This window comes from Gordonia sp. ALPHA1B1 (genome assembly GCF_005502615.1).
Classification (GTDB): Bacteria; Actinomycetota; Actinomycetes; order Mycobacteriales; family Mycobacteriaceae; genus Gordonia; species Gordonia hongkongensis.
This window is the reverse complement of sequence record NZ_SCOC01000022.1, coordinates 1-84,769: the sequence shown is the minus strand read 5'-3', so window position 1 is coordinate 84,769 and position 84,769 is coordinate 1. Positions and strand designations below refer to the sequence as shown.

78 protein-coding genes and 2 pseudogenes are annotated in these 84,769 nt (G+C 68.1%); 36 read left to right on the top strand and 44 right to left on the bottom strand.

The annotated features are described in order from the left end of the window. Positions 1–171: 171 nt before the first annotated feature. Complete coding sequence (locus tag FFS52_RS15635) at positions 172–459, bottom strand: SelT/SelW/SelH family protein (RefSeq protein WP_137810235.1); 288 nt, start codon at positions 457–459, stop codon at positions 172–174. Between the two features lie 89 nt (positions 460–548). Between FFS52_RS15635 and FFS52_RS15630 the strand changes: the two genes are divergently transcribed. Beyond that, positions 549–1,445, top strand: a complete 897-nt coding sequence (locus FFS52_RS15630) for a phosphoribosylaminoimidazolesuccinocarboxamide synthase (RefSeq protein WP_137810234.1) — start codon at positions 549–551, stop codon at positions 1,443–1,445. Beyond that, positions 1,445–3,613 carry a S9 family peptidase gene (locus tag FFS52_RS15625; RefSeq protein WP_137810233.1) on the top strand — a complete coding sequence of 723 codons (2,169 nt, stop codon included), beginning with the start codon at positions 1,445–1,447 and terminating at the stop codon, positions 3,611–3,613. Before FFS52_RS15630 ends, FFS52_RS15625 begins: the two co-directional genes overlap by 1 nt. A 174-nt stretch (positions 3,614–3,787) precedes the next feature. Here the strand turns inward: FFS52_RS15625 and FFS52_RS15620 are convergent. Both FFS52_RS15620 and FFS52_RS15615 read right to left on the bottom strand, forming a co-directional pair. Next, a pseudogene (locus FFS52_RS15620) lies at positions 3,788–5,336 on the bottom strand (DHA2 family efflux MFS transporter permease subunit). A 131-nt stretch (positions 5,337–5,467) separates the two neighbouring features. Then, positions 5,468–5,974, bottom strand: coding sequence for a MarR family transcriptional regulator (locus tag FFS52_RS15615; protein ID WP_137810231.1), 507 nt, complete (start codon positions 5,972–5,974; stop codon positions 5,468–5,470). Positions 5,975–6,100: 126 nt separating this feature from the next. Between FFS52_RS15615 and FFS52_RS15610 the strand changes: the two genes are divergently transcribed. The 4 genes from FFS52_RS15610 (at position 6,101) to FFS52_RS15595 (ending at position 8,916) form a co-directional block, all read left to right on the top strand. Then, on the top strand, positions 6,101–6,583 hold the full coding sequence (locus FFS52_RS15610; protein ID WP_137810230.1) for a glutathione peroxidase: 483 nt from the start codon (positions 6,101–6,103) through the stop codon (positions 6,581–6,583). A gap of 95 nt (positions 6,584–6,678) precedes the next feature. Further along, positions 6,679–6,918, top strand: a complete 240-nt coding sequence (purS, locus tag FFS52_RS15605) for a phosphoribosylformylglycinamidine synthase subunit PurS (protein ID WP_010844201.1) — start codon at positions 6,679–6,681, stop codon at positions 6,916–6,918. A 10-nt stretch (positions 6,919–6,928) separates the two neighbouring features. Further along, positions 6,929–7,609: a phosphoribosylformylglycinamidine synthase subunit PurQ gene (purQ, locus tag FFS52_RS15600; RefSeq protein ID WP_058251220.1), complete on the top strand. Its 681-nt coding sequence runs from the start codon at positions 6,929–6,931 to the stop codon at positions 7,607–7,609. Between the two features lie 14 nt (positions 7,610–7,623). Next, positions 7,624–8,916, top strand: a complete 1,293-nt coding sequence (locus FFS52_RS15595; protein WP_137810229.1) for a M18 family aminopeptidase — start codon at positions 7,624–7,626, stop codon at positions 8,914–8,916. Between the two features lie 491 nt (positions 8,917–9,407). On the opposite strand, the gene FFS52_RS15590 is transcribed toward FFS52_RS15595, so the two are convergent. Together FFS52_RS15590 and FFS52_RS15585 are read right to left on the bottom strand one after the other, a co-directional pair. Further along, positions 9,408–10,172 carry a lytic murein transglycosylase gene (locus tag FFS52_RS15590; protein WP_065629105.1) on the bottom strand — a complete coding sequence of 255 codons (765 nt, stop codon included), beginning with the start codon at positions 10,170–10,172 and terminating at the stop codon, positions 9,408–9,410. Positions 10,173–10,390: 218 nt separating this feature from the next. Next, positions 10,391–11,701, bottom strand: a complete 1,311-nt coding sequence (locus FFS52_RS15585) for a PQQ-binding-like beta-propeller repeat protein (protein WP_137810228.1) — start codon at positions 11,699–11,701, stop codon at positions 10,391–10,393. 117 nt (positions 11,702–11,818) lie between these two features. On the opposite strand from FFS52_RS15585, the gene FFS52_RS15580 reads away from it, so the two are divergent. Then, positions 11,819–12,292, top strand: a complete 474-nt coding sequence (locus FFS52_RS15580; protein WP_137810227.1) for an anthrone oxygenase family protein — start codon at positions 11,819–11,821, stop codon at positions 12,290–12,292. A 1-nt stretch (position 12,293) separates the two neighbouring features. Here FFS52_RS15580 and FFS52_RS15575 read toward each other — a convergent pair whose 3' ends face one another. The 3 genes from FFS52_RS15575 to FFS52_RS15565 form a co-directional block, all read right to left on the bottom strand. Beyond that, positions 12,294–13,625, bottom strand: coding sequence for a VOC family protein (locus FFS52_RS15575; protein WP_137810226.1), 1,332 nt, complete (start codon positions 13,623–13,625; stop codon positions 12,294–12,296). Beyond that, on the bottom strand, positions 13,622–14,161 hold the full coding sequence (locus FFS52_RS15570; RefSeq protein ID WP_175404299.1) for an RNA polymerase sigma factor: 540 nt from the start codon (positions 14,159–14,161) through the stop codon (positions 13,622–13,624). Before FFS52_RS15570 ends, FFS52_RS15575 begins: the two co-directional genes overlap by 4 nt. Before the next feature lie 73 nt (positions 14,162–14,234). Next, positions 14,235–15,104 carry an alpha/beta hydrolase gene (locus tag FFS52_RS15565; protein ID WP_068970469.1) on the bottom strand — a complete coding sequence of 290 codons (870 nt, stop codon included), beginning with the start codon at positions 15,102–15,104 and terminating at the stop codon, positions 14,235–14,237. A gap of 68 nt (positions 15,105–15,172) precedes the next feature. Here FFS52_RS15565 and FFS52_RS15560 point away from each other — a divergent pair, with 68 nt between their 5' ends. Next, entirely contained in the window at positions 15,173–15,775 is a 603-nt protein-coding gene (locus FFS52_RS15560) for a TetR/AcrR family transcriptional regulator (RefSeq protein WP_137810225.1), read from the top strand. A 13-nt stretch (positions 15,776–15,788) separates the two neighbouring features. On the opposite strand, the gene FFS52_RS15555 is transcribed toward FFS52_RS15560, so the two are convergent. From FFS52_RS15555 to FFS52_RS15535, 5 genes are all read right to left on the bottom strand, one after another. Further along, entirely contained in the window at positions 15,789–17,357 is a 1,569-nt protein-coding gene (locus tag FFS52_RS15555) for a GMC family oxidoreductase N-terminal domain-containing protein (protein ID WP_137810224.1), read from the bottom strand. After that, on the bottom strand, positions 17,354–18,880 hold the full coding sequence (locus FFS52_RS15550) for an aldehyde dehydrogenase family protein (RefSeq protein ID WP_137810223.1): 1,527 nt from the start codon (positions 18,878–18,880) through the stop codon (positions 17,354–17,356). Before FFS52_RS15550 ends, FFS52_RS15555 begins: the two co-directional genes overlap by 4 nt. Next, the gene (betT, locus tag FFS52_RS15545) at positions 18,877–21,018 is read right to left on the bottom strand and encodes a choline BCCT transporter BetT (protein WP_137810222.1); all 2,142 of its coding nucleotides are present in this window, start codon (positions 21,016–21,018) and stop codon (positions 18,877–18,879) included. The genes FFS52_RS15550 and betT overlap by 4 nt, the downstream gene beginning before the upstream one ends. 72 nt (positions 21,019–21,090) lie before the next feature. Next, positions 21,091–21,849, bottom strand: coding sequence for an enoyl-CoA hydratase/isomerase family protein (locus tag FFS52_RS15540; RefSeq protein WP_137810221.1), 759 nt, complete (start codon positions 21,847–21,849; stop codon positions 21,091–21,093). After that, on the bottom strand, positions 21,846–23,300 hold the full coding sequence (locus FFS52_RS15535; RefSeq protein ID WP_137810220.1) for a 4-hydroxyphenylacetate 3-hydroxylase N-terminal domain-containing protein: 1,455 nt from the start codon (positions 23,298–23,300) through the stop codon (positions 21,846–21,848). The genes FFS52_RS15540 and FFS52_RS15535 overlap by 4 nt, the downstream gene beginning before the upstream one ends. Positions 23,301–23,709: 409 nt before the next feature. On the opposite strand from FFS52_RS15535, the gene FFS52_RS15530 reads away from it, so the two are divergent. Further along, positions 23,710–24,564, top strand: coding sequence for an NAD(P)-dependent oxidoreductase (locus tag FFS52_RS15530; RefSeq protein WP_137810219.1), 855 nt, complete (start codon positions 23,710–23,712; stop codon positions 24,562–24,564). 80 nt (positions 24,565–24,644) lie between these two features. Here FFS52_RS15530 and FFS52_RS15525 read toward each other — a convergent pair whose 3' ends face one another. The 3 genes from FFS52_RS15525 to FFS52_RS15515 form a co-directional block, all read right to left on the bottom strand. After that, a complete protein-coding gene (locus FFS52_RS15525; protein ID WP_137810240.1) occupies positions 24,645–26,015 on the bottom strand; it encodes an MFS transporter in 1,371 nt (456 codons plus the stop codon). Positions 26,016–26,253: 238 nt separating this feature from the next. Then, positions 26,254–26,907 carry a TetR/AcrR family transcriptional regulator gene (locus FFS52_RS15520; protein WP_137810218.1) on the bottom strand — a complete coding sequence of 218 codons (654 nt, stop codon included), beginning with the start codon at positions 26,905–26,907 and terminating at the stop codon, positions 26,254–26,256. A gap of 16 nt (positions 26,908–26,923) precedes the next feature. Further along, positions 26,924–27,829, bottom strand: a complete 906-nt coding sequence (locus tag FFS52_RS15515) for a TetR family transcriptional regulator (protein ID WP_249356268.1) — start codon at positions 27,827–27,829, stop codon at positions 26,924–26,926. A gap of 278 nt (positions 27,830–28,107) precedes the next feature. Between FFS52_RS15515 and FFS52_RS15510 the strand changes: the two genes are divergently transcribed. Together FFS52_RS15510 and FFS52_RS15505 are read left to right on the top strand one after the other, a co-directional pair. Beyond that, positions 28,108–30,648, top strand: a complete 2,541-nt coding sequence (locus tag FFS52_RS15510) for an ATP-dependent Clp protease ATP-binding subunit (RefSeq protein WP_058251205.1) — start codon at positions 28,108–28,110, stop codon at positions 30,646–30,648. A 149-nt stretch (positions 30,649–30,797) separates the two neighbouring features. After that, the gene (locus FFS52_RS15505) at positions 30,798–31,664 is read left to right on the top strand and encodes an enoyl-CoA hydratase-related protein (protein ID WP_065629114.1); all 867 of its coding nucleotides are present in this window, start codon (positions 30,798–30,800) and stop codon (positions 31,662–31,664) included. A gap of 4 nt (positions 31,665–31,668) precedes the next feature. Here FFS52_RS15505 and FFS52_RS15500 read toward each other — a convergent pair whose 3' ends face one another. Then, positions 31,669–32,043, bottom strand: coding sequence for a hypothetical protein (locus FFS52_RS15500; protein WP_137810216.1), 375 nt, complete (start codon positions 32,041–32,043; stop codon positions 31,669–31,671). 356 nt (positions 32,044–32,399) lie between these two features. Between FFS52_RS15500 and FFS52_RS15495 the strand changes: the two genes are divergently transcribed. After that, positions 32,400–32,897: an HNH endonuclease gene (locus FFS52_RS15495; protein WP_058251202.1), complete on the top strand. Its 498-nt coding sequence runs from the start codon at positions 32,400–32,402 to the stop codon at positions 32,895–32,897. A gap of 27 nt (positions 32,898–32,924) precedes the next feature. On the opposite strand, the gene FFS52_RS15490 is transcribed toward FFS52_RS15495, so the two are convergent. The 3 genes from FFS52_RS15490 to FFS52_RS15480 all read right to left on the bottom strand — a co-directional run bounded on the left by FFS52_RS15490 (position 32,925) and on the right by FFS52_RS15480 (position 35,636). Next, positions 32,925–33,587, bottom strand: coding sequence for a DUF305 domain-containing protein (locus tag FFS52_RS15490; RefSeq protein WP_068970475.1), 663 nt, complete (start codon positions 33,585–33,587; stop codon positions 32,925–32,927). After that, on the bottom strand, positions 33,584–35,059 hold the full coding sequence (locus FFS52_RS15485; protein ID WP_171011652.1) for a hypothetical protein: 1,476 nt from the start codon (positions 35,057–35,059) through the stop codon (positions 33,584–33,586). Before FFS52_RS15485 ends, FFS52_RS15490 begins: the two co-directional genes overlap by 4 nt. Before the next feature lie 250 nt (positions 35,060–35,309). Next, positions 35,310–35,636: a hypothetical protein gene (locus FFS52_RS15480; RefSeq protein WP_137810214.1), complete on the bottom strand. Its 327-nt coding sequence runs from the start codon at positions 35,634–35,636 to the stop codon at positions 35,310–35,312. Positions 35,637–35,796: 160 nt separating this feature from the next. Between FFS52_RS15480 and FFS52_RS15475 the strand changes: the two genes are divergently transcribed. After that, on the top strand, positions 35,797–36,642 hold the full coding sequence (locus FFS52_RS15475; RefSeq protein ID WP_137810213.1) for a 3-hydroxybutyryl-CoA dehydrogenase: 846 nt from the start codon (positions 35,797–35,799) through the stop codon (positions 36,640–36,642). Between the two features lie 142 nt (positions 36,643–36,784). Then, the gene (locus FFS52_RS15470; RefSeq protein ID WP_137810212.1) at positions 36,785–37,651 is read left to right on the top strand and encodes an oxygenase MpaB family protein; all 867 of its coding nucleotides are present in this window, start codon (positions 36,785–36,787) and stop codon (positions 37,649–37,651) included. On the opposite strand, the gene FFS52_RS15465 is transcribed toward FFS52_RS15470, so the two are convergent. Then, entirely contained in the window at positions 37,648–38,934 is a 1,287-nt protein-coding gene (locus tag FFS52_RS15465) for an MFS transporter (protein WP_137810211.1), read from the bottom strand. The genes FFS52_RS15470 and FFS52_RS15465 overlap by 4 nt on opposite strands. A gap of 62 nt (positions 38,935–38,996) precedes the next feature. Between FFS52_RS15465 and FFS52_RS15460 the strand changes: the two genes are divergently transcribed. Next, positions 38,997–39,689, top strand: coding sequence for an SDR family NAD(P)-dependent oxidoreductase (locus tag FFS52_RS15460; RefSeq protein ID WP_065629122.1), 693 nt, complete (start codon positions 38,997–38,999; stop codon positions 39,687–39,689). 66 nt (positions 39,690–39,755) lie between these two features. Here FFS52_RS15460 and FFS52_RS15455 read toward each other — a convergent pair whose 3' ends face one another. From FFS52_RS15455 to kstR, 3 genes are all read right to left on the bottom strand, one after another. Next, positions 39,756–40,229 carry a MaoC/PaaZ C-terminal domain-containing protein gene (locus FFS52_RS15455; protein ID WP_137810210.1) on the bottom strand — a complete coding sequence of 158 codons (474 nt, stop codon included), beginning with the start codon at positions 40,227–40,229 and terminating at the stop codon, positions 39,756–39,758. Further along, positions 40,226–41,236: an alpha/beta hydrolase family protein gene (locus FFS52_RS15450; RefSeq protein ID WP_137810209.1), complete on the bottom strand. Its 1,011-nt coding sequence runs from the start codon at positions 41,234–41,236 to the stop codon at positions 40,226–40,228. Before FFS52_RS15450 ends, FFS52_RS15455 begins: the two co-directional genes overlap by 4 nt. Positions 41,237–41,359: 123 nt before the next feature. Continuing rightward, positions 41,360–42,010: a cholesterol catabolism transcriptional regulator KstR gene (gene kstR / locus FFS52_RS15445; RefSeq protein ID WP_137810208.1), complete on the bottom strand. Its 651-nt coding sequence runs from the start codon at positions 42,008–42,010 to the stop codon at positions 41,360–41,362. Positions 42,011–42,144: 134 nt separating this feature from the next. Between kstR and FFS52_RS15440 the strand changes: the two genes are divergently transcribed. From FFS52_RS15440 to FFS52_RS15410, 7 genes are all read left to right on the top strand, one after another. Continuing rightward, a complete protein-coding gene (locus tag FFS52_RS15440; RefSeq protein ID WP_137810207.1) occupies positions 42,145–44,352 on the top strand; it encodes an acyl-CoA dehydrogenase in 2,208 nt (735 codons plus the stop codon). 123 nt (positions 44,353–44,475) lie between these two features. Beyond that, complete coding sequence (locus FFS52_RS15435) at positions 44,476–45,630, top strand: acyl-CoA dehydrogenase family protein (RefSeq protein ID WP_137810206.1); 1,155 nt, start codon at positions 44,476–44,478, stop codon at positions 45,628–45,630. Beyond that, on the top strand, positions 45,620–46,783 hold the full coding sequence (locus FFS52_RS15430) for an acyl-CoA dehydrogenase family protein (RefSeq protein ID WP_058251187.1): 1,164 nt from the start codon (positions 45,620–45,622) through the stop codon (positions 46,781–46,783). Before FFS52_RS15435 ends, FFS52_RS15430 begins: the two co-directional genes overlap by 11 nt. Beyond that, the gene (locus FFS52_RS15425) at positions 46,780–47,841 is read left to right on the top strand and encodes an OB-fold domain-containing protein (protein ID WP_137810205.1); all 1,062 of its coding nucleotides are present in this window, start codon (positions 46,780–46,782) and stop codon (positions 47,839–47,841) included. Before FFS52_RS15430 ends, FFS52_RS15425 begins: the two co-directional genes overlap by 4 nt. Then, a complete protein-coding gene (locus FFS52_RS15420; protein ID WP_137810204.1) occupies positions 47,838–48,293 on the top strand; it encodes a MaoC family dehydratase in 456 nt (151 codons plus the stop codon). The genes FFS52_RS15425 and FFS52_RS15420 overlap by 4 nt, the downstream gene beginning before the upstream one ends. Beyond that, positions 48,293–49,465 (top strand): lipid-transfer protein, encoded by a 1,173-nt coding sequence (locus FFS52_RS15415; protein WP_137810203.1) that lies wholly within the window; start codon positions 48,293–48,295, stop codon positions 49,463–49,465. The genes FFS52_RS15420 and FFS52_RS15415 overlap by 1 nt, the downstream gene beginning before the upstream one ends. A gap of 64 nt (positions 49,466–49,529) precedes the next feature. Continuing rightward, complete coding sequence (locus FFS52_RS15410; RefSeq protein WP_137810202.1) at positions 49,530–51,164, top strand: acyl-CoA synthetase; 1,635 nt, start codon at positions 49,530–49,532, stop codon at positions 51,162–51,164. Here the strand turns inward: FFS52_RS15410 and FFS52_RS15405 are convergent, their stop codons facing one another. Both FFS52_RS15405 and FFS52_RS15400 read right to left on the bottom strand, forming a co-directional pair. Beyond that, on the bottom strand, positions 51,165–51,995 hold the full coding sequence (locus tag FFS52_RS15405; RefSeq protein ID WP_349291566.1) for a LysE family translocator: 831 nt from the start codon (positions 51,993–51,995) through the stop codon (positions 51,165–51,167). Next, a complete protein-coding gene (locus FFS52_RS15400; protein WP_065629130.1) occupies positions 51,992–52,336 on the bottom strand; it encodes a nuclear transport factor 2 family protein in 345 nt (114 codons plus the stop codon). The genes FFS52_RS15405 and FFS52_RS15400 overlap by 4 nt, the downstream gene beginning before the upstream one ends. Positions 52,337–52,460: 124 nt before the next feature. Here FFS52_RS15400 and FFS52_RS15395 point away from each other — a divergent pair. Further along, a pseudogene (locus tag FFS52_RS15395) lies at positions 52,461–53,289 on the top strand (MerR family transcriptional regulator). A 33-nt stretch (positions 53,290–53,322) separates the two neighbouring features. On the opposite strand, the gene FFS52_RS15390 reads toward FFS52_RS15395, so the two are convergent. Then, positions 53,323–54,618 (bottom strand): SLC13 family permease, encoded by a 1,296-nt coding sequence (locus FFS52_RS15390; protein WP_137810201.1) that lies wholly within the window; start codon positions 54,616–54,618, stop codon positions 53,323–53,325. 13 nt (positions 54,619–54,631) lie between these two features. Beyond that, positions 54,632–56,290 (bottom strand): MFS transporter, encoded by a 1,659-nt coding sequence (locus tag FFS52_RS15385; protein ID WP_137810200.1) that lies wholly within the window; start codon positions 56,288–56,290, stop codon positions 54,632–54,634. Positions 56,291–56,509: 219 nt separating this feature from the next. Between FFS52_RS15385 and FFS52_RS15380 the strand changes: the two genes are divergently transcribed. Next, positions 56,510–56,695: a hypothetical protein gene (locus tag FFS52_RS15380; RefSeq protein WP_058251181.1), complete on the top strand. Its 186-nt coding sequence runs from the start codon at positions 56,510–56,512 to the stop codon at positions 56,693–56,695. Positions 56,696–56,747: 52 nt separating this feature from the next. Here FFS52_RS15380 and FFS52_RS15375 read toward each other — a convergent pair whose 3' ends face one another. The 6 genes from FFS52_RS15375 to FFS52_RS15350 all read right to left on the bottom strand — a co-directional run bounded on the left by FFS52_RS15375 (position 56,748) and on the right by FFS52_RS15350 (position 63,070). Continuing rightward, complete coding sequence (locus tag FFS52_RS15375) at positions 56,748–57,179, bottom strand: hypothetical protein (RefSeq protein WP_058251180.1); 432 nt, start codon at positions 57,177–57,179, stop codon at positions 56,748–56,750. A gap of 125 nt (positions 57,180–57,304) precedes the next feature. Continuing rightward, positions 57,305–58,168 carry a MaoC/PaaZ C-terminal domain-containing protein gene (locus FFS52_RS15370; RefSeq protein WP_137810199.1) on the bottom strand — a complete coding sequence of 288 codons (864 nt, stop codon included), beginning with the start codon at positions 58,166–58,168 and terminating at the stop codon, positions 57,305–57,307. A 4-nt stretch (positions 58,169–58,172) separates the two neighbouring features. After that, entirely contained in the window at positions 58,173–59,912 is a 1,740-nt protein-coding gene (gene kstD, locus FFS52_RS15365) for a 3-oxosteroid 1-dehydrogenase (protein WP_137810198.1), read from the bottom strand. 133 nt (positions 59,913–60,045) lie between these two features. Further along, a complete protein-coding gene (locus FFS52_RS15360; RefSeq protein ID WP_137810197.1) occupies positions 60,046–61,131 on the bottom strand; it encodes an acyl-CoA dehydrogenase family protein in 1,086 nt (361 codons plus the stop codon). After that, positions 61,128–62,258 carry an acyl-CoA dehydrogenase family protein gene (locus FFS52_RS15355; RefSeq protein ID WP_137810196.1) on the bottom strand — a complete coding sequence of 377 codons (1,131 nt, stop codon included), beginning with the start codon at positions 62,256–62,258 and terminating at the stop codon, positions 61,128–61,130. The genes FFS52_RS15360 and FFS52_RS15355 overlap by 4 nt, the downstream gene beginning before the upstream one ends. Further along, positions 62,258–63,070 carry an enoyl-CoA hydratase/isomerase family protein gene (locus tag FFS52_RS15350; protein ID WP_058251176.1) on the bottom strand — a complete coding sequence of 271 codons (813 nt, stop codon included), beginning with the start codon at positions 63,068–63,070 and terminating at the stop codon, positions 62,258–62,260. Before FFS52_RS15350 ends, FFS52_RS15355 begins: the two co-directional genes overlap by 1 nt. A 144-nt stretch (positions 63,071–63,214) precedes the next feature. Here FFS52_RS15350 and FFS52_RS15345 point away from each other — a divergent pair, with 144 nt between their 5' ends. From FFS52_RS15345 to dmpG, 3 genes are all read left to right on the top strand, one after another. Next, complete coding sequence (locus FFS52_RS15345) at positions 63,215–64,003, top strand: 2-keto-4-pentenoate hydratase (RefSeq protein WP_137810195.1); 789 nt, start codon at positions 63,215–63,217, stop codon at positions 64,001–64,003. Positions 64,004–64,065: 62 nt separating this feature from the next. Continuing rightward, positions 64,066–64,971: an acetaldehyde dehydrogenase (acetylating) gene (locus tag FFS52_RS15340; protein ID WP_058251175.1), complete on the top strand. Its 906-nt coding sequence runs from the start codon at positions 64,066–64,068 to the stop codon at positions 64,969–64,971. Further along, complete coding sequence (gene dmpG, locus FFS52_RS15335; protein WP_058251174.1) at positions 64,968–66,062, top strand: 4-hydroxy-2-oxovalerate aldolase; 1,095 nt, start codon at positions 64,968–64,970, stop codon at positions 66,060–66,062. The genes FFS52_RS15340 and dmpG overlap by 4 nt, the downstream gene beginning before the upstream one ends. Before the next feature lie 35 nt (positions 66,063–66,097). On the opposite strand, the gene FFS52_RS15330 is transcribed toward dmpG, so the two are convergent. Then, the gene (locus tag FFS52_RS15330) at positions 66,098–67,015 is read right to left on the bottom strand and encodes a LysR family transcriptional regulator (RefSeq protein ID WP_137810194.1); all 918 of its coding nucleotides are present in this window, start codon (positions 67,013–67,015) and stop codon (positions 66,098–66,100) included. 102 nt (positions 67,016–67,117) lie between these two features. Here FFS52_RS15330 and FFS52_RS15325 point away from each other — a divergent pair, with 102 nt between their 5' ends. Further along, positions 67,118–68,266 carry a TDT family transporter gene (locus tag FFS52_RS15325; RefSeq protein ID WP_137810193.1) on the top strand — a complete coding sequence of 383 codons (1,149 nt, stop codon included), beginning with the start codon at positions 67,118–67,120 and terminating at the stop codon, positions 68,264–68,266. A gap of 400 nt (positions 68,267–68,666) precedes the next feature. Here FFS52_RS15325 and FFS52_RS15320 read toward each other — a convergent pair whose 3' ends face one another. Further along, the gene (locus tag FFS52_RS15320) at positions 68,667–69,461 is read right to left on the bottom strand and encodes a VOC family protein (RefSeq protein ID WP_137810192.1); all 795 of its coding nucleotides are present in this window, start codon (positions 69,459–69,461) and stop codon (positions 68,667–68,669) included. Between the two features lie 153 nt (positions 69,462–69,614). On the opposite strand from FFS52_RS15320, the gene FFS52_RS15315 reads away from it, so the two are divergent. Then, entirely contained in the window at positions 69,615–70,184 is a 570-nt protein-coding gene (locus tag FFS52_RS15315) for a hypothetical protein (RefSeq protein ID WP_137810191.1), read from the top strand. On the opposite strand, the gene FFS52_RS15310 is transcribed toward FFS52_RS15315, so the two are convergent. The 3 genes from FFS52_RS15310 to FFS52_RS15300 form a co-directional block, all read right to left on the bottom strand. After that, positions 70,159–70,686: an NlpC/P60 family protein gene (locus tag FFS52_RS15310; RefSeq protein ID WP_171011650.1), complete on the bottom strand. Its 528-nt coding sequence runs from the start codon at positions 70,684–70,686 to the stop codon at positions 70,159–70,161. The two genes, FFS52_RS15315 and FFS52_RS15310, sit on opposite strands and share 26 nt — an antisense overlap. A 123-nt stretch (positions 70,687–70,809) precedes the next feature. Beyond that, on the bottom strand, positions 70,810–71,208 hold the full coding sequence (locus tag FFS52_RS15305; protein WP_065629138.1) for a hypothetical protein: 399 nt from the start codon (positions 71,206–71,208) through the stop codon (positions 70,810–70,812). 25 nt (positions 71,209–71,233) lie between these two features. Continuing rightward, positions 71,234–72,472 (bottom strand): Rieske 2Fe-2S domain-containing protein, encoded by a 1,239-nt coding sequence (locus FFS52_RS15300; RefSeq protein ID WP_137810190.1) that lies wholly within the window; start codon positions 72,470–72,472, stop codon positions 71,234–71,236. 225 nt (positions 72,473–72,697) lie between these two features. Between FFS52_RS15300 and hsaA the strand changes: the two genes are divergently transcribed. From hsaA to FFS52_RS15265, 7 genes are all read left to right on the top strand, one after another. Beyond that, entirely contained in the window at positions 72,698–73,882 is a 1,185-nt protein-coding gene (gene hsaA, locus FFS52_RS15295) for a 3-hydroxy-9,10-secoandrosta-1,3,5(10)-triene-9,17-dione monooxygenase oxygenase subunit (protein ID WP_065629140.1), read from the top strand. Between the two features lie 96 nt (positions 73,883–73,978). Then, a complete protein-coding gene (hsaC, locus tag FFS52_RS15290; RefSeq protein WP_137810189.1) occupies positions 73,979–74,890 on the top strand; it encodes an iron-dependent extradiol dioxygenase HsaC in 912 nt (303 codons plus the stop codon). A gap of 16 nt (positions 74,891–74,906) precedes the next feature. Beyond that, positions 74,907–75,506 carry a 3-hydroxy-9,10-secoandrosta-1,3,5(10)-triene-9,17-dione monooxygenase reductase subunit gene (gene hsaB, locus FFS52_RS15285; RefSeq protein WP_137810238.1) on the top strand — a complete coding sequence of 200 codons (600 nt, stop codon included), beginning with the start codon at positions 74,907–74,909 and terminating at the stop codon, positions 75,504–75,506. After that, positions 75,503–76,750: a hypothetical protein gene (locus tag FFS52_RS15280; RefSeq protein ID WP_137810188.1), complete on the top strand. Its 1,248-nt coding sequence runs from the start codon at positions 75,503–75,505 to the stop codon at positions 76,748–76,750. The genes hsaB and FFS52_RS15280 overlap by 4 nt, the downstream gene beginning before the upstream one ends. Further along, positions 76,747–77,538 (top strand): SDR family oxidoreductase, encoded by a 792-nt coding sequence (locus tag FFS52_RS15275; protein ID WP_137810187.1) that lies wholly within the window; start codon positions 76,747–76,749, stop codon positions 77,536–77,538. Before FFS52_RS15280 ends, FFS52_RS15275 begins: the two co-directional genes overlap by 4 nt. Further along, positions 77,531–78,673 carry a sulfotransferase gene (locus tag FFS52_RS15270; protein WP_137810186.1) on the top strand — a complete coding sequence of 381 codons (1,143 nt, stop codon included), beginning with the start codon at positions 77,531–77,533 and terminating at the stop codon, positions 78,671–78,673. Before FFS52_RS15275 ends, FFS52_RS15270 begins: the two co-directional genes overlap by 8 nt. A gap of 38 nt (positions 78,674–78,711) precedes the next feature. Further along, entirely contained in the window at positions 78,712–79,341 is a 630-nt protein-coding gene (locus FFS52_RS15265; protein WP_137810185.1) for a TMEM175 family protein, read from the top strand. A gap of 6 nt (positions 79,342–79,347) precedes the next feature. On the opposite strand, the gene FFS52_RS15260 is transcribed toward FFS52_RS15265, so the two are convergent. From FFS52_RS15260 to FFS52_RS15240, 5 genes are all read right to left on the bottom strand, one after another. Continuing rightward, positions 79,348–80,454 (bottom strand): acyl-CoA dehydrogenase family protein, encoded by a 1,107-nt coding sequence (locus FFS52_RS15260; RefSeq protein WP_171011649.1) that lies wholly within the window; start codon positions 80,452–80,454, stop codon positions 79,348–79,350. Further along, positions 80,451–81,419 (bottom strand): acyl-CoA dehydrogenase family protein, encoded by a 969-nt coding sequence (locus FFS52_RS15255; RefSeq protein WP_137810236.1) that lies wholly within the window; start codon positions 81,417–81,419, stop codon positions 80,451–80,453. The genes FFS52_RS15260 and FFS52_RS15255 overlap by 4 nt, the downstream gene beginning before the upstream one ends. A 5-nt stretch (positions 81,420–81,424) precedes the next feature. Continuing rightward, a complete protein-coding gene (locus FFS52_RS15250) occupies positions 81,425–82,591 on the bottom strand; it encodes an acyl-CoA dehydrogenase family protein (RefSeq protein WP_058251161.1) in 1,167 nt (388 codons plus the stop codon). Position 82,592: 1 nt separating this feature from the next. Continuing rightward, complete coding sequence (locus FFS52_RS15245) at positions 82,593–83,513, bottom strand: enoyl-CoA hydratase (RefSeq protein ID WP_058251160.1); 921 nt, start codon at positions 83,511–83,513, stop codon at positions 82,593–82,595. A gap of 373 nt (positions 83,514–83,886) precedes the next feature. After that, a partial coding sequence (locus FFS52_RS15240; RefSeq protein WP_137810184.1) for an IS1380 family transposase occupies positions 83,887–84,769 on the bottom strand: 883 nt, incomplete at its 5' end.

Here is an 84,769-nt window from a genome sequence, read left to right as displayed (position 1 = left end):
ACCGTCAGCCACGAAGTAAGTCAGACCCAAACCCGGTCAACCACCCACACCCATTCTCACTGCCACGAAGGGCTCCGCAACGTGTCTCACCAGGCCCTTCGTGGCTCGTCGCTTTCGCTCCTCACACCTCAGGGAGCAGTGATGTGCGGCTCCTCGGATTAGGGAACGGGGTCACTCCGGCGCGCTGACGTCGGAGTGCCCGAGGTTCCAGTCCGGGAGCGCGGTGTCGCGCACGCGACGCTTGAGTTCGGGAGCACCGGGGAAGCCGCCGTCGCGCTTGCGTTCCCAGATCTGGGTGCCGTCGACGTCGATGACGAACACCCCGCCCGTGCCGGGGACGAGGGTCACCGAGCCGATCTCGGTGCCGAAGGTGTTCAGCAGTTCCGAGGCCATCCACGACGCCCGCAGCAGCCAGTTGCACTGCGTGCAGTAGGTGATGGTGATGTGCGGCTCGCTCATCGATCCAGGATCGCAGACCCCGGGGCCCACGGCTGGACGGGTGGTCCCTGCCGCCCCGCGGGGTCACCTCACCCTCTAGGGTCGAGTCCATGCGTCCTGAACTGCAGTCCTACCGTCATCTGGCGTCGGGGAAGGTCCGCGAGATCTACGAGATCGACGCCGACACCCTGCTGCTGGTGGCGTCCGACCGGATCTCGGCCTACGACCACATCCTCAGTCCCGCGATCCCCGACAAGGGGCGCATCCTCACCGCGATGAGCTTCTACTGGTTCGACGAGCTCGGCGTGCCCAACCACCTGGCCGGCGGCCCCACCGACGAACGGATCCCGGCGTCGGTCGTAGGCCGGTCGATGGTGGTCCGTCGACTGCCGATGGTGCAGGTCGAATGCGTTGCCCGCGGCTACCTGACCGGCTCGGGCCTGCTCGACTACCAGGCGACCGGGTCGGTGTGCGGCGTCGAACTGCCGGCGGGACTGGCGGAGGCGAGCAAGCTCCCCGAACCGATCTTCACGCCGGCCACCAAGGCCGAGCAGGGTGAGCACGACGAGAACATCAGTTTCGAGCGGGTCGTCGAGCAGGAGGGGGAGGAGTTGGCGCAGGCGCTACGATCGGCCACCCTCGACATCTACGCCCGCGGCGCCGCCGTCGCCGCCGAGCGCGGAATTATCTTGGCCGACACCAAATTCGAGTTCGGCCGCGGGGCCGACGGTGAACTCGTCCTGGCCGATGAGGTGCTCACCCCCGACTCGTCGCGGTACTGGGAGGCCGCCACCTACGAGGCCGGCAAGGTGCAGCCCAGCTTCGACAAGCAGATCGTGCGAAACTGGCTCACCGGTGCCGAATCCGGGTGGGACCGGGCCTCCGATGAAGCGCCGCCGCCGTTGCCCGACGACGTCGTCGACCGCACGAGGCAGCGCTATATCGATGCCTACGAATGGATCTCGCGAAAGTCCTTCGCGGACTGGCCCGACGCAGAGGTGATCTGATGACCGACGAGAAGACCATCATGAACGCAGCGCCGGTCACCGCGCCGGTGGCCAAGAAGGTGCCCACCGAACGCACCCACCACGGCGACACCTTCGTCGACGACTACGAATGGTTGCGCGACAAGGACGATCCGGAGGTCATCGCCTACCTGGAGGCGCAGAACGCCTTCACCGAATCGCACACCGCGCAGCTGGCGGACCTGCGCACGCAGATCTTCGGCGAGATCAAGAGCCGCACCAAGGAAACCGACATGTCGGTGCCCAACCGGCGCGGGCGGCACTGGTATTACGGGCGAACCCATGAGGGCAAGCAGTACTCGACATCGTGCCGCTGCCCGATCCGGTCCGAGGACGACTGGACCCCGCCAGAGGTGGGCGACGACCCGCTGCCCGGCGAGGAGATCCTGCTCGACGCCAACGTCGAGGCGGAGGGTCACGATTTCTTCAGCCTCGGGGCGCTGACCGTCAGCGACGACGGCAACTGGCTCGCCTACAGCATCGACATCGTCGGGGACGAGCGATACACCCTGCGCGTCAAGGACCTTCGCACCGGGGAACTCCTCCCCGACGAGGTCCGCGACACGTCGGGGGGTGCGGTGTGGTCGGCGGACGCCCGGCACGTCTTCTACTCGACGGTCGACGCCGCCTGGCGCCCGGACACGGTGTGGCGCCACGACATCGGTGCCGGGACGGCCGACGTCAAGGTCTTCCACGAGCCCGACGAGCGGTTCTGGGTCGGGATGGGCACCACCCGGAGCGACAAGTACCTCGTCATCGGCGTCGGGTCCAAGATCACCTCGGAGAGCTACCTGCTCGCCGCCGACGACCCGACGGGTGAATTCCGCAGCGTCGCACCGCGGGTCGACGGGGTCGAGTACAGCGTCGAGCACGCCGTCATCGGCGGCGAGGACTATCTGGTCATCGTGCACAACGAAGTCCGCGACGGGCAGAAGGCGGACAACTTCGCGATCGATCTCGCGCCGGTCGCCGACCCGTCGGACCGTCGTCCGCTGATCGCGCACGACCCGCAACGCCGGATCGAGGACCTCGACGCCTTCGCCGACTACCTGGTCCTGTCCTACCGCCGAGATGCGTTGCCGCGTCTCGCGATCGTCGATCTGCGGCAGATCGACGGCATACCGGTCGAATCGGATTTCCGCGAGGTGACGTTCGACCAGGAACTCGGCTCCGCGGGCCTCGGCGCCAACCCGGAATGGAGTGCCCCGAGGCTCCGCATCGGATACGGCAGTTTCATCGAACCGGCGGAACTGTTCGAGCTCGACGTCGCCTCCGGCGAGCGGACCCTGCTCAAGCGGCAGCCGGTGCTCGGCGGTTACGACCCGGCCGACTACGTGCAGTCGCGGGAGTGGGCCGTTGCCGAGGACGGCACCCGGATCCCGCTGTCGGTGGTGCGGCGCAAGGAAACCGACGCCGCCAAGCCGGCGCCCCTGCTCCTCTACGGCTACGGCTCCTACGAGGCGAGTATCGACCCGTACTTCTCGGTGGCACGACTGTCGATGCTCGATCGCGGCATGGTCTTCGTCCTCGCCCACATCCGCGGTGGCGGGGAGATGGGGCGCTACTGGTACGAGAACGGCAAGGAACTCAGCAAGCGGAACACCTTCACCGACTTCGTGGCCGCGGCACGGCATCTCGTCGACACCGGGTGGACGACACCCCAGCAGATGGTCGCCGAGGGCGGGTCCGCCGGCGGATTGCTGATGGGTGCGGTCGCGAACCTCGCGCCCGAGTTGTTCAACGGGATCCTGGCGTCGGTGCCGTTCGTCGACGCGCTGAACTCGATCCTCGATCCGTCGTTGCCCCTCACGGTGATCGAGTGGGACGAGTGGGGTGACCCGCTGCACGACCCGAAGGTCTACGAGTACATGAAGACCTACACGCCGTACGAGAACGTCGACGCGAAGCCGTATCCGCCGATCCTCGCCTTGACCTCGCTCAACGACACCCGGGTGCTGTTCACCGAGGCGGCGAAATGGGTTGCGCGACTGCAGGAGAAGACCACCTCGGACAACCCGGTACTGCTCAAGACCGAGATGTCCGCCGGCCACGGCGGCGTCAGCGGACGCTACAAGCAGTGGGAAGAGGTCGCGTTCGAGATCGCGTGGATCCTGCAGCAGTCGGGCGCGCTCGATACTCCCGCCGGTTGAGCTCACCTTCCGCTGGTTGAGCTCACCTTCCGCTGGTTGAGCTCACCCTTCCGCTGGTTGAGCTCACCTTCCGCTGGTTGAGCTCACCCTTCCGCTGGTTGAGCTTGTCGAAACCACAAAGCCCCACCGACCCGGAAGTCGGTGGGGCTTTGGTTTGCGATCAGCAGGAGATGATCAGTGCATCATGATCGGACCCGCGGTCCATGTCCTCTTCGGTGAGGGGCGACGCGATCTTCTTGCGGGGCAGGAAGAACGCGGGGATCAGGGTGAGGACGATCAGGACCACCGAGATGGTGAACGTGCTCGAGAACACGTCCGCCGCGGTCTCGAAGAACGACTCCGGCAACGGGTTCGGCACGCCCGGCGGCAGCGGATCGTCGGAGGTGTTCGCCATGATCGCCAGTCCCGCCTCGGGTCGGCTAGCCAGGCTGCTGGCCAGGATCACCGAGATGACGGCCGTACCGATCGACGTGGCCGACTGCTGGATGACGTTCAGCAGCGTCGAACCGTCCGGGACCTGCGGGTTGCTGAGGGTCGCGAGGGCCGCGGACATGATCGGCATCATCGTCATGCCCATGCCGAGACCCTGCACGAACAGCGAACCGCAGATCAGCCAGTACGAGGTCTCGGCGCCGAGGAACATGAACGTACTCAGACCCAGCACGATCAGGACGATGCCGGCGAGCACGAACTTGCCCGGACCCATCTTGTCGGTGAGACGGCCGGCGATCGGCATGGTGAGCATGGCGCCGATGCCCTGCGGGGCCAGCAGCAGACCGGCGGTCAACGTGGACTCGCCGCGCACGCCGATGAAGTACTGCGGGAACAGCAGCGCCGCACCGAAGAACGCGACCATGAACAGCACCATCGTGATGACGGAGATGCTCAGTGTGCGGTTCGCGAAGAGCCGCAGGTCGAGCAGCGGGTTCTTCTTGCGCAGGGCGTGCACGATGAAGGCCACGATCAGCAGTGCACCGATGATGGTCGGCACCAGAACCGATGCCGTGACGAACGTGCGGTGCTCGGCGCTCGAGGAGATACCGAACAGGAACAACGCGAGCCCCGGCGACAGGAGCAACAGACCGACGACGTCGATCGAGGGGCGACTGGTCTCCGCGTCGTCGCGCAGGACGATCCACGAGTAGACCAGCGCGATGATGCCGATCGGGACGTTGATCAGGAAGATCCAGTGCCAGCTCAGCTGCTCGATTAGGACGCCGCCGAGGATCGGGCCCGAGATCGGACCCAGGAGCATCGGGATACCGAGCACGGCCATGACCGAACCGACCCGCTCGGGACCGGCCGCCTTGGTCAGCATCATCATGCCGATCGGCATCAGCATGCCGCCGCCGAGTCCCTGGATCACGCGGAAGGCCACGAGCATGCCGATGTTCGGCGCCAGCGCGCACAACACCGAACCCACCGTGAACAGGACCAGCGAGACGAGGTAGACGCGCTTGGTGCCGAAACGCGATGCCGCCCAACTCGACAACGGGATCACCGCCGCCAGTGCCAGGGTGTAACCGGTCGCGGTCCAGGCGGCGCCCGCGGCGTCGGTGCCGAACTCCTGCTGGAAGGTGTTCTGGGCGACCGCCACCACGGTGACGTCGAGGATCGACATGATCGCGCCGAGCACGACCACGCCCGCGACCAGCAGGACGTGACGGTCCAACTTGGTGTCGGGTGGGCCGTCGTGCAGGTGGCCACCTGTGGATGAGGTCATTCGCGTGTTCCTATCGGTCGGGCGAGAAATGGGCGTGCCGCGGCCATCCGCGGCAGAGAAGTCTGTGGGCTCGTTCGACCCCGTGAGGGTCGGTGGTCAGAGATCAGGGAGCGACGAGCTAGGAGAGGGAGTCACGAGGCCTGCCGTCCGTCGGTGGGCAGACAGAAATGGTCGACGCCGTCGTCGACGATGGGACGCAGTGCCGCGCAGAGGTTGTCGCGCATGTCTGCGGGCAGGTTGGCGACGAAGTGTCGGATGGTCCCGCGCTTCACGGCCAGATGGGTCTCGAGGTAGCGCCGGCCCGCGTCGGTGAGGGAGATGCGCTTGACCCGACGGTCGGACGGGTCCTCTCGACGGTCGACGAGACCTCCGGTCGCCAGCTTGTCCACCGTCCGGCCGGCGGCCGCGAGGGACAGGTGAACGTGATCGGCGATCGCGTTGACCGGCATCGGCCCGGGTTGACATGCAAGCGTGGAGAGGATTCGGAGCTGCGAGAACGTGACCTCGCTTGCCGCCAGACTCTCCAGTGCCTCGGGCCGGCTCAGATCGATGAGCCGCTCGAGGAAGGCGTTGAGCGCCGACGACGCAGCGTTCACCGACTCGTCGGCGCCGCTGTTCGACCTGCATTCTCCGGACACCGAAAGATGCTAACCCGAATGCAACTATTGCCGAAACGCACTTAACGGTGACCTTGCGCATACCGTGGCGGCACCTGTGACCCGGGTCTCCCGAAGGCGGCGCGGGCGCCGTCTAATCTGGCAGCCATGGCCAACATCAAGGACATCCCCGTTACCGCTTTGGACGGCTCCGACGTCTCGCTGAAGGACTTCGGCGGACCGCTGCTCGTGGTGAACGTCGCCAGCAAGTGCGGCCTCACGCCGCAGTACGCCGGGCTGGAGGAACTCGCCAAGACGTATGGAGACAAGGGACTCACCGTCGTCGGAGTGCCCTGCAACCAGTTCATGGGGCAGGAGCCGGGTACCGCCGAGGAGATCGCGACCTTCTGCTCGGCGACCTACGGGGTGACCTTCCCGCTGCTGGAGAAGACCGACGTCAACGGCGAGGCGCGTCACCCGCTCTACGCCGAACTCACCCAGCACGCCGACGCCGACGGGGAGGCCGGCGACATCCAGTGGAACTTCGAGAAGTTCCTCGTCAACGCCGACGGTGAGGTGGTCAACCGCTTCCGTCCGCGCACCGAGCCGACCGATCCGACGGTCGTCGCCGCCATCGAATCCGTGCTCTGAGCCGATTTGGTGCACCCGGTAAGCTGACCGGCGTGAACTGATCGGGAGAACACCGGTCAGGCGACAACCGACCAGCAGACATTGAGGAGCGGTCCATGGCGCGAGTGGTGGTCGACGTGATGCCCAAAGCCGAGATTCTCGACCCGCAGGGGCAGGCCATCGTCGGCGCCCTGGGCCGGCTCGGGTTCAGTGGGATCGGCGACGTCCGTCAGGGCAAGCGCTTCGAGCTCGAGGTCGACGACACGGTCGACGACACGACGCTGGAGCGCATCGCCGAGGAATTGCTGACCAACACCGTCATCGAGAACTTCAACGTCTCGCGCGTCGCGGAGTAGAGAGCAGCACATGACAGCACGCATCGGGGTCATCACCTTCCCCGGCACCCTCGACGACGTCGACGCCGCCCGCGCGGTCCGGCTGGCCGGCGCCGAGCCGGTCGCGCTGTGGCACGGCGACGCCGACCTGAAGGGCGTCGACGCGATCATCGTCCCCGGCGGATTCTCCTACGGCGATTATCTGCGCGCGGGGGCCATCGCCCGCTTCGCTCCGGTGATGGGGTCCGTCGTCGAGGCAGCCGGCAAGGGGATGCCGATCCTGGGTATCTGCAACGGTTTCCAGGTGCTCTGTGAGGCCGGGCTGCTGCCGGGCGCGCTGACCCGCAACGAGGGCCTGCACTTCATCTGCCGCGACGAGTGGCTGCGCGTCGAGTCGAACACCACGGCCTGGACGACCCGCTTCGAGCAGGGTGCGGAGATCCTCATCCCGCTCAAGTCCGGCGAAGGACGTTACGTGGCCTCGCAGCGCAAGCTCGAGGAGCTGGAGGGTGAGGGGCTCGTCGTGTTCCGGTTCCCCGAGCGGAACCCGAACGGTTCGTCCCTCGACATCGCCGGTATCTCGAGTCCGAACGGGCGGATCGTCGGCCTGATGCCGCATCCCGAGCACGCCACGGAGCCGCTCACCGGTCCCAGCGACGACGGCCTCGGACTGTTCTACTCGGCGATCGACTCGGTCCTCGCCTCGGCGTGAATGCGCGTTCGTCGATGAGTGCGTCCGCCAGGATTCCGACCAGCGCGACCGCACGCGGCCTCGGCGAGTTCGTCGACGCCTCGCCGTCGCCGTTCCACGTCTGCGCGACGGTGGCCCGCGAACTCGAAAGTGCCGGGTACACAAGGCTGTTCGAGGATCAGCCGTGGGCGGACGCCGGCCTCGACGCCCCGTCGGCGCGGCACTACGTCATCCGTGGCGGCTCGATCATCGCCTGGGAGACCGGGCAGACCGGCGCCTTCCGCATCGTCGGCGGACACACCGACAGCCCGAACCTGCGGCTCAAGCAGCATCCCGACCGCTCGTCGGCCGGGGTCGCGATGGTCGCGCTCGAACCCTACGGCGGCGCCTGGCTCAATTCCTGGCTCGACCGCGATCTCGGCCTCTCCGGCCGCCTCGCGTACCGATCGGGGAACTCGGTGGCGCACACGCTGGTTCATGTGACCGAACCGGTGGTGCGGGTACCCCAACTCGCCATCCACCTGTCCGAGGACCGGAAGGGCGTGACGCTCGATCCGCAGCGGCATGTCAACGCGGTGTGGGGGATCGGCGACGACGTCCCCGACGTCCTCGGCTGGGTGTCGGAGTACGCGGGCATCGACCCGGACGCGCTCCTCGGCTGGGAACTCATGACCCACGACGTCGCGCCGTCGGCGATCATCGGAGCCGACGGAAACCTGCTCAGCGCACCGCGATTGGACAACCAGGGCACCTGCTACACGGGTCTGCGCGCGCTGCTCGACGCCGGCTCGTCGGCGCACACGAAGATGCTGGTGCTGTTCGATCACGAGGAGGTCGGCAGCGGTTCCGAGCGTGGTGCCGCCTCGGACTTCCTGGGGTCGATCTGCGAACGAATCGTGCTCGCGCGCGGCGGATCACGCGCGGACTTCCTCCAGACGATGGCCGCGAGCGTCTGCCTGTCCGGCGACATGGCCCACGCGACCCACCCGAACTATCCCGAGCGCCACGAACCCGGGCACCGCATCTCGATCGGCGGCGGACCGGTGCTGAAGGTGAACCAGAACCTGCGCTATGCGTCGGATGCGGTGGGAGAGGCCGTCTTCGCGCTCGCGTGCGACGCCGCGGGCGTCCCCATGCAGCGATATGTCCATCGCGCGGATCTACCGTGCGGGTCGACGATCGGGCCCATCACGGCATCACGCACCGGGCTCACGACGATCGACGTCGGTGCGCCGCAGCTCGCGATGCACTCCGCGCGTGAGCTCATGGGCGCCGACGACGTGCCGATGTATTCAGCTGCGCTGCAAGCGTTTCTGACGCAGGACTAGGAACGACGCGCGAGTCGACGAGCGCCCCTGAGGAGCGAGCTTGCGAGCGCCTCACCTCGCTCCCTGAGGAGCGAGCTTGCGAGGAGCGTCTCACCTCGCTCCCTGAGGAGCGAGCTTGCGAGTGCCTCACCTCGCTCCCTGAGGAGCGAGCTTGCGAGCGTCACGAAGGGTCTCGCAAGCCCAGTCGCCGGACCCTTCGTGGCTCGTCGCTTGCGCTCCTCGCACCTCAGGGAGCGGTGGTGGGCGCTCCTCGCACCTCAGGGAGCAGTGGTGGGCGTTCCTCGACTTCAGGGAGCGGTGGTGGGCGTTCCTCGATTTCAGGGAGCGGTGGTAGGTGCTCCCCGACTTCAAACCGGTGGTGGGCGCCGACTTCAAACCGGTGGTGGGCGCTCCCTGCATTTGTAAGTGGCGCGAGGTCGCCCACTGCTCCCTGAGGAGCGCCCGGAGCTTGCGGAGGGCGCGTCACGAAGGGTCCTGGTGAGGCAGCGGGATCAGTATTCGCGGGCGAAACCGAGGACCTTGTTCACGTACTCCATCGAGTTGTTGTACCGCAGGACGGCGGTCACCAACGAAGACGAGTCGCGCAGGTCGAGGTTGTCGTCGCACAGGTAGTTCGCGGTGGTCAGCGCGGCGTCGAAGATGTTCTGCGGGTCGGACTTGCCGTCACCGTTGCCGTCGGCGGCGTACATCTTCCACGTCGACGGCAGGAATTGCATCGGGCCGACCGCGCGGTCGTAGACCGGGTCGCCGTCGAGTTCGCCGCCGTCGGTGTCACCGATGACCTGGTTGCCGGCGAGGGAGCCGTCGAGGCGCGGACCGAAGATCGCGCTGCGCAGGACGCCGTCGGGGTTCACGTTGCCCTGATCGGCGTGGTGGGACTCGACCCGGCCGATCCCGGCGATGACCTTCCAGTCGATGCCGCAGCGCGGGTGGGTGCTCGTGACGGACTTCGCGGCCGCCTCATACGCGTCGTAGTTGGTCACCGGGACCGCACCGGTGGTGACGCTGGCCGGCCGAACCGGCGGCGGCGGGGGAGTGGGTGCCAGCGGGTGGGCCTTCACAGCCGGCGTCACGGACGGTGGCGTGGTCGGGGCCTCGGACGTCACCTGCGGCGCGGACACCGGCGTGGGGGCCAGCGTATTGCCGGAGAGTTCGGCCCCGGCGGTCGCCGCGCCGGCCAGAACGCCCACCGGCAGCAGGGCGGTGGCCCACAACGGTGTGCGTGACTTCTTCCGTGGCTTGGAGTGCTTACCCAAAACTGATCGACCTCGCGTGTACATCTCGTGGTTCGTGCTTGCGGAACCGAGCCGACCGTACACGCGGCCGTGAGCAAAGCGTTACCTTGTCGTGATCAATTCAGGTCTGGACACCGCCACCGATTCGTGTCTCTGCAGGTGAGGCCGGAAGCTCGGCCCGGCATGTGAAACGGCCCACAAGGGGGATTGAGGCCCTCGGGTTCAGGGGAACGGAGGGGTCAGTTCGGACGGAGCATCGACAGGGTGCTGCCCTCGCTGACGACGATGTATCCGTCGACGACCCGCACGAGTCCGGGGGAGGACAGGCCGCGCTCCCAGGCCGCGGTGTTCGCCGGGGTGAGCCCGGTCAGCAGGCCCTGGTTGACGACGACCATGGTGGTGCCGCTGGACCCGACGCACCGCGGGTTGGCGAGGATCGGCTGCTGCGGTCCCGGCGGCGGTCCGCTGCCGATGTGCGTGCCGTCGGCGAGCGCGTAGGTCGTCCGCGAACCGTCCAGGCGGCCGAAGTTCACGAGGGACCCGCACGCGATGGCATTGGCCTTGGACAGTTCGCCGTCGCGGATCTGCCACAGCGCCCCGGGACGTGCCGGGTCGCGGACCTCGTACTGTCCCTCGGCGGCGAAGACCAGGTTCGCCGCGTTCAGGACCGGGAGGGTCGACGGCCCGGGCAGCACGCTCAGACCGTCGGCCTCGGCGACCGGATCGGCGTCCACCCGGCCGTTGACGGTGGCGTAGGTGACCACCTTCTCCTCGCCGTGCGTCTGGTGGTCGACGGTCACCCCGGTCGGGTAGAGCTTGATGCTGCACTGATCGCAACCGATGCGGTCCTCACCGGTGGCGGGGTTGACCAGGTGCTCGCTGGCGTCGGCGGTCCTGATGACCACGGTGTCGCCGGTGACCTCGATACCGACGACCGGCGCCGCGAAGGTCCGAGCCCAGATGCCGTTGCCGGCCGGCGTGTTCAGGGTGACCTGGTGCCCGACCCGGTTGACGCGCAGGAAGTTGTTGCCGAGGCCCTCCACCGATTTGGTGTCCAGGTATTCGGCGGTGCGGGTAGGGATGCCGGCGTCGTCGACGAGGTAGAAGCCGTCCTCGAGTGGGGTGCCGAGCTGTACCGCGCAACCGACCTGGCCGGCTTCGTTGACCGCGCAGTCGCCCTGCCCCGCGTTGATGGGGCTGTCCCACAGCAGGTTTCCCGATCGCCGGTCCACCATCACGAACGAGCGCCCCAGCCCGGAGGGGTAGGTGATGAGCCATCCCTCGTCGGAGGTGTCGGCGATCTCGATGGTGACCTCGCCGGAGTAGTCCGGTAGATCCTCCTGCCCGACGATCGTCCAGGCGGTCCCCGGTTCGCGTTCGTAGCCGCGCAGCTCGCCGTAGGCGTAGTCGCCGTCGTCGGTCTGGGCGGTGCCGCTCGCCAGCACCACGCCGCCGGTCACGACCAGCGCGGCGCACAGGGCGAAGACGACGGTCCCGATGCCGAAGGGCAGACGCGCGGACAGGGCCCGGACGCGGGAGCGAGAGGACATGGGTAAGAGTCAACCATGACGGTGGTGGCCGCTCCGGAGCCGGGAGCCGGACGGTGGAGCAGGAATTTCGCCGGTCCGATCATGGTTTTCGCGCCCGCAGGGCACTGGACTGTTCCCATGGACCTGTTGCGTGATGTGTTGGTGACCCTGACGGTCGTGACCACCGGCCTCAGCGCCGGCGTACTGGCGGGGTTCGGCTATGCCGTGATCCCCGGCCTGACCCGGGCCGGCGCCGACGTCGCGGTCGCGGCGATGCAGCGGATGAACAGCGCGATCCTCAACCCGCTGTTCGCGGTGATCTTCGGCGGCGGCGTGGTGTTCGGCGCGCTGACCGTCTGGGTCTCGTGGGGTTCTGGGCTCCGATGGTGGGTCCTGACCGCGACGGTCCTGACCGCGCTCGGTGTCGTCATCACGATGGTCGTCAACGTCCCGGCCAATGACCGCCTCGACGCCGCGGGTGTTGTCCGCGGCGACGAGGCGGTGCCGGTCTGGACGCGGTTCACCGCCGTCTGGGTGCCGTGGAACATCGCGCGGTCCGTGCTGACCACCGCCGCGGTGGCAGTGCTCGTCGTCGGGTTGGCCGTGGGGTGACTCAGAACAACTGACCGAGGTAGAACTGAGCGCCCTGGTCGTCGGTGCACCGCGCCGAGATGCCGTAAGGGGCCGCGTTCGGTTCCTCGAGCACCGCGCCGCCCGCGGCCCGGACACGTTCGACCGTGGCCACGACGTCGTCGGTCGTCCACATCGGCACCGCCACCGAGCTCTCGGCGCCGCCCGCGAGCCCGACCTGCGGTCGCGAGTCGTCGACCTCCCAGCCGTCGTCGATGCGTCCGCCGTGGAACGTCCAGCCGAGGACCGATCCGTAGAACGCGCGGAAGCGTCCGCTGTCGGGCGTCAACACCGTCAGGTAGGTCATGGCCCCGGGGGCGCGCGGGTGTGCCTGCGGCCGTTCGTCGTCGGGGTTCGCGGCGTAGACCGCGAACCGGACGCCCTGATCGTCGACGGCGTCGACCAGGCGATGACCGTCGGGGCTCGAACCGAACTCGCCTCGCCCGCCCGCTGCGACGATGCGCTCGTGCGCGGCCTCGAGGTCGTCGACGGCGTACGCGCAGAACATCGTCGGTGCGCCGTCGGTCTCGAAGATGCCGAGGCGATGGCCGACGTTGGTGACGCGTCGGCCCTCGGCGTCGAATTCCCAGCCCAGGACATCGCCGTAGAAGCGCCGGGCACGGGCGCCGTCGGGGGTGTTCAGCGACATGTAGCCGATGTCGCCCTGATGGACCATCTCGGTACCCACGGTCTTCGACGGCCCGCTCAGCATCCACCGATGCCCGAACGGGTCGATGATGACCGCGGTGCGGGTGCCGTGGGCTTCGTACGGCTCTCGGGTCACCGCGGCTCCCGCGCGGGCGGCCGACGCGACCGCGTCGTCGGTGTCGTCGACGGCGACCATCAGGCTGACCGAGACCTGTCCGGGTGCGGGCGCCCGGAGCCCGAGGTCCGGGAACTCGGCGGCGAGATAGACCGCGCCGCCGCCCAGTTCGAGTTCGGCGTGACCGATCACGCCGTCGGACATCACGATCGGCTCGCCGCGCAGCCGGGCGCCGAGCGTGTCGACGTACCAGTCGATCGCCGCCTGCGGTTCGGCGACGACGAGATACGGGAGGGCGCCGGGGCGTTCGACCGTCGGTTCCGGTCGGGCGGGCGCCTCGGTCCGGACGGTCTCGGTTGCGTCGAGTTGTGTTGCGGTGGCCATGACGACTCCTTCGGGTAGGGTCGCCCCGCGCTCGAGGCGGTCCCGCAGCGCGGCGGCGAAATCCAGGTCGGGACGGACCGGATCGTCGAAGCCCGGCGTGCGCGCTGCGTTCAGGACGTGCAGCGGATCTCGTGCTGCGTCGAAGCGCGAGCTGTTCCGGGTGCTCATGCGTGACCTCCTCTCCCGCTGGGCTGGGGTTGTGTTTCGGGGTAGGCGGCGCGGAACGCCCGCTTGGCCCTGGTGAGAAGCGCCTCGGTGGCGCCGACCGTGCGGCCCAGGATCTCCGCGCACTCGCCGACGGGGAGATCGTCGACATAGCGCAGCGTCAGCACCGAACGGTGGATCGGCGACAACTGGCCGAGGGTGTGATGGGCGACCATCCGGTCGAGTTCGGTGTCCCACGGGTCGTCCCCGTGGTCGGGCAGGTCGTCGACCGGTTCCGGCGTGCGCTGTGCACGTCGCCAGTGGTCGGCGAGTTTGTGCCGCGCGATCCCGATGAGCCACGGAGTGGTCGGTTCGGTGTCGCGGCGTCGTCGGACGGAGTCCATGGCGGCCAGGAAGGTCTCCGAGGTGACGTCCTCGGCGGTACGACGATCCGTGCAGCGCCGCACGACGAAGCCGTACACCTCCGGCAGTGCCTGGTCGTAGACCGCCAGCAATCCCTCTGGTCCCCGGGCCGAAGAAACCGGTTGGTCGCTGCTCACATCTCTATCGTCGCGGCCGGACCCGATGATCCGACGCCCGTGGCGGAAAAAACTTGCGCCGTTCTCCGGGCGGTCACGGAGCGGTGCGTTCTCCGACGGTGAGCTCGATGATCTCGTCGGCCAGAATCTGTGGCTGGTCGAGTGAGACGAAGGTCCGGGCGTCGGGAACCTCGACGAACGGCGCCCCGCCCGGGAAGACGGCGGCCAGGCGGCGTCCGTGGGCCGGGGTGAAACACCGGTCGTCGCGACCCCACACCATTCGGACCGGGAGGTCGACGCGCGACATCCGCGGGGTGATCTGCGCCAGTTCGGCGGGGCGGATGCCGCGGAGGAACGCGATGAAGTCGTTGCGGATGCGTACGTCGCGCTGCAGCGGTTCGAAGACCGAGCCGGTGAGGTCGGGATCGGGATCGTTCAACAGCAGACCGACGCCCAGCGCGGAATGGCGTAGTGCACGCAGGCGCATCGCCTCGGCCAGCGGTTTCAGCAGAAGTCGGTGCTTCATCAGCGCGAAGTACAACCGGAACGGCTGCGGCGGAAAGAGATCGAAGGCATCGCAGTTGGTGAACACCAGCCGGCTGACGAACGCGGGATCGTCGTCGAGGGCGAATTGGGTGATGGCGCCACCGGAGTCGTTGGCCACGAGGGTCGCGTCCGACAGGTCGAACCGGTCGACGAACTCACGTAGGAGCTTGCTCATCCCGCGCGGCGAGCGGTCGGCTCCGGGGCCGAGCGGGATGCGGTGCGAGCCCAGCGGCATGAGGGGCACATGGCACCGGAATCCGCGCTCGGCGAGCAACCGTGCCGTCGGTTCCCACAGCCGGTGGTCGACGACGGCGCCGTGGACGAAGACGACCGGCGGATGCGCCGAGTCGTCCGGACCGTAGGTCGCGTACTCGATGACGCCGGACGGAAGTTCGACGGTCGGCAGTGCAGTCGTCATGGCGAGACCCGCTTCTCGTAGACTCGGTAACTTACGAACACTCAGTACGAAAGTTACGTGCAACCTGTATGAAAGTCAACCGTCGTACCCAGGCCGAGCGGACCGCGGCGACCCGCGCGTCGTTGATCGACGCCGGCCGGAAGCTGTTCGGTGAACGCGGCTTCGCCGACGTCGGCACCCAGGAGATCGTCGCCGAGGCCGGCGTGACGCGCGGTGCGCTCTACCACCAGTTCGACGACAAGAAGGGGCTGTTCGTCGCCGTCTACGACGACGTGGAACAGTCGATCGTCGCCCAGATCGCGGCGGCCGTGGGGGAGCGCGCCGGCGAGGACCCGCTCGCCGCGCTGAAGGCGGGTATGCGTCTGTTCCTGCGGTTGTGCACCGAACCGGAGGTGCATCGGATCACGCTCGTCGAGGCGCCGTCGGTGCTCGGATGGAGTGAATGGCGTGCTCGCGGAGAAGAATTCGGATTCGCACTCGTCGAAGGCCTGATCGCGGCCGCGATCGCCACGGGCCAGGCGGTCGAGCAGCCCACGCGCCCGCTGGCCCACGTCGCGATCGGCGCGCTCGACGAGGCGGCGCTCTTCGTCGCCGCCGCCGACGATCGCGAGGCCGCCACCGAACAGGTCGCCGCCGTCCTGGAACGGATCGTCGACTCCTTCGCGACCTAGTCGCTCCTGGCGGTCAGTTGCCGCCGGCGCGCACCAGCTCGGCGCAGCGTTCGCCGACGAGCATCACGGTGAGGTTGGGGTTCACCGTCGTGTGTTCCGGGAACACCGACGCGTCGGCCACCCGAAGTCCTGCAACACCTTTCACGCGGAGTTCGGGATCGAGCGGCGACAGCTCGTCGTCGGGCGCACCCATCCGCACGGTGCCGACCGGGTGGTAGACGGTGTTGTGGGTGCGGGTGATGTAGTCGGCCAGTTCGGCATCGCTCGTGGCGGCGGGGCCCGGATAGAGTTCGCGCGCAACCCACGTCGCCAGCGGCTCCGCGGCGGCGATCTCCCGCGCCTTGCGCAGGCCCGCGATCATGATCCGCATGTCGTAGCCCTCGAGATCGGAGAAGTACCGCGGGTCCACGCGGGGCTTGTCGCGGAAGTCACGGGAGCGCAACCGCACCGTGCCCCGTGACCGCGCGTGCGTCACGTTCGGTGTCAGGCAGAAGGTGTTGTCACTGGTCGGATAACCCTGGCGAAGGGTGTGCATGTCGAACGGCACGCTGCCGTAGTGCATCATCAGGTCCGGCCGGGTCAGACCCGCATCGACGGTGGTGAAGATGCCCGCCTCCCACCACTGGGTCGACTCGCGGACCATCGGCTTCGCGGTCTCGAACCCGATCACCCCTTCGGGGTGGTCCTGCAGGTGTTCACCGACCCCCGGCGCGTCGACGAGGGCCTCGATCTCGTGCTCGCGCAGGTCGTCGGCCGGCCCGATTCCCGAGAGCATCAGCAACTTCGGGGAGTCGATCGCCCCCGCCGACACGATCACCTCGCCCCGGGCCTCGATCCGTGTCGTGCGACCGAACGCGTTGTCGGTGATGTCGACGCCCACGGCACGCAACTCGCCGTCGACCCGCTCGATGACCACCCGTTTTGCCCACGATCCGGTGCGGATGGTGAGGTTCGGCCGGTCGAGGTGCGGGTGCAGATAACTGACCGACGACGAGGCGCGCACACCGTCGGGTCGTCGGTTGATCTGGAAGAAGTTGGCGCCGTTGACAACCGTGCTGCCGCTGTTGAACTCGACGCGGGGGATGCCGACCGACTCGCAGGCCTCGAGCAGGGCGACCCCGCACGGGTCGTTCGGCGGCACCGTCATGAGGTGGACCGGACCGCTGCGACCGTGGTGCGCGCCCGGCGCGTCGTTGGTCTCGATCTGCGGGTAGAGGCGGTATAACTCCGCCGAACCCCATCCGGCGCACCCGAAGTCACGCTCCCACGAGTCGAGGTCCTCGCGCGGCGCCCAGAAGGCGATGCAGCTGTTGTGCGAACTGCACCCGCCGATGACCTTCGCCCGGGCGTGGCGCATGAAGTCGTTGCCGTTCTCCTGCGGTTCGATGGGATAGTCCCAGTCGTAACCGGATTCGAGGAGTTGCATCCACCGGTCGAGCCGCAGGATCGCGTCGTCGCCGACATCGGACGGACCCGCCTCCAGCAGGCACACCGAGACCGAGGGGTCCTCGGACAGCCGCGACGCCACCACGGCACCCCCGGAGCCGCCGCCGACGACCACGTAGTCGTAGGTCTCGCTCATCGTCGCTCCTCGCCGTCTCCGGACCGGTCCGCGAACCAGCCGGTCACGCCCGGTCGGAGATTCTCGTAGACATGTTTGGCCTCGCGGTACTCCGCCAGACCGGACGGTCCGAGCTCCCGCCCGAAGCCCGACTGGCCGTAACCGCCCCACTCGGCTTCCGGCAGGTACGGCCCGAAGTCGTTGACCCACACCGTTCCGGCCCGGATTCGTCCGGCGATGCGGCGGGCGCGTGCCGCGTCGGCCGACCAGACGGCCCCCGCGAGACCGTAGACGGTGTCGTTGGCCAGGGTCACGGCCTCGTCCTCGGTGGCAAAGGTCTCCACGGTGACGGTCGGTCCGAACGCCTCGTCGTGCACGCAGGCCATCGAACGGTCGGCGCGATCGATCACGGTGGGCAGATAGAACCATCCGTCGTCCAGGCGCCCCGAACCCGCATCGCCCGTGGCGAACGCGCCACCGGTGCGGATGATCGCGCCATCCGCACGAGCCTGTTCGACGTAGGCGTGCACCTTGTCTCGGTGTGCCGCCGAGATGAGCGGTCCGGTCTCGGTGCCCTCGGAGTAGGGCAGGCCCAGCCGGATCTGCTCCGCGCGGCGGACCAGCTCATCGACGAAGCGATCGTGTGCGGACTCCTCGATGATGAGCCGGGCTCCGGCCGAACAGACCTGCCCCGAATGCAGGAACGCCGCGTTGAGTGCGTTGTCGACCGCTGCCGCGAGGAGTTCGTCGGTGGCGCAGGCGTCGGCGAAGACCACGTTCGGGTTCTTGCCCCCGAGTTCGAGCGCGACCTTCTTCACCGTCGCCGCCGCCTCGCGGGCGATGACCCGGCCGGTCACGAGCCCACCGGTGAACGAGACCAGGTCGACGTCAGGATGAGATGACAGCGGAGCGCCGGCCTCGGCGCCCGCGCCCAGGACGAGGTTGCCCACGCCCGCCGGGAGACCGACCTGCTCCAGGACCTGCATGAGCAGGATCGACGTGTGCGGGGTGAGTTCGGCGGGCTTGAGCACGAAGGTGTTGCCCGCGGCCAGTGCTGGCGCGACCTTCCACGCCGCCTGCAGCAGCGGGTAGTTCCACGGTGTGATCAATCCGCAGACGCCGACCGGTTCGTACACGATGCGCGAATCGGCGTCGGGGGACCCGGTGTCGACCACGCGCCCGGCGTCGGCCGCCGCGAGCTTGCCGAAGTACCGGAAGCAGTTCGCGATGTCGGTCATGTCGATGTTCGACTCGTAGGGCCGCTTGCCGGTGTCGAGGGTCTCGGCGCGGACGAATTCGTCTCGGCGCTCGTCGATCTGGGCGGCGACGCGGAGAAGGAGGTCCCCGCGGGCGGCGGCGGGTGTGGCGCTCCACTCGCCCGCGTCGAACGCGCGGCGGGCCGCCGCGATGGCCTGCTCGGTGTCGGCCACCCCGCCCTCGGCCACCACACCGACGAGCGAGTTGTCTGCGGGACAACGGATCTCACGGGTCTCGCCGGAGGCGGCGGGCCGCCAGCGGCCGTCGATGTAGAGGGTCTCGCTCATCGAGCCGGTGCTCCTTCGGAACTGCTGTCGGGGATGTCCGTGTCGCTGTCGGGCACGGTACCGTCGCCGGCGGCCGCATCGGGTTCGGGGTCGTGGTGATCACCGGCCGCATCCCGCAGATGCAGGTAGCCGAGATGGCGTTCGTACTGGTCGAGGATGTCACCGATGATCTGGTCGCGGGTGTATCCGGTGAGCGAGTAGCCCTGCGATCCCTCGGTGAGATACACCTCGCACCGGAAGTAGCGATCGTCGGATCGCTGGGTCCGGACCGCGTACGTCGGGGTCGGCGCCGAGACCGGCCACACGCAGTACTCGAACCGGGGGACCTCGGCGAGTTCGACGACCAGGCGCGGCGACGGCAGCCCTTCGTTCTCGGCCGACTCGTCGACCGTCGCGGTGATCCCCTCGCGACCGAACTGTTCGGCGACCTCGGTCATCGCCGGAACGACGCTGGCCCCGATGAATTTTCGGGTGGCGACCGGGCCGGGGAAGCGGAGGGTCCCGATGAGTCGTTGCCGCCAGCTGCCGTGTTCGGTGGGACCGCGACCGACGGCGATCACCTTCGGCAGGGTCGTCCGGAAACTGTCGAGTTTGACCGACTCGTTGCGGACGGCGCGCAGCAGGGAGATACCGATCAGCCCGAGGACGAAGGAGAACGGCAGTCCCATGATCACCGTGGCGGCCTGCAGGGTCAGGATCGAGCCGTCGCCGCCGCCGGCGAACAGCATGGAGAGCGTCAGCAGCCCGATGGCCACCGACCAGAAGACGCGCAGCGAACGGGCGCAGTCGGCCATCGGGTCGCCGAGCCGACTGGTGAAGTTGCCCATCACGAGCGACCCGGAGTCGGCGCTGGTCACGTAGAAGAGCAGGCCGGTGATCGTGGCGATCCCGATGAGCAGCGTCGAGCCGGGGTATTGCTCGAGCAGCGAGTAGAACCCGGCCTCGGGTGTGGACGCGGTCGTCTCGGCGAAGTCCGCATCGCCGCGGGCGACCTGCAGGGCGCTGTTCCCGAAGATCGAGATCCACACCAGGATGAAGCTGAACGGGACCACCAGGACACCGAAGATGAACTGTCGCAACGTGCGTCCCCGCGAGATGCGGGCGAGGAACAATCCCACGAACGGCGCCCAGGCCACCCACCAGGCCCAGAAGAACAGGGTCCAGCCGTCGACGAAGGCGCGGGCGTCGTTGCCGGGCGGCGGGTTCACCTGGTCCCACGCGAAGGTGTCGAGCGTGCGGTCGGTGAAGGTGGACACGTAGTCGCCCGCGTTCTGGACGAGACCGTTGAGCAAGAAGTCGGCGTCCTTGGCGACCGTGATGTAGACCAGCATGCAGATCGCCAGGATCACGTTGATCTCGGAGAGGCGTCGGATGCCCTTGTCCACCCCCGACGTCGCGGACGCGGTCGCGATCACCACCGCCAGGACGATCAGACCGATCTGGGCCGCCTTGCCCTGCTCGATCCCGAAGATCTCGTTCAGCCCGAAGTTGAGCTGCACGACGCCGATGCCCAGCGAGGTGGCGATGCCGAAGATGGTGCCGAGGACGGCCGCGACGTCGATCGCGTCGCCCCACCGACCCTCGACACGCTTGCCGAAGATCGGGTACAGCGCCGCCCGGATCGTCAGCGGAAGATTGTGCCGGAAGGCGAAATACGCGAGTGCGCCACCCATGAGCGCGTACATCGCCCAGCCGGTCACGCCGTAGTGGAAGACCGTCCAGGTGACCGCCTCACGTGCCGCTTCGTTGGTCTCCCCGGCCCCGGTCGGCGGATTGAGGAAGTGGGTAACGGGTTCGGCGACCGAGAAGAACATCAGATCGATGCCGATGCCCGCGGCGAACAGCATCGACGTCCAGGTGAAGAGGCTGTACTCCGGACGCGACTCCTCCGGCCCGAGCCGGTAACGCCCGTACTTGCTGAGGCCCAGGAACACCACGAGGCCGACGATGGCGGTCGCGAGGATGAAGTACCACCAGCCGAACCATCGGGTGATGAAGTCGCGTACGTCGTTGATCGTCGACTCGGCCGCCGCCGGGGCCGCCAGCGCCCAGGCGGCGAAGGCGACCACGATGACGGCCGAGGCGAGGAAGACCGTCAGGTTGACCCGGTGCGACCGGGGCCGGGCGTCGCTGCTCATGGGCTACGACGCTAGTCCGATCACGGGTGGAACGGGCGGTTTGGCGAATCATCGGATGCGGAACGGGGTGGGTCACCTCGTGAACCGGGCCAGGAGTTCGGCGGCCTCCTCGCCGGCACCGAGCTGCGCGATGGTCGCCGCCTCGTCGTCGAGATGATCGGTGAACGCACGGCCGAAGGACGCCCGTGCGAGACGTCGTGCGTGCCCGATCGCGGCCGCGGGCCGTTCGAGCAGATGCGCGACGACGGCGTCGGTGGCATCGTCGAGTTCTCCCGCCTCGACGATCTCGTGGAGGAGTCCCCACTCCAACGCGGTTGCGGCATCGATCTTCTCGTTGCGCACCAGCATGCGGAGTGCGCGCCCCAATCCGATGGTCCGGGGCAGGTTGACCGACACGCCGCAGTCGGGGGAAAGGCCGATCGTGGAATAGGCGGCCACGAAGGCGGTCTTCGGCGTCGCGATCACGACGTCGGCGGCGAGGACGAGACCCAGACCGCCGCCCGCTGCGGTGCCCTGGACCGCGGCCACGACGGGAACCGGCAGGCGGTCGAGCGCGATGAGCGACCGGTGGACCGAGCCGGCGAGTTCGGCGAGGAACTGTCCCCGGTGGGTCGCGGTGGCCATGCCGTGGACATCGCCGCCACCGGAGAAGAGCCGCCCTGCCGCGGACAGTCGGATGACCCGGACGCCGCCGTCGCTTTCGATGGTCTGCACCGCCGCTGCCAATCCGTCGGCGAGATCCATGTCAAGGGCGTTCGCGGCCTCCGGCCGGTTCAGCCGGATGGTGGCCACCCCGCGGTCGTCGATGGCGAAGTCGAGGCCCGCGGTCATCGAGCTGCTCCCGCGGTGGTCGCGAGTTCGGCTCCGGCACCGGGTGTCTCGGCAGCTGCTCGCAGCACCTCGTCGACGGCGGCCCGCGCCCTGGTGCTGTCGTAGGCCCGTGCGATCTGCATCTTCTCCGCCTCCAACGAACCCTCGGCATGGGTGGCCAGGACCGACTGGTAGCCGCCCCACTGACCCGTGGTCAGGTCGCCGATCAGATGGATGAGTCGCAGGCGCTCCTGAGCCGGACGCGCCGCGGCAAAGTACTTCTCGAGCACCGTGCGAACTTCAGGGTCATCCCAGTCGTGTCCGCCGGGTCCGGTGGCCACGAGGCCGCCGGCGAGGTCGAGCAGCGTCGCCGCGGCCTGGTGGAAACCGTGTGCGAAGTGGTACTTCGCCATGTTGACCGCCAGTGGATCCGGTAAGTGGATCCCGTTGCTGCCGTTGCGCGCTCGAACGGCGGCCAGCTCGGCGAAGCCGCGTACCGTCTCGGCGTAGGTGATCAGTTCGGTCAGTTTGGTCTTCACATGGCCGGCGCCGGCGATGCCGTTGGCCTCCGCGATGCCGATGGCGGCACCGACCAGCAGGTCGAGAATGGGGAGTTTGTAGTTCACCGCCGTGAAACGGTGGTAGTCGACGAACGCGAGTGCCAGCGGGCCCGCGAGTTCGGGCTCTCGGTTGAGGAACACGCGCTCCTTCGGGACACGGACCCGGTCGAACACCGTCAGGCTCTCGAGCAGCTTGTGCCGGGACGAGATCGGGTGTTCGAAGGGGTGCTGGTCGCCGTGCAGGTACGGGGACACATAGAGGGTCAGGCCCTCGGTGTCGACCGGGATCGCGAAGCTCACCGCCCAGTCGCGGTCGGCCTCCGACATCGCGCGGGTGGGCAACACGATGATCTCATCGGCGTTGGCGCTGAACGAGGTGTGGACCTTTGCGCCGGACACGGTGATCGAATCGGCGTCCTCGTCGACGATCCGCAGATAGTGGTCGGGATCGGGCTGCCGGTGCGGCGGGAGTGACCGGTCGCCCTTCACGTCGGTCTGGGCCACCGCCAGGGCGACGTCGTTCTCGCAGCAATACCGGTAGTACGCCTCGGCTTTCGCCAGACTGTCGCCCGACAGCGCGCGCAGCAGGGCGAACAGCGCGTCGCTGCCGACCTCTTTGAGCACGATCGTCCCCGCACCCATCCGGGACAGGGTCTCGATCAGACGGCCACGGTCGGCGATGTCCGCCGCGGTGCGCGGCACCCGGTAGAACGCGGTGTAGGGCCCGTCGCCGTCGTCGGCGACCGCGAGATCCGGCTCGGTGCGCGAGATCTCGTAGGCGAGCGACGAATGGGCGATGGCATCGGTGAACTCGTCGAACGCGGTGACGTCGTCGATCTTCTCGCCGCGGTAGACGACGCGCCGGTTGTCGCGCAGGCCTTCTCGATAGGCCTGCGGGTCGCGGATGGCCACAACTGTCCCCTCTCGATTGATCACTGCCGTGAGCGAGCGATCGCTCGGACAGCATGCCTGCCCGGTTGCGCCGGGGTCAAGTTCCATCCGGTGGACACTTCGGCGTGACGGAGGCGCACGGCATCGGATGTGCGCGTGCCCGGCTCGACGATGTGAGCGTGACATGGGTATTGATTGCCTAGGAGTGCATTCGAAAGCTACGCTCGGCGGAGCCGAACGGGTGTGCCCGGGGCCGGGAACGGTCGTGCCGCCCGGGCTCCGGGGCAATGCGGGACGTCATCCGCCCGTCTTCGGAATGTTTAGATAAACCAAACAGGCAGCGCGTGGTGGTGGTCGCGTGAATCGGCCCTCGCGGCGCTGTCCCGACCGCTCACACTCTCCACGGGTGTGCGCACCGAGAGGACTCACCGTGACACCGACCCACACCCCCGACGATTCGCTGCGGGGACGGACCCTGTTGATCTCCGGCGGCAGCCGAGGCATCGGCGAGGCCATCGCGGTGGCCGCCGCCGCGCGGGGCGCGAACATCGCGCTTCTGGCGAAAACCGCGGAGCCGCACCCGAAACTGCCCGGGACCATTCACACGGCGGCGGCCGCGATCACCGAGGCCGGTGGTCGGGCACTGCCGATCGTGGGCGACGTCCGCGACGACGCCTCGGTGGCCGACGCCGTGGCTCGTACCGTCGAGCACTTCGGCGGCATCGACATCGTGGTCAACAACGCCAGCGCGCTCGATCTGACGCCCGCCGAGAAGATCGACATGAAGAAGTACGACCTCATGCAGGACATCAACGCGCGCGGCGCCTTCACGCTGACGAAGGCGGCGATCCCGCATCTGCGTGCGTCGGAGAACGCGCACGTGCTGACGCTCTCGCCGCCGATCGATCTCGATCCCAAGTGGTTCGCCCAGATCGGCACCGCGTACACCATCTCGAAGTTCTCGATGTCCATGGTCACCATCGGCCTGGCTGCTGAGCTGAAAGTCGATGACATCGCGGTCAATTCGCTCTGGCCGCGGACCACGATCAACACGGCGGCGGTGCGCAACATCCTCAGCGAGGAGCTCGTCGCGCGGAGTCGCAAGCCGAGCATCATGGCCGACGCCGCGATGAGCATCATCACCAAGCCGGCCTGGCTGGCGACCGGGCAGTGCTTCATCGACGACGACGTCCTCGCGCGCGACGGTGTCCGCGACTTCGAGCAGTACCGCGTCGTGCCCGGGGATCAGGAACTCGAGCTCGACTTCTGGATGAACTGGAACTGAGTCACCACGACGGCGCCGGGTCATCGACAACGATGACCCGGCGCCGCCGTGTTGTCCCGGGTTTCCGGGGAAGTCCCGGATTACCGAACAGGTGCGACCTGGGGAGCCGCGTCGTCGACGCCGGCCGAGACCGATGCGTCGAAGTCGCCGTGATAGCGCTTCTTGACGATCACGTACAGGCAGAGCAGCGATGCGGCGGCCAGGAGGGCGAGGAAAAGCCCGACGCGCCAGGCGTTGTCCGGGTTGCCGTTGATGATCGCGACCATCACGAAGGGTGCGAACCCGCCGACGATCGCCGAGATCTGATAACCCAGGGACGCGCCCGAGAATCGGATCTCCGGCGGGAACAGCTCGGCGAAAAGCGTTCCCTGCGTACCGGTCTGGAGTGCCATCGCCACGACCCCGACGAGAACGGCGACTGCGAACGGCCAGATGGACGTCGGTGACGACGATCCGATCAGCAGCCACATCGGGATCGCCCAGATCATCATGGCCGCCGAACCGATGGCGAAGACCAGCTTGCGTCCGATGCGGTCCGACAGCCAACCGAAGGCCGGGACGAGCGGGACCATCACGATGCAGGAGATCAGAATCCAGGTGAGCACGGTGGACCGGGCGACGTCGAGGTAAGTCGTCACGAACTGCACCGAACCGGTGATCATGATGTAGAAGAAGACGATTCCGATCGTGTTGGCTCCGGCGGCCATCAGGATGGTCCCCGGGTTGCGTCGGATGACGTCGAGCATCGGTGAGCGCTGCACCTCCGGTGTCTGCGCGATCTTGGCCGCCACGACCTTGAATTCCGGTGTCTCCTCGAGGAATCGGTGGATCGCGAAGGCCACCGGGAGCATGACCAGGCTGATCCAGAACGGGATCCGCCAGACCCAGGACAGGAAGGCGTCCGAACTCGACAGGCCGGTGGCGAGCAGGAACGCGACGTTGCCCAGGACGAGACCGATCGGCACGCCGAGCTGCGCGAAGCTGCCGTAGAAGCCGCGCAGGTGCGCCGGTGCGTTCTCGGTGGCGATCAGGACGGCGCCGCCCCACTGTCCGCCCACGGCCAGGCCTTGGCAGATGCGCAGGATCACGAGGAGGGTCGGTGCGAGCCACACCGTCTGGGTGTTGGGGACACAGCCGATCAGGAAGGTGGCGACGGCCATCAGGCAGACGGCGCCGACCAGGACGGGCTTGCGGCCGTAGCGATCACCCAACTGACCGGCGAGGATGCCGCCGATCGGACGGGCGATGAAGCCCACGGCCACGGTGGCGAACGAGTTGAGCGCGGACACGACGGTGCTGTCGGTGGCGAAGAACGTCACGTTGAACACCAGCGCGGCGGCGGTGGAGTAGATGAAGAAGTCGTACCACTCGAGTGACGTCGAGATCGCGGCGGCGATCGACGCTCGAGCCGAACGGGGCGCCGGCCGTACGCCGGCAGGATCAGTGGGCACGGGATCAGTGGGCACGGGGATGCTCCTGGCTCAAGGGGGTGCCGGGCCGACGAGATGCGAGCCACGGCCGTCTGGCGGAGGTTGCCGTGGGGTCGTCGAATGGATGGCCGTCGGGCCGGATGGGGGTGTCCCCGGACATAGTCGGTGCCGAGTGTCGGTCACGTCGCAGCTCCGGGTAGCAGGAGACTAACCAACCCGGAACGAAACAGTCAAGACGTACTCTTACATAGGGTGGGCGTCAGGCCTCGAGCAGGATGAGGGCGGTGTCGGTCCACTGGGGCAGGTGGGGGTCGCGTCGTGGATCGCGACGGTCGAAGGTGTAGGCCAGTGCGACGCCGCGCATGCTGGTGAAGAGGATCTCGCGCAACTGTGCGTACCGGGGATGGCCGACGAGCTCCGGACCCCACATGCGGTCGATGCTCGTACGGATCACGCCCCCGAGGTGGCGCTCCACCGGAAGCAGTGCCCCAGCGATCCAGTCGTTCGTGCGCGACGCGGTCCAGAGTTCGACGGCGGCCCAGAAGTGCGGCTCGTGGAACGACATCCACATCATGTCGACAATGGCCGTGACCCGCGCAGACCCGGTCGCCTCGTCGTCGATCGCGGCCACGACGCGGGCGGTCGTCGCCGCCACCCGCTCGGCGGCCAAGTGCTCGGCCGCCGCGACGAGCAGGTCCTCCCGCGACGGGAAGTGGTGGAGCAGACGGCCGCGGGAGACCCCGGCGCGCGCCTGGATCGCCGAGGTGGTCGCACCGGCGAAGCCGTGCTCGATCAGGCAGTCGACCGCCGCCTCCAGGATGCGTCGTCGGCTGGTGATGGTGCGCTGTTCGCGACGTGTCGGCGCCGGCCCGGCGGGAGCTGCCGTATCGGAGGGCGCCTCGGGTGAACTCACAATGCCACTTTACAAGTCAGGTTTGACTTGTTCGCGCATTCGGCAGCGGGTACCGCATGATGCCCAGCGCGTAGTCGACATATTCGGTCGCCAGCTGCTCGGGAGTCAACCGGCCATCTGGCTGCCACCAGGTCGGCAGGGCGGTGCACATGGTGACGACCGCACGAGCGGCGTCGGCCGGATGTGCGGGGCCGAAGAGGCCCAGCGCAGTGGCGGAGTGGACCTGCTCGTCGACCAGCGCCTGCTGACGGTTTCGTCGTCGACTGACATTCCGGTGATTCGGCGGCTCGAGCGCCCGGACCTCGCTGGAGCCCAGGAAGCCGAGCTGACGGCGGTGGGTGTGGTAGAGCGCCAGATTCTCGACGAGTGCGCAGAACCGGCCGACGGCGTCGGGCTCGCTCGTCCGCGCGGCTTCCGCTCGCCACTCGAGATCGTTCATCGTGCGGTCCAGGATGTCCATCAGGATGTGCTGCTTGCTCGGGTAGTGGTTGTAGATCCCGGGCACCGACATCCCGCATCGCGTGGAGATCCGTCGCATGGTCGTCCCGTGGTATCCGACAGCGAGGAACTCCTCGACCGCTGCCTGGAGGATCGGGGAGAAGTCGAGCGGGTCGTAGCGCCGCCAGTCTCGGTGCGCGACCGGAGCGGCCGGTGCGTCGCCCGGTTCGCGGAGCGGCACGGTTCCCGAGATGATCTGGGGGACGCCGATCCCGAGGGCGGACGCGATCGCCTCGAGCCGATCGACGCGCAGACCCGTCTTGCCGTTCTCGATCTGACTCAGGGTCGCGGGACTCACGCCGATCGAGGCCGACAACGACCGCAGACTCACCCCCGCGGCCTGCCTGGCCTGGCGAACCCGCATCCCGGCGGACCGGGCCGGGCTGTCGTCTGCGTGGACGTCGGTCGACTCTCCCGGGGGCACGCACCGCAGTGTAGGGACGCACATCGGGGGCGTCGACGCCGCGTTCGCTCTCGGCGTAGCGACCCGGGAACACAGCCCCGGCCAGCGCAGTTGTACTGGGCACATCCCCGCCGCAACGGGGGATCCATGCACTCTGCGCAGGCGTTAACTGCAGGTGCACCCCAGACGACCTCTAGAGTGGAAGCAGGCTGGTCGTCGTCTATCCGCACCGGTTGTCCTCCGGGACCTCCGAGGTGGTCTCCGCGGCGGCCGGGGCGCTAGCAATGTGAGGGAGAACAATGTTCGAACGGTTCACCGACCGCGCGCGTCGGGTTGTGGTTCTGGCCCAAGAAGAAGCGCGCATGCTCAACCACAACTACATCGGTACCGAGCACATCCTCCTCGGCCTCATCCACGAGGGCGAGGGCGTGGCGGCCAAGGCGCTCGAGTCGCTCGGGATCTCGCTCGAAGGGGTTCGCAGCCAGGTCGAGGAGATCATCGGCCAGGGCCAGCAGGCGCCGTCGGGACACATCCCGTTCACCCCGCGTGCCAAGAAGGTGCTGGAGCTCTCGCTGCGCGAGGCGCTGCAGCTCGGCCACAACTACATCGGTACCGAGCACATCCTGCTCGGCCTGATCCGCGAGGGCGAGGGCGTCGCCGCCCAGGTGCTGGTGAAGCTCGGCGCCGACCTCAACCGGGTCCGCCAGCAGGTCATCCAACTCCTCAGCGGATACCAGGGCAAGGAGCCGCAGGAGGCGGGCACCGGCGGTCGCAGCAGCGAGTCCGGCACCCCGTCGACCTCGCTGGTCCTCGACCAGTTCGGTCGTAACCTGACCGCCGCGGCCTCCGAGGGCAAGCTCGACCCGGTCATCGGCCGGGAGAAGGAAATCGAGCGCGTCATGCAGGTGCTCAGCCGCCGCACCAAGAACAACCCGGTGCTGATCGGTGAGCCCGGCGTCGGCAAGACCGCCGTCGTCGAGGGCCTGGCGCAGGCCATCGTGAACGGCAAGGTCCCCGAGACCCTCAAGGACAAGCAGCTCTACACCCTCGACCTCGGTTCGCTGGTCGCGGGCAGCCGCTACCGCGGTGACTTCGAGGAACGCCTCAAGAAGGTGCTCAAGGAGATCAACACCCGCGGCGACATCATCCTGTTCATCGACGAGCTGCACACGCTCGTCGGCGCAGGTGCCGCCGAGGGTGCCATCGACGCCGCCAGCATCCTCAAGCCGAAGCTGGCCCGCGGCGAGCTGCAGACCATCGGCGCGACGACCCTCGACGAGTACCGCAAGTACATCGAGAAGGACGCCGCACTCGAGCGCCGCTTCCAGCCCGTGCAGGTGGGCGAGCCGTCTGTCGAGCACACCATCGAGATCCTCAAGGGCCTGCGCGACCGGTACGAGTCGCACCACCGCGTCTCGATCACCGACGGTGCGCTGGTCGCCGCCGCCACGCTGGCCGACCGCTACATCAACGACCGGTTCCTGCCGGACAAGGCGATCGACCTCATCGACGAGGCCGGCGCGCGCATGCGCATCCGCCGGATGACCGCGCCGCCAGACCTGCGTGAGTTCGACGACCGCATCGCCGATGCGCGCAAGGAGAAGGAAAGCGCGATCGACGCGCAGGACTTCGAGAAGGCCGCCAGCCTCCGCGACAAGGAGAAGCAGCTGGTCGCCGAGCGCGCCGAGCGCGAGAAGCAGTGGCGCAGCGGTGACATGGACGTCGTGGCCGAGGTCGACGACGAGCAGATCGCCGAGGTCCTCGGCAACTGGACCGGCATCCCGGTGTTCAAGCTCACCGAGGAGGAGACCACGCGTCTGCTCCGTATGGAGGAGGAGCTGCACAAGCGGATCATCGGGCAGGAGGACGCCGTCAAGGCGGTCTCGAAGGCGATCCGTCGTACCCGTGCCGGCCTGAAGGATCCGAAGCGGCCGTCGGGCTCGTTCATCTTCGCCGGTCCGTCCGGTGTCGGTAAGACCGAGCTCTCGAAGGCGCTGGCGAACTTCCTGTTCGGCGAGGACGACGCCCTCATCCAGATCGACATGGGCGAGTTCCACGACCGCTTCACCGCGTCGCGTCTGTTCGGTGCCCCTCCCGGGTACGTCGGCTACGAAGAGGGCGGGCAGCTCACCGAGAAGGTGCGCCGCAAGCCGTTCTCGGTGGTGCTGTTCGACGAGATCGAGAAGGCCCACTCGGAGATCTACAACACCCTGTTGCAGGTCCTCGAAGACGGTCGCCTGACCGACGGTCAGGGTCGCACGGTCGACTTCAAGAACACCGTGCTGATCTTCACCTCGAACCTCGGTACCTCGGACATCTCCAAGGCCGTGGGCATGGGCTTCTCGTCGAGCGACGGGACCCAGTCGAACTACGAACGGATGAAGCAGAAGGTCAACGACGAGCTCAAGAAGCACTTCCGCCCCGAGTTCCTCAACCGCATCGACGACATCGTCGTGTTCCACCAGCTCACGCGTGAAGAGATCATCCAGATGGTCGATCTCATGCTGACCCGCGTGGAGGGTGCGCTGAAGAACAAGGACATGGCTCTCGAGGTCACCGACCGCGCGAAGGCCCTGCTGGCCAAGCGCGGCTTCGATCCGGTGCTGGGTGCGCGTCCGCTGCGTCGCACCATCCAGCGCGAGATCGAGGACCAGCTCTCGGAGAAGATCCTGTTCGGCGACATCGCTCCCGGACAGATCGTCCTGGTCGACGTCGAGAACTGGGACGGCGAAGGCGACGGCGACGACGCCCGGTTCGTCTTCACCGGTTCGGAGAAGCCGCGCATGGTTCCCGACGCACCGGTCGAGCTCACCAAGGCCGGCGAGGCCGACGCGAGCTGATACCAGGCCCGTCGGACCTGATCTGACACAATCGACGGCGGCGTCACCCGACAGGGTGGCGCCGCCGTTGTGTTGTGCCCGGCTGGTGCGCGGTTCCGCGGATTGACACAGCCGACGCGGAGTGTCCCAGCGCCCGATAGCATCGATCTGTGACGAGCGATACATCAGAGGTCGGGCGCAAGTCCCGACAGGACCAGCCCACCATCACCGTCGAGCGAGACGGGGAGATCGCGATCTTCCGGCTGAATCGACCCGACCGGCTCAACGCCTTCACCATGCAGATGGGCGAGGAGTTGCGGGCCGCGTTCGACGAGACCGACGCCGACGACTCCGTTCGCGCCGTCGTGCTGACCGGCAACGGCCGCGCATTCTGCGCCGGCGCCGATCTCGAGGCGGGCGGATCGACGTTCGACGCCTCGTCTGCTGTCGAGTCGAACGAGGTTCCAGCCGACGAGGGCGGCAAGCTCACGCTGCGGATGTTCGCCTCGCTGAAGCCGATCGTGGTGGCGGTGAACGGTCCGTCGGCCGGCGTCGGGGTCACGATGACACTGCCCGCCGACGTCCGGATCGCCTCGGAGGACGCGAAATTCGGCTTCGTCTTCGCCGCCCGCGGCCTGGTGCCCGAAGCCGCGTCGAGCTGGTTCCTGCCGCGGCTCGTCGGGTTGCCGACCGCTTTGCAGTGGACGATCGGCGCGAAGATGGTGCCCGTCGCCGAAGCCCATGAACGCGGGCTGATCCAGCAGGTGGTCCCGAAAGACCAGGTGCTCGAGACCGCGATCGCCGTCGCCCGCGAGATGACCGCGAACAGCGCCCCCGTCTCGGCGGCGCTGACCCGACAGCTGTTGTGGCGGATGGCCGGTGCGCCCAGCCCGCTCGATGCCCACCACGCCGACTCGAAGGCGATCTTCTACCGCGGGCAGTCCGGTGACGTGTACGAAGGCGTCATGTCGTTCCTGGAGAAGCGTCCGGCGACCTACCCCAACACCGTGTCGGAAGATCTACCCGAGATCTTCTGATCACTCAGTCGAGGGTCCCGGCCTGGATGCCGATCTCGAGTACCACGAAGATCATCGCCAGCTGGATGGCGCAGCACCACGCAGCGGCCGGCCAGGCCGGGAGTCCTCGGCGCACGCGGCGGACGACGAGGGTCACCGACACCGCCACCAGCACCACGGCCGACCCGATGCCCACCCCGATGGCGACCTCGGTCCAGACCGGACTCCCGCACTCCTCGTAGGCGCACGCGTCGGTGACGAAGACCGTCAGACCTGCAGCGGCGATCGTGATCAGCGCCAAGACGGCGTGCACCAGTCCCAGCATCACCGACGCGAAGGCGTCGAGAGTCGACACGGGTGGCTGCGGAGGGGGATTCTCGCCGGTCTCCTCGGTGGGCATCCGCCGACGATAGCGCCGGACATTCTCCCGCGGGACCGGCACGCGGTGAAAAACTCCTGCAAACAGCCCGTGTGAACTGGGTGAACATCCGAACACGCCGGACATAAACGGTGGCAGCGTCCATCGACCGCGGTTATCGTGGCGACAGAGCAGGCCAGACCAACGAGAGGAGGTGACGCAGATGTCGATGGGTGACAAGGCTTTCGCCGGCGAGTGGCGGACGGCCCCCTCCGACCGTCCGTGCGGACTGAAGTCCGACGGAAGGCCGGGACCGATCACATCACGCGTCACCAGTTCCTGAGGTCATGAACCTCGGTGGTCGGCGCACTCACTCGCCCACGCATCGAGGAGCTGTCATGACCATCTTCGTCACCAACGCCGGACTGCAGATCCTGGCGCGCGTCACCTGGCGTCGCGCCGCGGTTCTGTTGACCACCGAGGTCGCGCGGAACGTCGAGGGCACGCCGCTGGTCCGCGTCGTGCATTCGCCGACGCTGTCCCTGCCGATTCACAAGGTGGTGGCGATCAAGCGAGATGCCTACCGCCCGTTCGCCGGTAAGACGATGGACTCCTACGCGTCGAACGCGACCATCCTGCGACGCGATCAATGGATCTGCGCCTACTGCGACGGTCCGGCCGACACCGTCGACCACATCGTCCCGGTCTCGCAGGGTGGGCCGAGCACATTCGGAAACCAGGTCGCGGCGTGCAAGTCCTGCAACGGTTTCAAGGCCAACCGGACGCCGCGCAAGGCGGGGATGGCCCTACGGCACGCCCCGTTCGTCTACGACCCCTGGGCCGCGGACCAGAAAGAGGTGTGGGAGATGTTCATCCTGCATCCGAAGACGGACTAGACGTTCGATCCGTTGCCGCCCCTGCCATCAGGTCGGCAACGGGTCGGCGCCACGTTCCGCGAGCAGCATCGTCATCAGACCGATCTCGTCGCCCTGGTCGCCGATCATCATGAGCGCGAGGTCCTTCGTCGCGGAACCGGTCCGCTCGTCGTTGTATGCCGCCTGGGCCATCGACATCCCGCCACGGTGGTGCCGAATCATCAACTGCAGGAACAAGATCTCCGCCTCGCCGGGTGGCAGGGTGGAGAGACTGCCGATCTCGTCGATACTCGCCATGCCGGGCATCGGCCGAGGGGATTCGTCGTGATGGGTGCCCTCGTGGTGAGGGTCTCCGCCGGACATCCAGGACATCGGCTCCGGCGCGGTCACCGGTTCGTCGAACCACAGCAACCAGCCACGCATCGTGGCGGTTTCGGCGGTCTGCGTGTGGACGATCCGGTCGGCGACGCCGCGGATCTGCGGCGCGACTCCGGGCACCGCACCGATCGTCCGCGACATGAGGATCGCCTGGTCGTGGTGCGCCGACATGTCCTGCGCGAAGCCGATGTCGGACACGCTCATCGCGGATGAGTCGTGATCGCGTCCCTGCCACACCGCCCCGACGACGACACCCATGGTGACGAGCAGGGCCGCGGTCACGCCGAGGACCATCGCGCGCACCAGCGGGACGCCGAGGCGAGAAGCGCTCATCCGATCGAGGAGTTCTGGTCCGGCGGTGGCGTGTACACCGCGGGACTCAACCGCAACACCTGGAAGCCGCCGTCGGAACAGGTGACCCGCAGCTCGTTTCCGCGGAACTCGGGTGGGGACATGCACCAGTCCGTCGACATGTCACCGCCGACGATCATCCCGCTACGTGGACCGACCATCTCGTTCAACCGGACCTTGCCGTTCGCGATCGACATACCGAGGCTGAGGAATTCGACGGCGGGCAAGCCCATCAGCGAGCCGACGACGTGCGGCGAGTTGGGCGACTCCGCGATCGTGGTGCCCTTGCGGGCCGGCGGGTTGTAGTAGGCGATCTCGCGAATCCGGTCGAAGTCGCGGATGTCGAAGACCCGGATACCCGACGATTCCCAGCCGCACGCGAGCGCGGTGGGATCGGTCGCTCGGTCCACCGTGCAGTAGTGCGGATTGCTGCTGAACAGCGACCCGCCGGTCGACGACCGCAGATTGGTGTCGAGGTGCTCGGGGAGATTGATCTCGAGTTTGATCTGCGCGGTGTACCGGGGCTTGTTCACCCGCGTCACGTCGAAGATCTTGACGCCGCCCGAACCTGCTTCGTCGGCGGTGACGATGTGGGGCCGGCCCCGGTAGGTGATCGGGATCGAGTGCTGGTTCAGCTGGCCGTCGGGCCAGAGATAGGCCGCGGTGTGCGGGACCTGCGGGTGCGGCCGGCGCTCCTGGACGTCGCTGACGTCGAGCACCGTCACACCCGCCATGTTGGACAGGTACATCCGGTTGCCATCTGGCGACATGCCGAAGCCGTGACCGAGGAACGAGTGGAGCCCCTGCCAGATCACGCGGGGCGACCGGGGATCGGCGATGTCGATGGCGCTGAGGTGCCCGGGGAACACCCCGGACGCCCAATAGGTGCGGCCGTCGGGGGAGAAGCCGCCCTCGTGCGAGGTGAACGGCAGGGGCGTCGACGTGCCCGGACCGGTGTTCAGGAGCTTGGGTCGGGTGCAGTCGGAGATGTCGTACACGGCGAAGAAGCCGCCGCCCCAGAGCAACGGCACCGACGTAGCGGCCAGGAGCTTGCGCGCCTTGTTGACCTTCAACGTCTCCCACGTGCCGCCGCGCATCGCCGGATCCGTCAGGGACCCGACGACTCGCGGCGCGCTCGGGTCGGATGCGTCGATGACCTGTACGCCCGGCGGGTTCACCCAGTTGTTTCCGGGGAACAGGCTGCCGGTGTAGCTGCAGTGCTCGAAGTTCGCCGACACGATCCCGCCGCCGGCGCCGCGGACACCGCCGATCCGCGTGATGTTGCAGCGGTAGCCGCGCATGCTCCGCCCGGACAGACGATCTTCGGCGCTGACATCACCCTGCAGGCCGGGTTCGGGGAGTGAGCCCGGCCCGCAGTCCGCTTGGGGAACCGCGACCTCGGAGATGTCGGGGAAGTAGTGGTTGGCCGCGCCGGCGGGGGCCGCGACCAGCATCGTGGAGAGAAGCGTCGCACCGGCCAGGAGGCAGGTGGCGGCATGGCGACGACGGCGCCGGCGGACCCCCGAACGGACCCTGTGTCGCGCGTCGAAACGAGTAGGCATCATCGCATCCCCCGATCGTGATCTGAGACACGCTAGTGGGCGAGCCGAGACGACATCGGCGAATCGTCGAATTCGAACGGACGAACAGAGCCGGCCCGGGGTCTCCGGGCCGGCTCGTGTCGGGTGCAGGGTGCGTCAGACGTCAGACGGCGTCGCCGCCGTCGATGCTGCCGAAGTCACCGACCTCGACATTGCCCTCGCCGTCGACCGCGGTGTCGAAGGTGCCGTCACCGTCGGTGTCGGCGACGGCGATGTCGGTGAGGCCGTCGGCGTCGGTGTCGGCCTCGATCACGTCGATCTCGCCGTCGGCATCGGTGTCGTAGGCGATCGAGTCGGCCTGGCCGTCGCCGTCGGTGTCGAGGATGGCGTCGGTGGTGCCGTCACCGTCGACGTCGGTGAGTGCGGCGTCGACGGCTCCGTCGCCATCGGTGTCGACGAGAACGGCGTCGGCAGGGATCTCGGTGCGCATTGGTATGTCCTTCCAAGTGGGGTGAGTGCTTCTGGGCGGTTCATGTACTTGGAGGCGACGTCGGGGACGAATGTTCCCGGGGTGCCGGGAGTCGTTCGGATGACCGATCCGGCGACCGACTACCGTTTGGTCTCGTATCACTCGACTTCGGAGGTTCACTGTGCAACAGATCGGCGTCATCGGCGGAGGCACCATGGGAGCGGGCATCGCGGAGGTGTGTGCGAAGGCCGGCAGCGATGTCGTGATCGTGGAGGTCAAGCAGGAGTTCGCCGACGCCGCGCGGGCGCGGGTGGAGAAGTCGCTGGCCAAGGCGGTCAGCAAGAACAAGCTGGCGCAGGACGACGCCGACGCCGCCCTCGGACGTCTGCGGGTGACGACCGACTACGCCGACCTCGCCGATCGCGAGCTGGTGATCGAGGCGGCCCCGGAGATCGAGGAGCTCAAGCGGCAGATCTTCGCGAACCTCGACGAGGCGACCGGCGCGAACACCATCCTCGCGACCAACACGTCGTCGATCCCGATCATCAAGGTCGCGACCGCGACCAAGACCCCCGAACGCGTTGTCGGCGTGCACTTCTTCAACCCGGTACCGGTGATGCCGCTGGTCGAGATCATCTCCACGCTGACCACCGCGCCGGAGACGGCCGACGCCGTGAGCGCATACGTCACCGACACCCTCGGCAAGACCGCGGTCCGCGCGGGTGACCGCTCCGGCTTCATCGTCAACGCGCTGCTCATCCCGTACCTGTGCCAGGCCATCCGGATGTTCGACTCGGGCTACGCCTCGGCCGAGGACATCGACCTCGCGATGAAGGGTGGCTGCGGCTACCCGATGGGGCCGCTCACCCTGCTCGACACCATCGGTCTCGACGTCACGCTCTCCGCCGCGGAGTCGCTGTACGCGGAATTCGCCGAACCCCACTACGCGCCGCCGGCGCTGCTGCGTCGCATGGTCGACGCGGGACGCCTCGGACGAAAGACCGGTCGAGGTTTCTACACCTACTGACAGCTGGATCACCGACGCCGAACCCCGGCTCACCTTCGGGTGAGCCGGGGCTCGTCGTATGAGGGGGTCCTCCGGGTGCGGGATTGTCCGCCCGAGCGCCCCCCGCTAAGCTGACAGCAATCAGACAACAAGCGTTATCAGAATGGGTGGGGTCATGACGCAATCCGATGAGCGGATGTCGCGGGTGGAGATGGACAACATCGACAGCAGCTTCTTCGCGCGCTCGCTGCTCTCGATGGGACAGACGATGAGCACGACGAACGTCATCATGCAGCTCGCCAATCCGGCGGTCGGCTACGGTGTCGCACACAGCAAGGTCGAGAACGGGCGGCTCGACAAACATCCGGTCAAACGCGCACGGACCACCGCGTCGTATCTGGCGGTCGCGATCATCGGCAACGCCGACGACCGGCGCCGGTACCGGCATGCCGTCAACCGCCAGCACGCGCAGGTGCGCTCGGACGAGAACAGTCCCGTGGAGTACAACGCGATGAACATCGACCTGCAGCTCTGGGTCGCGGCGTGCCTCTACTTCGGGTGGGAGGACATCTACGAGCGTGTCCACGGACCGCTGCAGGGTGCGGATCGCGAGAAGTTCTACCAGCAGGGCAAGGTCTGCGGGACGACGCTGCAGATGCCGGCCGAGGCGTGGCCCGCCACGCGCGACGAGTTCACCACCTACTGGGACGACCAGGTCTCGCGCATCGAGATCAGCGACGAGATCCGGGACTTCCTGCTCGACATCGCCAATTTCGGTTACGCGCCGGAACGCATCCAGGAGAAGTACGGTCCGGTCAAACTGCGCCGGACCATCGGCTATCTGCCGCAGCCGTTCCGCGACGCACTCCGGGTCGAGTGGACCGACGAAGATCAGAAATGGTTCGACGGCTACGTCGGCCGGCTGGTGGAGAAGGAGCGTCGCACTCCGCTGTGGGTGTCGCAGTTGGGTTTCCGGCTCCTGCTGGCTGATGTCCGGCTCCGGGTGAAGATGGGGCGGCCGCTCGTCTAGGACGCGGTACCGCTCCGGCGTGCGGCCAGGAAGGCGAGCGACCCGGCGGCCAGGCACGCGACGGCTCCGACCGCGAGACCGACACGCGCACCGAATGTCTCGATGATCGCGCCGACGATCGGGCCGCCGATGGGCGTCGAGCCCATGAACGCCACCGACCACAACGCCATCACCCGGCCCCGCATCCGCGGTTCGGAATTGAGCTGCAGGGTCGCGTTTCCCGTCGACATGAAGGTGACACTCAACCAGCCGACCCCGAAGAGCGCGCAGATCGCCGTCGGGAGGTTCGGGGCGAGTGCGGTCGCAGCGACGGCGACCCCGAAGCCGAAGGCCGCCAGCGTGAGTGGCCGCAATCCGGTGTTCCCGCGGGCCGCGACCACGAGTCCGCCGACGACCGCACCGACTCCCATCGCCGACGTCATGAAACCGAGGGCTTGCGGCCCGCCGTCGAAGACGAAGTCCGCGGCGGCGGGCAGCGTGACCGGGAAGTTGTACGTCAGGGTCCCGACGAGCGCCATGGTCGCCAGTGGAATCCACAGCGCGGGGCGACTCCGGACATATCGAAGACCCTCGCGCAGCTGACCTTTCGCGCGCGGAACCGGTGATTCCGCGGTGATCTTCGACGAGTCGAGCGCGAGCAGCGACGCGACTACGGCGATGAAGCTGACCGCGTTGATGGCGAAGCACAGACCGGAACCGACGAGGGCCAGGATCACCCCGGCCACCGCCGGGCCCACGGCGCGAGCGGCGTTCACCATGACCGAGTTGAGGGTGACCGCGTTGCGGATGAGGTCCTTGCCGACGATCTGATGGATGAACGCCTGTCGCGCCGGCTGTTCGAAGGCGTGGCCGAGCCCGAGCATCACCGCCAGCACGCCGACGTGCCAGACCTGCACCACCCCCGTGAGGGTGACGGCGGCGAGCGCCGCGGCCAGCAGCCCCATCATCGACTGCAGGACGATGAGCAGGCGTCGACGATCGACGCGGTCGGCGATCACGCCCGCGTACGGCCCGATGAGCAGGACCGGTAGCGCCTGCAGGGCGACGATGAGTCCCAGGACGGACGCCGACCCGCTCAGCGTCAGCACGAGCCACGCCTGCGCCGTCGCCTGCATCCACGAACCCGTCATCGAGACGGCCATGCCGGCGTAGAACAGGCGGTAGTTGGGGATGCGCAACGACGCGAACATGCTCGTCCGGTCGGCGTCGTCGGGGCGGCGACGACCGCCCGGTTCGCGCTCCCGGGGTTCGTCTCCGATCTCGGGAACACGGTCGTCGGTCATCGCCGACCATCGTAGGCGCGTGCGCCTCCACCCACGGGCCCGCCTCCAGTAGGGTCGGCGGGATGACGCAGACGGTGATCGTGTCGGGCGGGACGGGCGGCCTGGGGTCGGCGGTCACCCGCACGTTGCTCGACGACGGATGGCGCGTGGTGGTGCCCGGGCGCACCGAAGCCGGGTTGTCACGCCTCCCGGAATCGGACCGGTTGGTCGGTGTGCACGCCGACCTCTTCGACGAGGCGTCGGTCGCCGAGGTCGTGGCGATCGCCTCGAGCGACGCGTCGGCGCCGGTGACCGCGGTGGTGAACCTGGTGGGCGGGTTCGCGATGGGGGAGCGGGTCGACGCGACACCGGTCGACGAGTTCGAGCGACTGCTCCGGCTCAACCTGCGGCCGCTGTATCTGCTGTCCGCGGCGGCCATTCCGAAGATGATCGAGGCCGGCGGCGGGTCGATCGTCGGGGTGTCGGCGAAGGCGGCGTTCGCACCCTTCTCCGGTGCCGCGGGGTACGTCACGTCGAAGGCGGCGGTGTGGGCGTTCATCAGTGCGCTCGCCGCCGAGTACAAGTCCGACGGCATCCGGGCCAACGCGATCCTGCCGTCGGTGATCGACACCCCGGGCAACCGCGCCAGTCAACCGGATTCGTCGCGGGCGGGCTGGGTGTCGCCCGAGTCGATCGCTCAGACGATCTCGTTCCTGGTCTCCGATGCCTCGAGTGCGATCACCGGTGCGCAGGTCCCCGTGCCGGGCGTCGGCTGAGCTCCGCGCGATCAGCGGATCGGACGCACAGTCGACGGGTTGTGAAAGCTGTTGGGGTGCTGACGGTCAGGCTTCAGTGGTCGCGCGACTTGGCCGGGCGTGCACATACGCTTCGACGACGGTGCGCATCACCGGTTTTCCGTCACCGTTGCGCAGCTCCGCCGACGAGGTGACCAGAGCGCGGGCACGGTCATCGAACTCGATCGCGTCGATGACGGTCGATCCGGTGAGGGTGTCGCCGGGGCGGACGGGACGCAGGAACTCCACGTCGCCCAGTCGCTTGCCCGCGATCACCCGCCAATTGTTCAGCACGCCGGTGACATTGAGCCTCTGGTAGACCGACATCGTGTGCAACCCACTGGCGATCAGCCCGCGGTAGGGGCCGCGTTCGGCAACGGCCTTGTCCACGTGGAAGTCCTGCGGATCCCATGCGCGGGCGAAGTCGAGCAGTTCGTCTTCGCTGACGTGATGCGTGCCGAACTCGAAGATCTGGCCCACGGACAGGTCATCGGCCCACAAGCGGTCCGATGCGTCGCTCACCTCAGGTCTGCCGCGATCTTCGGCCAGGTGGTCTCGAGGTCGCGTTCCCAGTAACCCCAGGAGTGGGTGCCGCTCGGCCGGAAGGTGACCTCGTGCGGCACCTTGAGCGCCCGCATGCGCGACACCATCTGCTTGGTGCACTCGTTGACCGCGGCCTCGATGATGCCGCCAATGACCATCTGATTGGCCAATGTCAGCGGATCGCCGGCGACCAGCGGTGCCTCGAGCCGGTCGAACTGTCCGGGCATGCCGGTGCCGCTGGTCATGTAGACCTTGGTGCCGCGCAGCTTGTCCGCCTGGATGTACGGGTCGTTGTCCCGCCAGCCGGCCGAATTGACCGGTCCCCACATGTTGTTCAGATTGCCCTGCCCGCGGTCGGCGACGACCATCCGGATGTAGGCCTGTCCCACCGGGTCGCTGGTACGCGCGCATCCGCTGTAGGCGGCGGCCGACCGGTAGAGCTTCGGTGCGGCGATCGCGAGGTTGAGCACCGATGTCCCGGCCATCGAGATCCCGGCGATGGCGTTGACCTTGGTGGTGTCGAATTCCTTGTCCACCAGCGGCGGGAGCTCCTTGGTGAGGAACGTCGTCCACTTGTTGCGGCCGAGTACCGGATCGTCGTGCTGCCAGTCGGTGTAATAGGAGAACGCGCCGCCGATCGGCGTGACGACGTTGACCTCTTTGTCGGAGAAAAACTTCGCGTACTGGGTCTTGGCCGCCCAGGTCGCGGAGTCCTCGCCGCCGCCGGCGCCGTTGAGCAGGTAGAGCGTGGGGCGCGACTTGGTGGTGTCCTTGGGGCGCAACACGTTGACGGGGATGAGTTTGCGCATCGCCGCCGAGTACACGATGAGGGTCGACTGCTGGGCGGAGTCGTGGACCACGGTGTCGATACGAGCGCGATCGGGATCGGGGGTGGGTTCGGCCAGTGCGGCCGGAGCCCATCCGGCGGTCGCGACCGCAACGGCACATCCGACGACGCACAGTCGTCGCAACCAGGAGGATCGCACCACTAGCCCCTTCTGTTAACAGAATTCTCAGACGTAACAAAGGTAGCCGAGTTCGACTGGCGCTCCCAAGTCGAGAAGGTGCTCGTCACCCAGTTGTGACGTCACGTTCGAGGGAGGGCCCGGTTACTTGACGCGATCCCTGAGCAGAAGCCGGACGGTGAGTTCGAGCCGGTTCGTGACGTCGGTCGCCGACGCGCGACGGGTCAGCCACTGCACCAGGTTCGACATCCACACATCGGAGAGGACGCGCGCGATCGCGAGATCTTCCTCGGTGGGTTCGCCGTCATCGACGATCGCACCGGCGAGGAGCCGGTCGATGATCCCGGCGACCTGGTCGACCTCGGCGGTCGCCGACGCATCGGCGAACATGAACGCGCGCGTCATCGCCTCGGTGAGAAGCGGATCGCGCTGCATCGCGAAAGTGATCATGTCCAGGACATGACGGAGGCGGTCGATCGCGGTGTCGCCGCGCAACTGGGAACGATCGACCTTCGACTCGACTCGCTCGAACTCGCGGGCGAGCGCGGTGACGAGAAGGTGGACCTTCGACGGGAAGTAGCGGTACAGCGTCCCGACGGCGACGTCGGCCTTGTCGGCGACGGTGCGCATCTGCACGGCGTCGTATCCGCCCTTGGACGCCAGCGCGAGGGTGGCGTCGAGGATGCGGCGGCGGCGTTCGCGCTGCGCGGTGGAGCCGGCTTCGGGCGAGGCGGCCGGCGCCGCAGCCCCGTTGGGGGCGTCGACCGCGGCGTTGCCGGGTGCAGAACGGGCCATGTGCTCTCGAACATCCTCACGTGATCAAACGTCTCAATGGGTGGATCGTGGGTGGCTACCCGATCCGAGTACACCCATGGCATATTAGAACAGGTTCTAATTATTCGTCACAACTCGACATACAGGGATTGCCAGTGACAATCGCCACGTCTTCCGAGCAGATCGCGGTCCGTGACAGCATCGCGTCCTGGGCGCGCTCCACCAGTGTGACCGACATCGTGCGGTCCGACCTCGACAAGCCGAGCGACCAGTGGACCGGTCTATTTTCGCAGATCGCCGATCTGGGCGTGTTCGCCGCAGCGGTCCCCGAGGCGTCCGACGGTCTCGGTGCGAGTTTCCTCGACGTGGCCGCCATGCTCGAGCAGTGCGGGGCCGATCTCGTCCCCGGCCCGCTCGGTCCGACGGTGACCGCGGCGATCGCGCTGGCGGTTCGCCGTGCGGATTCGGCGCAGGGTGACGACGACCGGGGTGCCGCGCTGTTGGCGGAGGTGCTGGCCGGATCGGTGCCGGTGGTTACGCCGGCGACGAGCTACGCCGGGGCGGGTCTCACCCTGGCCGACGGCGCACTCGACCTCGGGCTCGTCACCGGCTACGTCGAGGGTTGCGCCGTGATGGTCGAATTCGGGACCGACGATCGGGAACGGTCGTGGTGGATCGTGCCGCCGGGCGTCGGAGTCGCCGACGTCACGCCACAGACCCCGCTCGACGGCACGGCCTCGGTCAGCCACGTGACACTGTCCGAGATCGCGGCCGAGGACCTCATCGAACTGGGCGAGGGGACGTTCGTCGCGGGCCTGCTGTCGGCGACGCTCGCCGCTTATCAGAGCGGCGTCACCCGGTGGGCTCTCGACACCGCCGTCGAGTACGCGAAGGTCCGCACCCAGTTCGGCGTGCCGATCGGGTCGTTCCAGGCGATCAAGCACATCTGCGCCGAGATGCTGTGCCGCAGCGAACGCGTCACCGCGGTCGCGTGGGATGTCGCCGGCGCGGTCGACGACGTGCTCGCGGCCGGGACGGGGGACGGGCTCGCTCCGGCGCTCGAGCAACTCGAGATCAGCAGGCTGGCAGCCGACGTCGTGGTCGGTCGCGACCCGGTCGCCAACACCAAGGACTGCGTCCAGGTCCTCGGCGGCATCGGGTTCACCTTCGAGCACGACGCCCACCTCTATCTGCGCGCCGCACTCGCCGCGCAGGCGTCGCTCGCGAACGCATCGTCGCACGCCGCCACCCTCGCCCGGCTCGGGCTCGAGGGGGCGCGACGGCGCTTCCGTCTGGACCTCTCGCAGGTCGAGGACCGGCGCGACGAGGTCCGCACCACCGTCGCGAGGATCGCCGACGCCGCACCCGACGATCGTCGCCGGCTCCTCGCCGAGACCGGCTACCTGACCCCGCACTGGCCGGCACCGCACGGTCTGGGGGCGGATGCCGCGATGCAGCTGCTGATCGACACCGAGCTCGAGGCGGCCGGGATCGAGCGGCCCGACCTGGTGATCGGCGCATGGGCGATCCCGACGATCCTGGAACACGGCACCGACGCGCAGCGCGAGCGGTTCGTCGCTCCGACGCTGGCCGGTGAAATCGTGTGGTGCCAGCTGTTCTCCGAACCCGAGGCCGGCTCGGACCTGGCCGCGTTGCGCACACGGGCGGAGCGGGTCGACGGCGGCTGGCGCCTGGACGGCCAGAAGATCTGGACCTCGCAGGCGCACAACGCACAGTGGGCGATCTGCCTCGCACGCACCGATCCCGAGGCGCCGAAGAACAAGGGCATCACCTACTTCCTCGTCGACATGGGTTCGCCTGGCATCGACATCCGGCCGCTGCGCGAGCTGTCCGGGCGGGCCAACTTCAACGAGGTCTTCCTCGACGGTGTGGTCGTGCCGGACGACTGTGTCGTCGGCGAGATCAACGGCGGCTGGCGGCTGGCCCGCACCACCCTCGCGAACGAGCGGGTGGCGATGGGCGGTACCGGTCTCGGCAAGGAGATGGAGTCACTTCTCTCGCAGGTGCGGTCGATGGATCGGGGGCTGACCGCCGAGGAGCTAGCGTCGCTCGGCACCCAGCTCGCCGACGCCCACGTCGGCCGGGTCCTCGACGCGCGGGCCGCGACCAGGCAACTGGCCGGGCTCGACCCCGGTGCGTTGTCGAGCGTGCGCAAGTTGATCGGCGTCGAACATCGCCAATCGGTACCCGATCTCGCGCTGCGGCTCCTGGGGGTCGCGGGTCTGGCGGCGACCGAGGCGTCCGACGTGGTCCTGCAGAACCGCTGCCTCTCGATCGCGGGCGGCACTACTCAGATCCTGCGCACGGCCGCGGCGGAACGCATTCTCGGTTTGCCGCGGTAACCGGCTGCGGCAAGAGTGCCGAAACCGCAGATAAGCGCCGATTCCGACACCCCTGCGCGCGGACTCTGATACAACTAGAACAGGTTCTAGTTCTTGACGGGTTCATGGTGAGGGAGGCACAGGGTGGACTTTGCCCTGGACGGCACGGCGATCGCGGTTCGCGACGTCGCCGAGGACGTGTTCGCGCGACGACAGCCCGACTGGGAGTCGACGTTCGGTGGGCGTCATTCCGGTGGGACGGCAGCGGCCGAGCAGGAGGCGACCCGCGGCGGGTTCGAGGCCGATGGCTGGCAGGCGCTCGTCGACGCCGGACTGCTTGCCCTGCCCCTGCCGGCCTCGCTCGACGGTGACGAGGTCGACGAGTCGGGTCTGCTCCCGTTGTTCCGCCGGATGGGCCGGGCCGCGGCGGTGACGCCGGCCCTCGGATCGCTGACCGCGGCGCTTGTGTTCGCCAGGGCCGACGCCCAGGACGGCGAGGGATCGGTGTGGTCGCGGTTCGGCAGTTCGCTCACCGGCGGCAGCTGGGTGTCGGTGGCGATCGGCGAACACGGCGACGCCCTGACGGCGCATCCGCGGACCTCGGTCCGCGACGGGCGGCTCAGCGGCACGAAGGTCGGCGTCCTGCACGCCGACGGTGCCTCGCTGTTCCTGGTGGCCGCCGATGCCGGTGTCGTCGCCGTCTCGCCAGCCGCCGACGGGGTCACCATCACGCGCACGCCGACCTCGAGCGGCTGGGGCGAGTACACGGTGGCCTTCGACGACGTTCCCGTCGACGACGCCGACATCGTGGTCCGCGACCTCGCGATCCTCCGTGACCGCTACCGCCTGGCGCTGTGCGCCTACGCCGACGGCCTGGTCGCCGGCGCCACCCGACTGACCGCCGACCACGTCTCCACGCGCGAGCAGTTCGGCAGGCCGATCGCCTTGTTCCAGGCGGTGGGCCAGCAGCTCGCCGACATCTACGTCGTCGGCCGGTCGATGGAACTCGCGACCACCTCGGCGGCCTGGCGGTTGTCCGAAGGTCTGGACGCCGCAACCGATCTCGCGATCGCCGCCTACTGGCTGGCCGAGGAGGTCCCGCCGACCACGCGGACGATGACCCACCTGCACGGCGGCATCGGCGTCGACATCACCTATCCGCTTCACCGCTACTTCTCGCTCACCAAAGACCTCGCGCGTCTGGTGGGCGGAGCGCACGTGCGGCTCGACGAGCTCGCCGACATCACCGACGTCCCCGCCGACGACACCCGTATCGCAGAGGTGCCCGATGTTCATTGATCTCACCCCCGAACAGCGCGCGCTGCGCGCGGAACTGCGCGAGTACTTCGCCGACCTCGTCACTCCCGACGAGGCGGCGGTGATGCTGACCGAACGCCACGGCCCGACCTACCGCAAGGTCATCAAGCGGATGGGTGACGACGGCTGGTTGGGCGTCGGATGGCCGACGGAGTTCGGCGGCAAGGGTTTCGGTGAGATCGAACAGCAGATCTTCACCAACGAGGCCGTGCGCGCCGACGTCCCGCTGCCGGCGGTGACGCTGCAGACCGTCGGGCCGACGCTGCAGGTACACGGCACCGAGGAGCAGAAACAGAAGTTCCTGCCCGCGATCCTGGCCGGTGATGTGCACTTCGCCATCGGCTACACCGAACCCGAGGCCGGCACCGACCTGGCGTCGTTGACCACCACTGCGGTCCGCGACGGCGACCACTATGTGGTCAACGGCCAGAAGATCTTCACGACCGGCGGTCACGACGCCGACTACATCTGGCTCGCTGTCCGCACCGATCGGGATGCTCCCAAGCACAAGGGCATCTCGATCCTCATCGTCGACACCTCCGACCCCGGTTTCACGTGGACGCCGATCATCACCGCCGACGGCGCGCACCACGTGAATGCCACCTACTACCAGGATGTTCGGGTTCCGGTGTCGATGCGGGTCGGCGAGGAGGGGGGCGGGTGGAAGCTGATCACCACCCAGCTCAATCACGAGCGCGTCATGCTCGGCCCCGCCGGCCGCATCGACGGACTCGCGGCACGGGTGCGTGCCTGGGCGCAGCGGCCGGGCCCCGACGGGACGGTCATCGCCAAGCATCCCGACGTCCGTCGCGCGCTCGCGACCATCGACGCCTACGGCCGCATCAACGAGTTGCTCAACTGGCAGGTGGCCGCGACGGGTGAGGCCATCTCGATGGCCGACGCGGCGGCCACCAAGGTGTTCTCGACCGAACGCATCCAGACCGTCTGCCGGATGGTCGACGAGATCATCGGGCGCTACGGCGATTTCGCCGATCCGGAGACCGCGGCGCTGGTGAACTGGCTCGACGTCCAGGAGAAGCGCCACGTCGTCATCACCTTCGGCGGTGGCGTCAACGAGGTCATGCGCGACATGATCGCGACCGCCGGCCTCGGACTCCCGCGGGCCAAGCGGTGAGCGCGCCCGAGCTCGCCCGCGACGGCGTCGCCGGAGACGAGGCGATCCGAGCCGCCGCTCAGGAGATCATCGACGCCGGACCGAGCGCACCTGTCACCGGGCGGGACCCGATCAATCAGCCCATGATCAACAACTGGGTCGAGGCGATGGGCGACACGAACCCCGTCTACACCGATGTCGACGCCGCGCGTGCGGCCGGCCATCCCGGCACCGTCGCGCCACCCGCGATGGCGCAGGTGTGGACGATGCGCGGCCTCCACGGGGTGCGGACCGCGGACGATCCGCTGGGTCGCGCCAGCGAACTCTTCGACGAGGCCGGCTTCACCTCGGTGGTGGCGACGAACTGCGACACCGTCTATCACCGCTACACCCGCCCGGGCGAGGAGGTCTCGCTGTCGGCCGAACTCGTCGAGGTCGTCGGGCCGAAGAACACCGCGCTCGGCGAGGGTTGGTTCTTCACCACCCGCAACGTCTGGTCGGTCGGCGGAGCCGACGGGGCGCGTGAGGTCGTCGCCGAGATGCGGTTCCGCATCCTGAAGTTCCGCCCCGCCGCACACGCTGCTGCCGAGCCGGCTTCCGACGCCGGGGTGCCCGACGACCTCGACCCGGCGCGCTTGCTCAAGCCGAGCGCATCCCGGGACACCGCCTTCTTCTGGGAGGGCGTGGCCGCCCACGAGCTGCGCATCCAGCGCGACGGCGACGGGGCGCTGCGGCACCCGCCGGTGCCGGCGACCTGGAAGCCGCGCGAGGCCGACGGAACCGTCCCGCCAACGGACTACGTGGTCGCGGCCGGTACCGGCACCGTCTACAGCTATGTCGTGCATCGAGCGCCGAAGGTGCCCGGGCGGCGGTTGCCGTTCGTCGTGGCCCTCGTCGAACTCGACGAGGGAATCCGCATGCTCGGTGAGCTCCGGGGCGTCGAACCCGAGCAGGTGGCCATCGGCATGCCGGTGCGCGCGACCTATCTCGACTTCCCTGCCGATGACGAGGCCGGGACTCCGGCCTGGACCCTGCACGCGTGGGAACCGGCCGTGCCTACCGAAGGGGAGCCCGCATGACAAGCGTTGCCACCGACCCCGCTGCCGTCGGAACGATGCTGCCGGCGTTGACGATCGAGGCGACCCCCACGTTTGTCGTGGCGACCGCGCTCGCCACACGCGACTTCCAGGACGTGCATCATGATCGCGACCTCGCGCAGGCGAAGGGGTCCAAGGACATCTTCGTCAACATCCTCACCGACACCGGGCTGGTCGAGCGGTTCGTGACCGATTGGGCTGGCCCGACCGCCCGAATCCGCTCCATCGCGCTGAAACTCGGTGTGCCCTGGTACGCCTACGACACGGTCACCTTCACCGGCGAGGTCACCGCGGTCGACGCCGGGGTCATCACCGTCGCCGTGACCGGGACGAATTCGCTGGGCAAGCACGTCATCTCGACCGTCACGCTCACGATCGGCGCCACCGAACCCGACACGGTCGGTTCGCCCGCGGGTCGAGGGGAGGGACTCTGATGGGATCACTGTCCGGTCAGGCGGTCATCGCCGGCATCGGTGCCACGGAGTTCTCCAAGGATTCCGGGCGCAGCGAACTCCGGCTCGCCGCGGAGGCGGTGTCGGCGGCGATCGCCGACGCCGGTCTCACACCCGCCGACGTCGACGGTCTCGTCACGTTCACGATGGACACCAACAGCGAGATCTCCGTTGCCCGGGCCGTGGGGATCGGGGACCTGACCTACTTCTCGCGGATCCACTACGGCGGTGGCGCGGCGTGTGCCACGGTGCAGCAGGCCGCGATGGCGGTGGCCACGGGTGTCGCCGACGTCGTGGTGGCCTACCGCGCGTTCAACGAACGGTCGGGACTGCGCTTCGGGCAGGTGAATTCGGCAGTGGCGAACCAGGAGAACTCGTCCGGTACCGAGAACGCCTTCACCTACCCGCACGGGTTGTCGACACCGGCCGCGTTCGTCGCGATGATCGCCCAGCGCTACATGCACGACTTCGGCGCCACCAGTGAGGATTTCGGGCGGATCGCCGTCGTCGACCGAAAACACGCCGCGGTGAACCCGGACGCGTTCTTCTACGACAAGCCGATCACCCTCGAGGATCACCAGAACTCGCGGTACATCGCCGAGCCGTTGCACCTCCTCGACTGCTGCCAGGAATCCGACGGCGGCGTCGCGCTGGTGATCGTGTCCCCGGAACGCGCGAAAGACCTGCCGCACAGGCCCGCCGTGATCGCGGCCGCCGCGGCCGGCAGTGCCGCCGACCAGTACATCATGACCAGTTACTACCGGGATGAGCTCGCCGGTCTGCCGGAGATGGGGCTCGTCGGCCGCCAGCTCTGGTCGCAGTCGGGGCTGCGTCCCGACGACATGGACATGGCGATCCTCTACGACCACTTCACCCCGTACACACTCCTGCAGCTCGAGGAGCTGGGATTCTGCGGGCGGGGCGAGGCCAAGGACTTCGTCCGGGAACCGGGTGCCCTCGAGGTGGGTGGCCGGTTGCCGCTGAACACGCACGGCGGCCAGCTGGGCGAGGCCTACATCCACGGCATGAACGGGATCGCCGAAGGGGTCCGGCAGATCCGCGGGACGTCGGTGAACCAGGTCGAGGCGGCCGAGAAGGTCGTCGTGACCGCCGGAACCGGCGTTCCCACAAGTGGATTGGTGCTGACCGCATGACAGCTGACTATCCGATGCACTTTTTCTCCACCAATTCACTCCGTAGAACCAAGGAGCGCGCACGATGAAGTTCAACCTCGCCGATGTCTTCGAGACCGTCGCCGACTCGGTGCCCGAGCGGATCGCGCTCAGCTACCAGGGTCGCCAGATCAGCTATGCCGAACTCGACACCCTCTCCAATCAGGTGGCGCATCTGTTCGCCGGCGCGGGGATCGGTGCGTTCGACAATGTCGCGCTGTTCCTGAAGAACAGCATCGAACACGTGACGAGCCTGCTGGGGCTGCTGAAGGTGCGCGCGGTCCCGGTCAACGTGAACTACCGCTACACCAACGCCGAACTGCAGTACATCTTCGACAACTCCGACTCCCGCGCGATCATCGTCGAACTGCCGGAGCACCAGCGCAGCGTCGCCGCGTTGCTCGCCGAGACCCCCACCGTGCGAACGGTGTTCGTCATCGGCGACATCGTCGAGGAACTCCGTGCGGCGGTTGCCGACCTGCCCGACGGCCGCGTCGTCGAGATCGTGTCGTTCGCCGACGCGGAGTCCAAGCCCGACGGCCGGGACTTCGAGCCGCGCAACGGCGAGGAGCTCTACCTGCTCTACACCGGCGGCACCACCGGGTACCCGAAGGGCGTCATGTGGCAGCACGACGACTTCTTCCGCAAGCCGCTTTCCGGCGGCAACCCCTACGGCGAGGCCCGCAAGGATCTCGCGGAGATCGGCACGGCGGTCAAGGATTTTCCGCCCATCGCGTTCCTGCTCGCGGCTCCGCTCATGCACGGCGCGGCGTCGTACTCGTTGTTCACGTTCTTCACCCTCGGTGGCCGGCTGGTCATCCAGCGCGACTTCGACCCCGAGGCGATCGTGACCGAGATCGAGAAGGAGAAGGTGAACATCGTCCTCATCGTCGGCGACGCCATGGGCATGCCGCTCGTCGAGGAGCTCGAGAAGCGCAAGGACTCCGTCGATCTGTCGTCGATGTTCTCGATCACCTCCGGCGGCGCGATCTGGTCTCAGCACGTGCGTGACCGGATGCTCGCGGTGAAGCCGGATCTGGTGCTGCGCGACAACTTCGGCGCGTCGGAGTCGGGCAACGACGGCGAGATCATGATGGACGAGAACGGGAACCTGAAGGTCCCGCCGACGGACCGGATGATGGTCGTCGACGAGCGGCACAACAAGATCGAGCCCGGCTCGGGCGAAGTCGGTTACATCGCGCGCATCGGCAACGTCCCGCTCGGCTACTACAAGGACGAGGAGAAGACGGCGAAGACCTTTCCGACGCTGGCCGACGGCACCCGGATCTCGATCCTGGGCGACATGGGCACCGTGGAGGCCGACGGTTCGATCGTGTTCCTCGGACGTGGTTCGCAGTGCATCAACACCGGCGGCGAGAAGGTCTACGCCGAGGAGGTCGAGGCGGTGCTGCACGCGCATCCGGCGATCGCCGACGCGCTCGTCGTCCCGGTTCCCGACGAGAAGTACGGCCAGCGGGTCGCGGCGGTGGTCAACGTCGCCGACGGGGCCGACGAGCCGTCGTTGGAGGAGATCCAGGACCACTGCCGGGAGACCCTCGCCCGCTACAAGGTGCCCCGCACGGTCGTCTTCGTCGACGAGGTCAAGCGGACCCCGGCCGGCAAGGCCGACTACCGCTGGGCCAAGGCCGCGGCCGCGGCGAACGAGGCCGCCCCGGTCTGATCAGCCCTCGAGTGCCAGGCGCACTCCGAGCCCGATCAACGCGACTCCGCCGATCGCTTCGACGCGACGGCGGATTCGTGCGCTCTGCAGCCATCCGGCGATTCGGCCGGCGGCGCCCACCAGCACGGTGAAGTACGCGGCGGTCAGCGCGATGTAGATCGCCCCCAGCCCGAGCGTCGTCCATCCCGTCGAGTAGCCGTCCGGCACGAAGCCGGGCAGGAGACTGATGAACAGGATGCCGATCTTCGGGTTGAGGATGTTGGTGAGCAGGCCGGCGGTGAAACCGGAGAACAGCAGTCCCGCCTTCCGGCCCGCGGGCGGCTCGACCACGTCATGCGATGCCGCGAGATCAGGTGCGGCGCGCAGCATCGCGCGGACCGAGCTGATACCCATCCACACGAGGTAGCAGGCCCCGACGATCTTGAGGATCTCGTAACCGGTCTCGCTGGCCTGCAGCAATGCCGACAGGCCCAGGACCGCGGCGGTGACCCAGACCATCAGTCCGCACACGATGCCGGCGGCGGTCCGGAAGGCTTCGCCGCGTCCACCACGGACCACTCCGCGCAGGACCACCAGGGTGTCCGGACCCGGCAGCAGCACGATCAGCGTCGCGGTGACGATGAAGGACAAGAGGGCGGCGAGCATGAAGGTCATGGTAGGAACCGGGGCGCGGGCGAGCGCGCCGGGGCCGGTGGCCCCCACTGCTGGCCGAGCAGCGTCGACCGAGCGCAGCGAGGACGCCGCGTCCGTCGAGGTCACCAACGCGGCGTCGGCGAATGCCACCCCGAAGCCGCCCGGTGTCCCCCCGGTGATGAACCATCGTCGGGTCACGGCTCGATCACCAGCCGGCTGATCAGGGCGCCGTCGAGAACGAATCGGTAGTGCAGATCGGCAACGCCTCCGGGGAAGTCGCCCTGCAGATGTTGTCCGACGTCGACGGTGTCGCCGGTTGCGGTCGCGCCGGTGAACTCGGACGTGTAGGTGTACTCACTGCCGCTGACCGAGGCGGCCAGCCAGGCGCTGATCTCGTCGCGTCCCGCGTGGTCGTGGCCCTCGTCGGTCACCACCGCATCGGCGGTGAACATGGCGAGCGCCTGGTCGTCGTCCCGCGCGTCGAGCGCGGTCATGAAAGTCCTGATCGTGTCGGGGAGTGCATCCCATTCTGTGTTCATGACCCCACCGTGGGGCTTCCCCCAAGGGGAGGGTCAACCCAGCATGCTGCAGTGTTGACCTTGCCCCAGGGGAAGGTTGCACGATGTTCTCACCTGGCACACCGGATCACCGAGGATGACGCACATGGGGGCACGGGTCTCGATCGGTGACTTCGCGGTGATGACCGGCCTGAGCCGGAAGGCGTTACGGCACTACCACGACATCGGCATTCTCGAACCGGCCCCAGGTCGATTCCGACACGGGCTATCGCTTCTACGACACCGGCCAGGTCGACCACGCGCACATCATCCGCCGGTTCCGATCTCTGGGCATGTCCATTCCCGACATCAAGGCGCTGCTGAGCGCGGACGATGCCGCGACGCGCACCGAGATCATCACGACTCATCTCGAGCAGATGGAGGCGCAGCTCCAGCAGACTCGGGACAGCGTCGGCGCCCTGCGCGAACTGCTCTCGCCGGTATGCACCCCCGCGTCGATCGCGGTGCGCCACGAACCCGCGCTGGCCGTGTGGTCCGTCGGCGGCACCATCGACACCGCGGAGATCGACGACTGGTTCGCGGTGACGCTGAGCACGCTGCGGGACGCGGTCGCCACGGCGGCCGGCGCGCCGGTGGCGGTCGTGCCCGGCGGTCTCTATGACCGCGCCCTGTTCCTCGAATCACGCGGCGAGGCAACCATGTTCGTCCCCGCGCCGCCATCCGCCACCCCTCCGGAAGGTGTCCGTGCCGAGGTTCTGCCGCCGGCCGAGTACGCGGTACTCGCCCACGCCGGCGGTCACGACGGCATCGATCGCAGTTACGGGGCCCTGGGCACATTCGCGAACGAGCACCTGATCAGCCGTCAGGGCCCGATCCGCGAGCATTACCTCGGCGGCACGATCGCCGATCCGACCGCGTTCACCACCACCGAGATCTGCTGGCCGATCCTCGGCACGAGCACACCGCCGGAATGATGGCAGCCCGACACCAGGTACCGAGGCGGCGCGTCAGGTCAGCCGCAGCACGCCCCACAGTGCGACCACCGCGACGACGAGCGTGGCGGGAACGGTGAGTGCGCCGAGGCGTAGGTACTCGCGCGAGGTCGGGGCGCCCGTGCCCCCGCCGGAGCCGTCGCGGTGCATGATGTCGCGCCACAGCAGGTTGGCCAGCGACCCGAAGTAGGCGAGGTTGGGTCCGAGGTTGACGCCGAGGAGCATCGCCAGGACCAGGCCGGGTTCGTGGGCGACGAGCGGGATGAGCAGCAGGGTGGCGGGCAGGTTGTTCACCAGGTTGGCGAGGACCGCGGCCAGCGCGGCGACCGCGAGCAGCGCGAGGAGTGATGAGTCATCCGGGATCAGGTTGCCGATCCAGTCGCCGATCGGGCCGGTTCGCACCGGGAGGATGACGACACCGAGCACGGCGACGAATCCGAGGAACGGGATGTTCAGGGCTTGCACCGTCTCCCGCACAGTGGGCAGCGGTGCGTCGAGCAGCCGCGGCACCGTGAAGGCGACCGCGCCCACGCCGGCCACCGCGCCCAATGGGACGCCCAGCGGTTCGGTCACGACGAAGGCGAGCAGCAGCAGGCCGAGCATCACCAGCATGAGGGTGGGGCGGGGCGGCGCATCCACCGGAGCCGGATCGCCGGCGATCGAATCGGCTGCTGGGGCAGCGCGCGCGAGGGAGTCGGCGAAGTACATCCGGAAGATGAGGTATTCGACGACGATCGCGGCGATCCAGGGCGCCAGCATGACGCCGGTGAACCCGAGGAAGGTCAGCCCGGTCGCGGTGAACGCCAGGAGGTTGGTCAGGTTCGACACCGGCATGAGGGTCGACGCGGTGTTGGCCAGGTGGGCGTTCGCGAACGCGACCGGGGTCACCGGCGCCCCGATCCGCCGCGCGGTGGCGACGGCGACCGGCGTCAGCAGGACAATCGTGGTGTCGAGACTGAGGACCGCGGTCGTCGTCGCCGCGGCCAGGAAGACGATGCGCAACAACCGATGTGGCGAGGCCCGACTCCACCGGGCCAGAAGGGCGCCGATCCAGGTGAAGACCCCGGCGCGGGCACAGGCGTCGGCGATCACCAGCATCGCGGCCAGGAAGCCGATGGTTGGCGCCATCGTGGCGATCTCGTCGGCGGCCTGCTCGAGATCGGCCAGGCCGAGCGCGAGGAGCAGCGCGGCGACCGGTGCGGCGACCACAACGGCCGGAACACGCTGGGCGACAACGGTTGCCACGATCACCACGAGCAGGGCGGCGACTCCGACCAGGGTGCCGGCGACGCTGTCCGCGGTGAGTACCACCGGGACAGGCTACTCAGTGGCGGGCGTAGGTGTCGTCGCGGTCCTGGTCGGGGTCGGACTCGATGGTCGGCGGCACCTCGACGACGCGTCGCGGCGTGAGCCACAGCAGCGCGACCGAACTGACGAGCATGATCCCGCCCAGGACGAGGCAGGCGTACTCGAACGGCACGTAGAACGCCTCTTGGCTGCCGTCGGCGATCTTCTCCGCGAGCGATGCGGCCTGACCGGACAACCGGTCCACGACGACCGTCGCCTCGGCGAGGGATCGCTCGATCAGCGTCCCGGCCTGGTCGGCCTGGGCGACCATGGCCTGGCCGCCGGCGGTGTCGCCGGCGGCGATGCGCTGCTCACCGGCGGCGGTCAGTTGATCGCGGGCCAGTTGTGCGGTCTCGCCGATGCGCGACTGGTATCCCGCGGCGACGATGCTGCCCGCGATCGCGATACCGATCGCGGCGCCGATCTCCCGGGCGGTGTCGTTCACGGCCGAGCCGACGCCCTGGTTGTCGAGCGGGGTGTTGGACATGATGGCCGTCGTGGCGGGTGCCGACGCCAGACCGATCCCGACCGCTATCAACGCGACCACGCCGGCGAGCGTCCAATACGTCTCGTACCGGAACGATCCGAGGAGGATCAGCCCGACGCCGGACAGCAGGGCGCCGGCGGCGATGACGAACTTGAGCGAATCCAGTCGTACGGCAAGCCAGTTCGCGATGAGCGTGGTGAGGCCGACGCCGGCCACGAACGGCATCAGCGCGACCGCCGACTGCAGCGGGGTGTAATCGAAGACCAGCTGCAGCAGTTGCAGCAGCAGGTAGAACATGCCGAACGAGGCGAGGAACTGGACCGCGACCGACAGCGCCCCGGACCCGAAGGCGCGGTTGCCGAGCAACCGGACGTCGAACAGCGGTGACGTCGAGCGCAGTTCCACGGCGACGAACCCGCCGGCGAGCAGGACGCCGCCCACGATGCAGATCAGGACAACGGGATCCGCCCAGCCGCGATGAGGTGCCTCGAGCAGACCGAGGACGACGCCGGTGATGGCCAGGACCGAACAGACGGTCCCCGGGATGTCGAAGCGACCGGGGTCGCTGTCCTTGGAGGTGCCGATCGTCAGGCACAGTGCGGCCGCGACGGCTGACGCGGCGGCGAAGGTGATGAAGATCGAGTGCCAGGAGAAGAACTCCAGGAGGAGCCCGGTGACCAGGAAGCCGGCGATGGCGCCGCCGCCGGCGATCGCCGACCAGATGCTGATCCCGACCGCGCGTTGACCTTCCGGCATCCCGGACGTGATGAGCGACAGGGTGGTGGGCATGATCAGCGCCGCGGCGGCACCGGCGAAGCACCGGGCCAGGATCAGCTGGGTCGGGCCGTCCACCCAGATCGCCACCAGTGAGGCGATGCCGAAGAGGAGCAGGCCGGCGATCAGTACCTCGCGGCGTCCCAGCCGATCGCCGATCGCGCCCGCCGGGAGCAGGAGCGCCGCGAGCGCCAGGGTGTAACCGTCGACGATCCAGGTCATCTGACCGGCGTCGGCGCCGGTGTCGATCGCGATGTCGGGCAGGGCCGTGTTGAGGGCGGCCATGGCGGCCACGACCATGCTGACCGACAGGCAGGCGACGAGGACGAGCCAGGCGGACCGGGCGTCGAGGCGGATGGCGGACGGTAATCTCATTCGGCGTCCTGCGCTTTCGGGGTCGGCATACGGAACCGGTTCGGTCGGCACGTTCGCCGCCACCGCGGTGTTGCGGTTTCGTTATCGCGACACGCTATGTGGGCGCCGACGCTACTCGAGTAACTTGTGACACATTTATCACTGCAGTATCGATACCGGGCGAACGCGAGACCGCGCCGGTCCCCGTTGGCCCCGGACAACCGAAAGTGGTGACAGGTCATGGCCTCACCCCGAATCGCACGAACCCCCGCCGCTGCTACTCCCGCTGCCGCATCGCCCGACGTCGCCCCGAACGGGACCGAGATCTCGCCCGCCCGCGTCCATGTGTGGCGTGTGCTGTCGATGCTCGCCGCACTCATCGGCGTCGTCGTGGCACTCGTGGCCATCGCGTCGTCAGCGGTCTGACCCGACCCTCTGGGGAGGGCGGTGCGACCGCCGACGACGCGCGCGCCGACTGCTAGGCGGCGTGCCGCTCGATGGCGGCACCCAGACGCGGCAGTGCCGCGATCACGTACTTCTTCCCCTTGCCGCGCAGCGAGTTGTACGCCTTCGCGAGTGCGGGCTTGGCGGTCTCGGCCTGCTGGTCGGTCACCGACAGCAGGGCCTCGGCCGCGGCATCTCCGTTGGCCGAGAGGTGATCGCCGAAGGCGACACCGGCAGGCTTGGAGTCCCAGAACGGCGCCAGCGCCTTCAGGAAGTCCTCGGCCATCTGATCGGTGGCGCTGCGCACGACACCGGGCTTCACCTTCTGCACCGCGGAGTAGGCGGTCTTCACAGCAGCGCCGCTCAGACCCGACTGGTCGGCCACCTCGGCGTCGATGACACCGACGAGGTCGGTCACCAGTGCACTGCGGTTGTCGGCGAGTAGGGGCGTCAGCGAATCGCTCATGGGCGTCTCCTCGGGGATATGCGACGTGGAACCTGCGGGCCGCCTCGCGGGCCGCGTGTGTAGCGTACTGGCCCCACCAGACAGCGGCTCGGGGCTGCTGCGCCCGAGCCGCCGCGGCGTCGGTACTACTGGCGACGTTCGCAGACCACATTGCCGAGGGCCTTCGCGCCGTCGCGCTCGACGACGGTCGCGGTGGCCAGCAACCGGGAGCCGTCCTCCCAGACCTCGACCGCGAGGGTCTCGCCCGGGAACACCACGCCCGCGAACGACGCCGAGTAGTCGGCGACCGCGGTCACGTCGCCGCCGAGGACTTCGTCGACGATCACGCGGCAGACCGTGCCGTACGTGCACAGGCCGTGCAGGATGGGCCGGGGAAAGCCCGCGCGGGAAGCGAACTCGGGGTCGGAGTGCAGCGGGTTGCGGTCTCCGCACAAGCGGTAGAGCAGTGCCTGCTGGGGGAGCGTCGCAACGGTCAGCCGATGATCCGGCGCACGGTCGGGGTAGTCGACCTTGGCCGACGACCCGCGTTCGCCGCCGAATCCGCCCTCGCCCTTGGCGAAGATCGACGAGCGGGACGTCCAGAGGGTCTGCCCGCCGTCGTCGGTGGTCACCGACTCCTGCACGATCACCGCGGCCGAACCCTTGTCCTGGATCTCGGCGATCCGGGTGCGGGTGGTCGCCTTGCCGGCAGCAGGCAGCGGCCGGTAGGCGGTCACCTGCTGGCTGCCGTGGACGACCTTCGCGAGGTCGATGTCGATGCCGGGGAACGAGACCTTCGGGGGCTCGGTGGTGTGGAACCCGGCGGCCACGGTGGCGAAGGTGGGCAGCACCTTCGGCGTCGCGTCGTGGATGTACTCGAGCCCGGTGGTGTCCATCGGGTCTGCTGCGGCACCCACCGCGAGGTTGTAGAGGGCGGCGTCGGACGCCGACCATTCGAAGCTCACCTCGGGCAGTTCGGCACCGAGGGCGACGGAGAGGTCGATGGGCATCGGGTCAGGCTCCTGTGGATGTCGGGGTGGCGGCCTTGGCGGCGATGTCGGTGGCGGCCAGGTATCCGAAGACCATGGCCGGACCGATCGTCGCGCCCGGGCCGGCGTAGGTGTGCCCCATGACCGGCGCGCTGGTGTTGCCCGCCGCGTACAGGCCTTCGATGACCGAGCCGTCGGCCCGCAGGGCGCGGCCCGAGGCGTCGGCGTTGATCCCGCCCTTGGTGCCGAGATCGCCCGGGACCATCTTGACCGCGTAGAACGGGCCCTTGCTGACCTCGCCGAGGCTCGGGTTGGGCTTGTTGGTGATGTCGCCGTAGTAGTGGTCGTAACCGCTTGTGCCCCGGCCGAAGTCCTCGTCGACGCCCTTACGGGCGAAGCCGTTGAACCGCTCGGTGGTCGCGGTCAGCGCGTCGGCCGGGACGCCGATCTTCTCGGCGAGTTCCGCGATGCTGTCGGCCTTCACGACGACGCCCGACTCGAACCACTTCTTGGGCAACGGCTGTCGCGCGCTGATGCCCGCGAAGAGATAGCGGTTGCGGCAACGCTGATCGAAGACGAGCCACGACGGCACGTTCTCGCCGGGCCCCTCGCCCTGGCCGAACTCCCCGCCGTACATCTGGTGCACCGCTTCGACATACGGCAGCGACTCGTTCATGTAGCGCTGTCCGCGCGTGTTCACCATGAAGGTGCCCGGTACCGCTCGCTCCGACAGCGCGAACCACGGACCGCGCGGCAGCGGGATGGTCGGCCCCCACCAGGCGTCGTCCATGAGCGACACCGCGGCGCCGATCTTGAGTCCGGCGTTGATGCCATCGCCGGTGTTGCTGGGGGCGCCGGTGGTCCACTCGGAACCGATGGGGTCGCGCTGGTACTTCTTGCGCATCTCGTCGTTGTGCTCGAACCCGCCGCAGGCGAGGATCACGCCGTGGCGGGCCCGGATCTCGACGCGCTTGCCGTCGGATTCGGCGATCACGCCGACCACGCGGCCGTCTTCGGTGATGAGGTCGGCGAGTCCGGTGTTCAGTCGGACCGGGACGCCCGCCTCGCGGACGCCGAGAAGGAGCTCGGCCGCGAGTGCTGCGCCCATGGCGATCAGCTTCTTGCCGCGGCTGCGCGCCCAGAAGAACCGGCTGCCGACCTTCGCCATGCGCAGCGGACCGCGCCAGTGACGCAGGCCGGTGTTGAGCCAGCGGTAGTCCGACTGCAGGACGACCATGTTCAGCGGCGCCTTGGTGTACTGCGGGTGCAGGGTCTTCAGGTCATCCCCGAGGCGGCGTGCGTCGAACGGCCGCGGCTCGATCGACCGTCCGGCGAGCCGTCCGCCGGGTGCCTCCGGGTAGTAGTCCGAGTAGTTCTTGACCCACTCGAGGTCGAGGGGGGCGTGCGCCATCAGGAAGTCCAGCGCCTCGGGTCCGCGGTCGATGTAGGCGTCGATGCGGTCGGCGGGCGCGTGTTCGCCGATGATCGCGTGGACGTACTCGCGGGCCTTGTCCGGGGTGTCGGTCACGCCGTCGCGGCGGAGGACCGAGTTGTTCGGGATCCAGACCCCGCCCCCCGAGCGCGACGTCGAGCCGCCCCAGTACGGCGATTTCTCGATCAGGACCGTCGACAAGCCCTTCTGAGCTGCGGTGATCGCCGCGCTCAGGCCCGCAGCGCCGGCCCCGACGACGACGACGTCGAAGGTCTCGGGTCCAGGGGTCTCGGGTTGGGTACTGGTCTGTTCTGGTTCGGTCGAGCCGGCCATGGGGTCCCCTTCGTGCGCGCAGCTGGAACGTGTTCTACCTGAATTAGAACACGTTTCAGAAATGCCACGCCAGGGGTGCTCCCGTTCCCGTCGGCTGTGCGCCCGAACCTGTCGACTGTGCGTCTGAACTCGTTCACTGTGCGGCTGTTCTCGTCGACTGTGCGACGGGATCGGACGCGCCGGTGATGACGTGCCAGGGGTCGAGGCCGTCGTCGAGGATGCGCGCCGCCAACTGCTCCGACCATTCGTGCTCGGTCCCGTACCGGTCGCGCCAGGTCCACAACGCCGTGGTGAACCGGCCGAGGGAATGTTCGGCGGTGAACCCGATGGCCCCGTGGATCTGATGGGCCGCGGCCGCGACGTCGTGCGCGGACCGCGACGTGACGATCTTCGCGGCGGCGATCGCGTCGCGGGCCGTAACGATGTCTTCCGACGCCGCGTCGGTCGCTGCTCGTGCGGCGGTCTCCATCATCGTGCTCTGCGCGGCCATGTGCGCGAGCCTCTGTTGGATGGCCTGGAACTTCGTCAACGGCCGGCCGAACTGGACCCGCTCGGCGGCATACCGGACCGTGCGTTCGCGGACTGCCCGCGCTGCGGCTGCCAAGGCGACCGCGTAGACGAGCGCCCCACGCGTGCGGAGATCGTCGACCGTGACCGGCGACGAGGCGGAGAACGTGACCTCGGCGTCGTCGAAGACGATGTCGCTGCAGTCCAACCCCATGGGATCGGTGCCGGGCTCGACCCGAAGCCCCGGTTCGCGACGATTGACGACCGCGATCACGGGACCGTCCGCGGTCGCCGCCAGTACCGCGATGACATCGGCCGTCGTGGCGCGTGGGACGCCGATTGCCCTGCCGCTGAACTGAATCCGATCAGCGGACCGGACCACGGTTCCGTCGTCGACGACCGCTACGGTCGCGGTGACGCCGTCGAGGGCGTGTCCGACGCTGCCCGCGAGCCAACCGGCGAGCAGTGCGTGTTCTGCATACGGGGTGACCGCCCCGGCTTCAGTGAGGGTGCCGAGGACCACGAGGGCATCGGCGAGATCGGCGCCCTGACCGCCGGCCGCCTCCGGGACGTCGAGAGCGGTGAATCCGGCTTCGGTCAGCGCCTTCCACAGCGCGTTGTCGGCCTCGGTGGCCGGGGTTCGCAGGTCGACGGGAAACCGTGCAACCATGGCGGCCGTCGCGGCGGCGAGTTCTGTTGCCAGATCGGTCATCGCATCCCCAGTCCGCGCGCGACGATGCCGCGCAGGATCTCATTGGTACCCCCACGCAGGGTGAAAGCCGGTGTGTGCAGCACTGATTGAGCCAGTAGGCGGTCGAAGTCCGACCCGCCGGTGCGCCGCGGGATCGCGCCGGACGCATCCCGGATGGCGGTGACGAGGTCTCCTTCGAAGGTCGAACCGAGGTCCTTGACCATCGCCGCCAGTACGTCGGGTTTGCCGCCGGATTGAAGTTCACGCGCCACCTGCATCGACATCTGGCGCAGCGCCCAGGCCTGTGCGGTCAGCTCGCCCAGTGTTTTTCGCTGCTGCGGCGTCGCGCCGTGCTGTCGAAGCAGGTCGGTCCAGGTGCGGAGCAACGGCAGCGTGGAGAGGTAGCGTTCCGGCCCCGACCGTTCGAAGGCCAACTCGCTCATCACCTGTCGCCATCCCTCTCCGCGCACGCCGAGCAGTGCCGAGGAGTCGACGACGGCATCGTGGAAGATCACCTCGTTGAAGTGCGCTTGACCGTCGATGCTCGCCAGCGGACGTATCTCGATGTCCGGGTGGGGGAGGTCGACGACGAACTGCGACAAGCCCTGCTGCCGATCGTCGGGTGTGCCCTCGGTGCGGGCGAGCAGCACCATCGCGTGTGCGATGTGAGCACCCGTGGTCCAGACCTTGGTGCCGCTGATCGACCACGAGTCCCCGTTGTCGGTGGCCCGGGTGCGGACCGCGGCCAGATCGGAGCCGGCGTCGGGTTCGCTCATCCCGATCGCGAAGAACATCGTGCCCGCGGAGATCTGCGGGATGTAGTGCTGCTTCTGCGCCTGCGTCCCGTTGGCGAGGATTCCCGGAGCCATCTGCCGATCTGCGATCCAGTGCGCCGCAACCGGTGCGCCGTGCGCGAGGAGTTCCTCGGTGACCACGAAACGCTCGACCGCCGAGCGCGCCTGTCCGCCGTACTCGGCGGGCATGGTCATACCCAGCCAGCCCCGATCGCCGAGTCGTCGACTGAAGTCGGGATCGAAACCCGTCATCCAGCTGTCTACGTCGGGACGGAAAGCGCCCTCGGCGAGTTCGGTTCGCAGGAAGTCGCGCACCTCGGACCGCAGGGCGCGCAGGACGTCGTCCCGGCTCATCACCGGCCGGGACCGCGCGACGACCAGTTCTGCCCCTTGCGGGCCATCGACCACATCTGCACGCCACGCTCGATCTCGATCGCCGAATCCCAGGTCACCGCCGGCGGGCCAAGTTCGAGTCGGACACTGGCCATCACCCGGCGCGTCAGTTCGGGGTCGCGCGCGGCGGGTCCGGTCAGATCGGCGACGATCGCCGGGATGTCCGGAACCGGTGCGGCCGCGTACGCCAGGCCACGTTCGACCGCCTGCGCACCGGACAGCGACTGACCGCAGGCGGCGAGCGCGATCGTGTCGGCCCGCCCCACCGCGCGGTTCAGCAGGGTGAGGTGCCCGCCCCCGGGATGGATGCCGCGGGCGAGGAATCCGCTGTCGAGGACGGCGTCGGGTGTGGTGACGAGCAGGTCGACGGCGAGCGCGAGGTTGAGGCCCGCCCCTACGGCCCCACCGACGACGACCCCGACCGTGGGGACCGGCAGGGACCCGACCCGGACGAACGCGCGGTAGACCGCGGACAGTTGCGCCACGGATTCCGGTGCCGCCGGATCGGCCGACGCGCCGGCCAGGATCCGCGTGTCGGCCCCGCTGCAGAAGTACGAACCGGCTGCGTCGACGACGACCGCGCCGATGTTGCCGTCCGCGGTGACCCGGTCGCAGAACTCCTCGATCGCCGCGGCCATCTCGAGGGTGATGGCGTTCTTGCGGCGTGGGTTGTTGAGCGTCAGCCGTCCCACGCCGTCGTGGAAGGTCGTGAGGACGGCTTCGCCAGTGTCGTCGGTGTCCGGCGAGACGGGATTCGGGGACTCGGAACTCATGACGAGAACCGTAGTCGTCCGGTGCGCGCGTGATGGCCGATCTCGGTCACGCCTCGGAATGCGCGACGATCGGACCGAGGACTGCCCGCAGACTGCAACGTGTTCTAAACTAGAACGCGTTCACATGTGGAAGGCGAGGGCACGATGACGGTTGAGCAGGGGATTCGCGAGCAGATCGCAGCCGATCTGGCGCGGGCGGAGGCGACGGCGGCCGCCATCGACCGCCCCACCGACGCCCATCCCGACCTCGATGTGGTCGACGCGTACGAGATCCAGCTGATCAACATCCGCAAGCGGCTCGACGCCGGCGCGAAGGTCGCGGGGCACAAGGTCGGCCTGGCCTCCGAGGCCATGCAGAAGATGATGGGCGTCGACGAACCCGACTACGGCCATCTGCTCGACGACATGCAGTACTTCGAGCACACCCCGATCGATGCCGAGAAGCTCTGCTTCCCGCGCGTCGAGGTCGAGGTCGGTTTCATCTTGGGCGAGGACCTGCCGGGCGAGGGCTGCACCAATGAGGACGTGATCGACGCGGTCGCGTGGGTGGTGCCCTCTATCGAGCTGATCGACTCGCGGATCAAGGACTGGAAGATCACCCTGTGCGACACGATCGCCGACAACGCGTCGTCGTGTGGCTGGATTCTCGGACAGCAGCGCGTCCCGATCTCCGAGATCGACACCGGCGACATCGAAGCCACGCTGACGCGCAACGGCGAGATCGTGGCGAAGGGCAACTCGTCTGCGGTGCTGGGGCATCCGCTGAATGCGGTGAGTTGGCTCGCGCGCAAGGTCGAGGGCTTCGGGGTGCGCCTGCGCAAAGGTGACGTGATCCTGCCGGGCACCGCGACGCGGGCCATCGACATCTCGTCGGGCGATCACTTCGTGGCCGACTTCGCCGGTCTGGGCAGCGTCACCCTCGACTTCACCTGACACGAAGTGTCCCTCGATTCACCGAGTCAACAACAGCTTTCACCGAGTAAGAGGAGGAACCCGTGGCAGCCAAGCTGACCGCAGCGATCATCGGGTCGGGCAACATCGGCACCGACCTGATGTACAAGCTGGAGCGCTCCGAGGTGATCGAGCCGCGCTGGATGGTCGGCATCGATGCCGCCTCCGAGGGCATGAAGCGCGCGGCCGATCATGGCCTCATCACGATGAGTGGTGGTGCCGACGAACTGCTGGCGTCGTCGGAACGTCCGGATCTGATCTTCGAGGCGACCTCGGCCTATGTGCACCGCGAGTACGCACCGAAGTACGAGGAGGCGGGCATCATCGCCGTCGACCTCACCCCGGCCGCGGTTGGCCCCGCGGTGGTGCCGCCGGCCAATCTTCGCGAGCATCTCGACGCGCCGAACACCAACATGATCACGTGCGGCGGGCAGGCGACAATCCCGATGGTGCATGCGGTGAGTTCGATTGTGCCGGTGCCGTATGCCGAGATCGTCGCGTCGGTGGCCTCGGTGTCGGCCGGGCCGGGCACCCGCGCGAACATCGACGAGTTCACCGCGACGACCTCGGCGGGTGTCGAGACGATCGGCGGCGCGCAGCGCGGCAAGGCGATCATTATCCTGAATCCGGCGGACCCGCCGATGATCATGCGCGACACCATCTTCTGTGCCATCCCCGAGGATGCGGACACCGATGCGATCGCCGAGTCGATCCACCGGCGGGAGAAGGAGATCCAGGCCTACGTGCCGGGATACCGGTTGCTGCAGGATCCCCAGTTCGACCCGCCGAGCGTCCTCAACGGCGGACACGCCCGAGTGTCCATCTTCGTCGAGGTCGAGGGTGCAGGGGACTTCCTCCCGCCGTACGCCGGGAATCTGGACATCATGACCGCTGCCGCGACGAAGGTCGGCGAAGAGATCGCGAAGACGAAGTTGGGAGTTCCCGCATGAGCACCAATGTGGTTCTGACACCGCGCGACCCGAAGTTGATGGCGAACGCGCGCAAGTACTCCGACACCCTCGACATCCGCATCACGGACTCGTCGCTGCGTGACGGCAGTCACCACAAACGCCACCAGTTCACCGAGGACGAGGTGCGCGCCATCGTCGGCGCCCTCGACGAGGCCGGGGTGCCGGTCATCGAGGTGACCCACGGTGACGGTCTGGGCGGTTCGTCGTTCAACTACGGTTTCTCGAAAACCCCTGAGCAGCAGCTGATCAAGGCTGCCGCAGAAACAGCAAAGCGCGCGAAGATCGCCTTTCTGATGCTGCCGGGGCTGGGCACCAAGGACGACATCCGGGCGTCGCAGGACAACGGCGGTCAGATCTGCCGCATCGCGACGCACTGCACCGAGGCCGATGTCTCGATCCAGCATTTCGGACTCGCGCGCGATCTCGGTCTGGAGACCGTCGGGTTCCTGATGATGAGCCACAGCCAGCCGCCGGAGGTCATCGCCAAGCAGGCCCGCATCATGGCCGATGCCGGGTGTCAGTGTGTGTACGTCGTCGACTCCGCCGGTGCGCTGGTCCTCGAGGACGTGACCGTTCGGGTCCAGGCCCTGGTGGCCGAACTCGGCAACGACGCACAGGTCGGGTTCCACGGGCACGAGAACCTCGACATCGCGGTTGCCAACTCGGTCAACGCGATCCGCGCGGGCGCCCAACAGATCGACGGTTCGATCCGCCGTTTCGGGGCGGGTGCGGGCAACACACCCACCGAGGCATTTGTGGGTGTGTGTGACAAGCTCGGCATCACCACCGGCGTCGACTTCATGAAGATCGCCGATGCCGCACAGGATGTCGTCCGACCGGCGATGCCGTCGGAGTGCCTTGTCGACCGCTCGGCGATGATGATGGGGTACGCCGGTTGCTACAGCTCGTTCCTCAAGCACGCCGAGGGCCACGCCGAACGCTACGGCGTCTCGGCGGCGGAGATCCTCCTCGAGGCGGGCAGCCGCAAACTGGTCGGCGGCCAGGAGGACCAGCTCATCGACATCGCGCTCGAGCTCAAGAAGAAGCAGGACGCGAACGCCGGGGTCTGAGCAGAAATCCGGCGGGGGCCGTCGCCGGTTGCCGCTCAGCTCCGGCTGATGTGCGCGAGGAAGTCGCGCGCGGCGCCGGCGGTCGGTTGTGGGCCCGACAACCAGACCGCGCGTAGCGGCCGGGCGAGGTCGAGGTCGGCTATCGGGACGTGGGTGAGCCGGTGACCGAGGTCGTCGGCGACCGAGAGGTCACTGAGGACCGCCGGACCGGCTCCTGCGATGACCGCCGCCCGCACCGACGCCGTCGTGGACAGTTCCAGGACGGGTGGCGCGGCCTCGCGTCCGGGGCCGAGGGTCCTGGCCAGGGCGCGCTCGAGGAACTCCCGGGTGCCCGAGCCCTCCTCACGGGTCACCAATGGAGTGCGCGCGAGATCGGCGGCCGTGACGGGCCGCCGCAACCGCGTCCACGGATGACCCGGTGGTACGACGAGAATCAGCTCGTCGCGCGCGACGGTCCGGCTGCGCAGACCGGTCTGGACGCGGGACCCTTCCACGAAGCCGAGTTCGACGTCGCCGGCACGGACGAGGTCGTACACGTGATCGGAGTTGGTCGCGGTGAACGACACCTTGGGGGCGGGCTGATGCTGTGCGGCGAACGAGACGAGCCAGCGGGGCAGGAGGTGCTCGGCGACGGTGAGGCTGGCGGCCAGGCGCAGCTGATCACGTCGTTCGAGGCGTAATGCGGCCAGCCCGGCGTCGAATTCGCCGGCCAGCGTCAGCAGGCGGTCGGCCCATTCGGCGACGAGTCGTCCGGACTGGGTCGGCACCGAACCGCGCGGCGTGCGCGTCAGCAGGGCGACGCCGAGCTGCGTCTCCATCGCGCGGACGCGCGCCGACACCGCCTGTTGGGTGACGCCGAGCTGGGCCGCGGCGGCGTTGAGGCTCCCCGTCCCGACCACCGCCTGCAGGGTCTCCAGCGACGCGAGGTCGGGCATCCGCGGACTCAGCACCATCGCTCGAGGGTACAAGCGGCGGTGGTACCCCGGATACAAACGGCGGTTGTGCCCTGCCAACGATTCGGGTCCTACCGGCGTCGTTGGATTCGCGGGAACGTGATGGACATGACCACGACCACTGCCTCCGCCGGACTCGCAGCACCGGACCTCGGGACCGCAACAGCCCGCGCGGTGGGGCGGCGTCGCGCCTCCTACGTGCCGCCCAACTGGTTCGCCGCGGTGATGGGCACGGGGATCATCGCGATCGCCGCGCACAGCCTGCCCTGGCAGCCCACGGGTCTGGCGGAGGTGGCAACCGTTTTCTGGCTGTTGGCCTGCGCGGTGTTCGGCGTCGTGCTGGTCGCCACGGTCCGGCACTGGGTCCGCGACCCGGAGGTCGCCCGCGGTCATCACGCCCACCGCGTCGTCGCCCACTTCTACGGGGCCGTACCGATGGCGATCATGACGGTCGGGACCAGCACGATGGTCGTCGGAGCGACGGTGATCGGCCGGGATCTGGCGCTGGGGATCGACCTCCTGTGCTGGGTCGTCGGCACGATCGGCGGGGTCGTCACCGCGGTGGTCATCCCGTACCGGCATCTCATCGTCGGGCGCCCATCGGTCGGTGACGCGTTCGGCGGCTGGCTGATGCCCGTCGTCCCCCCGATGGTCTCGGCGTCGGCGGCCGCGGTGCTGACCGCGCAACTGCCCGCGGGTTGGGCATCGCATGTGGTGATGGGGATCGGTTGCGCGATGTTCATGCTGGCCGCACTCGCCTCGCTCCCCATTATGAGGCTGTTGGCGTCGCGGTTGCGCACCGGTGACGTCGGCGCCGCGCACATGGTTCCCACCTGGTGGATCGTCCTCGGACCGCTCGGCCAATCGGTCACCGCGGCGTGCCTGCTGGCCCACGTCGCCCCCCAAGTCGTAGCCGCGCCCATGGCTGCGACCCTGCATTCGTTCGCGGTCGGTTATGGCCTCGCCGTCTGGGTGGCAGCGACCCTCTGGATCGGCGTGGCTGCTCGGCTCACCGCGCGGACCCTGAGGTCGGGGATGCCGTTCGCGATGACCTGGTGGTCGTTCACCTTCCCCCTCGGCACCTACGTCACGGGTTCGAGTGCGCTGGCCCTCACCGTCGGTGGGACGGTCTTCGAGGTCGTGGCCGTCGCCGGGTTCACGGTCCTCGTCCTGGCATGGAGCGGCGTGGCGGTCCGCACGATTCGCGGGGTCGTCACCGGCGAACTCCTCCGGGCACCCGGGGTGCGGTGAGGAGCCGCATCCGCAAACCCACCCCTTTTCCGTAAACCCACCACGCTCGGACCGGGTGGGTTTACGGAAAACGGGTGGGTTTGTCGGAAGGGCGGGGCTACGAGATCCCGGCAGTAGCGGGTTGCGGAGTGTGCGCGGGCGGGTGTGCCGTCCCGCCAGGTGGGGACCTCGTCGAGGTAGCTCTGCACGGAGCCGGGAGGGACGGCCGAATCGTGTGCCGACATGCGAATCCTGTTCTACGCCGACGAGTTCCACGCGATATGACGGTGAATCGTGTCTGTGGAAGTCGGACGCTACAGGGTGCCGTCGGCCATCGCGTTGCGGCGGGATGAACGTTTGACGCCGCCGATGACCTGCGCGGTAGGACTCGGTGCGCACCGAGCCCTACCGCGGCTGCGCGTCACATGCCGGCGGGCGGATGTCCCAGACAGATCAGGGCGCCCATCGGATCCTTGATCGCGGCCAGCGTCCCGTATGGGGTGTCCTCGCCGGCCATGAGGATCTCCGCGCCCAGCGACTCGGCCTGCTTCACCGTGGCAGCGACATCGTCGACGGTGATGTAGACCTGCCAGAACGACGGCACCCCGGCCGGGAAGAGCTTGACCGAGTCCATGATCCCCGCGTACGACGCCTCACCGTAGAAGATCTGGCCGTAGCTGTCGGGCCCGACGGCGTCCGGGTCGCCACCGGTGCCGACCTCCTCGATGCGCGCGCCGAGCACGGTCCGGTAGAACTCGACGGACTTGGCGTAGTCCATGCTCTGACACTCGAACCAGTAGGGCGTGCCGTGCTCGCCGAACTCGGTGTACCCCTTGTGATTCTTCGGTTGCCAGAACCCGATCGCCGCCCCCGCGGTGTCGAAGGCCATCAACATCGTGCCCTCCTCGCCGATGGCCATCGGCGGCACCATGATCGAGCCCCCGGCCGATTCGACGGACTTCACCGTGGCATCGGCATCCTCGGTGTGGAGGTACACCGTCCAGATGTCGGGCGGCCCGGCGCCTTCCATCACCGGACTGAGACCGGCCACCCGCTTGCCGTTCTTGTTGAAGTTGCGATAACCGCCCATCTCCTCGTCGGGGGCCTCGGCCTCCCAGCCGAAGATCGCGCCGTAGAACTCCTCGGCCTTCGCGGTGTCACTGCTCATCAGGTCGAACCAGATCGGTGCCCCGGAGGGGGCTGCATACTCTGCCATTGCTGGGTCCTCTTTCTTGCTCCGCGTGAACTGGTGGACGACTGCCCGTCGGAACTTCTGACTGACAGGGTCGCGCAAACTCATCGGTCGCGGACGGCGTTGCGGATAGTGCGACTCATATCCACCGACGTCGGCTCATGGCACCCTGATCGGATGACCAAGCATGCAGGGACGGTCGAACGACTCCGCGGCCTCGCGTGGCCGACGATGCTGGCGGGTGGTTTGCTGCTGGTGCTCTTGGCACAGGTGCAGTGGGGCAGTACCGATGAGGGCGTGGAGCCGTCGATCACCGGGTTGGGACGCGTCACGATCCTGGGCGCCAGCGACGACGATGTCGCGTTCTTCTTCGAGGACAACACCGGCCGCCCGGGCCTGAGCGTGGTGGTGCTCGGTGCCGTGATCGCGGTGGTCGCCGCCCTCGGCTGGTGGCGCCCACGCCTGCGCCCGTCCGCCATCGGCCTGATCGGGCTGGCGTCGGTCATCGTGCTCGTCGTCGGCCTCCGCACGCTGAGCGACCCCGCCGCGCATCTGTTCTCCGACCGCGTGTCCGAGGCGCTCGACGCCGACCTCCCCGAGATGCAGGCGGGTTACGGACTGATCGGGACCGTCGTGGTCGCGATCCTGCTCCTGGTCGTCGTCGGTTTATGGGTGCTGAGCACCGTGTGGCCCCGTGCGGCTGCCGCCGACCGAGCCGAGATCAACCGAACCGACGAATCGTCTTGATGTAGCCCATGTCCTTCAACTTCGTGAAGCCGATGGGGACGCCGTTGGGGCCGTAGGCGTTGAACACCCGACCGGCGCCCGCGTAGATGCCGACGTGCCCGGCGTCGCGACCGAAGATGATGATGTCGCCCGGTGCCAGGACGCGAAACGGTATCGCGTGTCCGACCTTCGCCTGCTGCTGGCTGGTCCGGGGGAGCTGGACGCCGGTCGTGTAGAACGCCCACCGCACCAGCCCGGAGCAGTCCCACGAATGCGGGCCGACGCCGGCCCACTTGTACGGCTTGCCGATCTGGGTGATCGCCGCCCCGAGCGCGTTGAGGCCGACGGTGGTCGGGATCGGCAGATAGATCGGGACCGACCCGGAGGAATCCGACGATCCCGCGGCCGCGGCGTGACCGGTGTCGAGGAGGGGGGAGCCGGCAAGGGGAACGCCGACCGACAACGCGGCAGTGAGTGCGATGGTGCAGGTCACGCGCCTGGCGCGCGTCATCGAAACGGACATGACGACAGCTTGGCCGAGGCGGGACGGCGTGTCGTCGATCGTTCCCCAGGAGTGACGAACGTGTGACCGGTGTGATGCCTGAGCCTTGTGTTATCTAATGGTGCTGCAGTTCCGGTTAACCGATCACCAGTAGCCGTCGGGATCGGTGGCGGGCGACTCGGCCGGGATGATGCCCTCGGTGACCCCGTGGTCGATGCTCGCCGACAGCCGGGCGCACGTCGGCATCATCGCTCCGGGCAGCAGCGGGCCGTTCCCGTCGTCGCCGCCGGCGCGCATCTGCTCGAGGCCGAGGCAGCGGTCCCGGGCGTCGGCGTTCCACTGCACGCTGGTGTGGAACGAACTGGTCTTCTTCACCAGCACACAGGCGTGGCATGCCCGGCACTCGATCTCGCGCATCCCGCCCTGCAGGTAGTGCTCGCGGTCGCGGCGGGTGGCCTCGTGAACCCGGGCGAGCCGGTCCGGATCGTTCTGGAAGTCGGGCGCCTTCGCCCAACGGTCGGAACCCCCGGGAGCCCCTGCCATCCGAACCCCTGCCGCCCGGGTCACGTCAGACCTCGGCCTTCTCCGTGGATTCCGACGCCGTGGATTCCGCAGCCTTCTCGGCCTCCTGGCGGCGCAGGTTCTCCTGGATCTCCTCGTTCCAGCTCTCGAGGGCCTTGGAGGTGTCGATCTCGTACTCGAACCGGCCGGTCATCTCGTCGGTGACGTCGGCCTTGTCGACGTAGAACTGGTCGTACCAGCGGCGGAGCTGATAGACCGGGCCGTCCTCCTCGACGAGGAGCGGGTTGTCGATCCGGGTCTTGTTCTTCCAGATCTCGACGTCCTGCAGGAAGCCCACCTCGACGCCGGCGCTGATCTTGGTGGCCATCTTCGACGCCTGTTCGGCGGTCAGGCCGTCCGGGACCTTGGCCATCACGCCGTACATCAGGACGAAGGAGTTCTCGTCGATCGGGTAGTGGCAGTTGGTGAGGATGGTCTCGACCGCGTAGCCGCCGTAGTACTGGATCATCGGGTTCAGCATGTAGGACGGGCCGTAATACGCCGCGATCGATTCGAGGCGGCTGTCGCCGTAATTGGTGCCGAGGGTGACGTCGGGCCGACCGTGCGAATTCATGTACTGCGCGGCGATCTCACCCTCGAAGACGTTCTTGAAGTAATCCGGAAGAGCGAAATGCACGTAGTAGAAGTGCGCCATGTCGACGACGTTGTCGATGATCTCGCGACAGTTGGAGCCCTCGATGACGATGCGGTTCCAGGTCCAGGGCGTCCACTCGTCGGACCCGAATTCCTCGAGTTCGGGGATGATGCACTCATCCGGGGGCGGATTGCCCTCGGGATCGTTGTAGACGAAGATCTGGCCGTTGCGGACCATCGACGGCCACGAGCGCGTCTTGGCGAGCTTCGGGTTGCGCTTGGCGTAGGGCACGCCGGCGCACCGTCCGTTGCCCTTCCACAGCCAGCCGTGGAACGGGCACGCGACGTTGTCGCCCGAGAGCTTGCCCTGGGAGAGGTCGCCGCCCATGTGCCGGCAGAACGCGTCGAGCACGTTCACCTCGCCCTTGGTGTCGACCCAGACCACCAGCTTGGTGCCGAAGATCGTGACGGAGTGAGGCTTGCCGTCGTCGAACTCCTCGTGCAGGCCGAGGCAGTGCCAGCCGCGCGCGAACCGGGTGGGCGGTGCACCCGTGTCGATCTCCCGGATACCCACATCGGCCCCGTCGGAGGCGACGGCTGCGCTCGGCGTGCCGGGGCTGCTCGGGGTCATCGTCTCGGGTCCTGAAGACATGTGCCCTCTCCTGTCTGTGGCTGGTGTCGCGTCGAAGAACTGTACCCAATACTAGAACACGTTTCAGATTTGTCAGCCCGATCGTCGTCCCGAACGCCGATCGGGCCTGTACATGGGCATAAAGTCCCAGTCCTCGACAGAAATGAGAACGTGTTCTAATCTCGAACTCGATGGGTACAGCGGCCGGCTCGTCCGGCCGAGGAGAGACGAGTAGGAGCAGGCGAGATGCCAGCACAACGGAGCGAAGCCGCCGAGCAGGTCCTGGAGAAGATCAACGTCCTGCTCCCGGAACTCGAGCAGCGTGCGCAGTCGACCGAGGATCTGCGTCGAATCCCCGACGAGACCGTCTCGAGCCTCGAGACCGCCGGCTTCTTCCGGCTGTTGCAGCCCGAGCAGTGGGGTGGCTATCAGGTCGACCCGGTCACCTTCTACGAAGCGGTCCGCCGGATCGCGTCGGCCTGCGGGTCCACCGGCTGGGTGTCGGGCATCATCGGCGTCCACAACTGGCACCTCGCCCTCTTCGACCAGCAGGCGCAGGAAGACGTGTGGGGTTCGGACACCAATGTCCGGATCTCGTCGTCGTACGCGCCGATGGGCATGGGCGAGGTCGTCGACGGCGGCTACAAGGTCAACGGTTCGTGGGCGTGGTCGTCGGGTTGCGAGACTGCTGACTGGGTCTTTGTCGGGGGTCCGGTCATCAAGAACGGCAAGCCCGTCGACTTCGTCAGCTTCCTGATCCCGCGTGAGGACTACACGATCAAGGACGTGTGGAACGTCGTCGGTCTGCGCGGCACCGGGTCCAACACCATCGAGGTCAAGGACGTGTTCGTGCCCCGGCACCGCATGCTCAGCATGCGCACGATGTCGATGGGGCAGAGCCCGGGCCTGGAGCGCAACACCGCGCCGGTCTACAAGATGCCCTGGGGCACCATCCATCCCAGCACCATCGCGACGCCGATCGTCGGCATGGCCTACGGCGCCTACCGCGCCCACGTCGAGCACCAGGGCAAGCGGGTCCGGGCCGCCTACGCGGGCGAGAAGGCCAAGGAGGATCCGTTCGCCAAGGTCCGGATCGCCGAGGCCGCCAGCGACATCGACGCCGCGTGGCGCCAGCTGTCGGGCAACCTGCAGGCCGAGTACGACCTCATCCTCGCCGGCGAGGAGGTCCCGATGGAACTGCGGCTGTCCGCTCGACGCGACCAGGTGCGTGCGACCGGACGTGCGATCGCCGCGATCGATCGGCTCTTCGAGAACTCGGGCGCCCACGCGCTCGAGAACGGGACGCCGATCCAGCGCTTCTGGCGCGATGCCCACGCCGGCCGCGTGCACGCCGCGAACGACCCGGAGCGCGCCTACGTCGCATTCGGCAACGGCGAGTTCGGGATTCCCATCGGCGACACGATGGTGTGACCCTTCGTGACGCTCGCAAGCTCGCTCCTCAGGGAGCAGGGAAGTGGCTCGCAAGCTCGCTCCTCAGGGAGCAGGGACAAGACAGGATTGATCGAGATGAGTGACAGTCCGATTCGCTCGTTGGGGTACATGAGGATCGAGGCCACCGACATCGAGGCGTGGCGCACCTACGGCCTCAAGATCCTCGGCATGATCGAGGGCTCTGGTCTCACCGACGGTGCCCTGTATCTCCGGATGGACGATTTCCCGGCCCGTCTGGTCATCGTGCCGTCCGAGCACGACCGGCTCGCCTGCGCGGGCTGGGAGGTCGCGAATGCCGCTGAGTTGCAGAATGTCCGGGATCGGCTGTCGCGTGCGGGTGTGGTCTTCCGCGAGGGCAAGGACGAGGAGGTCGCCGACCGTCGGGTCGCCGAGATGATCGTCTTCGACGACCCGGCGGACAACACCCTGGAGGTCTTCCACGGCGCCGCGCTGGAGCACCGGCGCGTCGTCAGCCCGTACGGGCATCGCTTCGTCACCGAGGAGCAGGGTCTGGGCCACGTGGTGCTCACCTGCTCCGACGACAAGGCAGCGCTCGAATTCTACCGGGACGTCCTGGGATTCAAGCTCCGTGACTCGATGCGCCTCCCGCCGCAGGTCGTCGGCCGCGAAGAGGGCGACGAGGTGCCGTGGCTGCGCTTCCTCGGTTGCAACCCCCGGCACCATTCGCTGGCCTTCCTGCCGATCCCGAACAGCACCGGCATCGTCCACCTGATGGTGGAGGTGGAGAACGCCGACGACGTCGGCCTGTGCCTCGACCGCGCGCTGCGCAAGAAGGTGCCGATGTCGGCGACGCTCGGCCGACACGTCAACGACCTCATGCTGTCCTTCTACATGAAGACGCCGGGCGGCTTCGACATCGAATTCGGTTGTGAGGGGCGCACGGTGAAGGACGACGAGTGGATCGCCCGGGAGAGCACGGCAGTGAGTCTGTGGGGGCATGACTTCAGCGTCGGGTTCAAGGGCTGAGATGCCCTTGTCCGAGATGCCCTCCGGCGCCACGGCCCAGCAGTCCACGCGTTCGCCGTACGGGTCCGCCGACTTCGACTCCCGTCAGTTCCGAACGGCGATGGGCCAGTTCTGTACCGGGGTCACCGTCATCACGACCCTCGACGACGCGGGCAAGCCGGTCGGGTTCGCGTGCCAGTCGTTCGCCGCGTTGTCGCTCGACCCGCCGCTGGTCCTCTTCTGCCCGATGAAGACCTCCCGGAGCTGGAAGGTCATCGAGAAGACGGGCAAGTTCTGCGTGAACGTCCTGTCGAACCGCCAGCAGGACGTCAGCGCCGCCTTCGGCGCCCCCGGCGACGACAAGTTCGCGAACGTCACCTGGGACCCGTCACCGGCCGGCCTCCCCGTCATCCGGCACAGCCTGACCTGGGTCGAGTGCGACGTGGAGACCGTCACCAACGGCGGCGACCATCACATCGTCATCGGCCGCGCACTGACTCTCGGAGAAGTGCTGCAGGACAAGCCGTTGCTGTTCTACCGTGGCGGCTACCTGTCGACCGAACACCCGCGGGTCACGCCCGCACAGGCAGAGTTGGAAAACTTCCTCACATGGACGGGCGGGGACACCTGGCTATGACCGTCGACGACGCGACGAGCACCGAGACAGCGACGACCGAGACATCGTCAACCGAAACAACGAGTGACGCACCGACGCTGGTCACTCAGCCCCTCATCGACGCGATCGCGGAGGCCGAGAAGCTGGTCGCATCGGCCGATTTCGTCGAGACCGACCAAGATCTCGCCGAAGGCTACGACTACCTCGCCGGGAGCATCGCCGCCATCGTCCAGCTGGTGCGCGCCCGGTCCATCTCCCACCCGAACTTCGTGACGTCCACCGGGCCGTCGACCAAGATGGGCCTGGACAATCCGGACACGCTCTACTATCACGCAGACGTCGAGCCCACCGGGACCTACCGGGTACGCGGGCGGCGCGGTACGACAACCGATCTCAGCTTCCAGGTCCTGCGCGGCGACTACACGGCCTCGTCGGTACCGGGCGGCGAGGATGCGTTCGACGACCGGCGGCTGACGATCGCCGACGACGGGTCGTTCGAACTGGCCTTCGGCCCACCCATCCCCGATGCGCCGGACGACTACTTCCCGCTCGGGGAGGGCGCGTCGATGCTCGCGGTGCGCGAGGTCTACTCCGACTGGTCCGAACGCAAGGGGTCGATCACCATCGAACGGGTCGACACCATCGGGACAGCGCCGCCGGAGCCGGACCTGGCCCGGGTGTCCCGCCGGTACGCGACGGCCGGCAAGATGCTGACGGCTCGCATCAACACCTGGTTCAATTTCCCGAAGTGGTTCTACCTCGACGAGCCGGTCAACACGTTCACCGAACCGCGGCAGACCCCGGGCGGCCTCAGCACGCAGTTCTCCTCCGTCGGACACTTCCGGTTGGGGCCCGACGAGGCGATGGTGATCACCATTCCGCGGTCCGACGCCCCGTACCAGGGATTCCAGCTCGGCAGCATGTGGTACATCTCGCTGGACTACGTCAACCACCAGACCAGCCTGAACTCCGCTCAGGCGCAGGTGGATCCGGACGGCATGATCCGCATGGTGGTGTCCCACCGCGACCCGGGCGTCGCGAACTGGATCGAGACGACCGGCCGGTCGACGGGCATCCTGCAGTTCCGGTGGCAACGCAGTGATTCGCCGATCGGCCCGGACCTGGGCCCGACCGCACAGGTCGTCGCTTTCGACGAAGTCGCCGGCCATCTGCCGCACCTCGAGCACAACAGGATCGACGCCGACGGCTGGGCGGAGCGGATCACGGCACGTCAGCGCGGGTTCGCCGAGAGGATGCTGGGATGAGCGCACAGGGGGGTCTGCTCGCTGACAAGGTCGTCGTGGTCTCGGGTGTCGGTCCGGGACTCGGGCGGTCGATCTGCCTGCGTGCGGCCGCGAAGGGCGCACGGGTCGTCCTCGCCGCCCGTACGGAATCAAGGCTGAAGGAGGTCGCCGCCGAGATCGACGCCGCCGGCGGGACCAGCCTCGTCGTCCCGGCCGACATCACCGACGACGCCGCCGTCGAGAACCTGGTGGCCACCACCGTCGCCGAGTTCGGCCGGGCCGATGTACTGGTCAACAACGCCTTCGCCCTCCCGTCGATGAAGCCGTTGTCCCGCACCGACTTCGATCAGATCGCGAGCAGCATCGACGTCACCGTGCTGGGCACGTTGCGGGTCATCCGCGCGTTCACCGACGCGCTGGGCGAGTCCGACGGCTCGATCGTGAACATCAACTCGATGGTCATCCGGCACTCCGAACCCCGTTACGGCAGTTACAAGATCGCCAAGTCGGCGCTGCTGGCGATGTCGCAGTCGCTGGCCTCCGAACTCGGCGACAAGGGGATTCGCATCAACTCGGTCGCACCGGGTTACATCTGGGACGACCAGCTGAAGTGGTACTTCGGCGAGGTCGCCAAGAAATACGGGATCTCACCCGACGACGTCTACGAGCAGACGGCGTCGAAGTCCGACCTCAAGCGATTGCCGGAGCCGGACGAGATCGCCGACGCCGTCGTGTTCCTCGCCTCGCCGATGGCGCGCGCCATCACCGGGCACACCCTGGACGTGAATTGCGGTGAATACCATGACTAGTGCGGCACGCACCGACGTCGGCACGATCGAAGACCTGCATTCCTCGGCCACTCGCGCCACCGGCCTCGACGACTTCGGGGACACCGAGTACCTGGAGCCGTTGGGCATCCTGCTCGACTCCTACCGCTCCGAGGCGGGGCTGACCGAGATCGGCAGCAAGATGTTCCGCTTCTTCCTCAAGGGCGCGTTGGTCGCCCGGTTGCTCAGCGAGGCGTCGTGGAAGGCGAACCCGGGGTACGCCGACGTCGAGGTGACGCGGCCGATCTTCGTGACCGGCCTGCCGCGCACGGGAACGACTGCGCTGCACCGACTCCTGGCCGCCGATCCGGCGCACCAGGGCGTCGAGATGTGGCTCGCCGAGTTCCCGCAGCCCCGGCCGCCGCGCGACACCTGGTCCGACAATCCCGTCTACCAGCAGATCCAGGCCGGGTTCGAGCAACATCACGTCGAGAATCCCGAGTTCATGGGGTTGCACTACATGGACGCCGGCGAGGTCGAGGAGTGCTGGCAGCTGCTCCGCCAGAGCGTCATGTCGATCTCGTACGAATCCCTCGCGCACATCCCGACCTACTCGAGGTGGCTCGCCCAACAGGACTGGACGCCGGCGTATCTCCGACACCGCAAGAACCTGCAGCTGATCGGGCTCAACGACCCCGGCAAGCGGTGGGTGCTCAAGAACCCCAGCCATCTGTTCGCGCTCGACGCGCTCATGGCGGCATACCCGGATGCCCTGGTGATCCAGACGCACCGGCCGCCCAGCACTCTCATCGCGTCGATGTGCAGCTTGGCCGAACACGCCACCCCGGGATGGTCGACGACGTTCACCGGCGAGCAGGTGGGCCGGGACCAGCTCGAGCTGTGGTCGCGCGGACTCCGCGAGTTCTCCACCGCACGGAAGCGGCACGACCCGGCCCAGTTCCTCGACATCGACTTCACCGATCTGCGCAACGACCCGATGGGCACCGTCGAGCGGGTGTACGCAGCGCTGGACACCCCGATGTCGGAGGACGCGCGTGCGGCAGTGACCGCGCTCGACGAGGAGAGCCGGTCGGGTGCGCGCAAACCGCAGCACCGGTACCAGCTCGCCGATTACGGACTCGACGAGGCAACGGTCGAGGCGGCCTTCGCCGTCTGACCCACCGGCCGCACGTCGGTCGTTCTACAGTGCATCGCATGGCAGAACCGGAGAACCGACAGTCGGCAGAGGGACTGAGCCGGCTCATCGCATTCGCCGACGCGGTGGTCGCGATCGCGCTGACCCTGCTGGTGCTCCCGCTCGTCGACATCGCCAACGACCTGCGCGAGGATTCGTCGGTCGCGGACGTGGTGTCCGACAACTCGATCGAACTGGTCAGCTTCATCATCAGTTTCGGCGTCATCTGGATCCTGTGGCGCCAGCACCATCAGACGATGGAATACTTCCGCGCCTACGACCGCACGCTGATCAACCTCCACTTCATCTGGTTGCTCACGATCGTGGCGCTGCCCTTCGCGACGGCCCTCATCGACGGCGCCCACATCGAGCAGGCCAACATCCTCTACATCGGTGTGCTGGCCGTCTCGGTGGGCTCGCTCATCGCGATCGCCGAATGGGGCCGTCGGCACCGAGAACTGCTCGCCGACGACGACGCCACCGACCGATGGGTCGCCTCGTCGAGCGGAGTCGCCACGTTCATCATCCTCGCGGTCGCACTGGGCGTCGCGATCGTGTTCCCGCGCAGCGGAAATCTGCCGCTGTTCCTACTGCTGCTGACCGACCCGGTCGAGCGGTTGCTCGCCCGGTGGCGGCCGCGGCGACACTGAGGTCGGTCAGCGCAGTGCGCGGGCCGCTGCGGTCACCGCGGTGTGCGGGGCACCGAACATCTGCGACGTGGCCTGTGCGCGCTTGAAATAGAGCTGGATGTCGTGCTCCCAGGTGATGCCGATCCCGCCATGCAATTGGATCGCCTCGCCCGTGACACGACGATAGGCATCGGAGCAGTACACGTGGGCGGCCAGCGCCAGGTCGTCGGCGTCCGGCTCGTCGGCGGCGAGGGCGGCCACGGCGGCGCGGGAGATCGACCGCGCCGTCTCGACCAGCACGTACATGTCGGCCATCCGATGCTTGAGGGCCTGGAACGAGCCGATGGTGCGCCCGAACTGCTTGCGGGACTTGGTGTAATCGACCGTGAGGTCGAGCGCTCGCTGCGCGCCCCCGACCTGCTCGGCGGACAGCAGGGCCCAGGCGAGCGCACGGAGCCGGGACGCGAGATCGTCCGGCGCGGGGATCGCCGCGGACGCCACCTCGTCGAAGCGCACCGAGGACAGCGCCCGGGTCGGGTCGAGGACGGGCATCGGCGACACCGAGACGCCGTCCGCATCGGCGGCCACCTCGTGCAGGGTCAGGTGTGTCCCGGGGCCGGCCGCGAGCACGAGGAGCACGTCTGCCGACTCGCCGTCGACGACGAAGTGGGCTGTCCCGGTGAGGAGTCCGGCGTCGGCACGCACACCGGGGGTCTGCCAGCCGCGTTCACCGGCCCAGCACACCGCCGCGGTCCGCTCGCCGGCGGCCAGGGCGGGCAGAAGTCGCGACGACGCGTCGTCGTCACCCGCGAGCAGGATCGTGCCGGTGGCGAGTGCGGAGCCGAGCGCGGGGACGGGACTCAGTGCGGCGCCCAGTTCTTCGAGCACCGCGGCCGACTCCATCCATGACGCCCCGGCACCGCCGAATCGCTCGGGGACAGCAAGCGCGGCGACCCCGATCTCGGTGCACAGCGTCTGCCACAGGGTCGAGTCGATGCGCCCGGGAGCGCACATGGCCGCGCGGACCGTGGTCGAATCGCCCCGGCGACGCAGGAGATCCCGCACCGCCTCGACGAGTGCCTCCCGTTCCTCCGCGCCGATGGCCGGGCTTTCGATGCCGGTACTGACGGTCACAGCGTCTCCAGGATGCGTTGGCGGTGTACGGCAGGGGAGCCCCAGGCGTTGAGCAGCGCCCGGGTCTTGGTGATGTACAGCGAGATGTCGTGCTCGGCGGTATACCCGATCGCCCCCATCACCTGCAGCGAGCGGCGGGCCGACAGGTCGGCGGCCTCGGCGGCCGCGACCTTCGCCGCCGAGATGTCGCGCGAGACGTCGGTGCCCTCCGGCACCTGGCCGTCGACGCCGAGGGCGGCTGCGTGAACGAGGGGGCGGGCCATCTCGATGGCGATCGCCACGTCGGCGAGATGATGTTTGACGGCCTGGAACGACCCGATCGGTCGGCCGAACTGCTTGCGCGACTGCGCGTATTCCGAGGCGATGGACAGCATCGCCTGACCCAGGCCGAGCAGCTGCGCGGCCGTGGCCAGTGCGCCTGCGTCCGCGGCGTCGGACGCATCGACCCCGGTGGCCAGGACGTCGCCGGCGGTGACCCGCGACAACGTCCGGGTGCTGTCGACCGAGGGCTCGGTGCTCTGCACGGTGGCCCGCGAGAGCACTCCGTCCTGGACGAGGTAGACATCGGCGGCGGCGGTGTCGGCGGCCAACGGCTGGAGCGGTCCGATCGCGCAGGTCGCCAGCCGCCCCTCGGCGAGGTCGCTGAGCGGGCCCGACACGTCGGCGTCGTGCAGCAGGATCGGCAGCACGGCGACGCTCTCGACGATCGGGCCCGGGGCACAGTGGCGTCCGAGTTGCTCGACGGCGACGACCATCTCGACGGCCCCGGCGCTGCTGCCGCCGTGTGACTCGTCGATCAGGAGTCCGCTGATGCCCGCGTCGGCCAGCTGTGAGTAGACCTTGGCGACGGCCGCGCGGTCACCGGCCGCCCAGGCGCGCGTGGCGGTCGGCATGTCGGCCTTGCCCAGCATGGCGTCCACCGTCGAGGCGAGGTCGGTGTGGATGTCGGAGAGTCGGAAGTCCATGATGATCACCGATCTCCACGGGGAAGGCCGAGCAGGCGCTCGGCGATGACATTGCGTTGGATCTCGTTGGTACCCGCGTAGATCGGCCCGGACAACGAGAAGAGGTAGCCGTCGGTCCACCGGTCGTCGAGCTCGGCGGCCGGGCCCTGCAGGTCGAGGGCGGTCTCGTGGGCGGCGATGTCCCACTGCGACCAGAACACCTTGTTGATCGACGACTCCATGCCGAGCGAACCACCGGCCGCGAGACGACTCACCGTCTGATACGTGGACAGCTCGTAGGCTCGCGACCCGATCCACGCATCCGCCACGCGCGCATCGGTGTTCGCCGTCGACGGGACGTCGTCCCGGTTCGACCGCCACAGTTCGACGAGGCGGTCGGTGGTGGCCAGGAACCGGCCGGGTGCGCGCAGCGACAGCCCGCGTTCGTTGGCGGCGGTGCTCATCGCGACCCGCCACCCGTTGTCCACCTCGCCGATGACACCCGACTCGCCCGGATTCGACGGATCGTCGGGGACGAAGACGTTCTCCAAGAACAGCTCTGCGAACCCGGCCTCGCCGTCGAGCTGTGCGATCGGCCGGACGGTCACGCCCTCGCTGCGCAGGTCGAACATGAAGTAGGTGAGACCCTTGTGGCGCTGTGCCTGTTTGTCGGTGCGGAAGAGGCCGAAGGCGCGGTCGGCGAAACTCGACCGCGAACTCCAGGTCTTCTGACCGTTGAGCAGCCAGCCGCCGTCGGTGCGAACGGCGGTCGACCGCAGCGAGGCGAGGTCGCTGCCGGCCTCGGGTTCGCTCCACGCCTGACCCCAGATGTCGTCGGCGTTGGCCATCCGCGGCAGGATGCGTTCCAGCTGAGCAGGACTCGCGTGCTCGAACAGGGTGGGTGCGAGCAGGAAGATGCCGTTCTGGCTCACGCGTCCGGGAGCACCCGAACGGTAGTACTCCTCCTCGAAGATGACCCAGTGCAGCAGCGGGGCATCGCGGCCGCCGTATTCCTCCGGCCAGCTGACGACCGACATCCGGTCGGCGGCCATCGTTCGCTCCCACTCGCGGTGCGCCTCGAATCCCTCGGCGGTGTCCATCGACGGAAGCGGTTCGCGCGGAACATGATCGGCCAGCCAGGTGCGGACCTCGGCGCGGAAGTCGTCGGCGGCGTCGTCGAACAGCAGGTCCATGTCAGCTCACCGATCCCGCGGTGCCGGTCGACGCCGACGCCTTCATCGACTTCGCGTCCATCCCGCCGAGCGAGTCGCCACCCGCCTCGGAGTTGGCCGCGTGCGCGAAGTGGTGCCAGCCGAACACCGAGTCCATCGAGTTGCGAAGTCCCATCTGGTCTTCGCAGATGTTGACGGCCTTCTTGCTCAGGAAGAGCCCCTGCATCGGCATGGCGACGGCCTTCTCGGCGATCTCGTTCACCTTGGTCTCGAGGGCGTCCCGGGGGACGACGTGGTTGACCATGCCCCAGTCGGCCGCCTGCGTCGCGGTGAAACGTTCACCGGTGAAGAGGATCTCCTTCGCCCGGCGCGGGCCGAGCACGAAGGCGTGGGCGAAGTACTCGACGCCGGGGATGCCCATGCGGGCGACCGGGTCCGAGAAGAACGCGTCGTCGGAGGCGACGATGAAGTCGCAGATCCAGGCGAGCATGAGACCGCCGGCGATGCACGCGCCATGGACCTGGGCGATGAGGGGTTTGGGGATGTCGCGCCAGCGGCGGCACATCCCCATGTACACCTCCATCTCGCGGGCGAGACGCTGGTCGGCACCGGTCTTGTCGGTGTGGTCCCAGTGCAGGACGGCCGCGTTCTCGTAGTAGGTGTCGAAGTCGCGTTCGGGGGTGCCGATGTCGTGTCCGGCCGAGAAGTGCTTGCCGTTCGCCCGCAGCACGATCACCTTCACCGAAGCGTCGTCGACGGCCTTGCGGAACGCGGCGTCGAGCGAATAGGTCATCACCGAGTTCTGCGCGTTGCGGTACTCCGGGCGGTTCAGCGTCACATAGGCCACCGCGCCGTCGGGGCCGCCGGTCTCGTAGGCGACCGGTGAGGTGTCCGGGCCCAGATCGTCGGGTCCGAGCGGAGGTGGGATGACGGCGTCACTCATGTCCCCGAGACTAACCTAGCAAGTGCTTGGTTGGTAGTCGGTGTGGGTGATCGCCGGGGTCAGAAGTGCGGTGTGGAGCGATAGGTGAGCTCCTGGATCCGGCCGTCGAGGAGGCGGCTGTCGTCGGCATCATCTCGGCGAACTCGCGAAACATGTTGGCGACGATCACCATTCGATGTTTCCTCTGCTGTTTAGCCCTAAAGAACACCATAACCCCTGCTCCCTGAGCCTGGATCCGTGGAAGGAGTTCAGGTGGGGTGGGGTTGGGGCGCGTGATCGCCTGATTGTGTTGTGGGCGTGTGGTATTCGCTGACCTGTGTCAGCCTTTTCACTGGGGTTCCTTGGTCGTGGGTGGGCGGGTGGCGACGTCAGGTCAGGTGGTGTTGGCCGCGGCCCACAGGGTGGTGAAGGCGTGTTGGGTGGGCCAGTGTCGGGGTAGGTGCAGCACCGGTGTTCGTGCTGGTCGGGCTAGTCGGGCGGGTATCGCGATGAGGGTGCGGCGCAGCGTAGCGCCCCGCGCGGCTCGCAGTGTGGGGGTGTTGGTGAGTGCGGCGAGGGTGCGCATCAGGTTGTGGCTGATCGCGGTCAGGGCCAGCCAGGCGGCGTTGGCGCCGAACCGTCCGGAGGGCAGGTGGGCCAGTGGTCCGTCGATGAGGTCGGCGAACACGGTTTCGATGATGGCGTGGCGGCGGTGGATGAGGTCGGCGGTGACGGTGTCGTCGGTGGTGTTGGTGAAAAACGAGTGGTACCGCCACGCGGGCATCAATGTGTCGGTGCCGGCGGGGTGGTGGGCTGTGACCCGACGCACGATCAGTCGCGCGGTGACCGGCTGGGCGGAGTCCGGTTGCACGGTGTAGGTGGTTTCGGCGACTTCGGCGTCAGAGATCAGTTCGCCGGTGTCGGGGTCGGTGACCGCCCCGGGATAGTGCACCGGGGTCCAGGCGTCGTCTCCGATCGCGGTGATGGCGCGGGTGATCGCGGTATTGGTGCGTAAGACCAGCGAGAACGTCGCTGCGAGGCGTTGACAGGTACGCATCACCGCAGCGGTGCCATAGGCGGCGTCGCCGCGCACGGTGATCTCCCCGCTCGCCCCACACCGGCGTGCGGTGGTCAGGGTTTCAGCGATCATTCTCGCTGCCCCGTTCCCGGAAGCGGTGCGCCCGGCGCGTAGCCAGGCGTTGGCGATCACCGGGGCATGCCCGGCTGCGGACAGAGTGGTGACCTGCGGGGACAACCCTTTGCGCAGGAGTTCACGC

Coding starts and splice junctions, on each gene's coding strand:
- FFS52_RS15635 (WP_137810235.1), bottom strand. CDS start 459: ATGAGCGAGCCGCACATCACCATCACCTACTGCACGCAGTGCAACTGG.
- FFS52_RS15630 (WP_137810234.1), top strand. CDS start 549: ATGCGTCCTGAACTGCAGTCCTACCGTCATCTGGCGTCGGGGAAGGTC.
- FFS52_RS15625 (WP_137810233.1), top strand. CDS start 1,445: ATGACCGACGAGAAGACCATCATGAACGCAGCGCCGGTCACCGCGCCG.
- FFS52_RS15610 (WP_137810230.1), top strand. CDS start 6,101: ATGGCCAACATCAAGGACATCCCCGTTACCGCTTTGGACGGCTCCGAC.
- purS (WP_010844201.1), top strand. CDS start 6,679: ATGGCGCGAGTGGTGGTCGACGTGATGCCCAAAGCCGAGATTCTCGAC.
- purQ (WP_058251220.1), top strand. CDS start 6,929: ATGACAGCACGCATCGGGGTCATCACCTTCCCCGGCACCCTCGACGAC.
- FFS52_RS15595 (WP_137810229.1), top strand. CDS start 7,624: ATGAGTGCGTCCGCCAGGATTCCGACCAGCGCGACCGCACGCGGCCTC.
- FFS52_RS15585 (WP_137810228.1), bottom strand. CDS start 11,701: ATGTCCTCTCGCTCCCGCGTCCGGGCCCTGTCCGCGCGTCTGCCCTTC.
- FFS52_RS15580 (WP_137810227.1), top strand. CDS start 11,819: ATGGACCTGTTGCGTGATGTGTTGGTGACCCTGACGGTCGTGACCACC.
- FFS52_RS15575 (WP_137810226.1), bottom strand. CDS start 13,625: ATGAGCACCCGGAACAGCTCGCGCTTCGACGCAGCACGAGATCCGCTG.
- FFS52_RS15565 (WP_068970469.1), bottom strand. CDS start 15,104: ATGACGACTGCACTGCCGACCGTCGAACTTCCGTCCGGCGTCATCGAG.
- FFS52_RS15560 (WP_137810225.1), top strand. CDS start 15,173: ATGAAAGTCAACCGTCGTACCCAGGCCGAGCGGACCGCGGCGACCCGC.
- FFS52_RS15555 (WP_137810224.1), bottom strand. CDS start 17,357: ATGAGCGAGACCTACGACTACGTGGTCGTCGGCGGCGGCTCCGGGGGT.
- FFS52_RS15550 (WP_137810223.1), bottom strand. CDS start 18,880: ATGAGCGAGACCCTCTACATCGACGGCCGCTGGCGGCCCGCCGCCTCC.
- betT (WP_137810222.1), bottom strand. CDS start 21,018: ATGAGCAGCGACGCCCGGCCCCGGTCGCACCGGGTCAACCTGACGGTC.
- FFS52_RS15540 (WP_137810221.1), bottom strand. CDS start 21,849: ATGACCGCGGGCCTCGACTTCGCCATCGACGACCGCGGGGTGGCCACC.
- FFS52_RS15510 (WP_058251205.1), top strand. CDS start 28,108: ATGTTCGAACGGTTCACCGACCGCGCGCGTCGGGTTGTGGTTCTGGCC.
- FFS52_RS15500 (WP_137810216.1), bottom strand. CDS start 32,043: ATGCCCACCGAGGAGACCGGCGAGAATCCCCCTCCGCAGCCACCCGTG.
- FFS52_RS15495 (WP_058251202.1), top strand. CDS start 32,400: ATGACCATCTTCGTCACCAACGCCGGACTGCAGATCCTGGCGCGCGTC.
- FFS52_RS15490 (WP_068970475.1), bottom strand. CDS start 33,587: ATGAGCGCTTCTCGCCTCGGCGTCCCGCTGGTGCGCGCGATGGTCCTC.
- FFS52_RS15485 (WP_171011652.1), bottom strand. CDS start 35,059: ATGCTGGTCGCGGCCCCCGCCGGCGCGGCCAACCACTACTTCCCCGAC.
- FFS52_RS15480 (WP_137810214.1), bottom strand. CDS start 35,636: ATGCGCACCGAGATCCCTGCCGACGCCGTTCTCGTCGACACCGATGGC.
- FFS52_RS15470 (WP_137810212.1), top strand. CDS start 36,785: ATGGGTGGGGTCATGACGCAATCCGATGAGCGGATGTCGCGGGTGGAG.
- FFS52_RS15465 (WP_137810211.1), bottom strand. CDS start 38,934: ATGACCGACGACCGTGTTCCCGAGATCGGAGACGAACCCCGGGAGCGC.
- FFS52_RS15460 (WP_065629122.1), top strand. CDS start 38,997: ATGACGCAGACGGTGATCGTGTCGGGCGGGACGGGCGGCCTGGGGTCG.
- kstR (WP_137810208.1), bottom strand. CDS start 42,010: ATGGCCCGTTCTGCACCCGGCAACGCCGCGGTCGACGCCCCCAACGGG.
- FFS52_RS15430 (WP_058251187.1), top strand. CDS start 45,620: ATGTTCATTGATCTCACCCCCGAACAGCGCGCGCTGCGCGCGGAACTG.
- FFS52_RS15420 (WP_137810204.1), top strand. CDS start 47,838: ATGACAAGCGTTGCCACCGACCCCGCTGCCGTCGGAACGATGCTGCCG.
- FFS52_RS15415 (WP_137810203.1), top strand. CDS start 48,293: ATGGGATCACTGTCCGGTCAGGCGGTCATCGCCGGCATCGGTGCCACG.
- FFS52_RS15410 (WP_137810202.1), top strand. CDS start 49,530: ATGAAGTTCAACCTCGCCGATGTCTTCGAGACCGTCGCCGACTCGGTG.
- FFS52_RS15400 (WP_065629130.1), bottom strand. CDS start 52,336: ATGAACACAGAATGGGATGCACTCCCCGACACGATCAGGACTTTCATG.
- FFS52_RS15385 (WP_137810200.1), bottom strand. CDS start 56,290: ATGAGATTACCGTCCGCCATCCGCCTCGACGCCCGGTCCGCCTGGCTC.
- FFS52_RS15380 (WP_058251181.1), top strand. CDS start 56,510: ATGGCCTCACCCCGAATCGCACGAACCCCCGCCGCTGCTACTCCCGCT.
- FFS52_RS15375 (WP_058251180.1), bottom strand. CDS start 57,179: ATGAGCGATTCGCTGACGCCCCTACTCGCCGACAACCGCAGTGCACTG.
- FFS52_RS15370 (WP_137810199.1), bottom strand. CDS start 58,168: ATGCCCATCGACCTCTCCGTCGCCCTCGGTGCCGAACTGCCCGAGGTG.
- kstD (WP_137810198.1), bottom strand. CDS start 59,912: ATGGCCGGCTCGACCGAACCAGAACAGACCAGTACCCAACCCGAGACC.
- FFS52_RS15360 (WP_137810197.1), bottom strand. CDS start 61,131: ATGACCGATCTGGCAACAGAACTCGCCGCCGCGACGGCCGCCATGGTT.
- FFS52_RS15355 (WP_137810196.1), bottom strand. CDS start 62,258: ATGAGCCGGGACGACGTCCTGCGCGCCCTGCGGTCCGAGGTGCGCGAC.
- FFS52_RS15350 (WP_058251176.1), bottom strand. CDS start 63,070: ATGAGTTCCGAGTCCCCGAATCCCGTCTCGCCGGACACCGACGACACT.
- FFS52_RS15345 (WP_137810195.1), top strand. CDS start 63,215: ATGACGGTTGAGCAGGGGATTCGCGAGCAGATCGCAGCCGATCTGGCG.
- dmpG (WP_058251174.1), top strand. CDS start 64,968: ATGAGCACCAATGTGGTTCTGACACCGCGCGACCCGAAGTTGATGGCG.
- FFS52_RS15330 (WP_137810194.1), bottom strand. CDS start 67,015: ATGGTGCTGAGTCCGCGGATGCCCGACCTCGCGTCGCTGGAGACCCTG.
- FFS52_RS15325 (WP_137810193.1), top strand. CDS start 67,118: ATGGACATGACCACGACCACTGCCTCCGCCGGACTCGCAGCACCGGAC.
- FFS52_RS15320 (WP_137810192.1), bottom strand. CDS start 69,461: ATGGCAGAGTATGCAGCCCCCTCCGGGGCACCGATCTGGTTCGACCTG.
- FFS52_RS15315 (WP_137810191.1), top strand. CDS start 69,615: ATGACCAAGCATGCAGGGACGGTCGAACGACTCCGCGGCCTCGCGTGG.
- FFS52_RS15310 (WP_171011650.1), bottom strand. CDS start 70,686: ATGTCCGTTTCGATGACGCGCGCCAGGCGCGTGACCTGCACCATCGCA.
- FFS52_RS15305 (WP_065629138.1), bottom strand. CDS start 71,208: ATGGCAGGGGCTCCCGGGGGTTCCGACCGTTGGGCGAAGGCGCCCGAC.
- FFS52_RS15300 (WP_137810190.1), bottom strand. CDS start 72,472: ATGTCTTCAGGACCCGAGACGATGACCCCGAGCAGCCCCGGCACGCCG.
- hsaA (WP_065629140.1), top strand. CDS start 72,698: ATGCCAGCACAACGGAGCGAAGCCGCCGAGCAGGTCCTGGAGAAGATC.
- hsaC (WP_137810189.1), top strand. CDS start 73,979: ATGAGTGACAGTCCGATTCGCTCGTTGGGGTACATGAGGATCGAGGCC.
- hsaB (WP_137810238.1), top strand. CDS start 74,907: ATGCCCTCCGGCGCCACGGCCCAGCAGTCCACGCGTTCGCCGTACGGG.
- FFS52_RS15280 (WP_137810188.1), top strand. CDS start 75,503: ATGACCGTCGACGACGCGACGAGCACCGAGACAGCGACGACCGAGACA.
- FFS52_RS15275 (WP_137810187.1), top strand. CDS start 76,747: ATGAGCGCACAGGGGGGTCTGCTCGCTGACAAGGTCGTCGTGGTCTCG.
- FFS52_RS15270 (WP_137810186.1), top strand. CDS start 77,531: ATGACTAGTGCGGCACGCACCGACGTCGGCACGATCGAAGACCTGCAT.
- FFS52_RS15265 (WP_137810185.1), top strand. CDS start 78,712: ATGGCAGAACCGGAGAACCGACAGTCGGCAGAGGGACTGAGCCGGCTC.
- FFS52_RS15255 (WP_137810236.1), bottom strand. CDS start 81,419: ATGGACTTCCGACTCTCCGACATCCACACCGACCTCGCCTCGACGGTG.
- FFS52_RS15250 (WP_058251161.1), bottom strand. CDS start 82,591: ATGGACCTGCTGTTCGACGACGCCGCCGACGACTTCCGCGCCGAGGTC.
- FFS52_RS15245 (WP_058251160.1), bottom strand. CDS start 83,513: ATGAGTGACGCCGTCATCCCACCTCCGCTCGGACCCGACGATCTGGGC.